Here is a 115343-nt window from a genome sequence, read left to right as displayed (position 1 = left end):
CAGATAGCACCATACATGTTTCTAATGCCAGCGAAGCCATCATTTTGGTGAGTATTGCCACTAGTTTTAATGGTTTTGATAAAAACCCAGCCACTGAAGGCCTGGACGACCAGGCCATTGCTAAAGCACAACTAGAAAAAGCCGCAACCAAAACTTATGCCGAACTAAAAAACAGTCATATAGCGGATTACCAAAAATATTACGATAGGGTGAAATTAAACTTGGGTCAATATGAAGGAAAAGATATTCCGACAGACCAAAGGCTTAGAAACTATGCCACAGGAGCTAAAGACCCCTATTTAGAAGCTCTCTATTTTCAATACGGACGTTATCTTTTAATTAGCAGTTCAAGAACGTCTGGGGTTCCTGCCAACTTACAAGGGCTTTGGAACCCTTACATAAGACCGCCATGGAGCAGTAATTACACCATGAATATTAATGCGGAAGAAAACTATTGGGCAGCAGAAACCACTAATCTTAGCGAGTTTCACGAACCATTTTTAAGTTTCTTAGCCAACCTTCAAAAAACGGGCGAAGTAACCGCAAAAACTTTTTATGGTGCCAGAGGCTGGACAGGCTCACACAATTCTGATATATGGGCTATGACAAATCCAGTTGGAGACTTTGGAAAAGGTGCACCTGTATGGGCAAACTGGGCCATGGGCGGCACTTGGGCTAGCACGCATTTATACGAACACTTCCAGTTTACACAAGACAAGGAATGGCTTAAAATTTATGCCTACCCTATCATGAAAGGAGCCGCCGAGTTCTGTCTAGATATGCTCGTAGAAGGCCCTGATGGTACATTAATTACTTCGCCGTCTACATCTCCTGAAAATGTTTATATCACAGATAAAGGTTATAAAGGAGCAACCCTTTACGGTGCTACGGCAGATTTAGCCATGATTAAAGAGCTTTTTAATGAGATTATTAGCTCTGCCAAAACCCTAAATACAGATGCAGAATTTGTAGCTGAATTAGAAGCTACACTTTCAAAACTTCAACCTTATCAAATTGGCAAAAAAGGGAATTTGCAAGAATGGTATCACGACTGGGAAGACACAGATCCTCAGCATAGGCATCAAACCCATCTTTTTGGTTTACATCCAGGACATCATATTACCGTGGCCAAAACGCCAGACTTAGCAAACGCCGCAAAGAAAACCTTAAAAATAAAAGGCGATGAAACCACGGGCTGGTCAAAAGGCTGGAGAATTAACCTTTGGGCTAGATTACTAGACGGAAACCATGCTTATAAAATGTATCGAGAGCTTTTAAGTTATGTAGAACCTGATGCCATCAGACCAAAAGGCAATAATAAAGGAGGCACGTACCCAAACCTTTTTGACGCTCACCCTCCTTTTCAAATCGATGGAAACTTTGGAGGTACGGCGGCTATAGCGGAAATGCTGGTGCAGTCTGACAATGATAACATTTACCTGCTTCCTGCCCTGCCAGATGCTTGGCAAACGGGTGCTGTAAAGGGCTTACGAGCTAGAGGTGGTTTTGAAATTGACTTGGCTTGGAAAAAGGGAAAGCTGAAATCAGTAACAGTTTATGCCAAAGGCGGCTCGAAAACTAATGTGGTTTATCAGGGAAAATCTAAATTGATAGAGCTTGCCAAAGGGGAAAGCTTAACTTTGGAGAAGATTTAAAACAGAAAAGGTGGTAGATTCATTCTATCACCTTTTTAATACTCCCTATAAAGTTATTTTTCTTATCGAACATTTGAATAAAGAGAATTCCAGAAAAGTCATTTGACATCGTTATTTCCATATCATTTCCCATTTTTCTACTTTTAAATAACTGTTTACGCCCAAGACCGTCAACGGCATTTATTGAAAAAATCGGTTCCTTTGAAGATATGATAAAAGCCCTCCCATTTGTAACTGGATTAGGATAGCTAGAAATATCACGATTAAACGACTCATTCACACCCAAAGCAGTCTCTCTCGAAATCTCAAAACGAGTAGCCTGCACCCTTTTAGCATAATCCTCATTGCCTTCCCAAGAGTAATAAATAGTACAACCTTCGTTGCTATAAGAAGTTGCCATAATTGTTTTATAGGAGTTAGTACAACTTCCTGAAACCGAATCCATGTAGACGTTCGACTGAACCGTTTCAAATTCAATAGGCACATTTATATAAAATGGCCCTTGTGTAATTACTTCAATCTCTGCATCTGTTTTCCTAACCTTAAACTCCCTGCTTTCATAAGCGGCACTTCCTGTGAATGAATATGCTAAGACTTTAAAGTCGCCCTCCCTTCCCGTAAAAACAAGACGTTTCTCTACCAAGTAAGCAGCCTCTGTATCTTCTGGTTGTAGAAAAACATAGGAATCCGAACTGTCAGAAGTAGCCACCTCCAAATCAATCTCTTTGCCTCTAACATCAATCACCTCTTTATTGAAAAAATCACTCGAAGCTTCATTAAGGTTAACAATTTCTGTAGTAATATCTAAATTAGTTTTAGTCGTATATCTCTTTAGGTCATTACCTGACTTAACCAGAATAGAGCTATCAGGAAAAACACCCCGAATAGATTTTCCATGCAAATCAATTACAACTGACCTATCAATATCAAAAATGTGATTAAGCGAATCATATTTCATGAATCTGTTACCATTTTTCAAAGTAACACCATAGTTATCAATAAAATCGAAGCCTATATATTCATTTTCTACCTTCTTTAAATAAGCTAATTCTACTCTTTCGTCATTTTCAGTAAGGGCATGATTGTCTGCCGTATAACAGCCCTCTCCGCACTGTAAAGAGCCCCATAACACAAAATCATCCTTCTCATATAGTGGATAAAAAATATTATAATCACCCCAACTACTTGATGAATAATTCCTTTTCTTATTAATCAAGCCTTCCCAAATAATTTTACCATCATGATCTAGTTTATATGTTGTTCGATTGAAATTATAAGAAAGACCATATTTGTCATTACCTAAAAATACATTGCCATGCTTATCAACTACAACAGTTCCAATTCCCGATAGAGGAACTTCACAATTAAAAGTATAGTCACGTGAAAAGTCCACATTATATCTTCTTAATGAGTCTCCTATAGCATAATATTGATTTTTATGTTTGTCATAATACAAAAACCTACCACCATCAAAGACCTCTCCTTCATCCAAAATACTTTCGACATTCTCAGAATCAATTACTAAAAATTTCCTTCTATAAGAATAGAGGGTATTTGTGTCTGCTACTGAATAAGTCGACATTTGAACCCAAATAGAATTATCCGGAAAAATCAGCGGTCTCTCATTATAATTCAAATAAATGGTTTGTTCCGACCTATATACCTCTTCAGTCCCTTCATACTTTACAAGGACACCAGTTTCTCCAACATAATTAACCCAGTAAGTCCCATCTGAAAGTGTAAAGGTATTCCTTATTTCAGTTGGCTTTTCGCCAATAAATATAGGTTTAAAATTGAAATCTGAATCTTCAAAGTAAATTGTTTGCTGACCATCTACCTTTTGAAAGAGAAGTAGGGTAAGGGTAAAAATAAAACTGAGCCTGTAAATCATTTTCATTGCGTGTTTAATGCAATGAAATTAATAAAGATTATCATAAAATTATCAAAGATTATCCACCGCCTCATTTATGACTTCATGGATTCTTTTGCGAACATCCAAGTCCATAAGTTTACTATTATTGGCCCTTGGGTACACTCTATTGGCTAGCATGATAAAAATCAGCTGACGGTCTGGATCTACCCACACCACCGTTCCTGTAAAGCCGGTATGCCCATATGTATTGGGCGAAGCCGTAGAAGCAATGGTAGATAAATCCTGATTTTGAACAGGCTTATTCCAGCCTATTCCTCTATGACTTCTATTAGAAAGATGCGTAGAAAAATGATTGACCGTCTCAGGAAACAAATATCTCCTTCCACCATAAGAACCATTTTGAAGGTTCATTTGATACAATTTAGCCAAATCCCAAGCATTGCTAAATAATCCAGCATGACCCGCTACCCCACCTAAAAGTGCCGCATTAGGGTCGTGAACGGTACCCCAAATCTGCCTTTCTCTGAAAATCAGATCGTTTTCTGTAGGGGCTATCTGGCTTTTTGGAAATTTATTCAAGGGATTGAACAGCGTATGGTTCATTCCCAAGGGCTCATATAAATTCTGGTCTAAAAATTCATCCAAGGGTTGGCTAGTAACCTCCTCCACAATTCTTTGAATCATAATTAAACCCAAATCACTGTATAGATATCTAAACTCTCCGCCACTCTTCTTTCTCGTGGTAAAATCTGTATCAATAAGCCAGTTCCAAACAGAATCTCTAATACTCGGTTTTATAAATAAACCGTCTGCTACCTGAAGGTTTCCTTCTTGATTAGGCTGATAATATTCCTTTTTAAAAGCTCCCGAGGACGTTTTTGTAGGAGCCCAAAACGCTTGAAAAGACTTTAAACCTGCCTGATGAAAAAGAATATCTCCCACTAGCATATCTTCCTTATTAGTTCCCTTTAGCTCCGGCAAATAATCGGAAGCCTTCAAGTTCAAATTTAAAAGCCCCCTTTCATTAAGCATCATAACGGCCTGCAATGTGGCACTCACTTTGGTAAGTGAAGCCAAGTCATAAAGCGTATTGGTTGTCACTTTTTCGGTATCTCCATATCGAAAAGTCCCAAAAGCCTTATGATAAACCACTTTACCTCTTCTGGCCACCAAAACTTGAGCCCCTGGAAAAGCATTTTTACTGATGGCGTCATTTACAATCCCGTCAATTTCGTTGAGCTTAGCTTCGCTCATGCCTACATGTTCTGGTAAGTCTTCTGTAAGTCTACCCACATTTAAAGAACTTTGACCAAAATTAAATCTAGCCAATGGCGAAGCTGTAACCGGCAAATGGCCGTTCGCAGAACCCGCACCAAAAAGTATTTCAGACACTGCCTTATAAGCGTGAGGGTCGTCTTCAAAACCACAAATCACATTAGGAAAGTCATCAAAAAGCTTCAATCCATAAGGGTTGCCAAAGGCTACCACCACCACTTTGGTTTTCTTAGACAAGGCTCTAATCATGTCAATGGTGGAAGGCGAAACGCCGAAGTTTTGAGAAGAGCGACTGTTCATATCATGCACACTTACCACCATAGCGTCATATGTAAATGCCTGATCCACTATATAACTCCAATCTTTTGAAGAACCGGGCTTTATAGGCATTTCGTAATTTACTACATTCCCAAACCCACTCATCTGTGATTGAAATGCATTACCTACAGCCGCACTCACTGCCACTGTTCCAATAGACAATGTGTCTAACTGAACAAAAGGGAAAACCGCTCTATCGGCTCTTAAAACAGTAACAGCATTTTTAAAAAGAATATCTTTAATTTCCTCGCTTCGGGTGTTGTTCAAATCTTTCATTAAACCTTCCACCTTCACATGCTTTGGCTTATTTAAGCCCGCCCAATATTTAGCCCTAAGTATTTTATGAACACGCAAGTTTAAATCGGCTTCCTCCAAATCTCCATCTCTAAAAGCCTTCAAAATTTTATTATAACCCGCATCTAGATTTGCGGTCTGGAGTAACACATCATTGCCAGCCTCATAAGCAGCCAAATCTGCTCCCCCCACAGAAAACTGATTCGTAATGCCTCTCATATTCAAGGCATCTGTAAAAGTTAAGCCTCTAAAGCCAAGTTGCTCATGAAGCAACCCTTTTATTATCTTATCTGATATAGTCGCGGCTCTGTTTGGTCTGCTATCCAGAGCTGGCACATACAAATGCCCTGTCATTACCCCAGCGATACTATCGTTTATCAATTTCCTAAATGGCACGAGCTCTTGTTCAGAAAGCCTTGTTTTACTATGATTTACCACCGGCATAGAAACATGAGAATCGGCATCTGTATCTCCATGACCCGGAAAATGTTTTGCCACCGCCATTACACCTGCTTTTTTTAAGCCTTTGGCGTAAGCCATAGCTTTAGCTGCCACTAAACTTTCAGACTCCCCAAAAGACCGGTAGTTAATCACAGGGTTATTTGGATTTGTGTTTATATCTGCCACAGGGGCAAAATTTATATGTACGCCTAACCGCTTTAGCTGAGAACCTATCTCAAAGCCCATTTCCTGAATAATGAGATTATCTTCAATGGCTCCTAAGGTGATTTGCTTCGGAAAAGAAACGGTGTTTTCCAATCTCATCCCTAAACCCCATTCCGCATCCATACCTATCATTAAAGGTATCTTGCTTATTGCTTGGTACTCGTTGGTAAGTTTGGCTTGAATTGGAGCGGTACCTTGAAAGAAAATAAGACCACCAAGGTGATAATCTTCTATTTTTTCTCTAACGCCCTGATAATACGCTTCATTCCTATTAGAATAAGTGGCAATCATAAAGAGTTGCCCTATTTTTTCTTCGAGACTCATCCCCGCCAATATACTATCTGCCCATGCATACTGTGCTGAAACGAAATCCTTTATCCCAATTATATTATCCTTGACAATACTATTCTCAAGCCTTGGCTTATCCTTTTTAGCGAAATTGGGCTTTTCTAAAAGCGTTGGACTTTTTGACGACGCCAGCTGGAGGTCACTGCCAATGAAGCTCAAAGTAAAGACTCCGATGAACAAAATAACGATTAATAATTTGGGTTTGACCCTTTGATTCATAAAGCAAGTTGATTCTTAAAAAGCACAAAACTAAGGCTTAAAGATTGAATATGAAACCTATGAGGCAATCCAAAGTCAATTGACAATATTGAATTTCAATTCATATTTCTTTCTAAAATACCTAGATACAAAGGCAAAAACTACCGCAGGCCCCACCCATGTCAATAATAAAACGAAAATACTGGTATCTTCAGGTAAGAATCTAGGAACTATATTCACACAAAAGGCCGTAACGGCTGCAGAATAGGCTCCAATCATTTTGGCGGCATGCCCAAAAAACCAATGCATTTTCCCTAAAGACCTCCTTCCCGAGTAGGTATAAATATCCACCACACCCAAAAGCATACTAAATAGCCCAAAAATAAAGAACAAAGTTGTGTATGCCGCAATACCCTTTATCACCAGTACTGTTCCATAAATAAGCATCACAATCCCTGAAATTAAAATACCAAAAGCACCCAACCAGTCAAACCATTTAACGTTCAGTCCCTTTTTCATGCTCAACACCCTTTTACCAGCAAATGTTGGGTAAAAACTAACCATACTTATGGTCAAGAAAAAATGATACTTAAGCTTAGCGGGGTAAAGAACAACAAAGAGAATAGCCGTAAGAAAAATAAAAGTCATGGACCAATAAAATATTAAACCTGAGATATTATGGACTTTCCCACCCTTCTTCCTCACCAGCATGGCTACCAGACCAAAGACTAGAGATAAAACTCCTGCCATCACATGTAGAAAAAGCGACGTATTGAATATTGTTTCTCTCATGATCTTAAAAGGAATAAAGTTGAATAGTTATATCCTGGTTGTCATCCAATTTGAAAGAACAATTCTCCCAAATGGGAGGCCCCATCATTACATAATTTGAGAAACCGCAAGGCTCCCCAGGCATACTGCCATTCATATCTATTTTACCATCATCATTTAAATCTTGGAAGAGCACTACCGCATAATCTGCTCCGCCCAATACACCTTCAAACGTAAAACTCATTTTCCCCTCTTCTACTTTCATGACCTTATTTGCAACTGGGTTTTGAGCACGAGGAAAACTATTGGCGTCGTTTGTTAAGGACGCGTAAACAGTCCCTTTCACGTTCGTTATTTGATTGATATTTACAGTAACCGTAAACCTGTCTTGTGCTTTTAAAGAAGCGAAGCTTAAGAAGAAAAGACATAGAAGAATGAATAAATTTTTCATTTGCTTTTTGTTTATGTGAGATAACAAAAGCAAATTTATACGGCCAAAAAGTAGCCAGAAAATCAAAGGGTTGCTTGACAAGCTTTTGGGACAAAAAGCAAGGATAAGGGTCTTTCAGTGTACTTATGGGATGTTTAACAAGCCCAAAACCCACAAACTCACATTAAGCTTATTTCAAAAAAAGTCTTAATCTACTTCTCAATTCTACCAATTCCTCTTCCTTTTTATTTAGCTTTTCCAGTAAATGCAGAATGGCATCTATGCCAGCAGGATTAATTTCAAGTTCTTTATATAAACGGATTATCTTCTCTAAAGTGGCTATATCATTTGGGAGAAGACATTTTGTGTTTTCTTTAACCACCATAGTGATTAATTCATATGATTCTATCTCTTCTATAAAAGACAAACTCACCTCATGAACTTCACAAAAGTGTTCTATGCGAATGTATTTCTCAGTTGCCATGACTTCTAAGTTTTGATAGTTTCTGAAATAATTCTTTCTCTTCCTCTGTCAGATTTTTAGGCATTTCTATCTGAAAAGTGATAATTAAATCGCCGAAGGTGTCCTTCTTCTTATAAACTGGCATCCCCTTACCAGTGAGTTTGATTTTAGAATCGTTACTACTTTCAGCAGGCACTTTTAGTTTGACCTTACCTGTAAGTGTTTCTACAATAATTTCTCCTCCTAAAACAGCTTTGAACAAATCAATTTTTTGAGTCAAATAAAGATTCGCTCCCACGCTCTGAAATATGGTGTCGTTTTCAATAGAAAAAGTGATGAGCAAGTCGCCCTTGGGGCCACCATTCATGCCATCACCTCCGTACCCTGTAATTTTAATCGTTTGCCCATCCGTTATACCCGCAGGAATAGTCAGCCTTATATTTTTGCCGTTTACGGTCAACACCTGCTTTCTTTCTTCTAGAACCTCTGTCAACTTTAAACTCAGCTGTGCATTAAAATCTTGCCCCCTAAATTTTCCTGCAGATCTTCTTCCACCACCACCTTGACCACCAAACATGGACTCAAAGAAGTCAGAAAAGTCATTTCCACCACCACTACCACCACCGTAGGCTCTTTGTTGGCTTCTTCGCTGGTTCTGAGCTTTCTCAAACTCCTCTCCATGTTTCCAATCCTTCCCATACTTATCGTACTTCTTTCTCTTCTCCACGTCAGAAAGTACTTCATGGGCCTCATTTAATTCCTGAAATTTAATCTTTGCTTCTGGATTATCTGGATTCAAATCTGGATGAGATTTACGAGCAAGCTTCCTATAAGCCTTTTTTATATCATCAGCGGTTGCCGATTTATCAAGACCGAGTATTTTATAATAATCTTTGAATTGCATTTCTTAAATATTACCGTTTAGCCAAGCACGAAAAAAAAATCAACCAGAAAAATGACGAATGTCATATTAAGACATCCTAAAAGTCATCATTTATATAAAAAAATAGTGTGATATTTAACTAATAATTTTCTATTTCTAAGACAAAATCAAAAATGGACATCAAAGCTTATAGCAAAATACTATTCCCTCTGGCTTGCCTATTGCTCATTATCTTCAGCTTTAGCTTTAATTCATTTGAAAATAACTTTACCATGGCCACCTTGGCCACTTGTTTCTTTTTGCTTCTCATAGAAGCTCTAATTTTGATTTTCAAAAGCCATGTAAGTTGGTGGAATAGGGTAAAATGGATTATTCTAGCCATCGTTTTACTCCTAACGCTAATAGGCTAATGCCTATTTCAGTCCTTCCACAATACTACTATATTTCCTAGCCACCGGAACAATGTCATCAATATCTTTTAAATGCAACTTATAACCTTGTGCATTACCCGTTACTTTTAGGGCCTTATTGAGATTAACAATGTAAGACCTATGGCAGCGTACAATACTTTCGTCCAAAATTTGACTTTCCATTCGGGAAAGACTCCCTCTTAAAAGCTGCTGCTTAAGTTCGCCCTCCAATAAGTAAACTACTTTTGAATAGTTATCTGCAGATTCTAAATAAAACAACTGACCCGATTCTAAGTCCAGTACATCTTTACCATTTTCTGCCTTCAAAATTATTTTTGAGTCTTGCTTGTTTTGGGAGCCTCTAATCGCTACTTCTTCAGAATATTTATTTAAGCCTTGTTTAAACTTTAAAAATACATTGAAGAAGATAGGGAAAAAGCCTAAGGCCAATACCGCTGAAAAGTTCCAAAAAAACACCGCCCATTTCCATGGGAAAATCTCAATACTCCCGGCATATATGAAGTTGCCTGAGGTGATTAAAATCAAAACAAAAAAATTAATGAGAACCTCTCTACCTACTGTCCATTTTTCTTCTCTAAAATAGTTAGAAAAGGCTTTCATTACTCCGAATTTCATAAATATCAGAATGCCGAAAGTCACCCCGCCAAATGCCAATAAATGCAAAATCTTTTTATCCGACTCCCACCGATTTATTCCAAAAGGCTCGAAAACAATCAAAAAAACAGCCACAAAAAGTCCCACCGCAAACGAATGAAGCAGATTTTGTGTGTCTGACCTCTCTAGGTCAACACAAGGATATGGCTGTTTTAATGTTTCTAAAATTTTCAAAACGATGAGGTAATCTGCTCAACAAACCTTGGCAAAGTGGCGGGCTCTGTTAATCCTATAAACAATACGCCCCAAATAGCCCCCCATAGGTGAGCCATATGGTTCACGTTATCCATTTGACGTTTTTCCATAAAAATAGAATAGGCCACGTAAACTAATGCGAAAATATAGCCTGGCATTGGGATTGGGATTGGGAAAATAATCAGCTCCATTAAAGGATTTAAAACAACTGAACAAAAAACAATTGCTGATACGCCACCCGAAGCTCCAAGGGAATTAAACCCAATATTGTCTTTATACTTTACAAAATCAGGCAAGTTTGCCACCACTATACCTATTAAATAAAGTCCTAAAAATGCCAAAATAGCCTTTCCTCCAAAAAAGTAAGCAAAATACTGCTCCACAACACCCCCAAAGAGATAAAATGCGTACATATTAAAAAACAAATGCATGTAATCTGCATGAATAAAACCACTGGTCAATAATCGGTAATACTCTTTGTTTTTGTTGGCACTATAGGCGTTATGAATCCATTTATCCCTGAACGTACTATCTCGCCATGCGTAGATACTTGTCAATACAGTGACTATTATTAAAATGACGGTTACGGACATGCAATTTTATTGTTTAATTTGAAGCATGAAGAATATTCGGAAAATTAATAAATCGGGGCTTGACAAACCAATAAAGTACATTTTCATGTGCATTATATATTTGACCGTGCATAACGCTTTAGGGCAGAATAGCTACCAAGAAGAGATGCTACAGCACAGAGAAAACTACAAAAAAGACTTCGTCACGAATCCAAATTCTCCTTTAAAAGCAGATGATTTACATGATTTAGACTTTTACAATCCTGATGAAACTTTTAATGTTGTTTGTGAATTTAAAATAGGCGGAAAAAGTGAACCTTTTGAAATACCAACTAGCAGTGGAAAAACTAAAACCTATACGCGGTTTGGTCAATTGACATTTAAGATAAAAGGCAAAAAGCAGACATTGACCGTATATAGAAGTATGGATTTAATAAAACACCCTCTTTATAAGGATTATCTTTTTATTCCTTTCAGAGACGCTTCAAACGGTGACAGCACTTATGGTGGAGGGAGATACTTGGACTTGAGGATGTCAGAATTATCAGAGGATATTATCACACTTGATTTTAATAAAGCTTATAATCCGTATTGTGCCTTTTCTTCAGGTTATAGCTGCCCTATTCCACCAGAAGAAAACCATTTAAAGGTAAAAATAGAGGCGGGAGAAAAGAATTATAAAGGTGCTATAAAAGAATAACAAGCCTGCAGTTCTAAATTGCAGCATCAATCTGAAGAAATATGGAAAAACTAGATAGAATTATAGACGCCAGAATGAAGTTGAAAGCTCGTTTTGAGAAAAAAATGGCGGATTCTCCTTCAATAGCGGACGACAAACCTTTAGGCTCTGGCCCAATCAACAGACATGGCATGCCACAGTTACCCGCCGGTCAAACGGAAACCATAAAATGGCCTGTGCTAGACTTAGGTTATCATCCTGAAATCAGTTTAGAAAACTGGAGACTGACCCTTAATGGCGAAGTAGAAAAACCTCTGATATTGAAATGGCAAGATTTCATGGATTTGCCTCAAACGGAAGACACATCAGATTTTCACTGTGTCACCACTTGGAGTAAAATGGACATGCCATGGAAAGGTGTAAGACTAATAGATTTAGCGGCACTGGTCATGCCTAAAGAAACGGTAACCCATATCTTATGCTATGGTTACGACACCTATACCACAAACGTACAAATAGAAGAAGCCTTAAAGCCAGATGTGCTGCTTGCTCATACCGTTTACGACGCTCCGCTTGAACTAGAGCACGGTGGCCCATGCAGAATGATAACACCGCAGCTTTACGCCTGGAAAGGCTCCAAATGGATCAAGAGAATAGAATTCATAAACGCCAACAAAAAAGGCTTTTGGGAAGAAAGAGGATATTCTAACACCGCATATCCATGGAGAAATGATAGGTATTCTTGAGCAAGAATAACATTAGTAGGTTACCCTTTAAAGAACATTTCGATTTTATACTTGTCTTTACTTTAGTAAATTTTGACATTCATATATGAAATGGAAAATCCCGATTTTAATACCAATTGCTTTTACGCTGCAGTCGTGCTTCTGCTTTTGCGGACCATCAAAGTTAATTGATGCTAATTTTGCTTTCTCTCTCTTCTAAACTCAGCAGTTGGGACTATAGGACAGAACCTGCGTTAAACGAAATTTTGTTTACTATTCATTTGGAAGACAGCTTGTCTAAGCAAATCAGAATACTCTATGAAGCACTAAAAATTCAAACAGGTGGAGCCATGCAACTCTGCGAATGCTTCTCAGAAATGGCTCCTGACTGGCATGTCACAAACATAGAAGCCTCAACAGTCTATAACTTTAACAAAAACTATCCAGCAGGATCGATAATAACTGACCTTATAATTGGCAGACTAAAAAGCCCATTTGTTGAAGGAAGTAATTTGACGGGCACAAATTTAGAAAACCTTCCTTTGTTAACGCATAACCTATTATATGGAACCTCTAGCGACTCTGAACCTCCATACCTAATCTTCGATTTTCTTCTTAAAGAAATACCTCAAAATTGTTCACAACAAATAGCACTAAAATTCACTTTTAGAAACGGTAAGGTAATTAATGCCTTATCTCCCGAATACAATATTGAGTCATAAAAAAACTCCCAATCTTTTAAGAAAGGGAGTTTCATATATTTTTTCAGAGAGTCTTAAGCTGGAAACGCCTTAGCAATATCCGTAAATCCTCTAGAGTCTAGAGAAGCTCCACCTACTAAACCACCGTCAATATCTGGCTGAGAGAAAAGCTCTCCTGCATTACCAGGCTTCACACTTCCACCATAAAGGATAGAAATATTTGCCGCCACATCAGCACCATATTTTGATGCCAAATGGTCCCTTAATGCTTTATGCATTTCTTGAGCTTGGTCGCTTGATGCCGTCACACCTGTACCAATTGCCCAGATTGGCTCATAAGCTATAACCACTTTCTGAAGCTCTTCAGCCGAAAGTTGGAACAAGCCGTTTGTCAATTGACCTTTTACAAAGTCAAAATGAATACCAGCCTCACGCTGTTCTAAAGTCTCTCCACAGCAGAAGATTGGTGTTAAACCACCTGCTAAAATTGCATTTACTTTAGCTGCGATAAATTCGTCAGACTCATTGAAGTATTCTCTTCTTTCTGAGTGACCTATGATAATATGATCTACACCTGCTGATGCCAACATTCCTACAGACATTTCGCCAGTGAATGCTCCTGATGCTTCAGGATGACAGTTTTGAGCTGCAATGCTCACTTTGTCCGTATTGATAAGTTTGCTAAATGAACTTAAATAAGGAGCAGGTACTCCCATTACTACTTTTACGTTCGGATTTACAACTTCATCCTTAACCATATTAGTTACTTCAGAAAAAAGGATTTGACCTTCTTCAAAAGTTAAATTCATTTTCCAGTTTCCTGCTGCGTACTTTGTTCTCATTAGATTTCTGTTTTGATAAACTTTTGCCAAAGATATTAAACCTTTGATAAAGCTCTACGTCTAAAGGTCTGTAATTAATTTAAACAAACATATTATGAAAAAGTTAATGATTTTAGCGGCATTGTTTTTTACTGCTAGTGGAGCTTCCTTTGCCCAAAAAATGGAAAAAGAAAAACCCTCTCCAAAAGAACGTGCTGAGAAAATGACACAAAAAATGAAAAGTGAGTTGGTTTTATCTGACGAACAGTATACTAAAGTATTAGCCCTCAACACCGAAAAAGCAACGGAAACAGAGGCCATGCATAAAGCCAAACAAGAAGAGATGAAAATAAAACAAGAAGCCATGAAGGCCGGAAAAGAGGCTTATAATGCTCAGCTCAAAGAAGTTTTAACAAAAGACCAGTATATCAAATACTTAGAATTAAAAACGGAAGGAAAGCAAGATGGTAGAAGAAAACATGCTCCAAGAAAACGCATGAACAAACAAAATTAGTCTTTAAAATAAAGGGAGAGTCTTATGGCTCTCCTTTTTTATAAACTGAACCAATAATTAAATTTCAAGACTATGGCTCTATTTTTATTCGTGAAAGAATCACTGTGGTAGTTATCAGTGTAAACCAAATATATGTCAGACATAGGGCTAAATCTGTACTGAATTCGACTGTTGATATTGAAATTATCCTCCTGAGTGTTAAACTGCAAAAAGGTGGTCCAAAAAAGCTTATTGGTTATGGTGGCCTCCACTTTAGGACCAACAAGCCACAAATGTGTTCTACCGTAATCTTCCGGAAAAAGAAGATCATTATACTGAGCACTTAAAGTCATACTAAAATACGGCTGCTTTCTCAAAAGCATGCTCATGTTATACTGCCTTATTTCTGCATTATAATATTTCCCGAACAGCAGCCCCCCGTTTAAAACAAAGTTCTTTCGGGCGTCTCCTTTATAGTTTAACGAAAAATTACTGTAGTTATAATTTCCTGGAGCAAGTGGCATGTTCGAAGGCAGAGGGAAATAAAACCTTATGTTATCTTCATGCATTTTATACTCTAGATTTACACTTGAGGCGTTTTTGAAATAAAGGCCTGAAGAAAGCGTATGATACCTATCGCTCAGCTCTCCATCTTCAAAGTAATTGACATGGTTGGTTTGCCCAAAAGAGAGCTCTACCAATCTTTTATGTTTAGGACGGAAAGTAAGATGATTTTCATTATTAATAAACTTGAATCCTGCTCTAACCGTAGTATCAGCATCTAAATAACTATCTCCAATTTTTGCAAAAGTCTCTATTCTATTCACAAAGCCCATATCGGAATAGTAATCCTTTTTTAAATTTCCGAAATCCACAAAGCCCGTGTATAGCTTACCAAAATGACCAAAACCAAATTGATAAAAATCTCTATTTTCTTCAATGCCCTCTTTCATGGAAAGATGATAGCCCGCCCATGCTCTGTTAACGCCCTTATGGTCAATTAGATTTAACTCCAAACCTGCATTTCTGCCAAATTTATCCATTGACGCTACATTTTCTTCATTTTCTAGCCCCAAGGCTTCTCTATTCAGAAAGTAGCCTTTCACCAATGACCTCTTTCCTATCCTTTGATGCAATGCCGTGGCTGTATAATTCTGAGCCGCATAATCTCCACTTTTTAAAGTTTGAAGATTCATTAGCCCTATTCTCGTTTTTGCCATCAAATTCCCGCTTAACCTCATTCCATAAAGTGTAGGAATGGGGTTCGCATTTTTATCGAGTCCTATTCTTCTGGAAAAGAATGGCTTGATATCTGAGTTTCCAAAACCAGAAAAAATGTCACTATTTTCTAAGAAGAAAGATCGTCTTTCTGGGTAGAGGATTGAATAACGGGTTAGATTGGTCACTTGCTGATCAACCTCCACTTGAGAAAAGTCTGAGTTGACCGTTAGATCTAGATTAAGTGCCTCACCAACCCCAACCTTTGCATCAAAACCAACATTCCCATAATAATTTGCATTCCCAGCATTTTCTTTAAAGGGAATAAAGCCCTTCCAAGTAGTCGTGGTATTGGTTTGGGAATCATTATAAACACCACCCATTAAATATGGATTTAAGGAGATATTATTTTTTTGTTTTCCTAGATTATCTTCAAACTGTAGGGTTCCTAAAAAAGCAAGGTCTAATGCCGAAAACTGTCGCGGTATATTGGTCCAAGAAGAAAATTGATTTTTCTTTCTATCGCTCCTAAAAAAGTTTACACCCCATGTGGTATTCTCTGCTTTATATCTTAAGGTTTTAAAAGGTATTGCCATCTCTATGACATATTTGTCATCATAAATTTTGGCTTCAGAAAACCACTTATTATCCCATGCATAGGTAAAAGAAGCATCATCTGTACCATACTGATACTCCGACTGTACATTATAAGGGGTACAAGTAAAGCCAAATCCGTTCGATTTTTTATTTATGGGATCCAGGATTACCCCTACACCGTCATTTGCAGCTAAGCTGACATCCCTCTTTAGCGATGGTGCCACGAAAGTGCCCGAACTATCATATGCTTCTATTAAAAAATAAATGAAGTCATCGTCATAAGCCGCTCTGACAGAAGTTTTAGTTTTACTCTGTATGCCTGATTTAGGAAAAAGCTCCCAGAAATTTCCCACAGCCTCTGCACTTTGCCATACCATTTCATTTGCCTCACCATCAATAGTTATCTGGCTGGAAGTTCTAAAAACTTTCAGAAAATAATCCGCAGGATCGTGCTCCACCGTTTGGCAGATTGCCATTAAAGGTATTTGCAACAGAGCAAGTAAAAAGAATCGCAATTTTAGTTGGTATGGGTTACAAAAAAAACAGAAAGATTAAACATATCACAAGCCTTATAACAAAGATACAGTAGTATGTAATAACATATAATGAAGCAATTTAGACATTAAATATCTATATCATAAGAACTTAAGCCTCTAAAATCATCCATCAATCAAGGAATTAAGTCAAACTGACGCTTTCTTTATATGAAATTAACTATTCGCCATATATGCATGTTTCTTGCTCTGCAATCTTTAGGTCTTAACAAAAAAAAAAGCGTTCTCAAAATGGAAGAACGCCCTTATCAAGATTATAGGACTGGAGTTTTTACTCTAGAACCATGTTATGATAAACATTTTGAACATCGTCATCTTCATCTAATTTCTCTAATAATTTATCAATTTCCATGCCTTGTTCTTCAGACAGGACTTTTGTGTCTGTAGGAATTCTCTCAAAACCTGAACTCACTACCTCAAAATCATTCTCCTCTAAATATTTCTGAATGTCGCCATAGGAGGCAAACTCTCCGTAGATGTTAACTTCAGCTGTTTCATCATCCAAGAAAACGTCGTCAACGCTAAAATCAATAAGCTCTAACTCTAATTCTTCTAAATTTAAGCCTTCTTTATTTTCAATTTTAAAAACGCATTTTCTATCAAAAATAAAATCAAGCATGCCATTTGTTCCCAAACTACCCCCTGTTTTAGAAAAGTAACTTCGAACATTTGCTACGGTACGTTTATTATTATCCGTGGTGCACTCCACCAAAACAGCAACCCCATGTAAGCCGTAACCCTCAAGCACCACCTCTTTATAGTCTTCCTGATCTTTTGAAGATGCTCGCTTTATTGCGTTCTCTACATTGGTTTTCGGCATATTTGCAGCCTTGGAGTTTTGTATAACAGCCCTAAGCCTGCTATTAGAAGTGGGGTCTGGCCCACCTTCCTTTACCGCCATTACTATATCCTTACCAATTCTCGTGAAGGTTTTAGCCATGGAACTCCATCGCTTCATCTTTCTCGCCTTCCTAAATTCAAATGCTCTTCCCATATTTTAAAATAATGTGCCTGCAAATTTAAAGGATTTGAATAAAAATGTGGAGAATGAGACAAAATGATTAAATCTTAACCCTTAAATCCTAACTTTAATCCCCACAGGTTCATCCGTTATCAAAATGCCCAAATATAACTTTCTTCCAGATTTAGTCCTCCGGACTCCCATTCACTCGTTTAAGCCAATAATCACGGAAAAAGAGGTAAGGAATCTGCTTCAAGATGACCTCCTGTTAGAAAGCATATATCTTTCCTCTCCATCGCTTTTTGAAGCTATTCTAGAATTAAATAAAGGCTCCCTGTCAGAAAAAGATGAAGAAAAAGTAATTATCAGTGTCACCAAGTACATTCTTCGGAGTTTTTCAAGACCAACACCATTTGGATTATTTGCCGGAAACTCCGTGACTAAATGGGGCCCTAAAACCCACATAAAACAACAAGAAGGCTTTCTGAGAAAGACTGAACTTGACTTTTCGGTGCTAACACAAATTTATGACGCCATCAAAAGCGAACCTCAAGCTAAGATTAATGCCAAATTTTATCCAAACTCAAGCTATTACATTCTTCATGATCAAATAAGGTATACAGAAAAAATATGGGTGGAAGAGCATCTTGATTTTCAGATATCAGCAATCACCAAAAATGAATATATCTTAGCCGCACTTTCATTGGCAGAAAATGGTGCCACCTTGAATGAAATTGCTACATTATTTGTAGGTGAAGAAGTTACCCAAGAAGAGGCACTTGCCTTCGCCAGTGACTTGGTAGACACTCAAATTCTAGTCAGTGAACTGGAACCGGATTTGTGTAGCTCCGATAAAATAGCTGAACTTTTAGATCTGCTGCATCAAAATTCATTTCCTGAAGAGTGGGCAAAAAAAATTAATACTGTCAAAACACGCCTCAAAGAACTTGATTTAAATCAAATTAATAAAATAGCCCGTTATACGGCCATAGAGCAGCTATTTAATGCCGGAGGACAAAGGGCATTCCATGTCGAAAGTTTTTTCAACTTAGTAGAAGGGCACGCTGTAGACACAAAACTTCAGCCACAGCTTTTAAACGCCATTTATGTCTTAAATACCTTAAAATCCGAGTCTCAAAATACGGATTTAGAGACCTTTAAAATAAGATTTGATAGAAGGTTTGGCAAACATGAAGTGCCATTATTAATAGCCTTAGACACAGAAAAGGGCATAGGATATGGAGACAGGTTTGACACCAGCTTTGCTCCCCTCATCACAGAAATTGATTTGGATTCGGCTGAGAAAGAAGTGACGCTGTCGCCAATTGAATTTTATTTAGAACAAATCTTGGACAAAGCACAAGAGAATGGGCATTATGAAATAAAACTTGAAAATGAAGCACTCCCAGAAATCAACAAAGACCTCAATTTATCTACTACCAGCCCTGTAATTTTCAAATTGGTGGCTCATGACCAAGTAGTTTTAGAAGCAGTAGGTGGTAGCAGTGCTATAAATTTAATTTGTCGTTTTGGAAATGCCTTCAAAGAAATTGGTGATTGTATAGATAAAATTGCCCACGAAGAAATCACAGCAAACCCGAATATTATATTCACGGAAATACTCCATGTTCCAAATCCTAAACTCGGTAATGTCTTGAGCAGAAAGCAGGCTCTGGATTATGAAATGAACTTTCTTTCTAAAAACTCAAATGCTTCTAAAGTTAGCCTGAGAGACATACACATATGTCTAGAGAACAATACCCTATACCTTAAGCATACCAAAACGGGTCAATATATTATACCTAGACTTAGTAATACACATAACGTAGACCAAAATTCACTGCCCGTTTATAAGTTTCTTTTCGACTTCCAGTACCAAGCCAAAGACAGAAGCTTAAAGTTCCAATGGCCAGAGACTATCAAAGAGCACTCTTTTTTCCCTCGTGTTTCCTATAATGGCGTTATTTTAAGTTTAGCAACATGGAAACTTGATTCTCATGATTTAAAAACACTTTCCAAGGTTATATCTGAAGTTGATTTCTTCGGTTGGAAACAAGCCATTAAACTGCCAGATTTATTTGTGATTTCAGAAGGGGATAACGACTTATACATTAACACCAACAGTTCCTTTCTTATGAAGCTGTTCTTAGACACAGTTAAAAACAAAAAGGACATTATCCTTAAAGAATTTCTTTTTGATGAGAGTATTCCGGTAAAGTCTGCCGAAAACCTACCAAAAGTAAACCAATTTGTGGCTAGTATTATTAAGCGAAGACCCAACTTCAAAACACCAAACGACCGTAACTTTTCTACAGAAAACGCTTTCGTATTTTTCCCGGAAATAAAGCATCCCGAAGGTAAGAAGTGGTTATATATTAAACTCTATTGTCCTCCAAGCTCTGTTGATGACATTTTTGAACCACACCTTTCCGCTTTAATAGAAAAAGGGCTCGATGAAGGATTAATTGATAAATGGTTTTTTATTAGGTATCGGGATCCTGACTTCCATTTAAGACTTAGGTTTCATTTAACGGAAGACCATATTTCATTTATAAAACTACTCCAAGACGCTATTAATGCTTTACAGCAACTTGGACACGTTTGGAAATTAGAGAATGACCATTATATAGCTGAAATAGAAAGGTACTCTACACTCGGCATAAAAGTGGCAGAAGACCTCTTCTTCCGAGACAGCATGGCTTACTTAATGTTTATAAAAAATATTGAGCCCGAAATAAAAGAAAACACAAGATGGCTTTATGCCTTAAGAGCCGTAGACGACTTATTGGAAATTTTCAATTTTTCGTTAAAAGAGAAACTTAATCTCATTACCTCTTTTAGAGAAGGCTTTTTTATAGAATATGGTATAAACCCATCAAAGAAAAGGCAGATTGATAAACTGTACCGTGAAAATAGAGAAGAGATTAATGCTTACCTTTCAAAAAAATCTGTCCTAACAGAGCATATCTTGGAAGTTAGAAAAAATGGACTTTCAAGTTTTAAAATAGACCCAATCACAGATGAAGAATTCGTCTTTGGACTGACACATATGTCCGTTAACAGAACCATAACTATTCAGCCTCGTTTGCACGAGTTCCTGATTTACGATTTTTTATTCCGAGAATATCAATCGCAAATAGCACGCTTAAAAAAAAGTAATTGATTGATTATTGTAGCATCTTGCTCTCTAACATCTCAAAAAATGTATCTCTATACGTAATACCCAAAGGGATTTTGTCATTATCCGTTTGAAGCACTATTTCTCCACCATCTACATACTTTAAATGATTAAGAGAAACGATGAAAGATTTATGAGTTCTTATGAAATGCTCTTTTGGCAGCTTTTCTGCAAGCTCCTTCATGGTAAGAAGGGTAATTATCTGTTCTTTTTGTAAGGTGTAAATGGCCACATAATTTTTCAAAGACTCTATATATAGAATATTCTCAAACTTTACTTTGACGTATTTCCCTTTGTGCTCCGTCTTTACCATGATGTAATCATTTAAAGACTCTGTCTTTTGACTTACAGAACTGGAGGCCAAAAATCTATTCTGAACACGCTGTACCGCTCTCAGGAAATCATCAAAAGGAATTGGTTTAGTTAAATAATCCACCACATCATACTTATATCCATCTATGGCGTACTCCGAATATGCTGTAGTCAAAACAATCTTTGTGTCTTTCTTTAGCATGTCCATAAAACTAAAGCCCGTCAAGTGAGGCATGTTTATGTCAAGGAAAACCATATCCACATTATTCTCATTGACAAAAGACAATGCTTCTACTGGATTTTGGAAAGAAGCGATGTTTTCAATAAAGGAAAGCCTCTTAATATAATTTTCTAAAATTTTTATCGCCGCAGATTCGTCATCTACTATTACACTTGTTATCATTTTCCTGTTATTAGTATATAGAAAGCTTGTTGTCAATTAGTTTACAAGTCTAACTAGATAATTTATAAATTCCTATGTCAACTTTATTTCTTCCAAAGAATATTCAAAACTACTTCGTAATTGGTCTCCGTTTCATTCACTAGTAGTTCGTAATCATCTCCATAAGTCAACTCTAATCTCCTTTGTATATTTATTATCCCTACCGAAGTGGTCTCCCGATCCTTAAAATCAAGTCTCTTCACATTGTTACATACAAATTTCAGACCATTTTTGTCTACATCGAGATCTATTTTTATTGGCGTGTCAGGATCATCAATAATTCCGTACTTAAAAGCATTCTCTACCAGACTTAATAAGACCAATGGAGGAATAACAAAAAGCATAAATAATCCAGACTTTTTAAAATCAACATAAACCATACCCCCAAAACGTAAGTTTTGAAGAACCAGATACTCCGTTACAGCCTCTACTTCTTTCCGTAAACTACTGTTCTCATTCTTAGTACTTTCCACAGAATACCGCAGTAGTTTTGTTAATGATAATATCGCTTTTCCCGCTTCTTCACTTTTTTCTGCCACGTCTCCGTAGACAAAGTTAAGTGTATTAAATAGAAAATGTGGGTTAATTTGAGCCCTCAAGAAAGCTATTTCGGCACTATGAAGTTGCTTCTCCGCTTCTCTTCTAAGTTTCTGGTCCTTTATTCTTTGTAAATATATCCAATAGGCGAAAGCATATAAAGCAGATGTAGAAAAACGCCAAGTTTCGAAGAGATACAAGTACCATGGGTTTTCTGAAAACCGCTCAACCGATCTGCCGTATTCGATTATAAAAACATCCCAAAGTAAATTCATCCAAGAAAAGAAGAACACAGACAGAACACTAAAAAAGATACCTTTCAATATTTGATCGGGAAGTAGCCTTTTATATACCTCTACAATAAAATAGAAACAAGAGGTATAAATAAAAATAGTGCTAAAATATACCACCACTACACTATAAGTAAGCTCCTGAGTAAAACCTATAACAAAAATAAAGTCTATCAAATAATAGATACTCCACCCTAAAACATGCAGTAATATTTCTGCTTTATTCTTCGTTAGGTGGTCAATAAAAGCTACTAAATAGGTCTCCTTCATATTGGTTTTATGCTTAAAAAAGTCTTTGGTATAGTTAATCGTGTTATGTACACTAGTTGTTTCTAATTTTACTAGTAGCACGCGACATTTGTATAGTAAATTTTAATCAATCAAATAATCAATTTTAATCATGAGAAAAATCAATCTTCAAATCACAAAAACAACAGTAGCGAAATTCAACAGTTCTTCAAAGAATTCTATTAAATCTTGGTCTACAATTCCTGTACCAAGTAAGTAAGAAGAATATTTTCGCTGAAAATATTATTATGCATACACTACCCAAAGTTCTACTAGTTCATAGAAGTACCTTAATTTGTGAAGTCCTTCGCGAGTCACTGGAACAGCGGGAGTATGATGTTGTAAAATACGCCACTTCTGGAATAGATGCAATAGAAAAAATTCTAAAGCATGAACCAGAAGTGGTTATTTTAAGCAACTCATTGCCAGACATATCTGGAATAGAAGTTGCTATAGAATTAAAAAAAGAAGCTTTCAAAGGCTCCTTCATATTCCTTTCTCAAAGTGCTAAAGACGCAAGACTCGTTCATCAAAGACTTGACATTTCAGGGCACATTCATGCTTTCGACGGCATGAGTGAGCTTTTTTTTGCATTACAAGAAATTAGATCCGGGAGATACTATATTTCCCAAAGTGTTAAAAAAGAAATTGACAAAGATCAAAAAGAAGAAATAAAGTCTTCGGATGTAGACCTTTCAATCCTTAAAACACTAACCCCTCGAGAGTTACAAATAATGCAAGCTTTGGCTGAGTCTAACACTACGCCACAAATAGCGAAGCAATTTTTAATAAGCCCCGCTACTGTGAATAATCATAGAGCAAACATCATGAATAAGCTAAACCTAAAAGGTCGTAATCAGCTTATAGGCATTGCCATTTCCATGAAACCCTTCTACCTTCCTAATTCTGGCTTATAATTCATATATAGTTTTGTGCCATTCGTACATTTTTTTTGAATAAAAAGTCCTTATAAGAAACCTTTACAATAGGTTTATAACACTCAATCAGATATTTAATATTAATTCCACACAATTAGGCACTAAATAAAGCCTCTATAGAAACGTTTCTATGGAGGCTTACTATTTTTGCACTTATTAAAGCCGCATATACATATTCTATTGAAATTAAACGATAAGGTTTTGATGAAATTTATGGAGCCTAAACGTCCCTAAAAGAAACGGTCAAAAGACATCATTCAGTCCTCCAGAAGACACTTCTAATTTTCAGGAGATTGGCACCAGAACGTCTCAGAATTATGTTATATTGAAATAATATGTTTGAAACTAGCTTTTTCTTCATATTTATTTAAAATACTTTAAAATTCCGTTTCAAAAAGCAATATAAGAACCTACTTTTGCACCCGATTTTTACGGTAAATAAAACTTAATAAAATGTCTGCAGCACATCAAGTATCTGACCGCATCCTAAATCTGGAATCATCAGCTACGCTAGCCATGTCTCAAAAATCTCGTGAACTGCGTGACGAGGGACATGATGTAATTAATCTTTCAATAGGCGAGCCTGACTTCAAGACGCCTAATCATATCTGTGAAGAGGCAAAAAAAGCCATTGACGCGGGTTTCCATTCCTATACTCCGGTTCCTGGAATTCCTGAGCTTAGAAAGGCTATTGCAGACAAATTTAAACGTGATAATAATATTGACTGGGCTCCAGCAAATATTGTTGTCTCTACTGGTGCTAAGCACTCTTTGGCAAACGCCCTCCAAGTCATGGTTAACCCAGGAGAAGAGGTTATTATTTTTGCTCCATACTGGGTAAGTTACTCGGAAATGGTAAAATTAGCTGAAGGTGTTCCTGTTATCGTTAGCGGCTCATTTGAAAACGACTTTAAAGTTACTGCAGAGCAGCTAGAAGCAGCTATTACAGACAAGACGAAGCTTATCATGTTTTCTTCTCCTGCAAACCCTACAGGTGCTGTATTTAGCAAAGCCGAACTTACGGCTATTGCTAAAGTGGTCGAGAAACACGAAAACGTCTTTGTTCTAGCGGACGAAATCTATGAGTACATCAACTTCATGGAAGAAGGTCATTTCAGCATTGGTTCTATTCCTGCCATAAAAGACCGTGTTATTACAGTAAACGGTATGGCTAAAGGCTTTGCTATGACAGGCTGGAGAATTGGATATATTGGTGCAGCCGAGTGGATTACTAAAGGTATCACAAAGCTTCAAGGTCAGGTTACTTCCGGCACAAACCATATTGCTCAAAGAGCATCCGTGGTAGCATGGGACGACATGACAGCTGCAGAGACCATGAAAAGGGCTTATTTAATACGTAGAAAGTTAGTAGTAGATGGTTTGAAAGCAATACCTGGCTTTAAAGTAAATGTTCCAGATGGTGCATTTTACGCATTCCCAGACATCAGCGAATTCTTTGGTAAGTCTGATGGAGAAACAACTATCAATACCAGTGACGAGTTCTGTATGTATTTATTACAAAAGGCTTATGTAGCTACGGTTGGTGGTGATAGTTTTGGTGCACCAAACTGTATCAGGATTTCAACAGCCGCTTCGGACGAGTCTCTTTTAGAAGCTATTGAAAGAATTAAGAAAGCATGTTCTGAGTTGAAATAAACTCACTTCTTATAACACTGAAGAAAACCTCTCTGGCTTATTGTTCGGAGAGGTTTTTTCCTTCTAAAACCTTCATAGCAGCGTTTCTTCCTGGAATCCCGCTAACAGCACCTCCTCTTTTGGCTCCTGACCCACAAATAAAGATATTTGGGAATACCGTTTCCACTCCCCAAGCTCCTTCTTCACTTTCTTTTTCCGCAAAAAACCAGCTTAGATCATTGTGAAAAATATTGCCCTTTGGCAAACCCAAATCGTTTTCTAAGTCCAGTGCACTTTTACATTCATAACATAAGTTTCCCTTTGCATCCTTTGAGATACAGTCTTCGAAAGGCTCGCCCAAGTAGCTATTAATTCCCTTCAAGAATTTATTCCAAACTAACTCTTTTACTCCTTCATTATCCTCCAAGAAAAGATGATAGGGCATATCTAATCCAAATACGGTTATGGTATGAAAGCCTTTATCTCTCAATTCTTCTGACATAATGGAAGTATCCGTCAAAGTGTGACAATACATCTCGCATGGAAACTCACTCGCGATTTTATTATCCATCGCTTCTTCGTAAGAAATGGCTTGCTGTTTATAGGTTTGATTGATGTGAAATGTTCCAGCAAAAGCATCTTCAACCGTCACGCTTTTGTCTTTAAGCTTTGGCAATCGTTCCAATAGGATGTTTATCTTAAATGCCGTTCCGTCTAAGCCTTTGTACTGGTCTTCTGAAAAGCTATACTTACTTTTCAGCTCATCAGGCACTAGTTTTTCCAATAATTGTGGGGCTGCATTAAGCAATATGTAGCTGGCATCTATTCTTTCCCCATTTACTAATACCGACTGGTTTTCTATGCTGTCTACTTCCGCATTTATTTTAAACTCAACTCCTAAATCGACGGCCTTTTGATGTAACTGATTTACCAAACTACCCATTCCACCTTTTGGCACACGCCACTCACCAGTTTTGTTTCCAATGATGTGATAGATGAACGTTTTATTTTGCACTAAGGTCTCGTCAAAAGCATGTGTATACGCTCCTATTTTCCCGTCGGTCAATAATACGCCTCGAAGTACATCAGATTTGACATAATTTTCTATTAACTCCCCAATGGGTCTTTCAACAAAGGTTTCCCATAACGTTAACTTCCCTTTTGCTTCAAAAGTAAATTTCCAGTCACTCTTTGACCTTAAAGGTTCCAAAAGTGAATCCCATACTAAATCTGCAAATTCTCCTTGTAATTGAAGTAACTTTTGATAGCCCTCCCATTCTTCGTCACCATAACCTAAAGCTAAAACAGATGCCTTTGAAATAATAATATTTTCATTGCTCAGCAACAAACCATGATTCTCTTCATAGGGTGTATACGAAGCGGTTTTTCTTGTCAATAATGCTAGCTCAAGTCCCAAATCTTCCATTATCTGTCTTGGGAAAAGGCTTATTAAATAGGAGTACCTAGACAAATAAGCATCAAATTCAGGAAAGGTTTTTTGCGAAGTGGTGGCTCCTCCGATGTAATTATTCTTCTCCAAAATCAACACTTTTCTGCCCGCCTTTGCCAAATAGCAAGCGGCCACCAAACCGTTATGCCCACTACCTATAATTACAACATCGTAGTTGTTTTTATCCATTTTCTAATGATTAATAATCGAAGAGCAATATCGTAAATTGAATGCAGCAAACCCCATACTCATAGGCTGGGAACTAATAATTACCTGAAATGTTATGAAGACATGAAAAAGAAAATCAACATAGACATAGTTTCGGACATCGCTTGTCCGTGGTGTTATGTAGGAAAAAAACGACTAGAAGAAGCCATCACTTCATTAGACGAATACGAGCTTAATATTAATTGGCATCCATTCCAATTAGACCCAAACATTCCACAAGAAGGAGCTAATAAGGAAGAATATATGGCCAATAAGTTTGGTAGTGTTGAACGCTACGAAATGTTGGCAGAAAATTTAATAAGTGCCGGAGATGGTGTTGGTATTAACTTTGACTTCAAGTCAGCTAAGACCATCCCAAACACCATGAAAATGCACCAGCTGCTTCATGTCGCTAGCAAAGAGGGTTTTGCGGACCGCTTAAAAGAAAGACTTTTCAAGGCAAACTTTGAAGAGGTCTTAGATTTGACGCAAGACGCCACTTTGGTAAATATCATGAAGGAATTTGACTGGACAGCAGAGTACACACTTTCTGTCATCAATGACCAAGAGATAGCTTACTGGGTAACACAAGAGATTAGAAATTACCAACAAATGGGTGTTACGGGTGTTCCATTCTTTATTTTCAATAATAAATACGCCTTTAGCGGTGCTCAACCTCCACAGGTTTTTATTGATACCATTAAAGACGTAAGTGAAAAAATGGAAGTGGCCAAAGCGGAATCATGCGACATTGACGATCCGAATTGCTAAATTGAGCGACAGTTTCTGCCATCTATGAAAAACACCCTTATTTCGCTTTTCTTAATAGCCTTTTTAGGGGCATGTCAGGTTCAAAAAATATCTAAGAGGATAACACGCCCAAATGACGACAAACATCATTTGGGCTATCTTTTTATTGACACCGCAACGGGTGACACCCTTTTCCAACAAAACGCGAATCGATATTTTAGCCCTGCCAGTACCACTAAACTATTTACTTGGTATAGCAGCATTAGTTTATTGGGAAAAAATATTCCAGCTTTAAAGTATTATGAAACCGCAGACTCCCTCATTTTTTGGGGCACTGGTGACCCCACTTTTTTACGAGCTGATTTTCCCGAAAACAATACGCTAGCTTTCTTAAGGAGTAAAGCCAATAAGAAACTCATTTTCTCTGACGCTAACTTTCAGGGTAAATACTACGGACAAGGTTGGATGTGGGATGATTACTTAGAGGACTATCAAGCCGAGATTTCGTCACTTCCTATTTATGGAAACCTCGTCACTTTTAATAAGTCCAATACACAGCCAAAATACTTTGAGACATTCTCTAAAAAAGTAGCTAATCAAAAAACAAAACTAGTTAGAGAAGAAAGTGAAAATATCTTTAGCATAGCCGAACATGCACCCTTAAATGCTGTAAAAGTACCCTTCAAAACCGATGGTGCTACTATAGCAGCCTTACTTTCTGATACATTAAAAGCACCCGTGGCATACGACCGAAAGCAAGTAAACAACTATGCATACGCCACACTTTTTTCTGAACCAAGAGACAGCCTCATAATACCCATGCTAGAGCATAGTGATAACATGCTAGCGGAACAGCTCATGCTTATGGCAAGTGGTCAAATTTCAGACTCCCTTTCTGTCACAAAGGCTATCAATTATATGCTTGAAAATAAGCTGTCCGATTTACCGCAAAAACCAAGATGGGTAGATGGCTCTGGGCTTTCAAGGTATAATATGTTTACCCCAAATGACTTGGTATACCTCCTTCAAAAAATTAAAAGCGAAATAGGCCTAACCCAAGCATTTTACATTCTCCCTAAAATAGGTCAAAATGATGTCACTTACATTTGGGCCAAATCGGGTTCTATGAGTGGGGTTTATAACTTGGCAGGTTTTATGAAAACTAAAAAAGGCAGAACACTAACCTTTGCCCTTATGAATAATAACTTTACCAAACCCGTCAGTGCTGTAAGAAAAGAAATCGCTAGCTTTTTGGAGGGGATTTGGCTGGCATACTAAATTATTCTTAAATGTATTGTCCTTAAAGGACATCCTATTCGAAAATTAAAATCTACAAAAGTTCTCACTACAGCACATTTACACCACAGCAACCGCCACTGCTATTCGGAGGCTTTACGTACACATGGTTTACCCTATAAGACATTTATACGAAAAATAATTCTATCGGCTGCTGATATTTTACCTCTGAGGGGTTTCAAAGAAAATCTGCCTTTTAATTTTTTGTAGACTTGAGCACTGGGAAACTTGCTGTATTGTTAAATTCTCTGAGACAAAGCATGATTTGATAGGTTAAATCATAATCACTGGCATTTAAAATGAACTCATCACCGAGCTTACAATATCCCATAAACTGTTCTAGGTCTGGATCTTTTAAGTTGGTAATCGCCCCTACTTTTCCTTTGTTATATCTTAACTCTATATAGAATCTCCTCAAATCTTGGTATTCTAACTCAGCGGCTCTTCTGTTCGCTTTGCCTTCTTTACTCCATAAGTCATAGAGGGCATCAATGGAAAGCCCTGCCCCGCCTCCAAGACCGCCTGCAGCCGAAGTTCTCACCAGGTTGCCCACAATATCTCGTTTCATGCTTTGAGCATTTCTTGGGTTTTCTAAAAAGGCTTTAATTTCTCTTTCTATGGTTTCTGAGCGTTTGTCTCTCACCACCACCTCATCTAAAGCTATGGCTTTTTGATCTAAGCCTATGGTAGGATTACCCACAGACTTATCCCAATAAAAGGCCGTTTCTCCAAAACCTATGCCTTTAATTATCAAAGAATCTCCTTCTGCGGCTCGGATAAAAAAGTCTCCTGAGTCATTGGTTACTACCACGTGCTCGGTCCGTTGATTGGTAATGGTCAGTGAAGACAAAGGTCTTTTAGTCTGGCTATTTAAAACTTTACCATATACAGACCAAAGCTTCTGCCCTTGGCTATTTAAAGCAAAGAATAAAAGAACAAACAGGATTCTAAATTTATTCGCCAATATTATTTGGTACGGCTGATAAGGCTCCGTTTAAGATGATATAACACAGTTTCCCTTCCTGCGTTAATGCGAAATTAGCTTTTTTATCAAACTCTAAACGCCCTAAATCCTCTTTATTCAGTTTATCAAATGTTAATATTTCTGAAAAAGCATCTAATGGCTCCACAGAAAGCCCACTCCCATCCAATTCTTCAATGCCCCAAAAGGTAGAAAGGTCGCCCATATCTTCCACCACACTCTGAAATTCAAAGTCTGTCGCATTATTAGTATTGACCTCATCTTTATTGATACCAATATCCATTTGAACGCCCTCTACATTCACGTTCCTTATCAGGAGGTCAAATAGATATTTTGCGTTAGTAGGGATAGCATTATACTCCTCTAGCTTTCTTACTTTATAGGACTCTTTCGTAATTGCAAATAACGCTTTGAGAATAATCACAAAATTTAACTTTCGCAGATACATCTTCTCATGGTCATTTCCATAACCTCCAGATTCGATTAAAATAAGGCTGCTTCCCCATTTCTGGATGTTATCGCCAAAGGCTCTTGGCTCAAACTCGTCAGAAAACCGACCTACTTTATGCGGTATTATATCCTGCAGCATTTCATTCATTTCACAGATTAGCTGCATGGCCTTGGTTCTGTTTTCGTTCCAGTCGGTTTCTTCATTATAGGCCGTTGCCAAGAAAGAAATAGCCGCTTGGTTTTGCGTAGCTCCAGCAGAATATCTGACGTTTTGGTCGTGTAAATTGAAAGAAAAAGCAGGCTTTAAGTCCATTTGAAGTTCTTTCAAAAGCCTGCTTTCTGGACATACTAAAGCCAAAGCGTCTCTGTTCATATCTATCTGCTGAGCCGTTCTTCTAATAAATCGCTCCCCTCCATCTGGATTTAACATAGGCACAAAGTGCAATGTTAACCGACTTAAAATATCTTCCGTAAACTGGTTAGAGGTTTGCTCAAAAAACCTGAAAATATCGAAAAGAGCCATTGTCGCCGTAGCCTCATTACCATGCATTTGAGACCACAGTAAAATATTGATATTTCCTCTACCAATCTTAACCTTGAAGATATCTCTGCCTTCAAAAGACTGCCCCACCACTTCTTTTTCAAAATCAGTTTTCTCTAGTAGCTTCAGAACATCGGCATGTTTAAACCTCCTTTTTGTAAAAAAGGGTTCTTTACTTCTTTCAAATACCGCTAAGAGCTCTTTATCCGTCATTTATCAATTCAAAATCAAACTCACCACACTATTGCTTATCAGCGAGTAATCCGCAACTTTCCCAAAACCACTATGTTTAACCACAAAACCTTTATTTTCTAATAATGGTAAAGCATCTTTTAGGGTCATGCCAGAAACGTCAGGCACTCCATTTGTATCTTTTATAGCTCGCCAGTATAAAGAATCATTTTGTGACACAGCCAACTTTACCAAACCGTCTGCTCGACTCGGTTCAATCTTTATGGAAAGCTCATCCGCTATTTCTTGAAAGTCGTCCGCCATACCCGTTTTCTGCTGTTTGGCTATGAGTTTTAGCTGTTTAGAATTGACAGACGCAGGGTGTATTTGGACATCATAAGCGAAAATCTTATCTGCAATATCTCTAAATACCGGAGCACATACTTGCGAAGCATAAACCTGATCTCCTCTTGGCTCATCTATCACCACGGCAGCTGCATACTTTGGATTATCTGCTGGGAAAAACCCAATAAAAGAAGTAAAATACCTGCCTTTATTATACCCTTGGGCATTTAGTTTCTGTGCCGTTCCTGTTTTACCAGCTACTTTGCAAAACCCCTGGCTTATGCCCTTGGCTGTACCAGACTCCACGACGCCCCTCATCATTTTTTGAGCCATTTCTATCACATCTCCAGAGGCTATACGTTTGGATAGTTTGACATTTTCATATCGCTCTATTTGTGTATTTCCCTCTCTTATTTCTCTCACAATAAAAGGCTCCACCCAATATCCATCATTGGCCACAGCATTATAAAAAGCCAACATCTGAATCGGTGAAATCTGACTTTCATATCCTATGCTCATCCAAGGAAGTGTAAACTTACTATATGTCTTGTCCTTTGCATTTTTGAAATATGGTGCTTTCTCACCTTTAAGCTGGAAGCCTATGGGTTGATCTAGCCTGTACTTCGATATATAAGTTAGATAATTGTCAATGCCGTTTGCACCAAAAACTCTTTCAATCAGTTTATAAACACCAATATTACAAGACATCTCAAAAACCTCTCCTACCGTAATGTCACCATGTTGATGGTCACAGGTAAACCGCTTTCCTCTGTGTATGATTGTACCAGTACAGTTGGCTGCCCAATCCGATAGTTTTAAGCCCCCTTTTTCTAAAATAGCCATCATAGATGCTAGCTTAAAAGTGGATCCTGGGTCTGTAGAGGCCAATACTGCATAATTCATGTCCTCTATGTAATTGGTTTCCCCATTTCTAGTTCTCCTGCTTAAGTTAGCCAGTGCTTTTATCTCCCCAGTAGCTATTTCCATTACTATAGCTGTGCCATAATTGGCATTGGTATGTACTACTTTCTGCCTTAACGCACTCTCCACGATGTCTTGAAAATTTACATCTATGGTGGTAATGACATCTTGGCCTGGAATGGCCTCCTCGTTTATTTCGGAATCCAATGGCTGATTCACCCCTCCTGCCAATCTCTTAAAAAGTGACTTTCCGTTTTTACCCGCCAAATAATTATTATAGCTAAACTCAATTCCAAAAAGACCTTTGGTTTTAGTACTTCTATCTAGGCTACCAATGGTTCTTTTGGCCATGTCGTTAAATGGTAAAGATCGGGTAGAAATTTTCTCAAAAACGCCACCTCCTTTATAGGGACCTTCCTTAAAAAGAGGAAACTGAGAAATATCCATTTTCTCCTGATGCGAGATTCTTCTTTTTGATAGTCTTAGATATCGGCTATTCTTGGATTTACGCTTTTGAACTATAAGGGATTTATACTCTCGCCACGATTTATCCTTGAAATGGTTTGAAAGTTTTTTGCACAGTTCGTCCACGTTTTCATTAAACATGGATTCTCTGGCTTGCTTCACGTCCAAACCCACATAGTAATAAGGTACAGATGTGGCAAGGAGACTCGTTCCGTCTGAGCCATAAATATTGCCACGCATAGCGGGAATCTCCTTTTCGTAAATAAGGTTTCTTTCCACCTGAGAATTATCATATTTCTCATTATTCTGAACGCTTAAGATACCATAAACAATAATTATGGCAATTAAACCCATGAACCCAAACGTCCATAGCGACCTACTTTGTATCTGACCTTTTATACTGCTCATTTTCTGTAGGTTAATTATTCCGCAACTATCTTAACGGGTGGCTGTATGTTTTTAAGCAGTCCTCTGTTCTCCAGGGCCTTTGAAACCTGGGAGTGTTTGCTTTCATACATATATGATGATTTATGCGAGATATACTCCGCCCTTTTTTCCTTAATTATTCCTTCAGCCTTATCCAGACCCCTAATTAAAGACTCAAAATTATGCTGAAAATAGATGTAGCCTAGCACAAGAACAAAAGCAAAACCAACCTTTTTTAACATGGAAGTAGGCAGCTCTTCAGTGATATGAAGCTTCTCGGTAACCCAATCAATAAGATTGAATTGTGATGCCAATCTGGTCATAAATGGCACCTTCCGCTGGCCTTTTGGGACATTGGTAGACATGATTATTAGGAATTTTTATTTTAAAGCACTTAATCAAAGTTAAGTATTCCTTTCTCAAAAAACCAAAAGCATTTTTAAGATAAAATCCACCGTTTTAAAAATCAAAAAGAGAATAGGTGTTTAGTTGCCTATTCCTCTGGTTTTTCAGCTATACGCAATTTTGCACTTCGTGATCTAGGATTTATTTGAAGTTCTTCGCTTGAGGCCATTACGGGTTTACGTGTAATGCTATCTAATGGCTTTAAAACATTGCCAAAAAAGTCCTTTTCAAGGTGCCCATCTAGGAAACCACTTTTAATATAATTCTTCACCATTCTATCCTCCAAAGAGTGGTATGACATCACCACTAATCTGCCTTCCGGATTCAGTAAATCGGGAACTTGAAACAAGAACTCTTCTAAGGCCTTCATTTCTTCATTAACCTCTATTCTTAAGGCCTGAAAAACCTGAGCGTAATACTTGAACTCCTTAAACTTGGGAGCTACGCCATCTAATACCTGCTTAAACTCCTCAATGGTATCTATAGACTTTCCAGATCTAGCCATGTCAATAGCCTGAGCAGCAGTTTTGGCGTTTTTAATTTCGCCATACATTCCTAGAATTTTATGCAGTTCTCTTACTTCATAGTTGTTGATAACGTCTTTGGCTGTAGGGCCTGCTCGCCTGTTCATCCTCATGTCTAAGTCTCCATCAAAACGGGTAGAAAACCCTCTTTCTGGAGTATCTATTTGATAAGAAGACACCCCTAAATCCGCCAAAATACCATCTACTTTTTTGACACCATGAACCCTTAGAAATTTGGCAATATGACGAAAGTTGGCTTGGATAAATGTAAACTTACTTTTATCAAAGTCTTCTGCGTTTTTCTTGGCGTCTTCGTCTTGGTCAAAACTATACAACTTACCCGTTTCTAACTTATCGACAATGGCTCTTGAGTGTCCGCCACCACCAAAAGTAATGTCAACATAAATACCATCTGGTTTTATATTAAGGCCCTCTAGGCATTCATTTAGCATCACCGGAACGTGATAATCAGTATTTGACATTGAACTTTAAAGCTTAGTTTTTGATTTACAAAAGTAGTTAATTGTCCTTTGAGAAGCGATTTTGGCTCCACTCTTTAAGACAATACCAAAAAAGATATCATACCACCTAAATGAGAATAATCCTTTTTCTACCCTTAGCCATTATTTTATGGCAATGCCAAAGTGAAAATAAACCAAATATAGATGGTGTTTGGCGAGCTGAGGTTCCTACGGTTATTGGTGCCATTCCTTTCAATCTGGAATTGGAAACTAAGAATGACACTATAAAGGTTTACGCTATTAATGGTAATGAAAGATTGGCTTTAGATAATGCCTATTTCAAGAATGATTCGCTTCATATTACGATGGAGGTTTTTGATGCCGAAATAGTAGCTCATGTTTCAGGGAAAACCATGAATGGTTCTTATACCAAAAGGTTAGACGACAACAGCAGGAGAATAGGAGCCTTTTCTGCTCGACTAGGCGATCCCTATAGATTTGTACCTGATTCAGAAACAGCCGAACATGATGTTTCTGGAAAATGGCAAGTTTCGTTTACAGAACCTGAAGGAAAAATTTATCCGTCGGTTGGCATATTTTCTCAAAAAGGAAATAAGGTTAAAGGCACTTTTTTGACCAGCACAGGTGATTATCGCTTTCTGGATGGAAATGTGGATGGCGACAGCCTCAAACTATCTTGTTTTGACGGAACTCATATCTTTTTATTCAAAGCCAAAATCAACGAAAACAAACTAGAAGGCGGGCGATTTTCATCTAGCCTACTTTATAAAGAAACCTGGGAAGGTGTAAAAGACGATAATGCTAAACTTCCCGACCCAGACAGCCTGACATTTATCAAAGAAGGCTATGACAAATTTGACTTTTCTTTCAAAAACACAAAAGGCGAAACCATTTCTCTTTCAGACGAAAAATATAAAGACAAGGTGGTGCTGGTGCAAATACTGGGAAGCTGGTGCCCGAACTGCATGGATGAAAGTAAATTCTATGTTAAATGGCTGAAAGAAAATCCAGAAAAAGACGTGGAAATAATTGGTTTGGCATTTGAAAAAAGTACTAAACCCGACATAGCCTACCCGAAAATAGACAAAATGAAAAAGCGTTTCCGGATGGAATATGAAGTACTCTTGGCAGGAACAATTGATAAAGAAGAGGCCAACAAATCGCTTCCGATGCTTAACCATATCATGAGTTACCCAACTACGGTGTATCTTGACAAAAAACATCATGTAAGAAAAATACACACTGGCTTTTCTGGACCAGGAACAGGTGAGTACTATGCACAATTCAAGGAAGATTTTGAACGTTTTATGGAACTTCTTACGGCGGAATAAATAATTCTTAAAATTGTATTTATTCAATAAAAAAGAAACCAAAGGCCTTGTTTTGTTGTACTTATAGCTTATAACCTTTTTTAATGAGCTCGAAAGAAAGACTTCTTCTCATAATTTTAGCCTGTGTCAACTTTACCCATATAATGGATTTTATGATACTGATGCCGCTTGGCCCTCAGTTGATTGACATTTTTGACATCAATACGCAGCAGTTTGGTTTTTTAGTAGCTACTTACGGAGTAGCAGCGGCTATTTCGGGTTTTACTTTAGCGTTTTTTGCAGATAGATTTGACCGAAAAAAGGTGCTACTTTTCGCATATATTGGCTTTGTGGTAGGAACATTTGCTTGTGCTATTTCTCCTACTTTTACCATTCTAATTTCTGCCAGAACCATTACAGGGCTGTTTGGTGGCATGATAGGTTCGCAGGTTTTATCTATAGTGGCGGATGCTTTCCCTTATGAGCGAAGAGCCTCAGCCATGGGAATTATCATGATGGCATTTTCTTTGGCTTCGGTTATTGGGGTTCCTGGAGGGCTCTATCTAGCCACTAAATTCGGCTGGCACGCTCCATTTTTTACAGTTGGCGGTTTGGGAATTATAGTCATGGTTTTAATTTGGCTTTTTGTACCAAATGTTACTGCCCACTTAGAAGAAAAGGGTGCCAAACAGAAAAAATTAGAAGTGCTCACCAATATTCTTAAAACACCAAATCAGCTTAGGGCCTTAGCTTTATCTACCATCATTATGTTGGGGCATTTCAGTATCATTCCTTACATAGCTCCTTCTTTGGTTTCAAATATTGGTTATAAAGAAGACCAGATATTCTTGATTTACTTGGTAGGTGGTTTGCTCACTATTTTCTCAGCTCCTTTGGTAGGGAAATTGGCAGACCGAAAAGGTAAGTTTCCAATTTTTGTAACCTTTGCGATACTTTCTTGCATTCCTATATTCTTAATTACCAACTTAATACCAGTGCCGCTTTATATAGTTCTAGCTATCTCTGGGCTGTTCTTTATATTTTCAAATGGCAGACTAATACCAACTCAAGCCATGGTTTCTGGCGTGGTAAGTCCAAAACAAAGGGGCGGCTTTATGGCCATAAACTCGAGTGTTCAGCTTATGGCTCAGGCCATAGCCAGTAGCATAGGCGGACTGATACTTGTACAAAGAGAAGATGGCTATTTAGACCATTACGACTGGGTGGGTTATTTTGCCATTACCATGATTCTGCTAAGCATTTTTGTGGCTAAGAAAGTCAAAAACATTAATTAACAACCCTGCCCATAATAAGCATCTTTCCCGTGCTTACGTTGATAGTGCTTTTGCCTCAGTGTCTCTTTTAATCTTGGGGTGTTTGGATTAATGGACACCGTCAATTGAGCCATTCTGGCTATTTCTTCTAAGACCGCCGCGTTATAAACAGACTTTGCAGCATTTTTCCCCCAGGTAAAAGGTCCGTGGTTTTGAAGTAAGACCATTTCCATTTCTAAGTGCGACAAGTTTTTTTCCTTGAAAATATTTATTATCTGATTTCCAGTTTCAAACTCATAATCACCCTGAATCATTTCATCAGAAAGTACAGGTGCACAGGGGATATCTTGATGCGTATGGTCAGCATGTGTGGTTCCAAAAATTGGAATGTCTTTTCCTGCCTGAGCCCATGCCACCGCATAGGTGCTATGGGTGTGGGTTATTCCTCCTATATCGCCCCAAGTTTTATAGAGTAAAGCATGTGTTTTTGTGTCTGACGATGGCCTCATTTTCCCTTCAACTATTTGTGCATTATAATCCATAATCACCATATCCTCTACCTTCAATTTTTCATAAGGAACACCGCTGGGTTTTATAGCAAAAACACCTTCTTTTCTGTCTACAGCACTCACATTTCCAAAAGTAAAAAGGACTAATCCTAGTTTAGGAAGCTCAAGGTTAGCTTCGTAACATTCCTCTTTTAGGGTTTTATATTTTTTCAAATTTTTAGTTTTAGGATTATGTAGTGCTTTCATAGTCATTAAAATCTTTCTGCGAATTAGTGAAATACATTAACAAAAACCATAATGACATTATTAATCTACAATACCAAAGACACTCGACTAAGCAGGAGACTTTATAGAAAGAAACCACAAAACTACCTAATCACGACCAATTCCAAATCAAACATTTTAGCAAAGTCTTCCATGTATTCTAAAGACAAGTTTTGACTATAAACCGTATGATGAGCACCACCAGCTTCTAGCCATTGTTTCAAGCCTTCTTTCATGCTTGACTCTGGTCGCCACATCACTCTAGCAGTCGGTAGTTTTGGGAACTTCTCGGTTACCTCTAAACCCTGAACTAAGTTTACAATTAAACGGAAGCCATCTCCCATATCTACTAAAGACACATTCATAGCAGGCCCTGCATCTCCGTTAAACACCAATCTTACGGGATCTTCTTTTCCGCCAATACCTAATGGATGGATTTCGCATGCTACTTCGCCAGTGCTAATACTTGGGCAAATTTCTAACATATGAGAACCCAAAACCATCGGGTTTTCAGGATTGAAATGATAAGTATAATCTTCCATGAAAGAGTTTCCCCCTTTCATACCAACGGCCATCGTTTTTAAAATTCTCACCATGGCAGAGGTTTTCCAATCTCCTTCACCGCCATAACCGTAACCTGCCGCCATCATTCTTTGTGAACCAATGCCAGGCAGCTGACGCATGCCGTGTAAGTCTTCAAAAGTATTGGTGTATGCTCCAAAACAACCTTCATCCAAAAAGGTTTTCATTCCTAATTCTATTCTGGCAGCTTCTACCAAAGATTCATATTTCTCTTCACCTTCTGCTAAAGAAGGCATCATTTTATAAACAGATTTATATTCCTCAATAAGCGTCTTGATTTCGGCATCCGTTACTTTATTAATGTACGCCACTAAATCTCCGACTGGGTGCGTATTGACAGAAAAACCAAATTTCATTTGAGCAGCTACCTTGTCGCCATCCGTCACTGCCACCTCTCTCATATTGTCGCCAAACCTAGCCACTTTCAACGTCTTCATTTCATGAGCGGCTACCGCCACTCTAGTCCAAACATTGATGCTTTCTAAAACCTCAGGGTCTTGCCAGTGACCAACCACTGTTTTTCTGTTGATTTTCATTTTGGTCAGTATATGACCAAACTCCCTATCGCCATGTGCGGACTGATTAAGATTCATGAAATCCATATCAATGTTAGCAAAAGGAATATCTCTATTGAACTGCGTATGAAGATGCAATAAAGGCTTCTGTAAAGCATTTAAGCCATTTATCCACATTTTGGCTGGCGAGAAAGTATGCATCCATGCGACAATGCCTACGCAGTTTTCTTGAGCATTAGCGGCACTGAGCATTGCAAGGATTTCTTCTGGTGACTTTACGACGGGCTTAAAAATCACGTTGACCGTTATTTTTTCAGAAGTTTGAAAAAAGGCGACTATCTCTTGAGAATGCTCATCTACTTGGCGAAGTGTTTCTTCTCCATATAAATGCTGGCTTCCCGTAATAAACCAAACTTCAAAGTCTTCTAATTTAATCATGGGTTGATTATTTATCCACCAATGGTGGTCATACTTTCTGTTACAATAGACTTTCTGTTGGCTTCTGCTTCAAATCCATCTTTATGCCTGTTGGTAAATACCTTTGTGAGTATTTCTTTTATTTCCACATCGTCGGTATTACTCCTTAATAAATCTCTAATATTCAAAACGCCGTCGTCATAAAGACAGGTTTTTAGCGTACCCGTTGGCGTTACTCTAATTCTATTACAAGTTCCGCAAAATGTTCTGCTATAAGCGGCAATTACGCCCACGTTTCCAAGATGATTTGCGATGCTGTAATTATACGAAGTAGAGCTGGCTTCATCTTTTAATTTGGCTAATGAAGGATGTGCCTCTTTTATGATGTCAAGGATTTTATGATAGCTCATAAAGGCAGCTTCGTTTAACCCACTACCATTGAAAGGCATTTCTTCTATAAACCTTACCGAAACGGGCATTTCTTCACTCAAACCAACCAATGGTAAAATGTCTTGGTCATTTTTACCAGCCATCACCACGGCATTAATTTTAGTATCTATTTCATGATCGAGCAAAGCGTCTAGTGTTCTTAAAACATTTGGCAGCTCATCTCTGCGAGTCATTTCTTTAAACCTTTCTCTGTCCAGGGTATCTAAGCTTAGATTGATAGAACTTATTCCTATAGCTTTTAACTCAGGAACTAATTGTTCTGTCAAAACGCCATTGGTGGTAATGTTAACTTTTTCAATGCCCGGAATCGCTACCAAAGCTCTCAAAAAACTCATCAGCTCTTTTCTTACAAAAGGCTCCCCACCTGTTATCCTCACTTTTTTAATACCTAGCTCGGCCATCATTCTGACCATTCTCAGCATTTCCTCAAAAGTGAGTAAATGTGGTTTTGGTAAAAAGGTAATCCCCTCCTCTGGCATACAATAGAAACACCGAAGATTACAGCGGTCTGTAACTGCCAATCTTAAATATGTGATGGGTCTTCCGTGATTATCTATTAGCATAATTTTTAACTATTTCTATCACATGGTTCTTCGTGTTTTCCATGTCTTCTTTTGTGGTAAATCTACCCAAACTAAAACGAAGTGAACTAAATGCATCTTGTTCTGAAAGCCCCATTGCTTTTAAGACATAAGATGGCTCCGTGGATGCCGAATTACATGCCGAGCCGTTTGAAACTGCTATTTTATTCAGTTTCATCATTAACGCTTCTCCGTCTAAACCTTTAAAACACAGGTTTGAAATATTCCCTACTCTACCATTTTGACTTCCATTGACACTTATAAAAGGAAGAGCTTTGGTAAGGTCATTTTCAAACTTGCTTTTAAGCAAAGCTATAGCATGGTTTTCTTCAATATTACACTTTGATACCGCCTCTGCTACACCAACAATACCTGGAACATTTAACGTTCCGCTTCTACGGTTTCTTTGATGACGACCGCCATGAATTTGAGCGGAAAGCTTTATTTCTTTTTTTACCAAAAGTACACCTACGCCTTTTGGTCCATATATTTTATGCCCAGAGAAACTTATCAAATCTACGTCTTTTGGCAATGCTATCTTACCCAAAGATTGCGAAGCATCCATATGCACCAAGACTCCTTTTTTATGAGCCAAAGCTATGACCTCCGAAACCGAAATTATCACACCTGTTTCATTATTGACATGCATGATAGAAATCAATTTGGTCTCTGGCTGAATAGCTTTTTCTAATTCGGCTAAATCAATTTCTCCATTTCTCGAAACGCCAATTCTAGAAACCTTAACTCCTCTACTTTCTAAATAATCAGCAGTATCTAAGGTCGCTTTATGTTCGGTCTCAAAAGTTATCAAATGCCCTTTAAAGTCCTCAAAAATACCTTTTAAAGCTAAATTAATTGATTCCGTGGCTCCACTGGTAAAAACTATTTCATCTGAACGCCAATTAAGACTCTTTGCTATTTTTGCTTTAGCTAAATCAACAGCCTCCTCCGCCTCCCAACCATAGGCATGAAACCTACTGGCGGCATTGCCAAAATGCTCGCTAAAATAAGGCAGCATAGTTTCTAAAACCTTTTTATCTACCGGTGTGGTGGCTGCATAGTCTAGGTAAATGGGGTAGTTCATAAGCCCAAATTAAAGTCCCTCTGTACTGGCTATTCTTACCAACTCCGCTGTATTATTGAGGTTGGTTTTTTTTAGCATATTGGCCCTGTGGTTACTCACCGTTCTTATGCTTAGTCCTAATTTCTCTGCGATGTCCTTACTGCTTTTTCCGTCCGCAATAAACTTCAATACTTCTATTTCCTTTTTAGACAAAACACCTAAAACCTTCTGATTAGAATTCATAGGTTTTATTCCAGCATGGCTCTGCATGGCAGAAACCAAAATGGCAGAAACCTCCGCAGGGAAATATTTTTCGCCATTATGAACCACATACATCGCTTTCACAATCTCCTCTTTATCTGCATCCTTCAGAATATAGCCATCCACTTTACTCTCAATACTTTTCAGAATATAATCGGGGTCGTTATGCATGGAAAAAATAAGAATTTTAACCTTCGGAAATTTCTTATTAATCAGTTTAGCAGCCTCTATACCGTTCATTTCAGGCATATTTATATCTAGCAAAATCAAATTTGGCTGTAAAACTGGGATTTTCTCTAAGGCTTCTCTTCCTCCACTGGCTTCTCCCACTATTTCTAAACTTGGCTCATCTTCAAGAAGAAAACTCATGCCTTTACGCACCACCTCGTGGTCGTCTACTAATAAAACCTTAATATCAGCCATTATTATTCAATAGATTCAAACGGCAATTTAATGAAAATATCAGTTCCTTCTCCCTCTAATGTGGTTAGTCTAAAGGTGCCACTCAAAAGCGTTACTCTCATTTTTATATTTTCTAGTCCATTATGAATAAGCGACTGACGCTCGGCCTTCAATTTTTCTGGATTAAAACCCTTGCCATTATCTGTAATACTTAATTCCAAAAGACCATTATTCTCCTCTAATTTCACTTTTGCCATTTTGGCTTTGGAGTGCTTAATGATATTATTGATGGCTTCTTGTACAATTCTATAAATATTTATTTCAATGTTTTGAGCGTATCGTTTTTCTGGCTGGGCAACCTCAATAGAAAACTCCAATTCTTGTCCGTTCTGTGCTTGGTGAGCAAAAATCTTTAATGCAGATGCTATCCCAAAATCATTCAGAGCGGTGGGCATAAGATTAAAAGAAATGCCCCTTGTGGCTTCTATGGTTTCATTGGTAAGCTGCTTCATATGATCATAAGCCTTTCTAAGCTTAGGATCCATGTCAGGGGAGTTTAACCTGCCAAGACTCAATTTAATCCCTGTAAGCATTTGACCCAAACCATCATGTATTTCGCGAGACATCCGTTTCCGCTCTTCTTCCTGACCTTCCAGCAAGTAGGCCGATCTTATCTGATCTTGTTTTCGCTTATTCTCATATTTCTCTTGCGTGGCTTTGTTGAGGTCTTCTTGCGTTTTTAAGAGCATTTTATTGGACACCGAAAGCTGATTATTGGCAGCCAAAAGATTTTGCTCTGAGCTGGTGAGCTCCCCAATAACCCCCTCCACATAAGTTGCCAGAGGATTAAATATGAAAATAAACTCTACAAACAAGGTAAGTAAAGTAAGAAACAGAATCAGGAATTCGAAAGCCCTTAAAATGGCAACCCTTTGCGTAGCTTCATGATCGTATTGGTAAACGATGTTATCCATTGTTTTCAAAAAGTCTTTCTCGCTCTGCAGTAAGTCCAAAACCTCTGATGGCTGAAGTGAGCGGCCCTCCATAACCTCATCAAATAGCCTCTCCATGTTTTTATAGAAGGGTTCAATCTCCTTAAACATGATATTTATTTTCTTTGAGTTATTTACCTCATACCTTTTCTCATCAGTGAGTTTATTATCTCTAAGCCCGATATGTGTTTTCTTCCAGTCTGAAAAGCTTTGCTCAAAAGACCCTTGAGACTCCTCATCCCATGCTTGATTAGCATGTGTTTTAAGAAGAAATGATTTTGTGAGTCGCTGAGAAAGCATTCTTTGCCGACCCGCCAAATTCACCACATGGCTGTTGTCAGAAACATTTAAAAGGGTAAATTGTATTAAAGTATGCCCACAAATGGTCAATATGGCCACAATGGACAATGCCACAATATATTGACCGGTTAACCTTTTTGCTACGGTTTTGTCTATTGGAATCATCTATAAATCAGAGATATTCTTCATAAGCAAAACTAAGCATATAAAGATTTAAAGCCCTATAAATACCTCTCCACCTTCCACTTTAACCTCATATGTCTGTAGCTGGTAATCCTCCTCGCCCATACATGTTCCCGTTTTTAATGAAAAATTCTTTTTATGAAAAGGACAGGCTACTTTGGGCTCCCCTTCTAAAGCTCCTATCATGCCTCTTGAAAGCACCATTTGTTGCTTATGGGGACAAAGGTTTTGAGTGGCATACCACTCTCCCCTTCGCTCAAAATTATAAATAGCAATCTGTTCTCCGTTAATAAGCACACAGCCACCGCCGTTAGCTGGAATATCTTCTGTTTTGCAGGCTTTTACCCACGTTATTGTTTCAAATAATGCTTCCATTTTCAATCTCTTTTATTTTTTTCAATTCCAGTCTTTTGCTTTTACTTGCTCTCTAAAAGGAACCAGCTCTACGGTTGGGTCTTTTTCTTCTGGAGCATTTACAAAGTGCGTAAACTGCTTACGTATTTCAGGATTGGTAACGGCCTCTGTCCATTCGCATTTATACCCGTCGACCAATTTTTGCATGTCTGCATCCAACTCTTTGCAAATGCCCAAAACGTCATCCATAATCACGGTTTTCAAGTAGGCCAAGCCTCCTTCCATTTTGTCCATCCATGCGGACGTTCTTTGTAATGGTTCGGCCGTTTGAATGTAAAACATCAGGAATCTATCAATAAGCTGTTTACATCTTTCGTCGCTTAGATCTGTGGCTAAAAGCTCTGCATGACGCGGAGTAGCTCCGCCATTACCGCCCACATAAAGGTTCCAACCTATTTCAGTGGCTATAATCCCAAAATCTTTCCCTCTGGCTTCAGCACACTCTCTTACACATCCAGACACGCCACCTTTCAATTTATGTGGCGAACGTAATCCCTTGTATCTGTTTTCTACTTCTATGGCGAAACTCACCGCATCTTGAACACCGAATCTACACCAAGTAGTCCCTACACAACTTTTTACCGTTCTTAAAGATTTACCATAGGCTTGACCCGTTTCAAAACCTGCGGCAATCAACTCTTCCCAGATGTTTGGCAAATCGCCCACATGAGCTCCAAACATATCTATTCGCTGCCCACCGGTAATTTTGGTATACAATCCATATTTCTTAGCCACCTCTCCTATCACTATCAATTTTTCAGGTGTAATTTCTCCTGCAGGGATTCTTGGTACCACAGAGTATGTTCCTCCACGCTGAATGTTGGCCAAAAATCTATCGTTGGAATCTTGAGCAGTAACCCTTCCTTTTTCTAGTACGTTTTCTCCCCAAAGGCTAGCTAAAATCGAGGCCACAGCAGGTTTGCAGGTTTCACAGCCATCTCCATTGCCTATTGCATCTAGTACTTCGTCATAAGTTTTAAGACCTTTAAGCTTGGTTAAGCTCAATATCTCTTGACGGGTATGGTCAAAATGCTCGCAAATCACATTTCTTACCAAAACACCTTGAGCCGCCAGTGCCGCATTTAGTAGATCTTTCACCATTGGCGTGCAACCTCCACAGCCCGTACAAGCCTTTGTGGATTTCTTAAGACCTCCTAAAGTCGAGCACCCTTTTTCTACTTGCTCCAGAATATCACCTTTGGTAACCGCTTCGCAAGAACAAATCAAAGCATAATCTGAAATAGCCATGATGCCAGAACCGGCTTCTTCTCCACCTCTAGAGCCCAAAATAAGTTCCTCGGCGTTTTCGGGAATAGGCATTTTACTATTCACGGTTTGCAATAGCATATTATATTGCTCGGCATCACCTATCAATATCCCTCCCAAAAGCTGTTTCCCGTCATTGGAAACATTTACGCGTTTATAAATCCCTTTTGCTCTATCTTCGAAAGTGATGGTTTTACAGTCTGGGGCTTCCACAAAAGCATTCCCAAAACTGGCCACATCAACCCCTATAAGCTTCAGCTTGGTTGACATGTCAAAACCGGTAAAGGCTGATCGCTTGGAAACGACATCATTCGTTATTTTCTTGGCTATACTATTTAATGCCACCTCGGCCATTTCATAGCCAGGAGCCACCAAACCATATATCATATGATTATAAAGGGCACATTCGCCAATGGCATAAATGTCTTCCTCAGAAGTCTCCATGACTTCATTGACTGCAATTCCGCCTCTCAGCCCAGTTTCTAAACCTGCCGCTTTCGCCAGCTCATCTCTTGGTTTAATTCCAGCAGAAATAACGACCATTTCGGCATTCAAGATTTCGCCATCATAAAACTTTAAACCCGTTACGGTATTCTCTCCAATGAAGTTTTCTGTATTCTTATTCGCATGTACTTTAATGCCTAGCTCTGCCAATTTACTTTCTAACACACCAGAACCGGCAGCATCAATCTGCCTTGGCATTAATCTAGGTGCAAATTCCACCACGTGAGCATCAGAAACGCCTAAGTCAAGTAATGCTTTGGCAGCTTCTAAACCCAACAAGCCTCCTCCTATCACTACACCCGTTTTAGCCTTTTTAGCGTGAGATTTCATCATATCCAAGTCCTCTATGGTTCTATAAACAAAAACCCCATCCAACTCAACACCTTTTATAGGCGGTACAAATGCCCCTGACCCCGTGGCAAAAACCAGGTAATCATACGATTCAACCACACCTCTATGAGAAGTCACTTGCTTATTCACTTTATCCAATTCTAAAACTGGATCTCCTAAATGAATTTTAATATTATTTCTCTCGTACCATGACAGAGGAGCCATGGTTAACTCATCAAGCGTCTTTTCACCAAAATACGAACTAAGATGAACCCTATCATAGGCTGGTCTTGGCTCCTCACCAAAAACTACAATCTCTAAATGAGTATTTAGTGAAGACCCTATAGCCTTTTCACAAAATTTATACCCCACCATTCCATTACCTATGACTACAATTTTGGACTTTCCCATTATACTTTGAAATTATTCTGTGCAATAACTAACTAAATTGTACTATATAAATATTTAGTTATACCTAAGTATTTATCGTTAGTTCAAATGTATGGCATTTTTTCAATTTTAAAAACTTTTATTCTTTAATTTTGCACATATTCAATATTTAAGACGTTTAATTTGCATTACACACTAGATATACATTCTTTTGTATGACAATATGAAGCAATGCAAAATAAGTATTAATACTCATCGATATGAAATTATCACTAATAGGAGCGGGACCAGGAGACAAAGATCTAATCACTTTAAAAGCCGTCAAGGCACTTGCAGTGGCTGACGTTATCCTATATGATGCCCTAGCCAACCCTTCATTATTAGAACACGCTTCTCCTAAAGCAGAAATAATTTTTGTAGGCAAGCGATTTGGAAAACATAGTGTTTCACAAGATGAGATCAATAGAATCATTATTCAGAATGCTCTAAGCGGAAAAAAGGTAGCTCGATTAAAAGGTGGAGACCCTGTGATTTTCGGAAGAGGATTTGAAGAATTAGAATACGCTGCCTCCTTTGGAATTGAGACAGAAATCATCCCAGGCATCTCTAGCTCCGTAGCCGTACCCACCCTTAATCATATACCCGTCACCAAAAGAGGTGTGGCAGACAGCTTTTGGGTTCTCACGGGTCACACCAAAGAAAACACACTACCGAAAGACATGACCCTGGCAGCTCAGTCTTCCGCAACAATCATCATATTGATGGGCACCAGCAAGCTTGAAGAGATAATGCATATTTTTTCCAATGAAGGAAAAGATGCAACACCAGTGGCCATCATACAAAACGGCACAAAACCCGAAGAGAAAATGGTGCTCGGGGAAGTGCAGAACATTGTTGAAAAAGCAAAAAAAGAGAACATTGGCAATCCGGCAGTTATCATCATAGGAGAAACCGTAAGAAGCTGCCCACAATACGTAAAGAGCTATTTGGAAACAAACAGCCTCATAAATATCTAGGAATATGGCTCAAAAATATAAATCTACTTGCAGTTACTGTGGCGTAGGATGCGGAATAGAGATCTCAAAGTCTCCCGATGGCAAAATAATGGTAGAAGGAGACAAAGATCACCCTGTAAACCGTGGAATGCTGTGCTCCAAAGGCATGAATCTTCACCATACCGTGAACGACACCACCGATCGACTTCTATTTCCAGAAATGAGAATGCATCGAAGCATGCCCCTGCAAAAGGTAAGTTGGGACTCGGCTATTGAAAGGACTGCTGCCGTTTTCAAAAGCATCATCAAAAAACATGGCCCCGAATCAGTTGGCTTTTATGTATCTGGTCAATGCCTTACAGAAGAATACTACCTTTGGAATAAACTTATGAAGGGCTTTATTGGCTCCAACAATATTGACACCAACTCTAGACTATGCATGAGCTCCGCCGTGGTAGGTTACAAAAAAACATTAGGCGAAGACAGCGTACCGGTTTGCTATGATGATATAGAATTAAGTGATGTTATTTTAGTAGAAGGAGCAAATCCTGCTTGGTGTCACCCTATACTCTGGAGAAGAGTAGAAGCACACAAAGCCGCCAACCCAAACGTCAAGATCATTTGTGTGGATCCTAGAAAAACACAAACGGCCAACAGCTCTGACCTCTTCGTTCCACTTATACCTGGCACGGATGTTTATTTTAATAATGCCATAGGAAGGGTACTCATAGAACTTGGATTTACAGATTCCAAATTCATTAAAAACCATTCAGACGGCTTTGACAAATACAAAGAAAAAGTCTTTGAAAAAACCACAGAAGAATACGCTTGTATATGCGGGATTGACTCCGAAAAAATAACTCAAACTGCTCAATGGATTGGTGAAGCCAAAGGCTTTCTATCTATGTGGACAATGGGTTTAAATCAAAGCGTAATAGGCGTCAACAAAAACCTTTCGCTGATAAACCTATCACTAATCACGGGCAAAATAGGCAAACCAGGAAATGGACCATTCTCCTTAACCGGACAGCCAAATGCCATGGGCGGCAGAGAGGTAGGCGGACTCTCCAATATGCTCGCCTCTCATAGAGAGTTGAACAACCCTACCCATATTGCAGAAATGGAAGACTTTTGGGGTGTAGCGGGCATCTCACAAAAGCCTGGACTATCGGCCACAGAAATGTTTTCGGCCCTAGATAGCGGTAAACTTAAAGCCATTTGGATCATCTGCACCAATCCTCTTGTCAGTATGCCAGACGCCAATAAGGTAGAGGCCGCCCTTAAGAAAGCGAAATTTGTAGTGGTACAAGATATCTCAAAAAATGCAGACACCGTAGACTTTGCGGACGTCATACTTCCTGCCGCTGGATGGGCAGAAAAAGAAGGCACCATGACCAATGCAGAAAGAAGGGTTTCCTATTTGGAAAAAGCCATTGACGCCCCAGGCGAATGCTTACCAGATGCAGAAATTATCTGCAAATTTGCTTCACAAATGGGCTGGGGAAGTCATTTTAAGTACAACTCCAGTTCAGACATTTATGACGAATACGCCAAAAGCACCATCGGCACAAATATAGACTGCTCGGGAATTAATTACGAACTACTTAAAAAACAAACAATCCAATGGCCGTACCCTGCAGACAAAACATTCTCAAAAGACAGCAGCCGCCTATTTGAAGACAACATATTTTACACCCCAAACCAAAAAGCACAAATTAATGCAGTGGATGGAAAAAATCCATCCGAACAAGTGTCTGAAGAATTCCCGTTGGTTTTACTCACGGGTCGCATAAGAGATCAATGGCACACCAGAACGAAAACTGGAAAAGTAAGCAAACTCAATCAACATATAGACACGCCATTTCTAGAAATACACCCCGAAGATGCTTCAGAAAGAAACATCAAGGAAGATCAGGTGGTAACCGTCAATGGAAAAAGAGGACAGGTAAAAGTAAAAGCCAAAGTGACCGACTCCGTAAGAAAAGGCACCTGCTTTTTACCTATGCATTGGGGCAAAATAGTAAACAATAACTTTGGCAGAGCCAATAACCTCACAAGTGATTTGGTAGACCCAATATCAAAAGAACCCGACTTTAAGTATGCGGCCGTTGAGGTGAAACCTTATAGAAAACCTAAAGAAAAAATTATCGTGATTGGAGCTGGCTCTGCAGGTCTTGGCTTCATTTCCGCTTATCGCCAACTAAACCAAACTGACGACATCGAGGTGTTTTCTAAGGAAATATATCCTTTTTATAATCGTGTTATGCTGCCAGACTATATCAGCGGAACGCAAAACTGGAATCAGCTCGTAAAACTACGAGAAGACCAGTTTTTAGAAAACAGAATCAAGGTCAACAAAGGAACGGGCATCGAGAGCATTGACAGAAAAAACAAAGTAGTTATAGACGACAAGGGAGAAGAGCACGCCTACGATAAACTTTTCCTAGGAATGGGTAGCCGTGCGTTTATGCCAAGAAATTTCCCCAAAATCCCGGGTATTTTTAATATGAGAAGCCGTATCGACGCCGACTCTATTAAGCCCTTTCTAGCCAAAAACGGCAAGGCCATCATTGTGGGTGGAGGACTTTTAGGACTAGAACTGGCTGCATCTTTGAGGGAAATAAATGTGCCTGTGACTGTGGTTCAACGTATCGGAAGATTCATGGACCGGCAACTAGACCCAACAGGAAGTGCTATTCTTCATGAAGAAATTGAAGCTCTTGGTGTTGAAACATTTTACAATGATGAAGTTGAACAATTTTACGGCACAGAAGCTATAGAAGGGGTAAGGTTGAAGTCTGGAAGAAAACTCGACTGCAGCCTTATGGTGGTAGCCGCGGGAACCAGCCCTGCAATAGAAATAGCAAGAGACGCAGGCTTGGTATGTAACAGAGGCATAGAAGTCAATGAATATATGCAAACATCGGATCCAGACATTTTCGCCTGTGGCGAAATAGCCCAATGGCAAGGCGAAATGTGGGGAATTACTGCCGCCGCAGAACAGCAAGCGGAAGTGGTTGCGAAATACTTATCTGGCGACTTGGCAGCCTACTACAAAGGCTCATTGTCCATGAATATTCTAAAAATGGCAGGCGTAGAGCTTTGCTCTTTGGGTGAAATAGAAATACCACAAGGTGCTACTGCCAAAGACTACGAAGAAGTCATTTTTATAGATAAAGCAAAACGCTACTATAAAAAATGCTTGGTAAAAAACGACCGACTAGTAGGTGCCATTTTAATTGGAGACAAATCGGAATTTTTAGAATACAGAGATCTTATCTCCAAAGGCATTGAACTCTCCGAAAAGAGACTCCAACTGCTCAGGTCCGGACAAAAAGCGGAACCCGTAAAAGGTAAACTTATTTGCTCTTGCAATAATGTAGGAGAGGGCAACCTCAAAGAGAGAATAAACGGAGGATGTACCAAATTTCAGGACTTATGCGACACCAGTGGAGCAGGAACAGGCTGCGGCTCCTGCAGACCAGAAGTAAGGGGCATACTGGAAGCTACATTAAGAGAAAAGGAGATCTTGGTTTTGGAATAAATGACGCAAGGACAATAAAGGACTGAGCTAAATTTCATTAAAATAAAATTAGACATGACAGGATATTTTACCATCAGAACAAACTTTATAGGAGGCAACGCCTCCCCTGGCGAGTTGCAAAAAATTCTTAGCATTGCGTCGGAATGCGAAATTACGCAAGTGAGGTTTGGACTTCGCCAACAAATGATCATGTATCTTTCCTATACCCATGAAAAAAGCTTTGTCTCGAAAATGAACTCTGCGAGCATTGATTTTTATATGGACGAAAACCCACATCCAAATGTGGTAACATCCTACGTTTCTGAAGAGGTTTTCCAAAGAGGAAACTGGTTAAGAGAAGGAATTTACAAAGACATTATTGACGCTTTTGACTATAATCCAAGAGCCAAAATTAACATCTCCGACAGCCAACAAAGCTTTACGCCTTTCTTTTCTGGTCATATAAATTTCATCTCATCTGATCAACCTAACTTCTGGTACTTATATATTCGCAAGCCCAAATCAAACGACCTCATAGCTTATGACAAATTAATATTCAGCAATGAAATAGCTAAAATCTCCAAAATACTGGACGAAAGAATATTAACTGGAAATATCTCTTTTGAGGATTTACCAAATATGATTACTGTACAGGCAGAAGAAAAATTAGTACTACCAAAATTCACCCTTCCATACTATGAAGGTTTCAACAGATACGGAAAAAAATCCTGGCTAGGCATTTACCGTAGAAGTGAAACATTCCAAATAGACTTTCTTCAAGACCTATGCAGACTTTGCCGTAAAACCAAAATAGGAGAGATTTGCCTAACGCCTTGGAAGTCCATTATAATCAAAAACATTAAGGAAGATGACAGAAATGATTGGAGTGGACTACTCGCCAAACACGACATCAACGTAAGACATGCCGCCAATGAACTCAACTGGCAAATAGAAGACGCTTCACCAGATGCCATCAAACTCAAGAACAAACTGGTAAGCCATTTTAACAAGAACGATCTACGAACTTTTGGCATATGCCTAGGCATCAAAACGTTTCCAAAAACTGAGGTTTTCGCTTCGATATTGGTGAAACAAAAAAAACTAAAAGTCCTCCCTTTTATTAACCTCTACGACATCACCTACACCACCGACTATGATCCAAACGGAAGAAAAATAGCCTATTTTGCGAAAAATATCTTTGCATTTTCACTACCTGAAAAACTTAGAAAATCCATTTTAGAATTCAACGAGCATATCGCATACGAAATCCGCTTTGAAAACTCTACCAAAGCACCCGAAATTCAAAAAAAGACCTCTAGAAGCCTTCATCAATGCCCGTCTTGCCTCACCATTTACGACCCAACCTTTGGAGACGAAATGAATGGAATTCTTCCTGGGGTAAAATTTGAAGAATTACCCAACACATACCTTTGCTCCGTTTGCGAAGCACCCAAATCTAGCTTCCAACTAAGCGAGCAAGAAGACCTCACTTTAGCATAAACCTTAAAAGACTAAATACTCATATCCACTTATGAGTATTTAGCACACCCCTTGGCCCAAGCTAAACAATATAGGAAACCAGCTCCCACACAAAGATCAAAGCCTCCACAGATTCATCTAAACAATAGAGGAAACTCAATATTTAATACTGCACTTTGCTATATACGCCATCTTTTAGACCGCTCATCTTCACTTGTAAGAGATATTATTGTATTATTTCAATAAATTATAAATAATTATTCTTTATCACTTCATACCTAACAAACGCATAAATACATTTGAGTATACAATAAGTATTTATACTTAGTTGTTGTTTTCGTTTTTCAATAATAAAAACAATAGTGTTTATGAAAAGATATTTCCAAATACCGTTTAGGTTGTTTACTATTTTGAGCTTGCTCACCATAGCCTTTCAGAGCTATGGGCAGTTTAAGTTATCTGCAGAAATAAGACCGCGAGCAGAATTTAGAAATGGATTCAAAACACCTTCATCTACAGGTTTTGAACCCGCTTTTTTTGTGGAGCAAAGAAGTAGGGTATATTTTGACTACGAACAGCCTAAATACAAAATGAAACTTGCTCTTCAAGATGTCAGATACTGGGGCGAAATTCCTCAAGTATTTAAATCTGACGTTGGCAACTCATTTTTAAGCGAAGCTTGGGGAGAGTTGATGTTCACAGAAAAAGTATCTATAAAACTAGGACGTCAAATTATCTCTTACGACAATGAAAGATTCTTAGGGGGGCTAGAATGGGCTCAACAAGGCAGGAGACACGATGCTTTGCTCCTTAAAGTTGAAGATGAAGTTGCCAAATCAAAACTTCATTTGGGTTTTGCTTTCAATACCGATAACGACATTGCGGAGCCAGTCTTATTACAACAAAATAACGTCAATTTTTACTCGCTTGGTGCTGGCCAATACAAAACGCTGCAATACGCTTGGTACCATAAAGAGCTAGATGGTGCAGCGGTTTCCTTATTGGCCCTAAATGCCGGCACTCAAAATCCAGATTCCACACTGTCTAATAAACAAACATTCGGTTTTATTGGCTCTAAGAATGTGGGCAAAGTCAAACTAGCTGCAGATGTGTATTACCAAAGTGGGAAAATAGGCACTACTAATGTAAACGCACTTTTAGCTGGCGTTAACGCCACTTTAAAGACCAAAGTAACCCCAATTACCATTGGTTATGAATATGTTTCTGGTAAAGACAATAATGGTAAGACAACTGCCTTCAGCCCAGATTATGGGACCAACCATGCTCATAACGGATTTATGGACTATTTCTATGTAGGCCCAGCAAATGGCTCCGTGGGTGTTCAAGATATTTATATTAAAACCTCCTTTAAGCTGGGCAAAGGCAACCTTCTAGCCCAAGCTCATGAATTTTTAACAGGTGCAGAGCAAAGTTCCGAAAGCGGCGAAACGCTTTCAGCCGCGATGGGTACCGAAATAGATCTGGTTTATGCACAGAAAATAGGCAGTGATATTACCGTGAACTTAGGATTTTCGCAATTATTCGGCACAGATACCATGCTAGCTCTTAGGTCAGGAAACCTAAAATCTAACAACTGGGCATGGGCCATGATCACCTTCAAGCCTACCCTCTTCACATCCGACAAATAAAATCTATTAACGAATTCCAAATTTTAAACTTTACTATCATGAATACACTTAGTACAGGGGAGAAAGCCATCAAAATAGACATCTTCAGTCTTGGCACTATCCAGATGAGAACATTTCATTTAACTTGGTTTGCCTTCTTTTTATGCTTTTTTGGATGGTTTGCTCATGCTCCATTAATGAATGCCTCCATTCAGCCAGACCTTTCATTGTCTAAAGCACAGGAAGCTATCGCGTTTATTGCCTCTGTTGGTATTACCATTATTGCCCGTTTACTTATTGGCCCTCTTTGCGACAAAATTGGTCCTAGAAAAGCTTACGTTTATCTTTTGATTTTTGGTTCTTTCGCTGTCGCCGGTTCTGCATTTGCATTTGATTGGACCTCTTACCTCATTTCTCGACTAGCCATTGGCGTTATAGGAGCATCTTTTGTTATTACACAGTATCATACTTCTGTGATGTTTTCTCCTAAAATTGTAGGTTTGGCAAACGCCACTACTGCAGGTTGGGGAAACTTAGGAGGAGGCGTTACACAAGCCATTATGCCATTACTGGCTTCTGGAATGGCAGCATGGGGTTTCTCTAACTCTGAATGGGCACAGTGGCGTTCTGCGATGTTTGTACCCGCTATTATCATGTTGGGTGTAGCATACCTTTACTGGAAATACACCACAGACTGCCCAAAAGGAAACTATGAAGACCTTCCTGAAGACAGACCACAAGTAAAAGAAGGAGAAAAAGGCTTATTTGCCGATGCCGCTAGCGACTATAGAGTTTGGGTACTATTCCTGATGTATGCAGGCTGTTTCGGGATGGAATTATTTGTAAACGGTAAGGCTGCTACTTATTACCAAAACAGATTTGAGCTGAATGAAACCTCCGCAGGTTTAATCGCCTCGCTTTTTGGACTTATGAACATTTTTGCGAGGTCCACAGGTGGATGGCTCGGAGACAAATTCTCTGTAAAATCTGGACTGACAGGTCGTGTAAGATGGCTGGTCGTGGTGATGGTGATAGAAGGCTTATTATTGATGGTCTTCTCTAGAATGAGTGTATTGCCAATGGCCGTAGGAATGATGATATTCTTCAGTCTCTTTGTCCAAATGGCCGAGGGAGCCACCTACTCCGTAGTACCTTTTATCAACAAAAGAAGCTTAGGAGCAGTATCTGGAATAGTAGGTGCTGGTGGAAATGTAGGAGCCGTTTTTTACGCACAATATATGCTGAGAACAGGCACACCTTTAGAAGATTGTTTCTTGATTTTTGGAGCCATCGTTTCCGTCATTGGACTAGTTGGTTTTAGTATCCAATTTTCTGAGGTGGATGAAAGAAAAGCCGTAGAAGAGCAATTAAGATTAGAAGCGATACCGATTTAGTTTATTTTAAGATAACGAAAAGCTCCTTGATTTTGTCGAGGAGCTTTTTTCGTTTAAAGCGATTGTTTTTTATAGCATCATAGAGTTAGCATTGGAGAATCGTAATGAGTTTTAAATTGGAATAAATCAGGCATTTAAACGAGATTAGCCTAGCGGTTTACCCTGAGCGAATCTCGAAGGGTTCTGGCAAGTGATTTAAGTGTGTTTATGAACTCATTTGAATCAATATAGCTACGGTCCCGATAGCTATAGGGAGATTTTCTAGTGCATAAAGCGGGTTTAATAACAATCTGTCAGGATTCTTTCTTTCTCTATCAAATGCTGCACACAGGGTAGTTCAAACACTCTAAATATTTCGTTTAATTTCTCATAAACACCTTCTCGCATTTTAAGCGAACCACATATCATTATTTGACCTCCGCCTTTAATAATATTTACTACTTGTATTTTATTTTTCACCACTATGTCTTGCACATACATTTGAGGTGATTCTCTAGAAAAAGCCAAATGATTCGCTTTTAAAACACCAAAATCTTTCAGTAATGGCTCATACAAAACAAAAGATGATTGCGTTTGTCCTCCCCAAAACAATGAGATTTCAGCATGCTTATTATTCTCCATAAAACCTAAAAATGGAGCAATACCTGTACCATTTCCAATAAGTAAAACTTGATCAGTATGGGTGTCTGGATAAAAAGAAGGGTTCTTTTTCACAAATGCTTTTATCTCATGTCCTTTGTTTAAAGCACCTAAATAATTAGAACACAAACCTGTCCTTTTTATGCTTAGCAATATGTTTCCTGTCTTTTCAATATAGGCTATCGAATAATACCTTTCAATGTTACTTTCTGGCAGATAAACCCCTAAAAGGTCTCCTGAATGAATCTTATCGGTGGATTCCGAACCATCTATTTCCAATAGGAAAGTGTCGTCCAATGGGTTTTTACTTTCCTGTCGGTTAATAATTTTGAAATTACAGGTTTTAGGATTTCTAGAAATCTTCAGTTCTTCCAGGTTTAGCTCTAGAGCACTTCCAGTCTGTTTTCTCCAAGCATTTAGCCAATCCAAAAACTCCGAAATAGAAAGGTCGCTGACCGTTTTAACGGGCAAGGTAGGTGATGAAAAAGGAAGTCCTTTTAAAACATCAGCAGCATCAAAAGCAAATTGACAATAATGCTTATAGCTCTTTGATCCAAATCCTAAAACAGAATAATCAAACTTCTGATCCTTTAACAGCTCTATCTTATCCATAAACCTATTTGCATTTTCTGGTGCATCGCCATCTCCATAAGTAGATGTAAAAACCAGCAGCTGTTTTAGTTGGGGAGCCTCCTTAATGTCATTCATGGAACACATAAAGGCCATCTCGCCAGACTGAAGCAAAGCTTGAAGAATGGTTTCTGCAAACCTGTAGATGTGTCCCGTTTCTGAACCCACCAAGACGACATGGCTGGCATTTTCAAGTGAAACAGTATTTTTAGCACTTTTTCTTAGTTTACCACGACTCATCTGTACACCCGAATACAGGAAAAATAAAGTGGCGAAAGAGCTCAACAACATTAATATGGCATAAATCACCCCCAAACCCTCTCCTGTATGCCACTGAAAGCTAATATCATGCAAGACACTGGCAATGGGATGGTTCATCAAAGACACCAAGACTCCACTTTCCTGGTTTAATAATAGCGTTTGGGTATGAGTTTTTAGTTCGTAAAACTCTGCTGGATCTCCCGAAACAGGAAAGAGTAGCTCCTTTATATCACCAAGCTTCACTTTTTCAAAATGATTACCTTCAGTAACCTCTACCAAGTTCAGACGTTCACTGTTCAACGCTTTGGCTGGCATAAATCTATTCCAAAAAAGCATACTGCCAGAAAGTGAAATAACCAAGACGGGAACTAGAAACCAGCGACCTAGGCGAGCATGGTTATCTCTACTAAAATCTAGGACGACTATTTTTGACAGAAATTGTTTCCAGTCTCCTACCCTTTTTAAAAGAAGGAAAATACCACTTACAGACAGAAAAAGCATCGCAACCGATGCCACACCTAAAAAGAAACGTCCGGTTTGTTTTAAGAAAAGAGAACGGTGCAAATCCCTACAAAAGTCAAAAACAGGATGCTCACCGGCTATGTTTTTCAGTTCAGAGCCATCAAAAGGATTAATATAAAATGTTCCGTCCGAGACCTCACCTATGGCTTCAATCTTGATGTTCCCATAGTTATCTCTGGCCACACTAAACACCTCCAGATAGGTAGCATTTAAGGTGGCCAAAAGGTCGCTCAACAAAATGTCATCAGCTCCATTTAAAGCCTTACTGTGAAGCATGGGCTCAAAAGAAAGGACGACACCTGTACTCGCAGCTATCAATAAAAAGATTCCTGAAATGGCTGCGAGCACAAAATGGAGACCTCTCCAGTTAAAAATAGGACGATATTTTATCAACTTAAACCTTTATTAGTTTTACGTACCTGATATAACCCGTACCGTTTTTGCTAACGCCAATATTGGCTGTACTTAAATCCATTTGAAGATCTTTTTCTACATATTTCTGATTTTCTACAGAAGACTCAAACCTTAGCTTATAGCCCTTATTAATTTCTGATTCATCAAAAGTGAACGAAACCACTTTTCTACTTCCAGCGGTTATAGATGCCCCAGAAATACCATCTAAATTTTCTTTGGTGGCACTGTAAAACTTCCACCAACTAGGGATATCATCATACCAGCGTTCTTCTTTTCCAAAAACCTGTAGTGTTCTTTTATAGGCTCCTTTCTCGTCTAAAAGAGAAACGACCACATAAGCACCCTCTCCCGTATAATTGGTGAGTTGAACCAAGCATTTATATTGCGTTGCCTTTGAGGAATATCCCGAAGAAAAAATCAGGGCACAAAATATCGTTATATAAGTCAAAAAATATTTTCTTTTTTTCATCTGTTAAAATTTTATCTGCTTCCTTTCAAAAAGCTTAAGTCTACATGCTCTAAGGCTTCATTTTCTAAGGCTAAGTCGTGAACTGATTCTTCAAATTCCGTTTTCATTAAAGTGTCAGCACCTTTGTCCACTAAAAACTTAAGCATACCTGTGTCTTTAGCGTTCATGGCAGCATAATGAAGCGGTGTGTAACCATCAAGATTAGACTTGTTTATATTGACTCCTTCTTCTAAAAGAAACTTTAGAAGTTCAAACTCACCCTTTTCTACAGCTATATGTAAAAGGGCTTCATCCGCGGGATTGACACCTTTACTTTTCAGGTAGTCTAATTTAGCCAGATAATCGCCTATTTTTCCATTGAAAGAAATGGTTAAAGCATAAGCAAGGTTTCTACCTTTTTCATCTTTCCATTTAAAATCAGCTCCATTATTGGCTAAATGCTGAAGCACTTTAAGGCTATTATTCCCTTCAATGGCTAAGGCGACAGGCGTTTGACCTTTCTTATTCCTCAAATTAATATCTTGAGATTTCTCAACCCAATACTTCACTATTTCTTCTTTACCATTTCTAGCAGCCAATAAAAGCGGCGTGTCACCATCTTTATTAGGCGTATTTGAATTTAGGCCCTCCTTTAAGAAATAGTCGAAAACACGGACGTCTCCAGCTCTTCCTGCTAAGTTATGCAAAGCAGATTGACCTTCTTTGGTAACATTGGCAGGGTTTAAACCCAAATCTTTTAAATACGCCAAAAGCTCCACACTCACCACAGGCGTTCTGCCCACACCCACAAAATTGAAGGCGTTTTCTCCCGTTTGAGCATTAGGCTCATATCCAATCCCCTTGGACACTAAAAACTTCAAAGTCTCCAAATTGCCGCTTGAAACAGCAGCATGAAACAAACCATTACCTTCCGCATCTTTGCTTTCTAAACGCACGCCTTTCTCAACAAAATAATCCAGAAAAGACAAGTCTTCCAGTTTCCCGATAGCTACTAGAGCTACATTCTTGCCATGTTCTTCTTTATCGTTCACCATGTCGGCTCCATGAGCCAAGCAGAACTCATAAAGGGCTTTATCTGCCTTTCCGCTGAGGGCTACATGCATGAGTAAAGATTGACCGTGGCTATTGATAAGGTCTGTTCGAGAGCCTTTTTCTACCAATAACTCCATGACAGGCAAATTTCCCTTCATCGCCGTCCACATCAAATAATTATTAGAATGATGCGTCATTTGGTTGACATCTGGGCCTTTGTCAAGAAGATGCTTTACCGTTTTATAGGGAGCATCTGCCATAATCGCCAATAGTGTACCGTCCCATCCATTAGGACCCATCTCCATGATGTCGTTCCCTTCAGAAATCTTAGCTTCAATGTTTTCAATACTCGGCTTTTTAGCCCAAAAACCTCGGTCATGAAAAATGTTTTTGCTTTGAGCATATACACTACCCGTTAATAGCAAGATCGTGAGCAGCGTTAAGCCAAGTTTTAGTCCGTTTTTTATTATCATTACAAATGCTGTTTAAGTCAGCAAAACCCAAAGAGGAAATGCTATTTGATATGTTTAATTTAATTCCGCTTAGTATACACCAATGTAGTATGCGTCGGCTCCCGTTTTGAGAGCAGCCCCTTTCACAAAACCATCTGGAGAAGTAGAAGCTATATCAAAAATGTAGATGTTGCCCTCCTGTCCTAGAGGAGCCAAAGCCATGTAAAATTTGCCATCTTTTACCACGCTATTTTGATATTGCTGTAACCATAACTTTGATGGCAAGTTTAATTTGATGGCCGTATTATTCTTAATGTCGATCCTGGCTACAGACCAAACGGCGTCTGCTGTTCCTCCTAAATCTGTATTGGCATAGGGAACGTAACCAATGCCATTTCCTGCATAAAACCAACCGTTTGAAGTCACATTCTCACCCAACATGTCTGATAAATTAAAGCTAAAAGAGTTGTCATACGCTCCACCCTTTATTTTCAAAATATAGGTATCATAAGAGCTGTTTGGAACAGAAATCAACTGGTACACATCACCACTTTCATCCACATGACAAACTGGGGTTCGGTATCCATTAGTGGCACCTTTTGCTCCATCCACACCAGACTTTATAATCTTTGGGTTGGTCAGCGAAGGATAATCTACCACTAATGTTTCTACACTGTTATATGTAGCATTTTTTCTGGCATCAGTAGCTGCATCATAGCTGCTCTTACCCATTCCATAATACGCCTTACCTCCAGCTACAATAGGTGCATCTATTCTGAAAACGTAATCACCAAGAGCCTCGTCTTCCGCACTAACAGGAATCTCAAACTCTTCAATTTTACCTATCTCAAGATTTCCTAAGTTCACCGACATGATTCTAGCCTTAGGCTGCGTTCTGATGAAAGCACCAGAAGTGGCATCATAAACTCTTTCTGTAACCACATTATGCAGCATGGCATAATCGTCGTCTATTCTCGTCCACCTTGGATTTGTAGTACCAATGGCATATTCTACGTTTGTTTCAGAAAGCTGGGTATAGTTCTGACCGCCCTTTACGCCAAATTTGTAGATTCTACCCCCGCCGTAATCTAAATCATAAAGCGACTTCCCGTCTGCCGAAGTAAAAATTCTGGCTGTTCTAGAAGAAGGTACTTCAAAACCAAATCCGTCAAAGCTTATTGTTCCAGAACTTAAGTCTATCAGGTTTTGAACATAGGTGGTAGACACACTTCCCGAGCCTACAGCCATTGCCACAGAAAACGCCCTTTCTCCTCCCTCTTCTCCTATTACTGGATCTATCGTGCCTGTATCGCAGCTTGCTGTTGCAAAAAATAAACCTGTTAGAGCCGCTATGGTTTTAATGTTATTAAAGTTGATTTTCATTATTTATTTTTTAAAAAATATTATAGTTCAGTTTAGTATAAAAAGCTCTTCCAGCCTTTTGCAAAGCATAGTTGTCAAAAACCTGTTCATTGAAAATATTCTTTGCGTCAATGCTGAGTATTATCTTATTATTGGGAAGTGTAAATGCTAAGCCCACATCGTTGACCAATTGTATTGGAATAATATCCTTTCCTGCACTCCCTAGACTTTCCCAATCTCTAAAAAACTCATGGACATAACCAAGGTTATGATAGACAGAAATGCGGTTTCCCTTTAGGTTAAAATTATATCTGGTATTATTATTTAAGGTAAAGTAGGGCTCGTTTCTCAAACGGTCGCCGAAATAAATATACTGCGATCCATTGGCGTCAAACTGCTTATTAAAACGAGCATTAAAGACAGAAACTCCTAGCTTCAAAAACAGCTTTTCTGAGTAAGCATAGTTCAATTCTGAATCAACACCTTTACTAATAACGGCATCTTGATTTTCGAAAGAAAAAGTCTCGTCTTGCTGATTAGCAATGGCCTGACGAATCATCCCTTTAGTATCTCTAAAGAAGAAATTACTCGTTAACTTCACCATATGCCCATTGGCTCTAAACGGTCCGAGATTAAGACCTAAATTTAAATTTTGACTGCTCTCAGGATTAAGCCCATAAGAAGGATTGATGTTTTCGGCAGTATTTCCAAAAACCTCTTGGTCCGTTGGAAGTCTGATGGCGTTTTCAAATGAGGTCATCAGCTGAACTTTCTTTAACACTTGATAAGAAATGGCTAAACCCCCTCCATTCCTTTGGGTGTCTTTATCATACTCAAAAGAACTAACCGCCCCACCTCTAGATGCCCTTACGGCATCTTTAAGCCGTACATTTTGCTGATAATATTTAAAGAATAGAGACGATTTTAATTTATCATTGAAAAGAGAGTTTTCTAGGGCCAATCCGTATACATCTTTATTAAGAAATCTTGTATCTATGAGTTCTCTTTCTGCCAAAGGCCTAAGCGGGTCATCTGGCTTTCTTTGAAAACCTGTTTTAAGAAAATTAAAGACTAACCTATTCCCCTCATTAAAATTGTAAATACCATTGGCCTTTATCGTAAATGTGTTTTCTACATCTAGATTTAAAGTAGGTTCTCCTGCCTCTGCCCCAGAAGACCACTCTTCCCATTTGCCATCTTCATTAAAGTCTGATAACTCCCCATACCAGTTGGTAATATAGGCTACGGTGTCCACAACGTTTCGCTTTAGGTTAGATTGAGAGCCAAAAAGAGACAGGTCTAGATTTTTAAACAGAAACCCATCTTTTTTATAAGTAGCATTAAACATTCTAGTATTTTGATATGCTCTTCTGTAAGCGTAAACGGTTTCCATGGTAGCACCGTGCTGCACATCTTTATCTAGCTCAGAAAGTACCATACCTACATAAGCCTTATCTGCCCATTTTTTATCAGACACACCCAGGTCAATCTTAGCACCGTACGATTGGTAAGCGTCGTGAAACCTCTTGGCCGTGACATAGTCAATCTTCCCCAACTTGTTCGTGATATAAATCTGATTTCCCCAGACATCGTAGTTATTGTCGGAGTAGTTATAAAATCCAGAAGCATTCAGGGTAAGACCCGTCTTCTTATTCCTTAAGGTGGTGTTTATGTTCGCATTATGTGTATTAAACGAACCCATAGAATAGGCCACGTTCATCGTGTTTTTTGCCGCTTCGGTCAGTATAATATTGATGGCTCCACCCAATGCATCCGTGGCCAACTCTGCTGGAACTACGCCTTTATAAACCTCTATTCTTTCAATCAAATTTGTAGGGATGCTACTTAATGAAAAAGAGGGTCCATAATTCTCAACAGGTACGCCGTCAATGAATATCCTAATAGAACTACCAGACAAACCATTGATATTATAAACCACTCTAGAACCTTGCCCACCAGATTGTTTTATACGGACACCCGCACTTTGGTCTAATAAATCCATGGCCTGCACAGATTGAAACTTAATGTCTTTGGTTTCTATGGCGTTAACCGCAAAACCCTTCGTCTCTATTTTTGTCTTGGTTGATTTCGCTGTAACCAAGATTTCGTCCAATTCACCGATATCTTCTTTTAATGCAATTTCATAGTTCTCCACAGATGTATTTAAATTCATTTTCAAGGCCTTTTTAGAGTAACCCAATGAACTTACCAAGACGTCATAATGGCCTTCTTTAATTCCCAATATTTCGAAGCGACCGTTTTCGTCTGTTTGCGTTCCTTTTGACGTTTTTTCCAAAATTACATGAGCAAAAGGAACTGGTTCTACTTTGTCTGCATCCATCACCTGTCCCGTAAAGACCACCTGTGCAAAGCCCGGAAAAGACAAAGCCGTAAAACCACAAAACAAAAGATTTCTTAAATTTCTCAAGCCTCTTCTTATTTAGACTAATTATAAATTGAGCCGCAAAGAAATAAAGCAAAGTGTTAATAAGCAAGCCTTATTTAGAAAAAATCTAAATAAGGCTTTTGGCTAAATAATCTACATAAAAAAACCGACTCTAGTTTCCAGAGTCGGCCCTTAAAAAATAATGTTTAATTTACAAAAAGATTACTTTGAGAATTTAAAGTCTATTGAAATAGCGTCGCCATCGCCTTCTATCGTGCTTTCTTGGTCAAACGAAAGGAAGAAGAAAGAAAATAACCAGAAATCTTCTTCATCCGTTGTCTCTTCGTTATTAACATCAATAGTTGGAGAGCTTAGCACTAAACTAGAACCGTCAACCTGAACCAGGTAAGTGATTTTTTCACCATCTTCGTCCATTATCGCCTTATTTGCAGCGGCGTCAAAGGTATAGTTGCCACTAAACGTTTCTCCTTCAAAATCAGTGAAAATATAAGTTCCGTCCGACTTAAACTCATAAGTCGCATTCTTATAATAATTGTCCTCTAAAGCTTGAGCCGTAACTGGATAAGTTTTAGCGTCAACAATTAAGTCAATGCCGGTATTCGACCATTTCCCTTCGATACCAGATGGTGAAACATCATCATCCTTAGAGCATGAAGATAAAATAACCGTGAATAAAAATAGAACTGAAGTAAACTTGCGTAACATAAGTTAAGTTTTTATGGAATTAATAATTCTTTTAATTAACCTATCATAAGCAAGTATTGAGCCCAGAATCGACCTGTTTCAAACTTCTTAGATTTTTACAGTCAGCGTAACTTTAAATACCATTAATATTTCATCAGAAAACCGACACTCGAAACTTAATAGACAACCCTCTTTTAAGCCGCTGAAGAACGGCACCCTGCTAGACGAGAAAATTTTCTATAGACTTAGGCCAAGGCAGTATGAAAAATGCCTATATTTTTATAAAGAAGTCATAAGCAAAAAAACTATCCTTGGTAAAGTAAGACCCTCCCCCTAAAACTTTCACACCTTTCAGTTGGTCGGATGCTCCATATCCTACTAAATTGAATCAATCTTATTGAATGTTAAAATAATAAATAATGAATATATATCTTAATACCCTGATATGTAGCAGTGTTGTGTTGATTATGACCAGTTGCTCTTCACAACCGGAGGTTCTAAAAGGCAGCTTTGGCTTTGATTTAAATTTTCTAAAAAAACACCAAAACGTAATTACACTAGAAGACAATAATGGCAAGAGTCAACTTATTCTATTGCCTGAATTACAAGGAAGGGTGGCTACCAGTACGGCCAACGGTTTAGCAGGAAACAGCTACGGCTGGTTGAACTATGATCTGATTGCCTCTGGGAAATTTGAAGAGCACTTTAATCCCTTCGGAGGTGAAGAGCGATTTTGGATGGGCCCTGAAGGCGGTCAATATGCCATATTCTTTAAAAAAGGAAGTGAATTTACTTTCGACAACTGGTATACACCTAAAGAAATAGATACAGAGGCGTATGAAGTCATTTCACAATCCAATAGAGAAGTACTTTTTCAGAAAAAAATGTCCTTCCTCAATTACCAAGATTTCAAATTTGACATCCAAGTAAATAGAAAAGTGTCTATCTTAAATGAAGGCCAAATTGAAGAGGAATTGGGATTAGCAATACCTGCTGACATCAACTTTGTAGCATATCAATCTGACAACGAGATAGTCAATGTAGGTGAACAAGCTTGGTCCAAGAATTCAGGCCTATTATCCATCTGGATTTTGGGCATGTACATGCCTTCTGAGAACACAAAGGTGATTCTCCCTTATAAAGGCTCGTTGGCTTTAAACACATCCTACTTTGGCACTATTCCTCCCGATAGACTACAGATAACAGAAAAACACGTAATGTTTAATGGTGATGGCACCGCTCGGTTCAAACTAGGAATACCTCCGCAAAACGTGCACCCTTATGCAGGTAGTTATGACGCCGACAAACAAACACTTACTATCGTAAATTATACGTTTAAAGGGGATACCACTTATGTTAACTCTGTCTGGAGAGAGCAAGACAACCCTTATGAAGGCGATGTTATAAACGCATACAATGATGGTCCCTTAGATAATGGTGGACAATTAGGACCTTTTTATGAACTGGAATCTTCCTCGAGTTCTAAGGAATTGAAACCTGGTGAGTCCATTAAACACACCCATAAAACTTACCACTTCGAGGGCAATTTTGACGAACTAAATAAAATCTCCAAAAAGTTGTTGAACAAAGATTTGAACGAGCTAAAATGAAACTGAAATTTATACTTTTACTATCCCCATCTTTTCTCTTTTTACAATGCAATTCTGAAGGGTCTGAAAATGCAGAAACAAAGGTCGACACTCCTGAAATATTAGTTCCTAAACAAGCCAATCAGTTTGAGTGGGTTTATAAACCTGATGGCGATTATTTCTTTGGTCCTGATAGCGATAATTTAAAAGAGGGAAAATGGTATGACAACTGGGTACCAAACGATCATACTTTTGTAAGAGATAAAGATGGCAAGTGGCACATATTCGGCATTACACATCCTGAGGTTAAAACAGTTCCATTAAATAAAGGTATCCATGAAGGCGAAAATGGCTCCTTTCATGCCGTATCGTCTGCCATTAATTTCAAAGAAACCCTAGCAGAAAATCATTATTCTGACCTTCCTAAGGTGCTGACACCAAAAGACCGTCCTGGAGAAGTATTGGCTAACCATGCCCCTTACATTGTAAAAAAAGATGATTTATATCAGATGGTTTATGGTCACAGCCCTATTCGTTTGGCAGTATCATCAGATTTAATGAACTGGGATGTAAAAGGCGAATTGTTTTCTGAAGTTGATGGAGCACGTGACCCAAATTTGTTACTTCATAATGGTACTTATTATATGGTCTACTGCTCTTTAAAAAGTGTCCTTTTAAGAGAATCCAAAGACTTAATAAGGTGGAGTAAGCCCAAGACAATTTTCACTTCTGAATCCTTCGATCCAGAATCTCCTTCGCTCATATTTCACAATAATACATACTATCTATTTTTATGTTCGTGGGATGGAATTTGGGACCAAAAAGATATACAAGGTGCTTATCAGTATAAAACCTATGTTTTACATTCGAAAGACATGTTTGACTTCGGACTTGACCTTCAGAAACATATTACAACACTGAACGCTCATGCTCCAGAAGTCTTCCAGGACGAGGATGGCGATTGGTATATTTCTAGTGTAGAATGGCCTAATAGGGGCGTAAGTGTTGACAAACTAATTTGGCAATAAACTACCCTGTTCCTAAACAATCCTTAAAATAGGTTCAAAGGAAATAGTATCTCCATATGAACATTTTTTCATTTCCAAAGTAGTTTTTTGGCCAAGGAAGTGAACTAGATGAATGACATATTCCTTCTATGTCGTCCTATAACTCAAATATAGTCTCAAAATAAAACCACGTTAAAATTTAAGACACAATAACCTTTAGAGAAACAAAATACATGATTCACGAGTCTATTGTAATGTGCCAATATTTATAATTTTCAATCCAACTCTAATGGACAGAATCACTATAAACCTCCATTAACAACTCTTCGTCAAAGCAGCTTACCCTAGCTCCGCAATAACCGTCTCTCCACCCACAGGCTTGTCGTCTAGTTTACAAAGGATTTTAGCATCAAGCGGTAAGAAAATATCTACTCTTGAACCAAATTTAATGAAGCCAAATTCAGAGCCTTGTGTCGCTACATGACCTACTTCAGCATACGTTACTATCCGTCTTGCCATGGCTCCGGCTATTTGTCTAAAAAGTACTTCTGTGCCGTTTTCATGTTTTACCACTACTGTGCTACGCTCATTTTCTGTACTTGATTTTGGGTGCCATGCTACCAAATATTTCCCTGCATGGTATTTACAATAACTTACCACACCTGAAAGTGGGAAGAAATTTATATGCACATTAATAGGTGACATAAAAATAGAAACTTGCCTTCTAGGTCCCTTAAAATATTCTGTTTCTACTACCTCTTCTATCACCACTACTTTACCATCTGCTGGTGCAATAATATGATTTGGATTCAAAATCGTGGTTCTTTTCGGTTTTCTAAAGAACTGCAAAACAGTCACCATTATAAACAAACTAAAGGCCAACCATAGCAGCTGCAGCCAGTCACTTTCTGGAAGTAAAAATCTTATTATAAGATAAATAGATAGCGTCCCGAAAAGGGAAATAAGTATCGTGGCCTTGCCTTCTTTATGAAGCGTCATCTTTATATTGGTAATTTTTATACGACAAATATAATAGGGCTATTTCGATTTATACGTTCCAACAATATTTTGGCGTTATTTGCACAGCAAACACAATCCGATTTTTAATGATTTCAAAAGTGCAGTTTTGGCGTTTATGGCCAAATTCTCTAAAAATAGCTCTGGCTATATTTTCTGTAATTTCTTTGGTTTTAGCTGGTATTTCTGCCTTCTGGTTTTTCAATGATCTCCACAATGTTCTACACTGGGATATTGCCTCTGAGCTTCATAAAAAATTTATTGCCTCAGAAGCCTTCGTAGAAAAAGGTTTAAGGTTTACTAATAACGAACTCATCTACTACATAAAAGAATGGTATCTCCCCGCCAATGAGGTTGTCAATATAAAAGCATCTTGGATTCTTTTTGGATCACTTATTCTTGGTATAAGTTTAATTAGCACTGCCTTATCTTTCCAAAACAACTTTTGGTTTTTAGGCTCACTCCTTATCTTGGCTTCATTTCTTATGCTTTCAAGAACAGAAATTATCTTTCAAAGCACCAACAATCTTCCATTTATGGTGGCTTTTGTTGCATTAGGGTTGCTACTCTTCTTTTTCAATTCCTTTTTGAAAAAAGCCAGCTTCTGGTTAAGGTTTTCTTTGATACTCGCCCTATTCCTGGGCTTTACTATTATATCTCTTAATTTTTCTAAGGTCAAATTCCCTCTTGTGGCTTTAACAAATTACGGCTTGTTATTTTCCATCCTTTGCTTTGCCATTTTTGTTTTCTTCATAGCCCACGAAATAGTGGTAGCCCTTATTTACACCGTTATTAATTCATCCGAAAAAAGCAAAAACTCTTTCAAAACTTATCTAGGAATTGGCATCATTTACTTACTAAACTGTCTACTCATTTATCTGGAAAACATAAAATTGATAGAGGATAGTTTTATGGTGATTAGTCCTGTATTGCTCTTTGCCATTTCCAGTATCCTAGGCATCTGGGGCTTTAAAAAACAGTGTGAAGATACTGGCGTTTTTAGCTTTCAAAGAACTGGAGCATGGCTCTATATGGGCTTTCTAATTATTTCCATAAGCGTACTGGGTTTCGTATATGCCACCGCAAACGACCCACTCATTGAGCTACTGAACGACTATATCGCCATAGCACACTTGGCACTCGGTTTGGTCTTTTTTGCACACGTTATTTTAAACTTTATTGGCGTTTTTCAGAATGGCTTGAATGCATATTTAGTCCTTTACAAACCTAAGTTTAACAGCATCATTTTAGCTAAAATATTAGGTGTTTTTATCATGGGCTTTTTCTTAATCCAGAAAGACATCTATGCTTACAATCAGTTAAAGGCGGGACTAAATAATGCTATTGCAGACTTCTATCTGGCAGAAGGAGAAAATACAGCCGCAGAAACCTATTATAAAGAGTCGGTTAAATCCGACTTTTTTAATCATAAAGCCAACTATGCACTCGCCGGTATGGCCAAAAACGTGGGCGACCGGATAACGGCAGCCTACTTTTACCGCCAAGCCATACAGAAAAACCCAAGTGAGTTTGCCTACGTGGGCTTAAGTCAAAACCTTGAGAGTGAAGACCTGTTTTTTGACGCTCTTTTTACTTTGAGAGAGGGGTCCGCCAAGTTTCCAGACAGTAAGGTTTTGGCTACCAACTCCAGCCATCTTTTAGAGAAAGCAAATGTCCGAGACAGTGTCTATTTGTATTTAGATAAGGCCATGCAGAACTGTGGAAAATGCGATGTAGAACGTGTTAACCTTCAAGCTTTTTGGATAGAAAATGCCTTAGCTTCTAAGTTAGATTCGGTAGCCGCTTCTTTTGCCGACGAGAAATATCCTTCAAACTTGGCCAATCAACTCGCTATTAGCAGAATGACGGGAAAGGTTAAAAGCCAACTAAAAGAGCTTCCAAAAAACACCGCTCTTAACACCGCCGCCTTCGGAGGAATTTATAACCAGATAGCCCTACCCGAAAATAGCCTCACGGCTCCAGACAGCGTTTGGGATGACTACATTAATAATATGGCAAATCAGCGTGTTTCTGAAGATTTGAGATATTTAAAGGCTCTTCAACTTTACCAAAAAGACGAAAAAATACTGGCCTTAAAGCAATTAACTTACCTAGCCCAAGACCATTCAGAAGCGGCATTGATGTATCGTAGAAAACTAGGGCTTTGGTATCTGAATGAAGGCATTTTTGATAGGGCCGTAGCTTTCATGACCGCCGCAGGCGATAATCAATCTACTCAAGTATTGATCGATAATAATTTCAAAAGCCATTTAACCTTAAAACAGTTACAACAGGCAGATGAAATACTACAGTTAGAAATAAACGAAGAGAACTACAAAGACATTTATAAAAAAGCTCCTTTCAATCCTTATATCCTTACCGATATCGCAGATTTCTTATCCTCAAAAGGAAAAGAAACGGAAGCTTATAACATGGTTTTTAACGCATTGGAGTTTAATGAATCTTCTGCAGAACTATGGAAAAAGTACAGCATTTTGGCTTTACAAAATGGCGTACCAGATTATGCTGAAAATGGAACACTTAAATTACAGAAACTACTTTCGGCTGAAGATTTCAAGCTCTTCATGACAAGTTTTAACCAAGAAAAAGAACGCATTCAAAAGCAACAAAATGAGTTTTAAACGCCACACGGCCTTAGGCTCAAAGACCGCCTAAGGCACCATCCTGACCATCTATCCTGAAGCAGTAACATTGGTATAAAAACTTCATAGTGATTCCGCTTTAAAACTACCTTTGCATAGATTCAAAATGATTTTTGTGAAGCAATGAAAATAATAGAGACCGAAAATATTTCTAAGAGGTATATCATGGGTACGGAAATCGTAGATGCCCTTAAATCGATATCTATTTCTATCAATAAAGGAGAGTACGTAGCATTTATGGGGCCTTCCGGCTCTGGGAAGTCTACGCTGATGAATATCATTGGTTGCCTAGATTCACCGACAAACGGCACCTATACTTTAAACGGAAAGGACGTTTCTGATATGACAGAAAATGAACTCGCTGAAATCAGAAATAAGGAAATCGGTTTTGTATTCCAAACCTTCAATCTGCTTCCGCGTCAGTCTTCTTTAGAAAACGTGGCCTTACCCTTAATTTATGCGGGGTACGGTAAATCTGCCAGAACAGAAAGAGCCCAAAAGGTTTTGGAAAGTGTGGGCTTAGGAGACCGCTCACACCACAAGCCAAACGAACTCTCTGGAGGGCAAAGACAGCGTGTGGCGGTGGCAAGAGCTTTGGTAAACAATCCTTCCATATTACTGGCCGATGAGCCTACTGGTAACCTCGACACCAAGACTTCCTACGAAATAATGGAGCTTTTTGAGGAGATTCATACCCAAGGAAATACCATTATTATGGTGACGCATGAAGAGGACATTGCTCAATACGCACATCGGATTATACGCCTTAGAGATGGGCTTGTTGAAACTGACATTCGCAACGAAAACCCTACAAATCCGCGTGAAATGGCCGCTAAACTTGCAGCGGTAAAAGAATAACTGTGTCTTATTAATCTTAGAGGGAAAAATCCAAAAACTGCCTTGCTACGTTTATTCAGCATGACAACGCATATAAGGCTCTTTTGAGGAATAGTTTTTTATTCGAGCTCTATTTTAACCAACGTTTTCTAAACAATTCAAATTTATTAAAATGAAAAAATTAATGTTTTTAGCTGCCGCCTTATTATTTGTCGGCACTTCGAATTCTTTTGCACAAAAAAGCCCGAAGCAAACCACTTCTGATGGAAACGTTTCTGTAACCTACAGTGCTCCATCTAAAAATGATCGTAAGATTTTTGGTGGACTAGTACCTTATAACGAAGTATGGCGTACCGGAGCAAATAACGCCACAGAAATAACATTCGCAAAAGATGGCAGCATTGGTGGAAAATCAGTTAAAGCAGGGACATACTCTCTTTTTACAATACCTACAGAAGGTGATTGGACAGTGATATTAAATCCAACATTAAAACAATGGGGTTCTTTTAAATACAATGAGATTAAAGACGCCGATCTTCCGCATGTCATGGCAAAATCCTCTAAAACAGCTAGCCCTGTAGAGCAAATGAACATTACGGTAAAAGGTGGTAAATTGGTTATTTCTTGGGATGATACTAAAGCTACGGTAGCGGTTAAATAAACCTCTTAAAGCTTATTTGAAAACCTCACCATTTGGTGGGGTTTTTCTGTTTTTACGTAGGTGAAAACCACATTAAAGTATTGTTCGCTAAATTTGACCATCAGAAATTCTACAGAATGAAGCATAAAACGAAAGTAGGGCTACCTCCAGGCACTATAAAATATACAGGAAAAAAAGGAGGTACGCCACTAACACTAAACTATATAGAGTATAATTTAGAGTCTTTTCATTCAGAGACTTTTGAAGAAGTTCGTAAGGCTATTATCCATAAAGCCAAAGATAATTTAACGCAATGGTACGACATCAGAGGACTGCATGACGAAGCCTTTATTCAGCAGATTGGTGATGTTTTTGAAATACATTCCCTGGCATTAGAAGACATCGCAGATGTCTATAAAAGACCAGAATACGCTGAGTTTTTAAATGGTCATTTTATCTCACTAAAATACTTGCAGTACCAAGACGGTGAAATTCACATTCAGAACATTTCCATCTATTTTGACCAAGGATTTGTATTGACCTTTCAAGAGCATGAAGACGATATATTCAAACCGCTAAGACAAAGAATTCAGAAAGCTCAGGGTAGGATTAGAGCAAAAAAAGCCGACTATCTGGCTTACGCCATCATTGACTTTATAGTGGACAACTATTTTAGCGTTTTGGACGAAATAGAAATTAAAACCGAAAAGCTTGAAGAGGCCTTAATGACGGATGTTGAAGCCTTTGAACGCTCAAAAGTTTTCCCATTAAAGAAAGACTTGCTAAGGGTAAGGAAGGTAGTGGCTCCACTGAGAGAGGCACTCAATATGTTTTCAAAATCTGATTCAGATGACATAGAAGAGAAAACCAAAATATATGTGAGAGACGTGTACGACCACACCATTTCTGTAGTTGACACCCTAGACACGCTAAGAGATATTCTTTCTGGTGTACAGGAAATTCACATTTCTGAGATGAGCATGAAAATGAATAAGGTGATGCAGTTTTTAACCATTATCACGGCCATTTTTGTGCCCATCACCTTTTTGGCGGGTATCTACGGTATGAACTTTCAGCACATTCCAGAACTTCAATACAAGAATGGCTACTTTATTTTATTAGGTGTAATGGCCGTACTTTCTGGTGGAATGCTGCTGTATTTTAGACGGAAGAAGTGGCTGTAGAAAGAATCCTTATGTAAAGCTTTTTCGGTTTTCTTTACATATGCTAGTCTATCTGTAAAGATATTTACGTTTTCTTTATATAGGGATTTTTACCTTTTCTTATTTTTACAAGAGATTCACACATCCCAAATGAGAAAATTACTAATTTTTCTTTTTCTTTTTTCTGCTAAGTCCTATGGGCAAATACAAATATCAAATTTTCAATACCCCTTAGACAGTCAAACGTTAGCATATAGGTATTATCCTAGACCCGAAAACGCGGTTTTAATATCTAGCCATTCTGGTGTTTCTTATTTAGACTTAGAGACTAAAGAGACCACTGCATTGAAGCTTTTTGATTCCGTCTCCGTGGCTTCTGTTATTTCTATAAAGGAAAACTTAGGAATATTTGCCGATTCTGCTGGTTCAAAGTACATCTGTTCTATAGAAAAAGAAGAGTTAAAAATACTCCATACTGTTTATCAGCCCTATTTAACCTCAAGAGGCTTAAACTTTTCACAAGTCGGAAATTCATTGTTCTTTTTTGATGACAAAATACTTTATAAAATTTCGGATAATACCATCTTAGCTGTTGACACCTCTCGTTCCGATTCTTTCTATCGCGATCTTCTAATTTCAGACGGACAAAACTGGGCTTTCTTAGAGAACCAAACTGTCCATTTCAATGGCTACAGTAGCAATATTCAAAACTTAATTAGTCCAAACTTTGCCACCGAACTATTCTTTGTTAACTCAAGACTTCTGATTTATCCTGGAAAAGGGGAAATTTATGAAGGAGTAATCAATGGTACAACCCTAAGTTTCAACCTATTAAGTGATGATTTCCGACCAAGTGCCCTAAGTGTTTTAAATGACACCTTATTGGCATGGTCTGGATTGGCAGAATATGCTTATTCACTCGAAGACTCTAGTTTTAATCTTATTGAAGAAGATTCTAGATTAAACATAATTAAGTACAAAGATGAATCTCTATCCTTATATATCCTTCGCAATTACCAAGACAATGCACAAGGAATAATATACAATTCAGATAGCACTAAAAGTTTTTCCATTGGTTTGAGAAATCAATCCAAAGGTGGAGGGCATTGGTCTCAAAAAAATCAACTTTTAGACATTAATAAATTTCAGGATAGATATCTTTTCAAATTAAGTCTGTTCGAAAAGGAAATTTTTCTACTAATAAATACGGAACTTGAACATGGTCTATTTTTTGAACCTATAAAACCACTGCCTAATGGTCATTTATTATGTCTCTCCAACTTTAGTTATGATAACAATTCCAATGCTTTGTATGAACTAGACACAAACGGCTTAAGCTTTCACCCATTTTATTCACTTCCAAAAACAAAACATTTTCTAGCCCAAGCAGGTTGGTTAAATGGACTTTACATTGGTGATAAAAACATTGCAATAGGCTCTAATTCTAACAAAATACTAATAAACAAAGTACCTGAAAATAGTGTTGAGCCAATTGACATTGACCCTCAACCTGACCTAAGTTTTAGATCATACTTTCTTCAGGATGGATTGGTCAAAATACCTTATGATAGTCTTTCTTCCAACTTACCACTATTCCAAGATCTAAGTAATTCGATAAGGTTACTTGGCTTTGACGACAAGTTTAACATTCGACTTTACTCGTCTGAAACAAATCGGTACTTAAGCATTCCTTTTTCCAAGTTTTATGATCCTGCAAACTTCTATATTCAGCAAGTATTAACTTTTGATGAAGAAAGCATTTTTATCATAAATGACAACAAAGTTTACTATTGGGATGGCCAAATTATCAAAATGGTTTATGAAGATGGTGACGTATTAGATCAAAGAATGCAACTCTTTTATGAACCCTATAATCGTGGTCTTTATGCGATTTCAATAAGTAAGAATAGAGCCGAAATCCGAATAGCTATTGTTGACAAAGAAGATCAAACCTTTAAAGATGCTTATAGAGGCAAGCTAAACCCTTCTTATGGTGTTACGTACGAGAGCATTGGGAATGGCACTCTTTCAGTAGGTAATAGCCTGGAATTCAGCAAGATTATTCTTTTAAACAAAAAAATAATTACTGAGGTTGAGCCATTCTGGGAAGGTTGGCCCTTATCATTTGGCATTGATCAGAATAATAATTTATACGCCTCATGTAGTATATCTTCCGAAAGCAGTTTTCGATTATATAGTAACTCCAATCCCAAAACGCCTTTAGTAAAATTTGAAAAGGTTAGTATGCATTTAGCGGCTTATCCATATTTGATAGTTCAGAATAAACAGATTTTCTTCCTGTCAAATCAAAATAACAAGGATGAGCTTTATAAATATAACTTTGAAAGTAGAACATTCAGTAAAGCTATTCTAAAGATTAAAGCTAATAGACAGTCCATAAATGATCATTCCGCCCTTTTACTTGAAGTTATTGATAAAAACAACTCTCCATTTTTCCTATTGTTTAACAAACAAGGCTCTTTTCAATTAAATCAAACCCCTATTAATTCTATCAATTATGCAGTGGACGAGAATGAACTTTATGTTCTTGGAAACTTAAAAGGAGGAACAACACAAGTATTCCGTTTGCCTTTTGATGGGGCGGAAGAAGCAAATATTGAATGGACTTTCTTAGAGAAAAATGAACTTCCATTGGGTGTTTTTGAGGAGAAAAGAAATGTCACCATTTTCCCAAACCCTTATGAAACAGAAGTTCACTTAGATTTGTCAAACATCGGACATGTGGATGAGGTTATCATCCTTGACTTGTTAGGAAGAAGTAAAAACATTCGATTCCCAAATTCTTCCATAAAAGCAAACCACACCAAGATTAAGGACTGGCTCAGAGAAACTAGCTCTACACTTTCTTCTGGAAATTACTTTGTGGTAATTCTTACTGAGAATGAAAAAATTATCAAAAAAATTATCAAGCATTAACCACATTAACAGCCTCCCCTGCTTGCCAGGCCTTAATATTGTCTGTCACTATTTTGAATAGTTTCTTTCTAGCTTCTAAAGTAGCCCATGCTACGTGCGGACTTACAATTAGATTCTTTGCACCAAAAAGTGGATTGCCGGCTGTTGGTGGCTCTTGAGAGACTACATCAATGGCAGCACCTGCTATTACACCTGAATCTAAAGCTTTTCTTAGGTCTGCATCATTAACCAAAGGGCCTCTTCCTGTATTGACTAGAATGGCCGATTTCTTCATTTTGGCTAGATTCTCCTCATTGATAAAACCGGCGTTTTCTTCTGTCAATGGACAGTGAAGACTCACAAAATCGGATAGACCCAGTAATTCATCCAACTCAACCGTTTTGTATTTAGCGTGAGCTTTATTTGATTTACGATTAACCAAAACATTCATTTCAAAGGCTTCGGCTACTTTAGCTACTTTTTCTCCAATATCCCCAATTCCTACAAGTCCCAGGGTCTTTCCTGCCAACTCGGTCAAAGTAAAATCATAATAACAGAAATCTGGCGAAGCCACCCATTTGTCTGGATTGTTGTGCTCGGCTATTCTATTGGTAAAGCTTAAAAGCATGGCAAAAACATGCTGAGCCACAGACATGGAACTGTAGTTTTTAGCATTGGTGACAGGTATTCCACGTTTTGCGGCAGCTTCTAAATCCACCACATTATAACCCGTTGCGGTAACGCCTATATATCTCAGATTTGGGAGTTGACTGATAATGTTTTCATCCAAAATCGCCTTATTTGTTAATAAAACATCCGCGTCTTTCGCTCGTTCTATTGTTTGAGCATAAGGTGTTCTGTCATACATTTTGAAAGAACCCAACTGCTCTAATTCGCTTAAGTCTAACTCTTCTGGATGACTCGTAAATGCATCTAAAAAAACGATATTCATGCTTTATGATTTGTCTTAGGTAAATTGCATCGAAATACTACAATGCTCAATGCCAAATATAATTAAAAATACCTCTTTAAAGCCCTTTAATACCTTTGGAATAGACACCAATGCAAAGCTTTTTGTGGAAATAAATTCTACAAATGAATTATTGTATTTGCTTCAATCCGATGATTACCTATCGAATGAAATTCTAATATTAGGAGGTGGCAGTAATATTCTTTTAACAAGGGATTTTGATGGCTTGGTGATAAAAAACAACATCAAGGGTGTAGAAAAGATAGAGGAAACGGAAAACGAGGTTATCATAAGGGTGGGTTCTGGTGAGGTATGGCATTCCTTTGTCTCTTATTGTGTTGATCAAGATTTTGGAGGTATCGAGAATCTATCTTTAATTCCAGGGACTGTAGGTGCAGCACCCATGCAAAACATCGGGGCCTATGGTGTAGAAATTAAAGATGTTTTTATTGAGCTTGAAGCCATCGACCGTAAAACACTGGAAATAAAAAAGTTTGACAACAAAGCCTGTGCTTTTGGCTATAGAGAAAGTGTTTTTAAGAACATTTATAAAGACCAATATTTCATTACACATGTCACTTTTAAACTACAAAAGAACTCGGCTTTAAATCTGGAATACGGTGCAATAAAAGAAACGCTGCAAGAACAGGGAATTAATAGCCCAACAATAAGTGATGTAAGTCTGGCAGTTATAAAAATAAGGCAGTCTAAACTTCCAGACCCCGCACTGATAGGAAATTCTGGAAGTTTTTTCAAAAACCCTATCATAACAAAAGAGGCTTTTAGTGTTTTAAAGGAACAAAATCCAACCATTCCGTCTTACGCTGCCGATGAAGACATGGTAAAAGTACCGGCTGGATGGCTAATAGAACAAGCTGGATGGAAAGGAAAAACCTTTGGCGAAATAGGGGTTCATAAAAATCAGGCCTTAGTTTTAGTAAATTATGGACACGGAAAAGGAGCCGACATAGCGGAACTTTCAGGCAAAATCCAAAACTCTATTCTAGAAAAATTTGGCATTACGCTTCATGCCGAAGTAAATATTATATAATTTGGTTTAGCCAAAACCTCTAAAAGTAAAACCATGGAAATTTCGCATGTCATATCAGACGCCATACTTTGCCTAGTTGGTCTTTTCGTTTTCTTCAGGTATTTAATGAAACTCGATCTTATAGAAACGCTACTTTGGGAATCTTTTATTCTATCTGTAGCTGTAGCCGCGTTTTTCGGAACTTTAAATTTTGCGGGAATAAGTGACGCCTCCGGCCTATCTGGTTATTTTCAAGTACTAGCTGCTACCGTGGGAGCTCTAGGCATTGCGGTGGCCGCTTGGTTTGCTGCCTTAGGCAAAAAACCTTCTAACGCTCTTACCTATGGCATAATCCTAGTGGGCTTCTTACTCTTTACTCTGGAGCAAATGCTGAACATGACGTGGGTTTCTAGCTATATTCCTTTAGTAACCATACCCCTTGTTTTTGTTGCTGGGATAGTGGCTATAAGCAAACGCAGAAAAAAACTAGGTTCCTGGTTAATTGCAGGAGTGGTTTTTGCAGCATTAGCCACCTTTAGAGATAGTTTTGTGAACAGTCCAGAAAACGGAATTGATGTATATCATTACTTACTAGCCCTTTGCCTTCTATGCTTTGGAATGGCAGCGTCTAAAAGCAATAAAAAGAGAGAAATACCGGCCTAAGAAACCATTTTCTTCAAAACATCTCTGGCCCTTCCGCTCACCAAAGACTCTTTGGCTTCTGCCATTCCCTGCTCTAGGGTAATGTTTTGGGCTACGCCAAGACCTATTGCGGCATTTGCCAATACCACAGAAGTTTGAGCCTCGGTGCCTTTGTTTTCAAGAATATCAACCAGCATTTTTGCGGAATCTTCTAAACCGCCGCCGCCATAAAGCTGCTCTGCTTTAAAATTTTTCAAGCCAAAAGCCGACGGGCTAAAAAGCTCGCCTTCGTCGGCAGATGGATAATGAGAAGAAAACATAAAGTCTCCGGTCAAAGAAATTTCGTCATAAACTGCCAAGTCGAAGATGATACCGAACTGCTTGTCGGTTTGACGAAAAACTTGCTCATATAATTCAAAAACGCAGAGGTCGTAAACGCCTGTCAATTGCTTTTTGACTTCGCCCGGATTAAGCAATGGCCCAAGCATATTGAAAAAGGTTTTCATGCCTAATTCCTTTCTAACAGGGCCCACATAACGCATGGCAGGATGAAAAAGAGGAGCATGCAAATAGCACATTCCTGCTGTTTCTAGTTTCTCTTTAAGATAATCTGCTTCGTTGGTAAACTTGATGCCCAAATGCTCTAAAACGGTACTGCTACCTACCGCACTGCTGACACCATGGTTTCCGTGCTTGGCTACTTTTTGTCCTGCACCTGCAATCACAAAAGCGGCTGTGGTAGAAATGTTAAAAGTATCTTTACCATCGCCGCCTGTTCCGCAAACATCCATGGCGTCAAAATCTGACAAATCTATTTTATTAGCAACCGCCAACATGGCATCTCTAAAGCCTGTCAACTCCTCTGCCGTAATGCCTTTCTGCTGAATTCCCATCAAAAAAGCAGCCGTTTGCGAAGTATTCACCTCGCCCGCAGCTATTTTAGAAAGGGCCTCAAAAGCTTCCTCTTTTGAAAGTGATAGATGCTGGATTAATTGGTTTAGGTAGGTTTTCATTTGGCTTTCTTTGTTCGGTATGGTCTGTTCACTAAAACTTTAAAATCTTGCTCCGTAATTCCCTTTTCCTGTATCACTTTATCTACATTATCCAAAAGCTTCTCAGAAAGGTACTTTGAAATAATATCGTTTATCTCTAACAAATATTTATCAGGAATACCCCGACTTATTGACCGTAAAATCTGCTCTTGCAACTCATTAATTGGCTCGTGTTTTCTGTAAAAGGTTTCATTATAAATAGCCATAATCACCCCTTCATCCAATTCTCCACCATCTTCACACCATGCTGTGTCAGATAGGCTTCTGGGTGAAACTGAACACCACGCACATCATACTTCTCATGTGCTTCTGCCATGACATAGCCGTTGTCGTCTTTTGCCGTAATTTTTAATTCATTAGGCATAGAATCTGGCAAAACAGTCCAGCTGTGATATCTACATACATCGAAGCGTTTCGGAATGCCTTTGAAAAGTAATTCATTTTCGTCTATCACTTCGCATGGTGTGGTAACGCCATGAAGCACCTCTCCCATGTTTTCCAGTTTGCTACCAAAAGCTTCTCCGATGGCTTGATGCCCTAAACAAACACCAAAAATGCTTTTTGTGGTTTTATATTCTGCCAACAAATCCATCATGATACCCGCTTCTTCAGGAATTCCTGGGCCAGGAGAAAGCATGATTTTATCGTATTTCTTAACATCTTCTACAGAGATTTTGTCATTCCGAAATACATCTACATCGCCACCTAATTCTTTTAAAATGTATACCAAATTGTATACAAAAGAATCATAATTATCTAGTACTAATATTTTCATTTCTTTGCTTTCTTTTTACCCTCTTCAGACATAATCCAGTTGGGGTTTCTTGTTATTGTCTTTATATGTTTGGCCTTCCTAAATCTCAGTGCCGACCAGTCTTCGTCTATCGCTACCATTCTTACGGGTTCAAAACCCAAATCTCCTAAAACTTGCCAACCGTTATCTCTATTAAACTCACAGCTATATTTCTTTGAGCTTCTCTTAGGATAAGCAAACCAGAACAAGGCATCTTCAGTTAAGTTCTCAGCCACTTTTGGCCCTAAAGTCTCAATTTCAGCCAGCTTGGTACAGAATATTAAACTAAACGGAATCTCAGACGAATCTAAATCCGTTTTCACGCCTAAAAATTGACTAAATGCCTTCATCATCTTCTGAAACTCATCTGGAGCATTCAGAATCAATATTGACTCTTGCGTCTTAAAATTTAGTTTTTTCAGTAATAAATTCATTGTCAATTTTGCACTGTTATCAAAAGCTGGCCAGTCGCATGCCCGTCCGAAGGCGAGGAGCGTAGTCGAGGACTATATCCCCTCCGCCATTTCCATGGCATCTCTTAATGCTCCTAACTTATTTCCAACTTCTGCCATTTCCAGAGCCACATCAGATTTGGCTACCACGCCCATTCCCGCTTGATAAAAAAGTCTGTTGCCTTTGCTCAAAAATGTACGAATGGCAATAGCGTGGTTAAAATTACCTTTGAAATCCATAAAACCAATGGCTCCACCGTAGATACCTCGGTTGGTATTTTCCAGTTTGTTAATTATGGTCATGGCCATATGTTTCGGCGAACCCGAAAGTGTTCCTGCCGGAAAAGTATCTGCCACCAACTGAAGCGGATTGGTTCCTTTCATCATCTTACCTGTCACTTTTGAAACCAAGTGAAGCACATGCGAATAATATTGAACCTCTTTAAAAACCTCCACTTTAACCTGTTCTGAGCTTCGGCTCAAATCATTTCTAGCCAAATCTACCAGCATCACATGCTCTGCAGATTCCTTAGGGTCGGCGTCTAATTGCTTAGCTAATTCAGCATCCTTTACATCATCACCGGTTCTTTTAAAAGTACCTGCTATGGGATGAATTTCAGCTCGCTCGCCATCAATATGAATTTGCTTCTCAGGCGATGAACCAAAAATACTGTAATCTCCTCCATCAAAATAAAACAAATAAGGGGAAGGGTTAATGCTACGCAATGCTCTGTAAACATTGAAATCGTCTCCCTCAAACTGCTTAGAATACCTTCTCGATGGCACTATTTGAAATACATCTCCTCTTAAACAATGTTTGATACATGTGTTGATGGTAGCTTTCATTTGCTCGTCCGTCACATTGCTTTCTTCCTCACTCGTGATTTTAAATTTTTTGCTGCTAGACTTCGGATTGTTCACAAAAAGCTCAATCGTTTCCAAGCCATTTTCTACAGGATTAGCTTCCCCACCATAAGTATGTTCAAAAATGTTCAACTCATTTTTAAAATGATTTATGGCTATCACGTACCTGTAAACCCTATAAATCAGCGATGGGACCTTATTCTCTTCGTTTTTTTCTTGAATTTCTATGTCTTCAAAATACTGAACCGCATCATAAGCCATGTGCCCAAAAAGACCATTGCTTATGGAGCCGCTCTTACTTTCAGGAGCTTCAAATCGCTCTGCAAAGTTTTTCAAAACGCCTACGGCATCTTTTCTGTTTTCTAGTTTAAAGTCTTCTCTAGTTCCATCAGGAAAAACCTGCTTCACCTCGTCGTTATCTATTATGATACTCGCCACTGGGTCGCAGCCGATGTAGCTGAAACTGTTTTGCATGGCATGGTAATCTGCACTTTCTAGCATGACAGAGTACTTGTACTGGTCACGAAGACGCATAAAAATACCAACTGGAGTTAAAGTATCTGCCAGTTGTTTTTTAGAACGGGTGGTAATGTTAAAAATCTTATTCATCGTAATTTTTCTAATGTTTTAAATTGGTCAATGGCTACGCTTTGACACAAAAAAAGCGGCCTTCTGTCAAACAGAAAGCCGCGTATATATTTTTTAAGCATAGCAAACTCTGTTCAACTCGTTCGAGAAGAAAGCCACCACCAAGAATTTGTTCTGCTTTGATTGTTCATGCCGTAAAACTAGAAAGGATTTTTTATAATGCAATGTTACTTTAAAAAAAAGCTATGGGAATAACTTGTAGATATCGTTTCTTTTAAGAAATCTAGCCATTTCAACAGAATCCCCTTCAATAAAAAGCCCTAAGCGATAAGTACCAATTCTAAGGCGGTAGACATTGTCATAGTTTTTCAATTTAACTAAGCCAAGGATGTCGTTCAAACTCTCACAAGACTTTATTGAAGAAATCACCTTTTCAAGATTCTCTTTTAATTTCCTGTCCTTTAAGCTTCTTACATCTTTCAGAAATGGCCTTAAATAGATTACATTCATGAGCGAAGGGCTGCCATAACTTCTTCTTCAGAAACTACGTCTGTTCTGTCAACCTGCTGCATTAATAATAGTAATCCCAAATCCTCCTTCTCTTCATCTGTAAGAGAATCAAGCCTTTCCTTTTCCTTAGATTCCACAAAAAAACGAACAGCATGCTCCATGAGAGCCTTAACGCTCATGTTTTCAAAGGCTGACAATATTTTGAGCTTAGTCAATGTAGTATTATCTATATCAATATTTTTCCTCATAGCATCTGTACTTAAGCCCTAATTTACAAAATGTATATAATATACACAATGTACTGAATGGGTTTGAAACAAAAAAAGCCCGACCGAAGGCCGAGCTTTTCATATATCATAAGTTAATTTCTTATCCTTTTGCAGCTGCGTAACGAGCTTCTACTGCGTTCCAGTTTACTACTGACCAGAAAGCGTCAATGTAATCAGGACGCTTGTTTTGATACTTTAAGTAATATGCATGCTCCCAAACATCAAGACCCAAAACAGGAGTACATGGGCACTCCGCTACATCCATTAAAGGATTATCTTGGTTTGGAGATGAACATACACAAAGAGACCCGTCCGCTTTAACACCTAACCAAGCCCATCCAGAACCAAAACGTGTTCCAGCAGCTGCTTTAAATTTAGCTTTGAATTCGTCCACAGAACCAAACTGAGCAATGATAGCCTCTTTTAATGGACCAGAAAGGTTTCCACCAACTCCTTGAGGAGCTAAAATTGACCAGAATAAAGAGTGGTTATAATGACCTCCACCGTTGTTTCTAACCGCAGCTCCACTAGCACCAGCTACAGCCAAGATTTCTTCGATAGTCTTCCCTTCTAAATCTGTACCTGCAATGGCGTTATTAAGATTAGTCACGTATCCGTTATGATGACGGTCGTGGTGTATTTCCATAGTCATTGCATCAAAATGAGGTTCTAATGCGTCGTTCGCAAATGGTAATGCTGGAAGTTCAAAAGCCATAATATTATTGTTTAATAAGTTTTCAAATTTATTGTCTTGATATGGTAACGGATTCAATGCTGATTATGTTCGCAATTGTTCAAAAAATTGCTTTATCAGCTGCTCTGACTCCGTAGCTAGCACCCCAGAGGTGATTTCCTTTCTGGCATGAATAATATCCTTAGAATATTTGGTATAGCCCCTTTTCACATCATGAGCCCCATAAATAACGTGATCGACTTGACTCCAAGCCAAAGCACCTGCACACATTACACAGGGCTCCAGCGTTACATAAAGCCTACATTCTCTTAAATACTTAGCGTCCAAATTATTTGCCGCCGCCGTAATGGCAATCACCTCTGCATGAGCAGTGACGTCTTTGAGCCGCTCAGTTTGATTGTACCCTTTACCAATAATCTGATTTTGGTCGGTTACCACAATTGCCCCTACGGGAATCTCACCCTCTTCAAAAGCCTGATGGGCTAAGTCCATAGCTTTTGACATAAAATACTCGTGCGAAAAAAGAGGATAGGATTGTTTCATGGCTCAAAAGTATTTTAAGTCCTTTAACAGACAAAGGCTTTATGTCTTTTTCACAAATCTGTAATTGACAGAAATGGTTCTTTAGCATTTTTTTTTCAATTTGCGGAGCAATAAGAAATACACAATGGAAATCAAACCAGAAGAAGTAAGAGCATTTATTCAGGCAGCATTAAGAGAAGACGTAGGTGATGGCGACCACACGTCACTTTCTACCGTTCCCGCAAGTGCACAGGGCAAAGCCAAATTATTGGTAAAAGACGATGGCATTCTAGCAGGCATAGAACTGGCTAAAGCTATCTTTAATGAGGTAGACCCTGAATTAGAAATAGAAATTTTACTTCATGACGGTGATGAAATCAAATACGGAGACATTGCATTCTATGTCTCTGGAAAAGACCAATCCATTCTTACTGCAGAGCGATTGGTACTTAACTGCATGCAGCGTATGAGTGGCATTGCCACCACAACCAGAGCCATTGTCAAGAAACTAGAAGGCACTAAGTGTAAAGTGCTAGACACCAGAAAAACAACACCAAACTTCCGTTTGCCCGAAAAATGGGCGGTAAAAATAGGTGGGGGCGTAAATCATAGAACGGGGCTTTACGACATGATTCTGATCAAAGACAATCATGTGGATTATGCCGGCGGCATCAAAAACGCCATGCTTTCTGCTCAAAAATATCTACAAGAAACAGGAAGACACCTACCTATAGAAGTTGAAGTGAGAGACTTTGAAGAACTAAACGAAGTTTTAGAAATAGGTGGTGTGGTAAGAATCATGCTTGACAACTTTAACTACGAAGACACCAGAAAAGCCATTGCCATTATAGATGGGCGATTCCCTGTAGAATCTTCTGGCGGAATTACGCCCGAAACCATTCGCTCTTATGCGGAATGTGGGATAGATTTTGCCTCCATGGGATACCTTACCCACAGCATTAAAAGCTTGGACCTAAGCCTAAAAGCCGTAAAATAAAACCCTTTTAATTTTCTTGGAGAAGGTCAACATTTCACAATACATTTGACTTCAAATTAAGTCAAACGAAATGAAAGCGAAACTAATCTCACTCCTTATCTTTTCTGCTTTAACCATCAGTATATCTGGATGTAAGAAGAAAGGAGGTCCATTATCCTGTGCGGCAGATTCTGTAAGATATTCTGAAGATATTAGTGCATTTATTGGCAATCAGACCAAAGGAAACTGTGAAGCCGTGAAGAAGTCTATAGATAAGCTATATAAAAGCTGTACCGCCCTGGCTGTTGCAGACAGAGAAGCCTACGAGGAGTTTCAGAATGACTTTGATTGTAACGATTATAACTAAGACCAATCTTGCTATGAAAATCAACTATTTACACCTTCTCATTTTTTCACTTTTGATTTTTTCGGTAGGCTGCAAAAAAGCCTCAGTATTAAACCCATTAGGGTCTTCTCAAAAGTGTGAAAGCGATGCAGAGAAATACAGTAATGCTATTTCTGTTTTTGCTAACCAACAGACCAATGCTAACTGCCTCTCTGTAAAATCAACGCTACAGGCAGCTGTAAAAAGCTGTGCTATTGGCCTTTACGCAAACGGCGATGCCTACAAGGATTTAGATTGTTCTCAGTTCTAGATATCCGCTCTTTCTAGCCATTTATGGCTGTTATGTGGTACGTAAGATTCCATTAGCTGAAAAACCCCTTCAATCGAATCAGAGATCTGAACAATCTCTCGGTTCGATTGTTTCAAAAAGCCTTCTCTCACCATTAGATCCATCTGAGCTATCAATGGCTTATAAAAACCATTGACATTCAAAAGAGCAACCGGCTTTTTGTGGAGTCCTAATTGAGACCAAGAAAGGATTTCAAAAAGCTCGTCCATACTCCCAAAGCCACCAGGAAGTGTAATAATAGCATCACACATTTTTTCCATCAAAGCCTTACGCTCATGCATGCTTTCTACCACATGAATTTCTGTTAAAGCGGGATGACCAACCTCCATTTTATCTAAAAATGAAGGAATGATACCTACCACTTGCCCACCGTTATCCATAACGGTGTCTGCTATGGTGCCCATTAAGCCTAAGCTACCTCCGCCATAAATCAAACGAATGCCTCTTTTTACCAATTCCTTCCCTAAGGCTACCGCCGTTTCTTTATAAACTGGATTTACACCAGAGTTTGCTCCACAATACACCAAGACCGATTTCATGAAATGTTCTTTTATTTAATCATCACTTGCCCAAAAATAGGGGATTATTTTCACTAATTTGGGACAGAATTTAACCAAAACAAACCCTTTCGAAATGAGTATTGAAGAAAACAGACGTTCGTTTATTAAAAAAATGGGTGGTAGTGCCATAGCACTTCCCTTCATCTCAAAAAAAGGACTTCCAAAACCAGAACAAGCCTATGAAGGCAAAAAACTAGGTATCGCACTCGTAGGTCTTGGGTATTACGCGGTTCAAAAAATACTACCCGCCATTGATGAGTCTCCTTATTGGGAACTGACTGGTATCGTTACAGGTACGCCATCAAAAATCCCAAAACTGAAAGAAAAATACAAGCTCAAGGATGAGAACATATTGAACTATGACAACTACGCTAATCTGGCAAATTGTCCTGATATTGACGTAGTATATGTATGTCTTCCAAATGGCTTACATGCCGAATATTCCATTAAGGCTGCCAATGCAGGAAAGCACGTCATCACTGAAAAGCCAATGGCCAATACCGTGAAAGAATGTGAAGACATGATGAAGGCCTGCGAAAAAAACAAAGTGAAACTAGCCGTGGGCTACAGATGCCACTTTGAGCCTTTTAATCTAGAGCTTATGCGTTATGGAAGAGAAAACACATTTGGTAAGATAAACTACATTCAAAGCATGTTTGGCTGGACTGCTAGCGACCCAAAAATGTGGCGTTTAAATAAAAAACTAGGAGGCGGAGGCCCTCTAATGGATGTGGGTATTTATAGCATCAATGCCGCTAGATACACCAAAGGAATGGAGCCACGTTCGGTTATCGCAAACTTTGGACCCGTTACAGACAAAACCAGATTTAGCGAAGTAGAAGAATCCGTTTCTTGGCATATGGAATTCCCTGACAACACCGTTTTTACTGGCTTTACTTCTTACAATACCAATGTAGAGAAATTTCAGGCTTACGGAGACAAAGGCTGGGTGGAAATGGGGCCTGCTTTTAGTTATGGGCCCATTGTAGGAAACACATCCAAAGGTAAAATGGACATGGAAGTGGTCTATCACCAAACCTACCAAATGAACGGAATGGGTGCTATGTTTTTAAGCCCCGACCCTGTTCCAGACCATTGCTCTGGTGTAGAAGGCTTAAAAGACATCAAAATCATGATGGCCATCTACGAGTCTGCCAAAGCTGGCGGGAAGAAAATCATGCTTTAAAACGCTTTCAAAAAACTTACGGTAGAGGTCAATTTGGCCTTTACCGTAATATAAAAACCTTCGGATTGATTTGATAATAAGGCTCCTACCTACATAACTTGACTAAAAAAATTAGATATGAAGTCAAGTCTCCGTATTCTTACCTTTATACTTTTAGTAAATCCTATTCACGCTCAAATTGTTATTGAACCTAAAGACGGCGGAAATCAATCGTTCTTTGGAAGTACTAATGAGGTACCAACGGTACTCGGAGTAAATAAACAACCAGTCATCACTATTAGCCCAGATTTTGGCAATATTGGAGTAAGCACGAATTTCTATACAGGTAACACCTTGCGGTTCCCAACACACGCCAAAGTACATATTAGAACCAACTCTAACTCCAGTAATGATGGGGTGGGTCAAGGTCCTCAGCTTTTATTAGATGAAAACGATTCTGATGATTATGCTCGCCTTCGGTTTAGGCAGTCAAAAATTGTCACGACAATTGGTCCAAAAGGAGACCTTACCACATCGCTTACTCCAAAAGGAAGATACTGGGATATCGCTGGTTTTGGAAATGCCGACGAAGTGAAAGACGATAAATTAAACTTTTTTCATAGTGGATATGGGAATGTTATGACCGCAACTGGTCAAGGCCGAGTTGGCATTAAGACGACTAGCCCTGATGCCGATTTGGATGTAAATGGGTATACTAAACTTGGGGAAAACTCAGGCGTTTTTAAAAACAAGTTTGTTACAGGAACGAGCTCGAGCAATTGTAGCAACAATCAAACCACCAGTATAGCACTCGGAATAAATGCTAGCAGAATAATGGCAGTAAGTGTCTTGGTAAACGCTGGCAGTGAATGGTATGGGCCAGGCGATAGGTATAACAACAGAGAATATTCTTATCGAATAAATGGAAGTAATTTAGAATTTACTTTTGCCGCAGTTTCTGGATGCGATTTTATTATAAGAAACTACCGCATCAATGTAACCTATAGCGACACCGTTATTCCTTCAATTTAAGTGTCTTAATATCAGCAATCAACTGATTAACAGAAGTCTTATTTAAGCCATTATAGATTCCTCTTATGTGTTTATTTTGATCAACAAGTACAAAGTTTTCTGTATGCAGGAAATCGTCAACTGTTTTTTCAATGCCCATATTTTCTTCTATGAAATATGCATTTCTTCCTAAAGCATAGATTTGAGCCCGGTCTCCCGTAAGCAAATTCCACTTTTTACTTTTTATGCCTCTTTTTTTTGCGTAACCCGCCAATTTCTCCACAGAATCTCTATCTGGAGTAACAGAATGAGAAATAAGCATAACCTCATCGTCATCCATAAACTCGTCTTGGAGTATGCCCATATTATCGCTCATTTGCGGACAAATACCAGGGCAAGTGGTAAAGAAAAAGTTAGCTACATAAATCTTCCCTTCCAGAGAACTTTGTGTAACAGAATCTCCATCCTGATTTATTAAAGAAAATTCCGGAATAATATGAAACCCATTAAGTGAATCACTTTCCACACTTATCCATTGGGGCGTAAATGAAGCCTCATCAAAATATGGCAACTCCTCTACCCTGCTCTCATTTTGCTCCTCATTGTTTTCACAAGAACTTAAAGACCATAAGCCCAAAAACGTGAGTATAATATATTTACTTCTGAACAATCTCATTTTGTAATTCATAACATAAAGCAGAGCGTTTCAGCCCAAAAATCCTTCCGTTTTTAGCTTCATAATTCACATAAAGCTTCCCATTTTCCCACCACGTTTGCTGCATGCCTTCCTCTTTTCCATTAACAATATTCATCTTTTTAAAAATTTTACCACTTGGGTACCATTTCCTTTGAACACCGTGTACCACACCCTTAACGAAATTAGACTCGGAAACTAAAACCCCTTCTGCAGACCATGTTTTTGACACTCCTTCCCTTTTGTTTGAACTGAATTTAGCCTCATATCTCAGTGTGCCTGCCCCATCCCACTTTTGTGCCAAGCCTTCCTTTTTCCCTTTGTAAAATGATTTGCTCTCTCTAACAGTACCGTCTGGAAAGTACTTAACAGCAAAACCACTAAAGGCTTTGCTGTCTAATAACCATTGACCAGTATTGGCGTTCAGCACCAACTTACTCTCATCAATTTCAATGTTTGGAATTGAAATACTGGAAGATAAACTTTGGCATCCCAAAAGCACCCACAATGAAAATATTGAATACATAATTATCTTATTGAACTTGGTGTTCCCTGATAAGCTCCTGGGAAAATGATGTAATACTTGTTGATATAAAGCTCGTTTTCGATATGGTAATGATAAACAGCCTCTGTAGAATGCTGCGTAGTGCTTGTATGACCACCCGATGCATCTAAATCTGTTGGGTAAGTGCCTGTAGAATTACACTTTCTTCCGTATATAAAGAAACCGTCAGCAATAATCCCTACAAGTTTTTCGTCGTCTTTCGTCCAGGCTTCTGGCTCTGTATGGTAGTGATATTCCGCTGGCCCAATATGAGCACCAGAATAATCCAAACTTACAGCTGCCTGACTTAAAGCCCCATTTCCTTCTTGGTCGTTAAAAATAGCCGCTCCACTTATCGCAATTCCGATAGCTCCTAAGCTAGTTGCGGTTGTTTTTGAAGCTTTAGTTGGATTGGCAGAAACAGTGAGTGTCGCATAGCCATCATATCCTGTAAGCAAACTTGGGGTAGCCACAAAACCATCTTGCGGAGCTACATATAAAGCATTTCCTACTCCCCAATAAGGCGATGTATGATTTGGCAAGCCATTGGTTTCAATAACCACCTTAGAGCCATCTAAATAAATGTCGGTATTGTCTTCATCAAATTCGGCAAAAGCAGCACTAAGTGAGCTCGTTACGTCTGCAATAGGATCTTCAGAGCTATCGTTATCACAGCCTGAAAAAATAAACAAACCCGAAAGGGCAACAGCAGTGGTTATTACAAAATTTCTCATTTCTCTTTATTAATTTTTTATTCTCTTCTTACTTAGAGACTTTTCCTTAAAAAAACTTGTGGTAGATTCTTGCGAAAGAATAAAACCCAGAAGAATAAAGATTATAAGCAACTGATGTTCAGACAACAACACACCTTTGCCTTTCTAATATTTCTTTCATAAAATATTCTGGAATGATATAAGGAGTCTCTAAAAGGTGTTTGTATTTAGCAGTTTAGCCAGGGTGGTTTAATGAATCAAAGCCATGTTTTACCAAAATGTAGTTAGAATATTTTCGACTAAATGGTTTGCCTCCAAACCACTATTGCGGTCTTTTCGCTTTGAGCTTGATTCAATTTTGAGCTTACATCATGACAACTACATATTTAATAAAACCATCGTTGGCTAAATTTTTGCTTACCTAAATTCAGGTATCCTATATTTGACCAACCCTAAATTCAAAGTCATTGCCAAAGTTTTCATTGTTTTTAATTCTTCTATTATTCGGCTGTGCTGAAGAAGATGGTATAACTGCTCAACAGGCCAAAATAATGTTTGACGACTTCAACTACGAAAGCAGTTCAGACATAGCTCTTAAAAACTTTGGCTGGGAGGTTAGATCAGGAAATGGTGGCCCAGGAGAACCAGGAAGGTCATGGTTGAAAGAAAATGTAAGTTTTATCATTGACCCAACCCTTTCTACCAATAAATTAATGAAGCTTACCGCTTCCACAAATGGAAAAGGAAAGGGAACTTACCAGTCCGAAATCTCTCATAAAATCGCCTATTGGGAGGGCACCTATGCGGCAAAAATTTACTTTTCGGATTCACCAGCCTCAGGCGATATAGAAGGAGACAGAATAAACCAAACGTTTTTTGCAATCTCAGGACTAGACTCCGCCTTAGCACCAAATTATAGCGAACTAGATTTTGCGGAATACCTCCCAAATGGTGGTTGGGGTACAGAAGGTGCTACTTTCTGGATGACCTCATGGGAAACCTACCAAGAGTCGCCTTGGATTCAAGACTCACAATCTGATGAAATCAACGAAAGTTTTGAAGGATGGCACATTATAAGTGCAACCGTGACTAATAATGAAATCAAGTATTACATTGACGGCAAATTAAAAGCCACCCACACCGAAAGGTTTTATCCAGAACAGGAAATGAGAATTAGTTTCAATATATGGTTTTTAGGAGGAGGCTTAATAGAGAGTCCTTCTGTAAGAAGCTACGAGCAACTGGTGGACTGGGTATATTACACCAAAGACCACCTCATAAACCATGAAAAGTTGCCAGACCTAATTCAAGACCTCCGCCAGAGAGGTGTTCTAAGACTTGATGAAATTTAGCCTTTCTATCTTCATCAAGCTACTCACACTATATCCTATTTTATCCACTTTATACACTCATAAGACGACATTGCTCGCCATGCTATCAAAACCAATGGTTTTCTTACTAAATTTGGATAGCTAACTGATGCGTTTTTTGAAAACATAAAAAAGCTGCAGACCTTTCATCATTACAACCCTCTAATGAAAAAACTACTCGTACTCATCGCTCTATTATGTCCTATTCTCCTTTCCGCTCAAACCGGAAAAGTGATGGACAATATGAAAATGGACAGCAAAATCCTGAAAATGGAACGTAACTATGCCGTCTATTTACCCCCAGGATATGAAACTTCTGAACGTTCTTACCCTGTACTTTATTTACTTCATGGTGCCACAGATAACCATACAGGCTGGGTACAGTTTGGTGAAGTTTTACATATCACAGACAAAGCCATAAAAGAAGGGAAAGCCACACCTATGATTATCATCATGCCAGATGCCGACACTAAGGTGATGGGTTATTTTAATGTACCTGATTATAATTATGAGGATTTTTTCATCAATGAACTCATCCCTCACGTTGAGGAGAAGTACAGAATAAAGTCACAGAAACGTTTCCGTGCCGTGGCTGGGCTTTCTATGGGAGGTGGTGGCACATTTATGTATGCCCTGCGTCATCCAGAATTGTTTTCTTCGGCCTGCCCATTGAGTGCCTATGTTGGCCCTATGACCAAAGAACAAAACAACGAAAGGTTTAAAAGACAATTTCCAAATGCCACCGCCGCCCAAGCAGACAGCTACTTTGAAAATTATAATGCCCTAAACTTATTGGCGAAAGCAGATGTAGAAAAAGTAAAAAGTGTAAAATGGTATATCGACTGTGGTGATGACGATTTCCTTTACGAAGGAAACGCCCTTATGCATATAGAAATGAGAAAGAAAGAAATCCCGCATGAATACAGAGTGAGAGATGGTGGCCACAGATGGTCCTATTGGCGTTCTGCATTACCAGAAGTTTTGGGCTTTATTTCAGATACCTTTCATCAGAACTAACCTCACCCTCCGCCCTCTCCCGTGTGAAAGGGGACTTAATATATAAAATATGAAAAGAAGAGATTTATTAAAGAACCTAACCCTCGGTACAGCAGCAATGGTTGCCATACCCGCATGGGCAAAAAATTGGTCTAAAAGTGACCTGCCTATAGGTAGAGTATTAGCCCCTTCAGATGAGGCCCTGCTTACCAATATTATTGATACTTTAATTCCTAAAACAGATACTCCAGGTGCTATAGAACTCGGTGTTGAAAAATTTGTCAAAGCCATGGTAGATACCATGCATACCGAAGAAGACCAAAAAGCATTTTATGCTCAGATTCCAGCGGTTGATGCTTTTGCAAAAAGGAAATACGGTTCAGCATTCTCTAGCCTTTCGGCCAATCAAAAAACAGAATGTTTAGGTATGATAGAGGTCAATGAGAACAAAGAGTTGAGCAGCTTTTTCAAAACATTGAAAAACTACAGCATACAAGGCTATACCGGCTCTGAGTGGTATATGACAGAAAAAGCTGGATATGAATACGCCCCTGGATATGGTTTTGGATGTGTGGATGTTGAACAATAATTAGAGACAAACAATGACGAATAAAGATAAATCATCAAAGAAAAGAAAGTATGACGCCATTGTCATAGGCTCTGGAATTAGTGGCGGCTGGGCGGCAAAAGAACTTGCAGAAAAAGGCTTAAAAACCTTGATATTAGAGCGTGGACCAGACGTAAAACATATTATAGATTATCCCACCACCATGATGATGCCGTGGGATTTTGAGCACGGACTTAAGCTCCCGCTCAAGGAAAGAGAGGAAAACCCAATCGCTTCTAAATGTTACATTTTCAATGAAGATGCGAAACATTTTGTCGTGAAAGACAAAGAACATCCATACGTTCAAGACAAGCCTTTCGACTGGATTCGTGGCTATCAAGTTGGTGGTAAGTCATTACTTTGGGCTCGTGAAACTCAGCGATGGAGTCACCTTGACTTTGAGGGACCTGCTAGAGACGGTTTTGCGGTAGAATGGCCAGTAACCTATGATGAACTAGCACCTTGGTATAGCTATGTTGAAAAATTTGCAGGTATTACTGGAAATAGAGACGGCCTAGAAAGTTTGCCTGATGGTGAATTTATGAAGCCATTTGAGCAAAGCTGTGTGGAAGAATATTTTGATAAGTTTCTTCAAAAAAACTACGAAAACCGTAGAGCTATCATAGCCCGCAAGGCACACATCACAGACCCACAAGACATTCATACGCAGCAAGGCAGAGCCAAGTGCATGCACCGTAACCTTTGTCAGAGAGGTTGCCCTTACGGTGGGTATTTCAGCAGTAATGCTTCTACCATTCCTTGGGCCTTAAATACAGGCAACTGTACTTTAAGAGCCGACTCTGTGGTACAGTCTATCATCTATGATGAGAAAAAAGGCAAAGCTGTTGGCGTGAAAGTCATTGACAGAATTAGCAAAGAAGAAATTGATTTCTTCGCTGACATCATTTTTGTGAATGCCGCTGCCATGAATACCACGGCATTACTGCTCAACAGTACTTCTAGCAGATTCCCAAATGGTTTAGGAAACGATAATGAACTCATGGGAACACACATTGCATTTCATAATTATAGAGCTCGTGTAAGTGGTTCGTATGAAGGTTTCGCGGATAAAACAACCTCCGGAAGAAGAGTAGGTGGCAGTTATATGCCAAGATGGAGAAACCTTTACGAGCAAGAAACGGACTTTATCCGTGGTTATGCTGCTGGATTCTCAACAGGAAGAGGCGAAGGTTTTGGAAGAGATGGCGTAGGAGCCGACTTAAAGGATAATTTAATGAATCGCCAAACTGGGCCATGGCACGTAGGCTCACATATGATGGGCGAAACCATTCCGAAAGCGTCTAGTAAACTTACCCTTGATAAGTCTAAAACGGATGATTGGGGTATCCCATTAATACATTTTGACCTAGATTATGACGACAATGACGAGAAAATGGTAAAAGACTATTTGGAAAACACGGTAGACATGTTTGAAAAAGCCGGTTTCACTAATATTCGTACCTCAGACTCTAAACAAGCTCCTGGACTTGATATTCATGAAATGGGTGGTGTAAGAATGGGTAAAGACCCTAAAACATCATTGTTAAACAAATACAATCAACTGCATGAATGTAAAAACGTATTTGTAACGGATGGTGCTATGATGACTTCTACTTCTACCCAGAATCCATCATTGAGTTATATGGCCTTTACGGCTCGTGCGGTAGATTACGCAGTGAAAGAAATGAAGAAGGGGAATTTGTAAAACGAAAACCGCTCTTGTTAAATCTAAGCCCAAGTCTTAATTGACTTGGGCTTTTTTAGTGGCTATCAAACCGCTTCGCAAACAAAAAGGCCTCGAAAACTCGAGGCCATTTGCTAAACTATATATAACTTTTTAAACGTCAATTTGTCTCTCACTAATTCAATTAGTGACCTTTCCTTTTACCAGGACCATGTTTTTGTCCGCCTTTGTTTTTCATGCTAAACTCCGCTAGAAAAACACCATCAGCATCAAATCCGACTGCTTGGTAAGTTTCGTCTACCAAAATCAGCAACACACCATAGTTTCCATCTGAATTTAAAATGGCCTTATGAACCGTAGCTCCATCATAGTTAGCTGCGATATAATCTGTAATAGCTGCTGGCAAATCTGCCGCATCCACACTTGTTCCTTTAGAACCATGCGTTCTCTCTTCCACAAAATTGCCATCGGCGTCAAAAACCAAGCCTGCATGCGAACCATCACTTAGCGTAATTTTCACATAGGTTTGGGCATTTTCATCCCTTGTACCTGCTCTGTTAATAGTAGCACCTGCGTAGTTTGCGGTGATGTAATCAGTAATGGTAGCAGAAAGGTCTTCTACAGCTACTTCTGTTACATTACATTTTCCTTTGTGGCCAATAACGGCTCCTGTTGAGTCTTCGGCTGTGGCTAAAAACATCATATCCATCACAGAAGAGACGCCGTCAATGTCAGAAGATGCGTCCACTTCATTTTTATCACAAGATGTCAAAACAGACATTATAGCAATAACAAATACCCAAGCAAATTTTAAATTTCTCATCTTTTTTTAAATTTTAATGTTTGAAAATAGATTAATGGCAAGCACCGCTTACATGTAAATATCAATTCATATCTATCTCTTTTATAGGTTAGTACGACCAGGTCTTTTAGGAAAAAAGTTTAGAATATCCCGTTCGTGTTTACATAATATCATACGACAAGAGTTTGTTGAACCGTTGCCTTAAAATGAAATATTTTTACGAGGCAACGGTTTTAATGCCGTTCTTCGTAATTACAAGTAGGAAAAAAAGTTTAGTTTACTCACTCAAAGCCTTTTTCGTGTTTCAGAGAAAGAAGAAAAATATAAGCTTGGATGAAATTTTGGATGGATGCCTTAGAAATAGGCCTTCTGCCCAGAAGCAGCTCTACGAGCGATTCTATGGATTTGCTAAGAGCATTGCTTTGCGTTATGCTTCAGCTAGTGATGAAGTTCAAGAAATGATGAATGATGGTTTCTTGAAAATTTTCTCAAAACTGGATTTATACGACAGAGAACAGTCTTTTGAAGCATGGTTTAAAACCGTAATGGTTAGAACGTGCATTGACTATTATAGAAAAAACCATTCAAAAGTTGGCCTAGTTGACATCGACGAGCTCCATTACTTATCTTATGAAGATCATCTATTAGAAAGGTTAAATGCAGAAGAGATTCTTGATTTGATGAAACATCTTCCGCCATCGTACAAAGCCGTTTTCTCCCTATTTATAGTGGAGGGCTACAGCCATGGAGAAATCGCCAAGATGTTAAATATAAATGAAGGCACCTCTAGATCCAATCTTTCTAAAGCACGTGTAAAAATGCAAGAGTTGGTTAAAAAATACACTTCAGACATAAACCATTACAAAAATGTCTAACGAAAACTTTGATAAAAAAATACGAGAAAAGCTCGTTAACCATATACCCAAATATGACTCAGGAGCGTGGCAAAACTTCAGCAAGTTGCTGCCCGCCCCGTGGTACACCAAACTATTTACGAATAACTTGGGATGGGTAATTGGCGGCTTGAGCACTTCCGCTTTACTTTTTACGATATATCTAACTAACACAAAAAACGAGTTACTGAATGACGAGATTTCTACGCTAAAAAATCAGATTGAGATTAAAAACGAGATACTTCCAGCCGATGCTAACGCTCTGGCACAAACGGATACCGTTTATATCACTCAAGAGGTTAATAAATACATAAGAGTAGCCATTCCAGAAGAAAAATCTTTCCAAGCCGGAATAGAAAAAGGATATGCCGATGCATCTAAAGACATCGCATATCTTCAATCTGAGATTGATGTGTTAAGAAAAGAACAATTAGCTCAAAAGACTAGCGAGCTTTTACATGGAAATGCGTCTTTAAGCGAAAGCCAAAAAGCGTTTTTAGCAGTAGCAGATAATAAGAGCTCTGATACGCCTTCTGAACCATCATTCGATAAGTCTTCAGATGATGGTATACTTCAGCAAAACATAGGTTCACTGCCAGAAAACCAAACGGAAGTTTCCGAAGAGGTTACTTTAGCTAAAGATGTCGTCGATGAATCGATGAAGTCCATTGTAGAAGATGAAACAGAAATAGTTGCACAAATAGAGAGAACTACACCAGAAAAGCTTAAAAAGAAAGTCAATTGGCCCAAAATGCGTTTTGGTATCAATACAGATTACTTAGGACTAAAGGTTTTATCCACAGGCCCTGCTGCGGAAGTTTTTATTACGGATAAGTTTAGCTTTAATGCCTCTGCTATTTTCTCTGGGCAGGTTGAAACCACCCACCCTTTTGCTAAAGATTTTAATAAAATGACAGGAAAAGACTTTGATAATGAGTACAAACCCTTTGTGGACGAAAGGACGGAGCATATTGAAGATATCTCTATCAAAACATCTTTTGTCAAACTCCCCCTTTATTTTAATTATTATATCAATACTTGGAGTAGGTTTAATTTCCTTATCTCCGCAGGAACAAAACTAGACCTCTCTGTATACCAAGACGTTGGATATTTTAGTGGTCCCTTAGGATTTCAAACCAGAAACAGATTTGAAGCCAAAGCAAAACCTAAAACTTTTAATAACTTATTTTACGGAATGGGCTTACAATATCAATACAAAGGTTTTGTAGGTCAGGTAACGCCATATTTTGATTTTGCTTTTAGACGGGCCGACTATTTTGTGCCTTCCAAGAACTTTGGCGTTAATGCATCTTTAAAGTTTGAATTTGGCAAATAACATCATTCCTTTCACTAAAATACCCCTCTTTTTTCAAGCATTCTGAAGGGTGTTTTAGTTGTTATAAATGAAAAACAAAAGCACCTTTTGTCTGTGCGTTAAGGAAAATTAACCAAGACAACCCACTGGAACCTTTGTCCTGAGATACCCTTTCCGTATTTTTGCCCCTCTTTAGACAAAACGGGTTGTCCGTTTCGTTATAGAAATAAAAAAGAATGAAATATAAATTACTTTTTATAAGCCTGTTAATTTCTCAAATGGCCTTCTCTCAGATGAAGACCAGTGCTTTTGTTTTTGGCCCTAAAATAGGGGTTCAGGCCAATAACTTGAAAATATATAACAATAAAACCGATATCAGCAATAAGCTTTCGTTGCAATATCACGCTGGCCTTTTTGCTAGACTTAACATGGGAAAATTCAGTCTACAGCCAGAAGCTATTTTCCAAATCAAAGGTTCTTCTTTAAGCTCACCAGACGAAAAACACACCTACAGATACCTTAGTACGCCAATACTACTGGGAATCCAGCCACTAAAAGGTCTGACTTTTGAGATAGGACCAGAATTTAGCTGGGCTCTGAATCAAGGGTGGAAAAAAGACGGCGTGCAGCAGTTTGGCCCAGACACCAAGACAGACAAAGCTCTTGTTTTAGGGACAAGAATAGACCTTTTAGACATGTTTTCTATGTTTAGTGTGAATATCAGATACGTACATGGTCTAGATGACGTCACTTCTAGTGGAACAGATTTGAACAGCAGCACATCTTTCAGAAATAGAACCGTACAGTTAGGTATTACCTACAACTTTTCTGAGTACTACAAATGGTGGAAAAAATACGGCGATAAGAAGAAGAAATAATTTGCCCCCCTGGGCAAGCTCATAGCTATTTACAATCATGAATTTTATAGAAGAATTAAAGTGGAGAGGCATGTTAAATCAAACCATGCCAGGTACAGAAGAGCAACTTCAAAAAGAAATGACCTCCGCTTATATAGGTTTTGACCCTACCGCAAAATCACTTCATATAGGAAACCTTGCCACCGTGATGCTTTTAGTACACCTTCAGAGAGCTGGGCATAAGCCTTACGCTTTGGTAGGAGGTGCCACAGGTATGGTTGGCGACCCATCAGGAAAAGCTGCCGAAAGACAGTTTTTAGATGAAAACGTACTCAAAGAAAACCAGGCTGGTGTTAAAGCTCAATTAGAAAGATTTTTAGATTTTGATTGCGGCGAAAACGCTGCAGAAATGGTCAATAATTACGATTGGTTTAAAGAGTTTGGTTTCCTCGACTTCCTGAGAGAAGTAGGAAAATACGTCTCTGTGAACTACATGATGAGTAAAGACTCTGTTAAAACAAGATTGACAACGGGTATTTCTTATACCGAGTTTACTTATCAATTATTACAAGGGTACGATTTCTACCATTTGTACAAAAACAAGAACATTCGCCTTCAGATGGGCGGTTCAGACCAGTGGGGAAACATCACTACGGGTACAGAACTAATCAGAAGAAAAGAAAATGCAGACGCTGATGCAGAGTCTGCTGATTATACTGCTTTTGCATTAACCACGCCCTTAGTAACTAAGGCGGATGGCACCAAGTTTGGTAAATCTGAAGCAGGAAACGTGTGGTTAGATGCTGATTTGACTTCCCCATACCAGTTTTACCAATTCTGGATTAACCAGGCCGATGAAGACTGTAAGAAACTTATTCGTGTTTTCACGCTTCTTTCTCAAGAGGCAATAGAAAAACTAGAAGCAGAACAAGCAGAAGCTCCTCACTTAAGAGTGGTGCAGCATGCTATAGCAAAAGATGTAACCGTAAGAGTACACGGCCAAGAGCAATATGACTTAGCCGTAAAAGCCTCTCAAGTGCTTTACGGAAAAGCTACGCTAGAAATGCTGCAAGAACTAGACGAAAAGACATTCACCAGTATTTTTGACGGCGTGCCGCAAACCAACATCTCAAAAGCTGATTACGATGCCTGTGAGTCTCTTTTAGACTTGATTTCTGTGACCACCAATGGCGACATTTACGCCTCAAAAGGCGAAGCCAGAAGAGCTCTAAAAGGAAACGCTGTAAGCGTCAATAAAACAAAACTGCAAGACGAAAAACTGGCAGTTTCGGAATTGGCTTTACTGAATGACAAATACCTTTTGATAGGTAAAGGCAAGAAGAATCATATTGTTAGGGTGGGGTGATTAAAACTTACCTCTGAATAATACGCCATGAATCACCTTTTTTGAAAGAGATTTTTTTGCCGTCAAAAACCATTGAGCCAACACTTAGACCTACCCCTATACTAATTAAAGAATAGCCCAGACCCTTTGCGGCATACTTAGGGACATTGTCATTCTTAATTGCTGAAATTACTCCAAAAGACCCCAACCCTATTAAGCCCGAGAAAAAAAGAAATCTCCCAAATTTGTCAACCGGCTCCAATTTGGGGTATGGAATCCTAACATAATCAATCTTATTAAGTGGTACAGACATCCTTATCATATTGTCTTCCCCATTACGGTAGATAAGATATTGCTCTAATACTTTCTCGCCCTCATAAATTCTGACATGAGAATGAGTAAGATCAAGGGATATTGAAATTTCCGTCTTATTAAGAATTACACCCTCTACTGAAGTTTTATTTAACAAATCTGGGTTCTTATTTTCCCCAAAAAATTCTACTGTTAATTTCTTCCCTGTTAAATTATATTCCTTTTTCCCATTATCAGATTTTAGATAAAATTCGGGAGTTACTAATTGTGCTGAAACGTTGAGACTATAAATAAAAGAAAAAAATAGGAGGTTTTTAAGGGTATTGAAAGTCATGTTTGATAGTATCATAGTTAGTATACGTGCCTAAAAATCGATAGAATAATTGTAATATGAAAGACTAAAGCCTATGAGTTTCCATCCTTTCAATCCCCCCTCGTTCTAAAAAAAACATTATCCATTTTAACTTCAAAATCAGCTTGGACAATGTCATTTTTGCGGTCTGGTATTCATTTGGCCCTAAATCACACTTAACCCATCAAAAGACGAAAAGATAACAGTTTCGGAATTGGCTCTACTAAACGACAAATACCTTTTAATAGGTAAAGGCAAGAAGAATCATATTGTTAGGGTGGGGTGATCACTCCCCCTCCAAAAAAGACTCTAGCTTCTTCACCATATTCATACTTCCTGTGAAGAAAGGTACTCTTTGATGTAGTTCGGTAGGTTTTATGTCTAATACAGACTGCTTTCCGTCGCTTTCTCCGCCACCAGCCTGTTTGGCCAAAAAGGCAATGGGGTTGCACTCGTAAAGCAATCTTAATTTACCTTTTCTATCCATGGCAGAGCATGGATACATATAAATGCCTCCTTTGATCAAGTTTCTGTGAAAATCCGCCACCAATGAACCCACATATCTGGCTTTATAAGGTTCTTTATCGTCATTTCCTGCCTGACAGTAACGAATATATTTTTTCATACCATCGGAAAAGAAGTCTCTGTTTCCATCATTAACGGAATAGATACTTCCGTCTTCTGGCTGTTGTATATTTGGATGCGAGAGGTAAAAGGTACCAATGGCAGGGTTTAAAGTAAAACCATTAACACCATGTCCTGTAGAGAAAACCAACATAGTAGAGCTGCCATAAATCACATAACCTGCCGCCACCTGCTCACTACCCTTTTGCAGAAAATCTTCAAGCTGCACAGGAGAGCCCTCTGGCGTAACTCTTTTGTAAATAGAAAAAATAGTACCTACAGAAACGTTGACATCAATATTACTTGAACCATCCAGTGGGTCTATCAACAACACATACTTGTTTTTATTTTGAAAGTCTAGGCTATTTATGCTGATAAAGCTCTCCTCTTCTTCAGAAGCAATTCCACAAACAATCTCCCTTTTAGTAAGGGTATCTATAAACATGTCATTAGCTACTAAATCGAGTTTTTGCTGTGCTTCCCCTTGTACATTAATATCTCCCACACCACCAAGAATGTCTACCAAGCCTGCTTTATTAATTTCATGGTTTACCAGTTTTGTGGCTAGGCCTATGCCATTTAATAACTTTGAAAATTCTCCTGTGGAATTGTGAAAGGCTGTTTGGTTTTCAATGACGAATTCGCCTAAGGTCTGGTGCTTTAGATTCATGGTCTGCTTTAAATTGGTTTTGTTATTTAGGTATTATTTCTCAAAGCTATCCTCTAAATAGCCCCTCACCATCCTGCACTATCCTCCTATACTCACCTAATAAACAGACAAATACGGTTCCCTAACAAACTATATTTGTTTATAACAAGCAATTCTTGAAATGCTTATACGTGAACATCTTGAATTGTAGTTTTATTTTTAAATACGGTTAACATATTAGTGTGTATGATATCTAACTGAAAATTAAAAATTGGTACTTCATGGGTTAACATTCCATGACTAAGCCTTAAATAAATCCTCTAAAACTACCTCATTCTGCACACGGCTCAGTTTATACTCATTTTCCTTAACACCAAATGCAGTAAGCATAGTTATAAAAATTGACTTCTTAGTTTTAGTTCTCTCTTTGAACACTTGTGATTTCCGTTGTAATTCAGCTGCATACTTTTTATCAATTGTAAATTCTCCATCATAGAATTTCATTTCGCATAGGTTTATACAATGGTCGGCTCTATCTATCAATAAGTCTATTTGTGCTTCGTTTTTTGCTCGCCAAGCAGATACCTCTGTATGAATCATGGCAATACCCAGAGCTGTCTTAATTTGATTAATGTGTTTATGACAAAGGGCTTCAAAAGCAAACCCGCTCCATGATTTCCACGAAGCTCCTGAACTAAACTTTATCCATGAGCCTGCTCCTGATGCCCTGCTTTTTTCAACAAACTTGAAGTAAAACACCGTAAACTCATCTGCAAGTTTATAAACTACTTCCTTTTTGTTTTTGTCAAAAGGCACATACCCCATTATAAAGCCAGATTCTTCTAATTCCTGTAGTACCAATGTGGTGGTTCCTCCAGACGAAAGTTTACTCTTTTCAATGATTTCGGAACGACTTAGCCCTTCCCTTTTAGCACTAAGTGCCTTCACTACCGCTAAATGACTTTCAAACTTATGAAAGAGTGAACCATACAGTTCCGTAAACTCGTCTCTTAATAAACCATCTTTAGAAAAACATAATCTATCCACCGTTTGCTCAAAGCTCTCTCCTGGCTTTATTTCTTTTAAATAATGAGGAATACCTCCCATCACCATATAAATTTTAGCTATTTGGTATTGCTCAAGTTTTACTTTCCTATATTTTAAATATTGTTCGGTTTCGTTTAAGGTAAATGGCAACAACCTTATTTTTCGGGTAACTCTGTTATGTAAGCCCCCTCTATTTCTGATTACTTTTCGTATCATCCAAGAGGCTGCTGAGCCGCAGATTATTACTTTAAGGTTTTTTTGCTGTGACGCCCAATCATTCCAGAAGTAATCAAATGCCGATAGAAAACCAGATTTATGAGAGTCTATCCATGGAAATTCATCAAAAAACAAAACTGTCTTTTTCTTCTTAACCAATGGACTTAAGTACTCTTTTAAACGCACAAATGCTTCTTGCCAAGTGCTTGGAGGAACTAAAGCATAATGCAGCTTTAACCGCTCTCTTAGCTTTTGATTAAAATTTGCTAGCTGGTCTTCCGCAGCACCATTAATTTGCCCAGAAAAGTCAAACGCTATTTCCTTTTTGTAAAACTGTCGGATAAGATACGTTTTTCCCACCCTTCGTCTACCATAAACTGCAACAAGCTCAGCTTCAGGAGATTTTAAAATTTCCTTTAACAAATTTTGCTCTATCTTTCTTCCTACTATTTCCGTGTTTTCCATTTATTCGCAGCCAAAACTATGACAATTATACCACTTTTGGCTGGCAATAAAAAACTATCCGCAGCCAAAACTATACTTTTCACACCACTTTTGGCTGACAATAATCACTTCCAAGCTTTGGAAATTGCCCTCTTCTTTTGAACCTCCACTTAAATCAGCTAATTTCATATTCCAAACCTATTGAAATTAGAAAATGCTTAAGAAAACCCTGCTCTGGTTTACAACAGGAATGCTGTGCTTTATCATGTACTGGGTTACTTCATGCAAAACACAGGAAACTGTTGATTACAGTACGCAGATAAAACCCATTCTTAACAAAAAGTGCATTGCCTGCCATGGTGGTGTCAAAAAACAAGGTGGTTTTTCCTTGCTTTTTGAGGAAGAGGCTAAAGCCAAACTAAAGTCAGGAAAATATGCGATTGTCCCTGGCGATGTAAAAGCCAGCGAAATGATTCGCCGACTGAGCCTCGGCGACCCAGAAGAGCGAATGCCTTTTGAGCATGAGGCTTTGCCAGCAGAAGAAATTGAATTATTGACTCAATGGATAAAAGAAGGTGCCAAATGGGGAGAACATTGGGCCTACCAAAAAGTAGAAAAAACGACAGTACCATCCTTTAATTCTGATTGGGCACAAAACGACATTGACCGTTTTATACTTCAAAAAGCGACTGAAAATAGCCTAGAAATGTCGCCAGTTGCCAAACCAGAAATCTTGGCAAGAAGACTTTCTTTAGATGTGATAGGTTTTCAAAAGGCTTCTCCTACCCAAACAGCCTATCTCAATAATCCAACGAATGCGAATTATGAAAAACTGGTAGACGAGCTACTAGACTCACCCCACTATGGAGAAAAATGGACTTCTATGTGGTTAGATTTAGCCAGATACGCCGACACTAAAGGCTACGAAAGAGATAGCCCTAGAAATATCTGGCGATACAGAGATTGGCTCATCAATGCCTTCAATGCGGACATGCCTTACGACCGGTTTTTGACCGAGCAGCTCGCAGGTGATTTACTCCCAAACCCTACGGAGGATCAGTACATTGCCACGGCTTTTCATAGAAACACCATGACCAACGACGAGGGCGGAACCGACAATGAAGAGTTTAGAGTAGCGGCTGTTATGGATAGGGTAAACACCACTTGGGAAACCCTCATGGGCACCACCTTTGCCTGTGTGCAGTGCCATAGCCACCCATATGATGGCTTTAAACATGAAGAGTATTATCAGTTTATGGGTTTCTTTAATAATACTCGTGACGTAGATTCCTATGAAGAATATCCGTGGATACGTCATTTTAACGACAGCCAAAAGGCTGAATTAAACGAGCTGGCCAATCGGTTAAAACAAAAAACAAGTGAGGCGGAGACTCAGAAAATAATCCGGTTCATTAAAACACTGCAGCCCTCTATTGCTTCTTTGGAGTCTGACAATTTTGTGAATGCTGAATTAAGCGATACCAAGTGGCTGGCGATGCGGAATAATTCCGCTGCAAGAATCCCAAATGTGCCATGGACGGGTGTCAATAATTTGGTAATGAGTTACGCTTCAAAACAGCCTGGAGGGAAACTTCTCTTCCATCAAGGCAGCCCAAAAGGACCTGTTATTGGCCAAATGGTTTTGAATCATAAATCAAAAGGTTGGGAATTTGCAGAAGTGAGCCTAGAGCCCATCAATGAGACCGAGGACTTGTATATTACTTATTCGAATCCAAACCTTAAAGACAATTTAACAACAGGTGTAACATTCAACTTCTTTCATTTTACAAACACTTTCCCTGACAATAGCAGTAAAAAGACCTTCTGGAATTTACTGACTGCCAATACAGAAAGTACGCCTGTCATGGTAGATAATACCGTTTCTATGAGTCGTGAAACGCGTGTTTTTGAAAGGGGCAGCTGGCTTTCCTTGGGTGAAAAAGTAAACCCAGGTACGCCGAAACTACTCAATAACTTCTCGGACGAATATCCCAAAAACAGACTTGGCTTGGCCAAATGGATGACCGCAAAAGAAAACCCATTGACGGCCAGAACCATCGTAAATCGACTTTGGGAACAGGTTTGGGGCATCGGCATTGTAGAAACACTGGAAGATCTGGGAACGCAAGGCGAAACACCATCTAATCAGGCTCTTTTAGATCATTTGAGTTGGAAGCTCATGCATGAATATGATTGGAAATTAAAACCGCTGTTAAAAGAAATGCTTATGAGTGCCGCTTATCAACAGGACTCTAAAATGACTCCAGAAAAAATGGAACGCGACCCAAATAACAGATGGATGGCCAGAGGCCCAAGAATAAGATTGAGTGCAGAGCAAATTCGTGACCAAGCCCTTGCCGCCACCAAAATTTTAAATCCAAGGATGTTTGGCCCACCTGTAATGCCGCCACAGCCAGAAGGCATTTGGTTTTCACCATATAGTGGTGCCAAATGGATAGAAAGTGAGGGCACAGAAAAATACAGACGAGCGGTTTACACCTACTGGAAAAGAACAAGTGCTTATCCTTCTATGCTCACCTTTGACGCCGTAGGCCGTGAAGTGTGCTCCTCAAGAAGGATAAGAACCAACACACCCTTACAGGCTCTTACCACCCTAAACGACAAAGCTTACATAGACATAGCCATACAAATGGCCGAGCAAATAGGCTTTGAAAGACCGAATGAAAATATTGCCGTGGCCTATCAAAACCTGACAGGAAGAACCATAAACGCCGAAAGAACAAAAACACTTCAAGACTTATACGAAACCGCCTTTAAAAGCTATCAAGAAAGCAAGTCAAGCTTACCTCAAAAAGATGCCATGATTCTGGTATTTAACGCCGTTTTAAACCTAGACGAAGTCCTAACCAAAAGCTAATGAACCATAATAACGAAAGAATATTTAGAGAGGCGGTTCAAAAGAAACTGTTAAACCATACGAGAAGGAATTTTCTTAAAGAATCCTTTATGGGATTAGGTGGTTTGGCCATGGGATCTATGCTAGGCTCATGCGGCAGTTCTTTGGAAACAAAGTCCGTCAATCTTTTTGACCCCGCCAATCCTTTAGCGGCTAAAGCTCCGCATTTTGCTACCAAAGCAAAGTCGGTTATTTACCTCCACATGGCAGGAGCACCTTCTCAGTTAGAGCTTTTCGACTTTAAACCTGAGCTTCAAAAAATGGACGGTCAAGACTGCCCGCCTTCTTTTTTAGAAGGTAAGAAGTTTGCTTTTATACGTGGTGTACCTAAAATGCTAGGCCCTCAGGCCATTTTCAATAGATATGGCGAATCTGGCAATTATGTGAGTAATTATTTGCCACATTTTCAGTCGGTGGTGGATGAGGTTAGCTTCCTAAAAGCCGTAACTACTGACCAGTTTAATCATGCCCCTGCACAACTATTGATGCAAACCGGAAGTGCCCGATTAGGTAGACCAAGCATGGGCTCCTGGGTAACGTATGGCTTAGGAACAGAAAATTCCGATTTACCCGCCTTTGTGGTCTTAACATCTGGTGGAAGCAACCCCGACGCAGGAAAAAGTATATGGGGAAGTGGTTTTCTCCCTTCCGTGTATCAAGGTGTGCAATGCCGCTCAGTCGGTGACCCTATTTTGTTTCTAGACAACCCTGAAAATATAAGTAGTGACCTTAGAAAAGCGTCGATAGATGCCATCAATAAGATAAACCAAACCGAGTTTGATGAATACGGTGACCCAGAAACGCTCAGCCGAATAAGCCAATACGAAATGGCCTTTAGAATGCAAACCTCTGTACCAGAAGTGATGAACATCAACGATGAACCTGCCTACATTCATGAAATGTATGGTACCCAACCGGGTCAAGCAGCTTTTGCTAATAATGCTCTCTTAGCTAGAAAATTGGTTGAAAAAGGCGTTCGTTTTGTTCAATTATTTGATTGGGGATGGGATACTCACGGCACCAGCGAGGGAGGCTCTATAGACGTGGGTTTGGTGAATAAATGCCGTGAAACCGACAAAGCTGTTACCGCACTTTTATTAGACTTAAAACAGCGAGGTCTTTTAGAAGAAACCTTGGTGGTATGGGGTGGCGAATTTGGCAGAACACCTATGGCAGAAAACAGAGAAGGAAAACCAAATGCTTTTAAAGGTCGCGACCATCATGCAGATGCCTTCACGATGTGGATGGCTGGCGGTGGCATAAAAAAAGGAGCGAGTTATGGAGAAACCGACGAAATCGGCTATGGTGCCTTAAGTGGTAAAGTGAGCCCTTTCGACATACAGGCCACCATTCTAAACCAACTCGGTTTTGACCACGAAAAATTAACCTACGATTTTCAAGGCAGGCCTTTCCGACTGACGGATGTGGAAGGTCATGTTATTAAAGATATAATAGCTTGATAAGACTATTACCCAAAAAGCTAATTCTTTGGATTACTTGCCAGCAAGACCGTCATTTTTTTTCAAAAAAAAACGAAGCAAAAAAACACATCAAAATAAACTTGTACTGTCAAATTTATTTTGACTGACTACTTGTAAATGTTTTATGTAATTCAAATTTGACTGTATTTCAGACAGTATTTTGATTCAAAGGAACTTAAATTTAATAGAGGTAGCCATTTCATATGAAGAAAAATATAAATTATAGCGAAAAGGGATTCTTAGAAAACGATACTAAAAATACTCTTTCCACAGAATATAAATTAATGATAAATGACCTACTTGAAAAGCATAGAAAAGGCAATTTAGAATATTTTAGTGAAGAGATGTTTCGCATAAAAACAACCCGTAAAACAACATTTTTAAAATCTTAATGAGTCAGTTTTTTGGTCAATTTCACCCGCTCATTCTCCATTTGCCTATCGGAATATGGACTATTGCGTATTTATTTAAATGGCTTTCTCTGAAAAAAGAGGAATCCGTTTATGAGAAAGCTTTACCTGTTTTACTTCTTGTCATTTTTGTCAGTTCTTTTTTCACGTCGCTTAGTGGCTATCTTTTGTCGCTCTCTGGAGCTTATGAAGAGGAACTTGTTAATAATCATAAACTAGCAGGAATAGCCCTTACTGTTATTTCGGGCATGCTTTTCTGGCTTATTAAAAAGGATTTCTCTCTAAAGTTTCAGCATGGACTTTGGATAGCCTCTGCTCCTATACTTTTTATAACGGGACATTGGGGCGGCAGCCTTACCCACGGTGAAGACTACCTTAGTTTTAGCAATAAAATCTATGAAAAACCTATCATAGAAAACGTGGACGAGGCTTTGGTTTATACGGATATCATAGAACCCATTTTTGCAGAAAAATGCTGGGCCTGCCATGCTGCAAAAAAACAAAAAGGCGAGCTTAGGCTTGATGGCGAAAAATGGATAATGGAAGGTGGCGAATCTGGCGACTTATTTATCCCCCATAAAAGTGCAGAAAGTGACCTTTTCCAAAGACTGGTCATGGATACAAATGACGACGACCACATGCCGCCTTCTAGAAAACCTCAACTCAGCGAAGACCAAATTAAGCTGGTGGCTTGGTGGATAGATGCTGGTCTTGATTTTAATAAAAAAGTAAAAGAACTAGACCAAAGTCCGGAAATCAAATCCATCTTAAAACGTCTGGAACATCAGGAAGAAAAAAAGATGGTGTCTGATATGCCCACTGAGAAAATAGAGGCCGCTAATGTTGAGGTCATTGAAAGGTTAAAGGCAAGCCGAATCACAATAGTGCCCGTGGCACAGAACTCAAATTACTTTACAATCAATTTACTAGGAAAGACTTTAGAAGATAGTGTTTGGCAAAGCTTAGAAAGTATTTCTGAAAACATAGTTTCTTTAAAAGCAGATAGAACCAATTTTAATCCAGCCAAGTGGAAGATCTTAGTCAGTTTTAAAAACCTGAGAATCTTAGACATAAGCAGCTCTAATGTAGACAATGATGCTCTGCAAAACATAGCTCACCTATCAGAACTTCGGGTTCTCAACTTAACCAATAATAAAATTTCGACCACTGGTCTAGACCATCTTAAGGTCTTGCAAAAGCTTAGAAGTCTGTACCTATTCCGCACCGAAATTGACCATGATAAATGGGACAGCATAAAGACCTTGTTTCCCAATACGGTTTTGGATTCAGGGAATTATCTAGTCCCTACGTTAAGGTCGGATTCCACTATTTTTCGTTTGGAAGATTTGGTAAAACAATAGAAAAGAAGAAAGGCCAACCGATTATCAGTTGACCTTTCTTTCCTACTCTTAAAAGCGTTTAGTAGTTGTCGTTTTGAACTACCTCTTTATCTTTTACATTATCTAAATACTCCTGAGGAATTGGGAAATACTCGTTTTTCCCTTGAATGAAGTTCGCATTGGTTAAATGGGTTCTTCTAGTTTTCTCTACTGCTAAATAGTCATTAATAACCTTATCTGCCACACCCCAACGAACCAAGTTAAAGAATCGGTGGCCTTCCATGGCTAACTCTAATCTACTTTCTGTTCTTACTGCTTCTCTAGCCGAAGCTGCACTCGTCCAGGCGGCCTCATAAGTAGCAATGGCATACTTTCCAGCATCTTGCGTACCATCTAAAGTTTTAACATAAGTAGAGTTTTTAGCTCTTGTACGAATCTGGTTTACCAAAGTTCTTGCTTCTTCTAATTTACCTAATTCTACCGCTGCCTCTGCTTTCCATAAAATCACTTCCGCATATCTGATGACGTAGTAATTCATGGCGTTTACATATGGCCAAGTTAATGTATGAAAAGGCGATTTGGCAGAGACAATTCTCTTCTTAGGAGCAAATGGCCCATAAGTTGACAGGTCGCGAGCCCAGCTCTCTTCGTAAATAACACCCAAATCTTTGTACGGAATACCTGGACGACCTACGGTAACATCCAATCTTGGATCTACCACATCTGCGTTCGTTAGGTTGGTATTACTTTCCATTGGAAGACCCGTTGCACTTACTTTAAAGGCATTCACAAGGTTCTGAGATGGTCTATGGAAACCATATTGCGAATAAAAAGGACCTCCTGGAGCTGTTAAACGGTCACCAATACTGCCGTTATAGTTACTTGGCTGGCCATCTAAAACAGAATATTGTACCGCAAAAATAACCTCTTCGCTGTTGTCGTTTTCAGGAAGAAACACACTTTGAAAGTCTGGTAATAAAGCATGGTTACCCGCCATTACTTCCGTACTCAAATCATACACCTGCTGCCACTTGTTTTGAAACAAAGCCGTTTTAGCCAAATATGCTCTTGCCGCCGTTTTTGTTGGTCTTCCACGGTCTACTTGTGTTTCTGGCAATCCACTAATGGCCAACTCAAAATCCTTCTCAATCTTACCCCAAAGCTCTTCTGAAGTAAATTCTACATTAGACTTAGCGTAGTCTTCTGCTGTTTCTGCGGTCTCGTCTATATAAGGAATTTTGTTATATATTTTCTTAAGTTCAAAGTAAAAGTGGCCGCGTAAAAAATGTAACTCTGCTTCACGTTTAGCTTTTAAAGTGGCGTCAAAATCTTCTGCGTTTTTAAGCAACTTCATGGCCTCATTGGTACGCTTTACGCCTTCATATAAAGCCATCCATTTACGCTTGATGTCAATGGTGGTAGCGGCAGTATTAAAGATTTCCATCTGGTGAATGTTGTTTTGGTCACCAGTACCTCCGCCACCTTTGTAGCTGTCGTCAGACACCACATCTCCAAAGCTCCAGTTAGAAGCAGGAGAGTTATAAGCATTACTTGACCCATCTATCTGGCCGTTAAGAACACTATAAGCAGAAATGATGGCACGCTCTATGTTCTCAGGTTTTGTAATTTCTGATGGAGAAACTTCTCCGTAAGGCACTTCTGTCAAGAAATCTTCGCTACATGAAATACTCATGACAGCCAAAGAAAAAAGACCTGCGGTTTTTATTACGTTCTTTATTTTAAAATTCATTTTTTCTGTTTATTAGAAGTTCAAATTAACACCTAGCATGATGGTTCTTGATGGAGGATAAAGACCTCTGTCTACACCGATATCCAAGTTTCTATTGCTAGAAGAATAACTCTGAAGACCAATCTGAGGATTAAGTCCTGAGTATTTTGTAATGGTAAACACATTACTCACTTGGGTATAAACCCTAAGGCTTGTGCCTTTTTGTTTCAATGCCGAAATTGTGTATCCTAGTTGAAGATTATTAAGTTTTAGATAAGAACCGTCTTCCAGGAAATAAGAAGAAGGTCTGATGTTATTATTGGCATCATCCAAAGAAAGTCTTGGAATAGTAGCATCCATATTACTTTCTGTCCATGCATTCAAAACACTTACATCTTTGTTATAAGCTGCTTGGTTAAAAAACTCGCTGTTAAACTTCGTCAAATTATAGATGTCGTTGCCCAAGCTTGCGTTGAAGAAAAGCCCTAAGTCAAAATCCTTGTAATTGAAGTTTAGGTTTAAACCCATTAGCAGAGAAGGATGAGGCGAGCCAATGTAAGTTCTGTCATTATCATCTAAAACGCCATCATTGTTGACGTCTTTGAAACGGATATCACCAGGAACGGCATTGGGCTGAATACCATGGCTTTCTACCTCACCCACATTTCTAAAAAGGCCATCTGCTTCATAACCAAAGAACGAACCAATAGGCTGACCTACGGTACTTCTTGTAACCTCTTGGTCAAAGTTTACAGCGTGTAGGGCCGAACTAGGAATGCCTAGATAAGTAACATTTTTAAGCTCTGTCAATTCATTTTTCAAGCCTGTTAGGTTAAAACCAACACGATAGCCTAAGTCATTGATTTGGTCGGCATAGCTCAAATCTATTTCCACACCATGGTTTCTCATTTTACCATCGTTAATCCACTGGCCGTCGTTGGTTCCACCATAAGTCAAAGGCACAGAGTTATAAACCAAAATGTCTTTGGTTACTTTATCGAAGTAATCTGCCGTGATACTCAACTTGTCATTAAAGAAACCCAAGTCAACACCGATAGAAAGTTGATTCGTCGTTTCCCATTTTAAATTAGGGTTTGGAACTCTGGACTGCGTCAAACCTGGATAAACCGAGCCTTGAGAACCGTCAATAGCGTAATTTGAATTGGCGTTATTATTTGTATAACTATCTACCGTAGCATAAGAGGAAATACTCTGGTTACCTGTTTGTCCCCAGCTACCTCTTAATAAGAACGAAGTTAACGTGTTTCCAAAGTCAAAAAAGGCTTCTCTATCCAATCTCCAACCCGCAGAAAAAGCAGGGAAAGTGCCATACTTATTATTGGCCAATCTTGAAGTACCGTCTCTTCTTACCGTAGCACTAAAAAGATACTTCAAATCATAGTTATAATTAACCCTTCCGAAATAAGAATTAAGAGCCCAGCCATTGGCAGAACCTGAGTTCAACTGATTTTCAGAACCAAAAGAAAGATACTTGAAACTATCATCTTCATAAGCGAAAGTACTTCTAGAGGCAGAAAAGCTTTCTCCATAATATTTAATGGCCTCTTGACCTAATAAGACGTCAAAGTTATGCTTTCCGGAACTATTATTATATGTCAAGGTATTTGAGAACGTCGACTGATAATTAAAGCTATTTGAGGTACTTAAAGAGTTGGTGGCGTTGCTTGCCAAAATCTCATCATAAATCGGAGAGAAACTTCTGATATTATAATTCTGAAAATCAAGACCAATGACAGATTTGAACACAAAGTTGTCAACGTTTACACTGGCAAAAGCACTACCAAGAGCCTGAATTCTTTTTTGATTGTTTCCTTTCCCTCTGTCCAAAGAACCTAATGGGTTTCCAATATCGTTCAATGGGTTTCCAGCAAATTCACCGTTGGTATTCCTAACAGGAACGATAGAAGGAAATTTGTAAGCATTGTAAATAATGCTACCCAAAGCAGAATTTGTGTTTACAGAAACTTGGTCTCTATAAGATAAACCTAAGTTCTCTCCAATAGTTAAGAAGTTTGTCAGCTTGTAAGTTGAGTTGAATCTTGCCGAGTAACGCTCAAAACCAGTATTCCTAATAATACCTTCTTGGTTAAAGTATCCAAGACTCAAAGAGTTTTGAACTTTCTTCCCACCTTTTGAAAGCGTAAGGTTATAAGAATTAATTGGAGCCGTTTGCATTATTTCTTTCACCCAGTCCGTATCTGCACTAGGGATAGTTTGTGCCGCATCTAAGAAAGCCGGTATCGTCGGATGGTTTGGGTCATTGCCATAAATATCGCTGGCAGGAACTTGACCGTCATTTTTAGTCGCTTGCCATAAAGCGTCACCATATTCCTGTGCGTTCAGCATTCTTGGCTGGTTAAATGGTGCCTGTACACCAGAATAGGCATCTAAGCTCACATTGAATACGTCTTTTGTTCCGCCAGTTTTAGTGGTAATTATCACCACACCATTTGCCGCTCTAGAGCCATAAACAGATGCAGAAGCCGCATCCTTTAATACTTGCATGGTAGCGATATCCGTTGGATTAATGCTATTCATGCCATTAGATACAGGAAGTCCATCCACTATCACCAATGGGTCGTTATCATTAATGGTACTGAAACCCCTTACTCTTAAAGATGTTCCGCCACCAGGAATGTTATCACTCA

Annotated in this window: 98 protein-coding genes (2 of these 98 cut by a window edge); 44 read left to right on the top strand and 54 right to left on the bottom strand. The window is 38.7% G+C overall.

The genetic code is table 11. The annotated features are described in order from the left end of the window. On the top strand, nt 1–1655 hold the 3' portion of the coding sequence (locus tag ACSBFT_RS19340) for a glycoside hydrolase family 95 protein (RefSeq protein WP_489602072.1). It extends 733 nt beyond the left edge of the window; only the last 1655 of its 2388 coding nucleotides appear in the window; its start codon lies beyond the left edge, outside the window; its stop codon occupies nt 1653–1655. 19 nt (nt 1656–1674) lie between these two features. Here the strand turns inward: ACSBFT_RS19340 and ACSBFT_RS19335 are convergent, their stop codons facing one another. From ACSBFT_RS19335 to ACSBFT_RS19310, 6 genes are all read right to left on the bottom strand, one after another. Continuing rightward, nucleotides 1675–3546 (bottom strand): hypothetical protein, encoded by a 1872-nt coding sequence (locus tag ACSBFT_RS19335; RefSeq protein WP_489602071.1) that lies wholly within the window; start codon nt 3544–3546, stop codon nt 1675–1677. A 51-nt stretch (nt 3547–3597) separates the two neighbouring features. Next, nucleotides 3598–6648 (bottom strand): serine hydrolase domain-containing protein, encoded by a 3051-nt coding sequence (locus ACSBFT_RS19330; protein ID WP_489602070.1) that lies wholly within the window; start codon nt 6646–6648, stop codon nt 3598–3600. 75 nt (nt 6649–6723) lie between these two features. Next, the gene (locus ACSBFT_RS19325; RefSeq protein WP_463047101.1) at nt 6724–7419 is read right to left on the bottom strand and encodes a hypothetical protein; all 696 of its coding nucleotides are present in this window, start codon (nt 7417–7419) and stop codon (nt 6724–6726) included. Between the two features lie 4 nt (nt 7420–7423). After that, on the bottom strand, nt 7424–7849 hold the full coding sequence (locus ACSBFT_RS19320) for a DUF2141 domain-containing protein (protein ID WP_463047100.1): 426 nt from the start codon (nt 7847–7849) through the stop codon (nt 7424–7426). A 169-nt stretch (nt 7850–8018) separates the two neighbouring features. Continuing rightward, nucleotides 8019–8312, bottom strand: coding sequence for a chaperone modulator CbpM (locus ACSBFT_RS19315; RefSeq protein ID WP_463047099.1), 294 nt, complete (start codon nt 8310–8312; stop codon nt 8019–8021). Continuing rightward, nucleotides 8302–9195, bottom strand: coding sequence for a DnaJ C-terminal domain-containing protein (locus ACSBFT_RS19310; RefSeq protein WP_463047098.1), 894 nt, complete (start codon nt 9193–9195; stop codon nt 8302–8304). Before ACSBFT_RS19310 ends, ACSBFT_RS19315 begins: the two co-directional genes overlap by 11 nt. Before the next feature lie 152 nt (nt 9196–9347). On the opposite strand from ACSBFT_RS19310, the gene ACSBFT_RS19305 reads away from it, so the two are divergent. Beyond that, on the top strand, nt 9348–9584 hold the full coding sequence (locus tag ACSBFT_RS19305; RefSeq protein WP_463047097.1) for a hypothetical protein: 237 nt from the start codon (nt 9348–9350) through the stop codon (nt 9582–9584). A 3-nt stretch (nt 9585–9587) separates the two neighbouring features. On the opposite strand, the gene ACSBFT_RS19300 is transcribed toward ACSBFT_RS19305, so the two are convergent. Continuing rightward, nucleotides 9588–10433, bottom strand: a complete 846-nt coding sequence (locus ACSBFT_RS19300; RefSeq protein ID WP_489602069.1) for a LytR/AlgR family response regulator transcription factor — start codon at nt 10431–10433, stop codon at nt 9588–9590. Then, nucleotides 10430–11047, bottom strand: a complete 618-nt coding sequence (locus ACSBFT_RS19295; RefSeq protein ID WP_463047095.1) for a rhomboid family intramembrane serine protease — start codon at nt 11045–11047, stop codon at nt 10430–10432. Before ACSBFT_RS19295 ends, ACSBFT_RS19300 begins: the two co-directional genes overlap by 4 nt. 85 nt (nt 11048–11132) lie before the next feature. Between ACSBFT_RS19295 and ACSBFT_RS19290 the strand changes: the two genes are divergently transcribed. The 3 genes from ACSBFT_RS19290 to ACSBFT_RS19280 all read left to right on the top strand — a co-directional run bounded on the left by ACSBFT_RS19290 (nt 11133) and on the right by ACSBFT_RS19280 (nt 13152). Further along, complete coding sequence (locus tag ACSBFT_RS19290; RefSeq protein ID WP_463047094.1) at nt 11133–11726, top strand: DUF1684 domain-containing protein; 594 nt, start codon at nt 11133–11135, stop codon at nt 11724–11726. A 41-nt stretch (nt 11727–11767) separates the two neighbouring features. After that, nucleotides 11768–12451: a molybdopterin-dependent oxidoreductase gene (locus ACSBFT_RS19285; protein WP_489602068.1), complete on the top strand. Its 684-nt coding sequence runs from the start codon at nt 11768–11770 to the stop codon at nt 12449–12451. 170 nt (nt 12452–12621) lie between these two features. Further along, entirely contained in the window at nt 12622–13152 is a 531-nt protein-coding gene (locus ACSBFT_RS19280) for a hypothetical protein (protein WP_489602067.1), read from the top strand. 53 nt (nt 13153–13205) lie between these two features. On the opposite strand, the gene tpiA is transcribed toward ACSBFT_RS19280, so the two are convergent. Further along, the gene (tpiA, locus tag ACSBFT_RS19275; RefSeq protein WP_463047091.1) at nt 13206–13973 is read right to left on the bottom strand and encodes a triose-phosphate isomerase; all 768 of its coding nucleotides are present in this window, start codon (nt 13971–13973) and stop codon (nt 13206–13208) included. Between the two features lie 94 nt (nt 13974–14067). Between tpiA and ACSBFT_RS19270 the strand changes: the two genes are divergently transcribed. After that, on the top strand, nt 14068–14466 hold the full coding sequence (locus tag ACSBFT_RS19270; RefSeq protein WP_463047090.1) for a DUF4890 domain-containing protein: 399 nt from the start codon (nt 14068–14070) through the stop codon (nt 14464–14466). A 38-nt stretch (nt 14467–14504) separates the two neighbouring features. On the opposite strand, the gene ACSBFT_RS19265 is transcribed toward ACSBFT_RS19270, so the two are convergent. Together ACSBFT_RS19265 and ACSBFT_RS19260 are read right to left on the bottom strand one after the other, a co-directional pair. Further along, complete coding sequence (locus ACSBFT_RS19265; protein WP_489602066.1) at nt 14505–16736, bottom strand: carbohydrate binding family 9 domain-containing protein; 2232 nt, start codon at nt 16734–16736, stop codon at nt 14505–14507. Nucleotides 16737–17085: 349 nt separating this feature from the next. Next, nucleotides 17086–17808 carry a YebC/PmpR family DNA-binding transcriptional regulator gene (locus ACSBFT_RS19260; protein ID WP_463047088.1) on the bottom strand — a complete coding sequence of 241 codons (723 nt, stop codon included), beginning with the start codon at nt 17806–17808 and terminating at the stop codon, nt 17086–17088. A gap of 124 nt (nt 17809–17932) precedes the next feature. Here ACSBFT_RS19260 and ACSBFT_RS19255 point away from each other — a divergent pair, with 124 nt between their 5' ends. Further along, entirely contained in the window at nt 17933–20938 is a 3006-nt protein-coding gene (locus tag ACSBFT_RS19255) for a lantibiotic dehydratase (RefSeq protein ID WP_489602065.1), read from the top strand. Nucleotides 20939–20942: 4 nt separating this feature from the next. Here the strand turns inward: ACSBFT_RS19255 and ACSBFT_RS19250 are convergent, their stop codons facing one another. Both ACSBFT_RS19250 and ACSBFT_RS19245 read right to left on the bottom strand, forming a co-directional pair. Next, nucleotides 20943–21668: a LytR/AlgR family response regulator transcription factor gene (locus ACSBFT_RS19250; RefSeq protein WP_489602064.1), complete on the bottom strand. Its 726-nt coding sequence runs from the start codon at nt 21666–21668 to the stop codon at nt 20943–20945. An 83-nt stretch (nt 21669–21751) separates the two neighbouring features. Beyond that, nucleotides 21752–22885, bottom strand: a complete 1134-nt coding sequence (locus tag ACSBFT_RS19245) for a sensor histidine kinase (RefSeq protein WP_489602063.1) — start codon at nt 22883–22885, stop codon at nt 21752–21754. Nucleotides 22886–23070: 185 nt separating this feature from the next. Here ACSBFT_RS19245 and ACSBFT_RS19240 point away from each other — a divergent pair, with 185 nt between their 5' ends. Then, complete coding sequence (locus ACSBFT_RS19240; protein WP_463046492.1) at nt 23071–23739, top strand: LuxR C-terminal-related transcriptional regulator; 669 nt, start codon at nt 23071–23073, stop codon at nt 23737–23739. Between the two features lie 474 nt (nt 23740–24213). Next, on the top strand, nt 24214–25416 hold the full coding sequence (locus tag ACSBFT_RS19235; RefSeq protein WP_463046491.1) for a pyridoxal phosphate-dependent aminotransferase: 1203 nt from the start codon (nt 24214–24216) through the stop codon (nt 25414–25416). Nucleotides 25417–25453: 37 nt separating this feature from the next. On the opposite strand, the gene ACSBFT_RS19230 is transcribed toward ACSBFT_RS19235, so the two are convergent. Next, nucleotides 25454–27034: a phytoene desaturase family protein gene (locus ACSBFT_RS19230; protein ID WP_489602062.1), complete on the bottom strand. Its 1581-nt coding sequence runs from the start codon at nt 27032–27034 to the stop codon at nt 25454–25456. Between the two features lie 102 nt (nt 27035–27136). On the opposite strand from ACSBFT_RS19230, the gene ACSBFT_RS19225 reads away from it, so the two are divergent. Together ACSBFT_RS19225 and ACSBFT_RS19220 are read left to right on the top strand one after the other, a co-directional pair. After that, the gene (locus tag ACSBFT_RS19225; protein WP_463046489.1) at nt 27137–27823 is read left to right on the top strand and encodes a DsbA family oxidoreductase; all 687 of its coding nucleotides are present in this window, start codon (nt 27137–27139) and stop codon (nt 27821–27823) included. A gap of 24 nt (nt 27824–27847) precedes the next feature. Further along, a complete protein-coding gene (locus tag ACSBFT_RS19220; RefSeq protein WP_489602061.1) occupies nt 27848–29080 on the top strand; it encodes a D-alanyl-D-alanine carboxypeptidase in 1233 nt (410 codons plus the stop codon). Nucleotides 29081–29294: 214 nt separating this feature from the next. Here the strand turns inward: ACSBFT_RS19220 and ACSBFT_RS19215 are convergent, their stop codons facing one another. The 5 genes from ACSBFT_RS19215 to rsmH form a co-directional block, all read right to left on the bottom strand. Continuing rightward, the gene (locus tag ACSBFT_RS19215; protein ID WP_463046487.1) at nt 29295–30062 is read right to left on the bottom strand and encodes a carboxypeptidase-like regulatory domain-containing protein; all 768 of its coding nucleotides are present in this window, start codon (nt 30060–30062) and stop codon (nt 29295–29297) included. Further along, nucleotides 30052–31284 (bottom strand): M14 family zinc carboxypeptidase, encoded by a 1233-nt coding sequence (locus ACSBFT_RS19210; RefSeq protein ID WP_489602060.1) that lies wholly within the window; start codon nt 31282–31284, stop codon nt 30052–30054. Before ACSBFT_RS19210 ends, ACSBFT_RS19215 begins: the two co-directional genes overlap by 11 nt. A 3-nt stretch (nt 31285–31287) precedes the next feature. Next, nucleotides 31288–33381, bottom strand: a complete 2094-nt coding sequence (locus tag ACSBFT_RS19205) for a penicillin-binding transpeptidase domain-containing protein (RefSeq protein WP_463046485.1) — start codon at nt 33379–33381, stop codon at nt 31288–31290. Between the two features lie 14 nt (nt 33382–33395). Then, nucleotides 33396–33764 carry an FtsL-like putative cell division protein gene (locus tag ACSBFT_RS19200; protein WP_463046484.1) on the bottom strand — a complete coding sequence of 123 codons (369 nt, stop codon included), beginning with the start codon at nt 33762–33764 and terminating at the stop codon, nt 33396–33398. A 128-nt stretch (nt 33765–33892) separates the two neighbouring features. Then, a complete protein-coding gene (gene rsmH / locus ACSBFT_RS19195; RefSeq protein ID WP_489602059.1) occupies nt 33893–34810 on the bottom strand; it encodes a 16S rRNA (cytosine(1402)-N(4))-methyltransferase RsmH in 918 nt (305 codons plus the stop codon). A 110-nt stretch (nt 34811–34920) separates the two neighbouring features. Here rsmH and ACSBFT_RS19190 point away from each other — a divergent pair, with 110 nt between their 5' ends. Beyond that, nucleotides 34921–36141, top strand: a complete 1221-nt coding sequence (locus ACSBFT_RS19190) for a peroxiredoxin family protein (RefSeq protein WP_489602058.1) — start codon at nt 34921–34923, stop codon at nt 36139–36141. Between the two features lie 83 nt (nt 36142–36224). Then, nucleotides 36225–37415: an MFS transporter gene (locus ACSBFT_RS19185; RefSeq protein WP_463046481.1), complete on the top strand. Its 1191-nt coding sequence runs from the start codon at nt 36225–36227 to the stop codon at nt 37413–37415. On the opposite strand, the gene ACSBFT_RS19180 is transcribed toward ACSBFT_RS19185, so the two are convergent. The 8 genes from ACSBFT_RS19180 to nirB form a co-directional block, all read right to left on the bottom strand. Continuing rightward, a complete protein-coding gene (locus ACSBFT_RS19180; RefSeq protein ID WP_463046480.1) occupies nt 37412–38149 on the bottom strand; it encodes an L-ribulose-5-phosphate 4-epimerase in 738 nt (245 codons plus the stop codon). The two genes, ACSBFT_RS19185 and ACSBFT_RS19180, sit on opposite strands and share 4 nt — an antisense overlap. 122 nt (nt 38150–38271) lie before the next feature. Beyond that, nucleotides 38272–39702, bottom strand: coding sequence for an L-arabinose isomerase (gene araA, locus ACSBFT_RS19175; protein ID WP_489602057.1), 1431 nt, complete (start codon nt 39700–39702; stop codon nt 38272–38274). Between the two features lie 11 nt (nt 39703–39713). Then, nucleotides 39714–40694, bottom strand: a complete 981-nt coding sequence (gene moaA, locus ACSBFT_RS19170) for a GTP 3',8-cyclase MoaA (RefSeq protein WP_489602056.1) — start codon at nt 40692–40694, stop codon at nt 39714–39716. Further along, nucleotides 40681–41796: a cysteine desulfurase family protein gene (locus ACSBFT_RS19165; protein ID WP_489602055.1), complete on the bottom strand. Its 1116-nt coding sequence runs from the start codon at nt 41794–41796 to the stop codon at nt 40681–40683. The genes moaA and ACSBFT_RS19165 overlap by 14 nt, the downstream gene beginning before the upstream one ends. Before the next feature lie 9 nt (nt 41797–41805). After that, nucleotides 41806–42459, bottom strand: coding sequence for a response regulator transcription factor (locus ACSBFT_RS19160; RefSeq protein WP_489602054.1), 654 nt, complete (start codon nt 42457–42459; stop codon nt 41806–41808). Nucleotides 42460–42461: 2 nt separating this feature from the next. Beyond that, nucleotides 42462–43895, bottom strand: coding sequence for an ATP-binding protein (locus ACSBFT_RS19155; RefSeq protein WP_489602053.1), 1434 nt, complete (start codon nt 43893–43895; stop codon nt 42462–42464). Nucleotides 43896–43943: 48 nt separating this feature from the next. After that, entirely contained in the window at nt 43944–44288 is a 345-nt protein-coding gene (nirD, locus tag ACSBFT_RS19150; RefSeq protein ID WP_489602052.1) for a nitrite reductase small subunit NirD, read from the bottom strand. Nucleotides 44289–44309: 21 nt separating this feature from the next. Then, the gene (gene nirB / locus ACSBFT_RS19145) at nt 44310–46838 is read right to left on the bottom strand and encodes a nitrite reductase large subunit NirB (protein WP_489602051.1); all 2529 of its coding nucleotides are present in this window, start codon (nt 46836–46838) and stop codon (nt 44310–44312) included. A gap of 239 nt (nt 46839–47077) precedes the next feature. On the opposite strand from nirB, the gene cobA reads away from it, so the two are divergent. From cobA to ACSBFT_RS19120, 5 genes are all read left to right on the top strand, one after another. Then, the gene (gene cobA / locus ACSBFT_RS19140) at nt 47078–47833 is read left to right on the top strand and encodes a uroporphyrinogen-III C-methyltransferase (protein WP_489602050.1); all 756 of its coding nucleotides are present in this window, start codon (nt 47078–47080) and stop codon (nt 47831–47833) included. A gap of 4 nt (nt 47834–47837) precedes the next feature. Beyond that, complete coding sequence (locus tag ACSBFT_RS19135) at nt 47838–51356, top strand: molybdopterin-dependent oxidoreductase (RefSeq protein ID WP_489602049.1); 3519 nt, start codon at nt 47838–47840, stop codon at nt 51354–51356. A gap of 54 nt (nt 51357–51410) precedes the next feature. Continuing rightward, nucleotides 51411–52835: a rubredoxin gene (locus tag ACSBFT_RS19130; RefSeq protein WP_463046470.1), complete on the top strand. Its 1425-nt coding sequence runs from the start codon at nt 51411–51413 to the stop codon at nt 52833–52835. A gap of 347 nt (nt 52836–53182) precedes the next feature. Next, complete coding sequence (locus ACSBFT_RS19125) at nt 53183–54463, top strand: alginate export family protein (RefSeq protein ID WP_489602048.1); 1281 nt, start codon at nt 53183–53185, stop codon at nt 54461–54463. 38 nt (nt 54464–54501) lie between these two features. Beyond that, a complete protein-coding gene (locus tag ACSBFT_RS19120; protein WP_463046468.1) occupies nt 54502–55836 on the top strand; it encodes an MFS transporter in 1335 nt (444 codons plus the stop codon). 279 nt (nt 55837–56115) lie between these two features. Here ACSBFT_RS19120 and ACSBFT_RS19115 read toward each other — a convergent pair whose 3' ends face one another. The 6 genes from ACSBFT_RS19115 to ACSBFT_RS19090 all read right to left on the bottom strand — a co-directional run bounded on the left by ACSBFT_RS19115 (nt 56116) and on the right by ACSBFT_RS19090 (nt 64729). Further along, entirely contained in the window at nt 56116–58281 is a 2166-nt protein-coding gene (locus ACSBFT_RS19115) for a PepSY domain-containing protein (RefSeq protein ID WP_489602047.1), read from the bottom strand. Nucleotide 58282: 1 nt separating this feature from the next. Continuing rightward, the gene (locus ACSBFT_RS19110; RefSeq protein WP_463046466.1) at nt 58283–58771 is read right to left on the bottom strand and encodes a DUF2271 domain-containing protein; all 489 of its coding nucleotides are present in this window, start codon (nt 58769–58771) and stop codon (nt 58283–58285) included. 11 nt (nt 58772–58782) lie between these two features. Then, nucleotides 58783–60276: an ankyrin repeat domain-containing protein gene (locus tag ACSBFT_RS19105; RefSeq protein ID WP_489602046.1), complete on the bottom strand. Its 1494-nt coding sequence runs from the start codon at nt 60274–60276 to the stop codon at nt 58783–58785. A gap of 69 nt (nt 60277–60345) precedes the next feature. Then, nucleotides 60346–61638, bottom strand: a complete 1293-nt coding sequence (locus tag ACSBFT_RS19100) for a DUF4374 domain-containing protein (RefSeq protein ID WP_489602045.1) — start codon at nt 61636–61638, stop codon at nt 60346–60348. A 10-nt stretch (nt 61639–61648) separates the two neighbouring features. Beyond that, nucleotides 61649–64045, bottom strand: coding sequence for a carboxypeptidase-like regulatory domain-containing protein (locus ACSBFT_RS19095; RefSeq protein ID WP_489602044.1), 2397 nt, complete (start codon nt 64043–64045; stop codon nt 61649–61651). Between the two features lie 180 nt (nt 64046–64225). Then, nucleotides 64226–64729, bottom strand: coding sequence for a hypothetical protein (locus tag ACSBFT_RS19090; RefSeq protein WP_489602043.1), 504 nt, complete (start codon nt 64727–64729; stop codon nt 64226–64228). A gap of 398 nt (nt 64730–65127) precedes the next feature. Here ACSBFT_RS19090 and ACSBFT_RS19085 point away from each other — a divergent pair, with 398 nt between their 5' ends. Next, entirely contained in the window at nt 65128–66318 is a 1191-nt protein-coding gene (locus tag ACSBFT_RS19085) for a DUF6786 family protein (RefSeq protein ID WP_489602042.1), read from the top strand. Next, a complete protein-coding gene (locus ACSBFT_RS19080; protein WP_489602041.1) occupies nt 66315–67325 on the top strand; it encodes a family 43 glycosylhydrolase in 1011 nt (336 codons plus the stop codon). The genes ACSBFT_RS19085 and ACSBFT_RS19080 overlap by 4 nt, the downstream gene beginning before the upstream one ends. A gap of 318 nt (nt 67326–67643) precedes the next feature. Here the strand turns inward: ACSBFT_RS19080 and ACSBFT_RS19075 are convergent, their stop codons facing one another. After that, on the bottom strand, nt 67644–68303 hold the full coding sequence (locus ACSBFT_RS19075) for a phosphatidylserine decarboxylase family protein (protein WP_489602040.1): 660 nt from the start codon (nt 68301–68303) through the stop codon (nt 67644–67646). 107 nt (nt 68304–68410) lie between these two features. Here ACSBFT_RS19075 and ACSBFT_RS19070 point away from each other — a divergent pair, with 107 nt between their 5' ends. From ACSBFT_RS19070 to ACSBFT_RS19050, 5 genes are all read left to right on the top strand, one after another. After that, entirely contained in the window at nt 68411–70963 is a 2553-nt protein-coding gene (locus ACSBFT_RS19070) for a tetratricopeptide repeat protein (protein ID WP_489602039.1), read from the top strand. 144 nt (nt 70964–71107) lie between these two features. After that, nucleotides 71108–71842, top strand: a complete 735-nt coding sequence (locus ACSBFT_RS19065; RefSeq protein WP_463046457.1) for an ABC transporter ATP-binding protein — start codon at nt 71108–71110, stop codon at nt 71840–71842. 151 nt (nt 71843–71993) lie between these two features. Further along, nucleotides 71994–72482 carry a DUF2911 domain-containing protein gene (locus tag ACSBFT_RS19060; protein ID WP_489602038.1) on the top strand — a complete coding sequence of 163 codons (489 nt, stop codon included), beginning with the start codon at nt 71994–71996 and terminating at the stop codon, nt 72480–72482. A 116-nt stretch (nt 72483–72598) separates the two neighbouring features. Further along, nucleotides 72599–73645 carry a magnesium/cobalt transporter CorA gene (gene corA, locus ACSBFT_RS19055; protein ID WP_489602037.1) on the top strand — a complete coding sequence of 349 codons (1047 nt, stop codon included), beginning with the start codon at nt 72599–72601 and terminating at the stop codon, nt 73643–73645. 129 nt (nt 73646–73774) lie between these two features. Next, nucleotides 73775–76561: a T9SS type A sorting domain-containing protein gene (locus ACSBFT_RS19050; protein WP_489602036.1), complete on the top strand. Its 2787-nt coding sequence runs from the start codon at nt 73775–73777 to the stop codon at nt 76559–76561. Here ACSBFT_RS19050 and ACSBFT_RS19045 read toward each other — a convergent pair. Continuing rightward, on the bottom strand, nt 76551–77492 hold the full coding sequence (locus ACSBFT_RS19045; RefSeq protein WP_489602035.1) for a D-2-hydroxyacid dehydrogenase: 942 nt from the start codon (nt 77490–77492) through the stop codon (nt 76551–76553). The two genes, ACSBFT_RS19050 and ACSBFT_RS19045, sit on opposite strands and share 11 nt — an antisense overlap. Before the next feature lie 49 nt (nt 77493–77541). Between ACSBFT_RS19045 and murB the strand changes: the two genes are divergently transcribed. Next, nucleotides 77542–78561, top strand: coding sequence for a UDP-N-acetylmuramate dehydrogenase (murB, locus tag ACSBFT_RS19040; protein WP_489602034.1), 1020 nt, complete (start codon nt 77542–77544; stop codon nt 78559–78561). Between the two features lie 33 nt (nt 78562–78594). Beyond that, the gene (locus ACSBFT_RS19035) at nt 78595–79203 is read left to right on the top strand and encodes a hypothetical protein (RefSeq protein WP_489602033.1); all 609 of its coding nucleotides are present in this window, start codon (nt 78595–78597) and stop codon (nt 79201–79203) included. Here ACSBFT_RS19035 and trpD read toward each other — a convergent pair. The 9 genes from trpD to ACSBFT_RS18990 all read right to left on the bottom strand — a co-directional run bounded on the left by trpD (nt 79200) and on the right by ACSBFT_RS18990 (nt 84947). Then, nucleotides 79200–80195 carry an anthranilate phosphoribosyltransferase gene (gene trpD / locus ACSBFT_RS19030; RefSeq protein WP_489602032.1) on the bottom strand — a complete coding sequence of 332 codons (996 nt, stop codon included), beginning with the start codon at nt 80193–80195 and terminating at the stop codon, nt 79200–79202. The genes ACSBFT_RS19035 and trpD overlap by 4 nt on opposite strands. Further along, nucleotides 80192–80440, bottom strand: coding sequence for a hypothetical protein (locus ACSBFT_RS19025; protein WP_489602031.1), 249 nt, complete (start codon nt 80438–80440; stop codon nt 80192–80194). Before ACSBFT_RS19025 ends, trpD begins: the two co-directional genes overlap by 4 nt. Before the next feature lie 2 nt (nt 80441–80442). Further along, entirely contained in the window at nt 80443–81009 is a 567-nt protein-coding gene (locus ACSBFT_RS19020; protein ID WP_489602030.1) for an anthranilate synthase component II, read from the bottom strand. Beyond that, complete coding sequence (locus ACSBFT_RS19015; RefSeq protein WP_489602029.1) at nt 81006–81461, bottom strand: hypothetical protein; 456 nt, start codon at nt 81459–81461, stop codon at nt 81006–81008. Before ACSBFT_RS19015 ends, ACSBFT_RS19020 begins: the two co-directional genes overlap by 4 nt. 72 nt (nt 81462–81533) lie before the next feature. After that, entirely contained in the window at nt 81534–82952 is a 1419-nt protein-coding gene (locus ACSBFT_RS19010; RefSeq protein WP_489602028.1) for an anthranilate synthase component I family protein, read from the bottom strand. Nucleotides 82953–83174: 222 nt separating this feature from the next. Beyond that, complete coding sequence (locus ACSBFT_RS19005) at nt 83175–83441, bottom strand: type II toxin-antitoxin system RelE family toxin (RefSeq protein ID WP_489602027.1); 267 nt, start codon at nt 83439–83441, stop codon at nt 83175–83177. After that, nucleotides 83438–83689: a P-loop NTPase family protein gene (locus ACSBFT_RS19000; protein WP_463046445.1), complete on the bottom strand. Its 252-nt coding sequence runs from the start codon at nt 83687–83689 to the stop codon at nt 83438–83440. Before ACSBFT_RS19000 ends, ACSBFT_RS19005 begins: the two co-directional genes overlap by 4 nt. Before the next feature lie 121 nt (nt 83690–83810). Continuing rightward, the gene (locus ACSBFT_RS18995) at nt 83811–84425 is read right to left on the bottom strand and encodes a superoxide dismutase (protein ID WP_463046444.1); all 615 of its coding nucleotides are present in this window, start codon (nt 84423–84425) and stop codon (nt 83811–83813) included. A gap of 63 nt (nt 84426–84488) precedes the next feature. Then, the gene (locus ACSBFT_RS18990; RefSeq protein ID WP_463046443.1) at nt 84489–84947 is read right to left on the bottom strand and encodes a nucleoside deaminase; all 459 of its coding nucleotides are present in this window, start codon (nt 84945–84947) and stop codon (nt 84489–84491) included. Nucleotides 84948–85071: 124 nt separating this feature from the next. On the opposite strand from ACSBFT_RS18990, the gene nadC reads away from it, so the two are divergent. From nadC to ACSBFT_RS18975, 3 genes are all read left to right on the top strand, one after another. Continuing rightward, nucleotides 85072–85923, top strand: a complete 852-nt coding sequence (gene nadC, locus ACSBFT_RS18985) for a carboxylating nicotinate-nucleotide diphosphorylase (protein ID WP_463046442.1) — start codon at nt 85072–85074, stop codon at nt 85921–85923. Between the two features lie 70 nt (nt 85924–85993). Beyond that, the gene (locus ACSBFT_RS18980; RefSeq protein WP_463046441.1) at nt 85994–86269 is read left to right on the top strand and encodes a hypothetical protein; all 276 of its coding nucleotides are present in this window, start codon (nt 85994–85996) and stop codon (nt 86267–86269) included. Between the two features lie 13 nt (nt 86270–86282). Beyond that, the gene (locus ACSBFT_RS18975; RefSeq protein WP_489602026.1) at nt 86283–86558 is read left to right on the top strand and encodes a hypothetical protein; all 276 of its coding nucleotides are present in this window, start codon (nt 86283–86285) and stop codon (nt 86556–86558) included. Here ACSBFT_RS18975 and ACSBFT_RS18970 read toward each other — a convergent pair. Continuing rightward, complete coding sequence (locus tag ACSBFT_RS18970) at nt 86555–87136, bottom strand: LOG family protein (protein ID WP_463046439.1); 582 nt, start codon at nt 87134–87136, stop codon at nt 86555–86557. The genes ACSBFT_RS18975 and ACSBFT_RS18970 overlap by 4 nt on opposite strands. Before the next feature lie 94 nt (nt 87137–87230). Between ACSBFT_RS18970 and ACSBFT_RS18965 the strand changes: the two genes are divergently transcribed. Continuing rightward, entirely contained in the window at nt 87231–88343 is a 1113-nt protein-coding gene (locus ACSBFT_RS18965; RefSeq protein WP_463046438.1) for a Gfo/Idh/MocA family protein, read from the top strand. 117 nt (nt 88344–88460) lie between these two features. Further along, nucleotides 88461–89354: a hypothetical protein gene (locus ACSBFT_RS18960; RefSeq protein ID WP_463046437.1), complete on the top strand. Its 894-nt coding sequence runs from the start codon at nt 88461–88463 to the stop codon at nt 89352–89354. Here the strand turns inward: ACSBFT_RS18960 and ACSBFT_RS18955 are convergent. The 3 genes from ACSBFT_RS18955 to ACSBFT_RS18945 are packed head-to-tail and all read right to left on the bottom strand — an operon-like array spanning nt 89338 to nt 91305. Then, the gene (locus ACSBFT_RS18955; RefSeq protein WP_489602025.1) at nt 89338–90009 is read right to left on the bottom strand and encodes an SCO family protein; all 672 of its coding nucleotides are present in this window, start codon (nt 90007–90009) and stop codon (nt 89338–89340) included. The genes ACSBFT_RS18960 and ACSBFT_RS18955 overlap by 17 nt on opposite strands. Next, nucleotides 89990–90553, bottom strand: coding sequence for a toxin-antitoxin system YwqK family antitoxin (locus ACSBFT_RS18950; protein ID WP_489602024.1), 564 nt, complete (start codon nt 90551–90553; stop codon nt 89990–89992). The genes ACSBFT_RS18955 and ACSBFT_RS18950 overlap by 20 nt, the downstream gene beginning before the upstream one ends. 2 nt (nt 90554–90555) lie before the next feature. Next, entirely contained in the window at nt 90556–91305 is a 750-nt protein-coding gene (locus tag ACSBFT_RS18945; RefSeq protein ID WP_489602023.1) for a YHYH protein, read from the bottom strand. Nucleotides 91306–91751: 446 nt separating this feature from the next. Here ACSBFT_RS18945 and ACSBFT_RS18940 point away from each other — a divergent pair, with 446 nt between their 5' ends. The 4 genes from ACSBFT_RS18940 (at nt 91752) to ACSBFT_RS18925 (ending at nt 95962) form a co-directional block, all read left to right on the top strand. Further along, a complete protein-coding gene (locus ACSBFT_RS18940) occupies nt 91752–92636 on the top strand; it encodes a glycoside hydrolase family 16 protein (protein WP_463046433.1) in 885 nt (294 codons plus the stop codon). A 183-nt stretch (nt 92637–92819) separates the two neighbouring features. After that, a complete protein-coding gene (locus ACSBFT_RS18935; protein WP_463046432.1) occupies nt 92820–93671 on the top strand; it encodes an alpha/beta hydrolase in 852 nt (283 codons plus the stop codon). Between the two features lie 49 nt (nt 93672–93720). After that, nucleotides 93721–94239 carry a gluconate 2-dehydrogenase subunit 3 family protein gene (locus ACSBFT_RS18930; protein ID WP_463046431.1) on the top strand — a complete coding sequence of 173 codons (519 nt, stop codon included), beginning with the start codon at nt 93721–93723 and terminating at the stop codon, nt 94237–94239. A gap of 13 nt (nt 94240–94252) precedes the next feature. Further along, complete coding sequence (locus ACSBFT_RS18925; RefSeq protein ID WP_463046430.1) at nt 94253–95962, top strand: GMC oxidoreductase; 1710 nt, start codon at nt 94253–94255, stop codon at nt 95960–95962. Nucleotides 95963–96125: 163 nt separating this feature from the next. On the opposite strand, the gene ACSBFT_RS18920 is transcribed toward ACSBFT_RS18925, so the two are convergent. Continuing rightward, nucleotides 96126–96764, bottom strand: a complete 639-nt coding sequence (locus tag ACSBFT_RS18920) for a PepSY-like domain-containing protein (RefSeq protein ID WP_463046428.1) — start codon at nt 96762–96764, stop codon at nt 96126–96128. Between the two features lie 185 nt (nt 96765–96949). Between ACSBFT_RS18920 and ACSBFT_RS18915 the strand changes: the two genes are divergently transcribed. From ACSBFT_RS18915 to tyrS, 4 genes are all read left to right on the top strand, one after another. Further along, on the top strand, nt 96950–97618 hold the full coding sequence (locus ACSBFT_RS18915) for an RNA polymerase sigma factor (protein ID WP_463046427.1): 669 nt from the start codon (nt 96950–96952) through the stop codon (nt 97616–97618). After that, entirely contained in the window at nt 97611–98972 is a 1362-nt protein-coding gene (locus ACSBFT_RS18910) for a hypothetical protein (RefSeq protein WP_489602022.1), read from the top strand. Before ACSBFT_RS18915 ends, ACSBFT_RS18910 begins: the two co-directional genes overlap by 8 nt. 215 nt (nt 98973–99187) lie before the next feature. Continuing rightward, entirely contained in the window at nt 99188–99829 is a 642-nt protein-coding gene (locus ACSBFT_RS18905; protein ID WP_463046425.1) for an outer membrane beta-barrel protein, read from the top strand. Between the two features lie 37 nt (nt 99830–99866). Beyond that, entirely contained in the window at nt 99867–101174 is a 1308-nt protein-coding gene (gene tyrS, locus ACSBFT_RS18900; RefSeq protein WP_489602021.1) for a tyrosine--tRNA ligase, read from the top strand. Nucleotides 101175–101181: 7 nt separating this feature from the next. On the opposite strand, the gene ACSBFT_RS18895 is transcribed toward tyrS, so the two are convergent. From ACSBFT_RS18895 to ACSBFT_RS18885, 3 genes are all read right to left on the bottom strand, one after another. Then, nucleotides 101182–101814: a hypothetical protein gene (locus ACSBFT_RS18895; protein WP_489602020.1), complete on the bottom strand. Its 633-nt coding sequence runs from the start codon at nt 101812–101814 to the stop codon at nt 101182–101184. Nucleotides 101815–102103: 289 nt separating this feature from the next. Beyond that, on the bottom strand, nt 102104–103111 hold the full coding sequence (gene fbp, locus ACSBFT_RS18890; protein ID WP_489602019.1) for a class 1 fructose-bisphosphatase: 1008 nt from the start codon (nt 103109–103111) through the stop codon (nt 102104–102106). Nucleotides 103112–103390: 279 nt separating this feature from the next. Continuing rightward, nucleotides 103391–104818 (bottom strand): AAA family ATPase, encoded by a 1428-nt coding sequence (locus ACSBFT_RS18885; RefSeq protein ID WP_489602018.1) that lies wholly within the window; start codon nt 104816–104818, stop codon nt 103391–103393. A gap of 193 nt (nt 104819–105011) precedes the next feature. Between ACSBFT_RS18885 and ACSBFT_RS18880 the strand changes: the two genes are divergently transcribed. The 4 genes from ACSBFT_RS18880 to ACSBFT_RS18865 all read left to right on the top strand — a co-directional run bounded on the left by ACSBFT_RS18880 (nt 105012) and on the right by ACSBFT_RS18865 (nt 110966). Then, complete coding sequence (locus ACSBFT_RS18880) at nt 105012–107675, top strand: DUF1553 domain-containing protein (RefSeq protein ID WP_489602017.1); 2664 nt, start codon at nt 105012–105014, stop codon at nt 107673–107675. Beyond that, nucleotides 107675–109174 (top strand): DUF1501 domain-containing protein, encoded by a 1500-nt coding sequence (locus ACSBFT_RS18875; RefSeq protein ID WP_489602016.1) that lies wholly within the window; start codon nt 107675–107677, stop codon nt 109172–109174. The genes ACSBFT_RS18880 and ACSBFT_RS18875 overlap by 1 nt, the downstream gene beginning before the upstream one ends. 224 nt (nt 109175–109398) lie before the next feature. Next, entirely contained in the window at nt 109399–109587 is a 189-nt protein-coding gene (locus ACSBFT_RS18870) for a hypothetical protein (protein WP_463046419.1), read from the top strand. After that, nucleotides 109587–110966, top strand: coding sequence for a c-type cytochrome domain-containing protein (locus ACSBFT_RS18865; protein WP_489602015.1), 1380 nt, complete (start codon nt 109587–109589; stop codon nt 110964–110966). Before ACSBFT_RS18870 ends, ACSBFT_RS18865 begins: the two co-directional genes overlap by 1 nt. Nucleotides 110967–111024: 58 nt before the next feature. Here the strand turns inward: ACSBFT_RS18865 and ACSBFT_RS18860 are convergent, their stop codons facing one another. Beyond that, a complete protein-coding gene (locus ACSBFT_RS18860; RefSeq protein WP_489602014.1) occupies nt 111025–112695 on the bottom strand; it encodes a RagB/SusD family nutrient uptake outer membrane protein in 1671 nt (556 codons plus the stop codon). A 12-nt stretch (nt 112696–112707) separates the two neighbouring features. Then, nucleotides 112708–115343, bottom strand: partial view of a SusC/RagA family TonB-linked outer membrane protein gene (locus ACSBFT_RS18855; protein WP_489602013.1) — the 3' portion only. 496 nt of this gene lie beyond the right edge of the window; 2636 of the gene's 3132 nt are visible here — the last part of the coding sequence; the start codon falls outside the window, past its right edge — the gene reads right to left on this strand; its stop codon occupies nt 112708–112710.

The sequence above is a fragment of the Arcticibacterium sp. SM2516 genome (assembly GCF_057914865.1).
This window is presented reverse-complemented; position numbering and strand designations above follow the sequence as displayed.

Excerpts from the sequence above, each read along its gene's own strand:
- ACSBFT_RS19335 (WP_489602071.1), bottom strand. The coding sequence starts at position 3,546 with ATGATTTACAGGCTCAGTTTTATTTTTACCCTTACCCTACTTCTCTTT.
- ACSBFT_RS19330 (WP_489602070.1), bottom strand. The coding sequence starts at position 6,648 with ATGAATCAAAGGGTCAAACCCAAATTATTAATCGTTATTTTGTTCATC.
- ACSBFT_RS19325 (WP_463047101.1), bottom strand. The coding sequence starts at position 7,419 with ATGAGAGAAACAATATTCAATACGTCGCTTTTTCTACATGTGATGGCA.
- ACSBFT_RS19320 (WP_463047100.1), bottom strand. The coding sequence starts at position 7,849 with ATGAAAAATTTATTCATTCTTCTATGTCTTTTCTTCTTAAGCTTCGCT.
- ACSBFT_RS19315 (WP_463047099.1), bottom strand. The coding sequence starts at position 8,312 with ATGGCAACTGAGAAATACATTCGCATAGAACACTTTTGTGAAGTTCAT.
- ACSBFT_RS19310 (WP_463047098.1), bottom strand. The coding sequence starts at position 9,195 with ATGCAATTCAAAGATTATTATAAAATACTCGGTCTTGATAAATCGGCA.
- ACSBFT_RS19305 (WP_463047097.1), top strand. The coding sequence starts at position 9,348 with ATGGACATCAAAGCTTATAGCAAAATACTATTCCCTCTGGCTTGCCTA.
- ACSBFT_RS19295 (WP_463047095.1), bottom strand. The coding sequence starts at position 11,047 with ATGTCCGTAACCGTCATTTTAATAATAGTCACTGTATTGACAAGTATC.
- ACSBFT_RS19290 (WP_463047094.1), top strand. The coding sequence starts at position 11,133 with ATGTGCATTATATATTTGACCGTGCATAACGCTTTAGGGCAGAATAGC.
- ACSBFT_RS19285 (WP_489602068.1), top strand. The coding sequence starts at position 11,768 with ATGGAAAAACTAGATAGAATTATAGACGCCAGAATGAAGTTGAAAGCT.
- ACSBFT_RS19280 (WP_489602067.1), top strand. The coding sequence starts at position 12,622 with ATGCTAATTTTGCTTTCTCTCTCTTCTAAACTCAGCAGTTGGGACTAT.
- tpiA (WP_463047091.1), bottom strand. The coding sequence starts at position 13,973 with ATGAGAACAAAGTACGCAGCAGGAAACTGGAAAATGAATTTAACTTTT.
- ACSBFT_RS19270 (WP_463047090.1), top strand. The coding sequence starts at position 14,068 with ATGAAAAAGTTAATGATTTTAGCGGCATTGTTTTTTACTGCTAGTGGA.
- ACSBFT_RS19265 (WP_489602066.1), bottom strand. The coding sequence starts at position 16,736 with ATGGCAATCTGCCAAACGGTGGAGCACGATCCTGCGGATTATTTTCTG.
- ACSBFT_RS19260 (WP_463047088.1), bottom strand. The coding sequence starts at position 17,808 with ATGGGAAGAGCATTTGAATTTAGGAAGGCGAGAAAGATGAAGCGATGG.
- ACSBFT_RS19255 (WP_489602065.1), top strand. The coding sequence starts at position 17,933 with ATGCCCAAATATAACTTTCTTCCAGATTTAGTCCTCCGGACTCCCATT.
- ACSBFT_RS19250 (WP_489602064.1), bottom strand. The coding sequence starts at position 21,668 with ATGATAACAAGTGTAATAGTAGATGACGAATCTGCGGCGATAAAAATT.
- ACSBFT_RS19240 (WP_463046492.1), top strand. The coding sequence starts at position 23,071 with ATGCATACACTACCCAAAGTTCTACTAGTTCATAGAAGTACCTTAATT.
- ACSBFT_RS19235 (WP_463046491.1), top strand. The coding sequence starts at position 24,214 with ATGTCTGCAGCACATCAAGTATCTGACCGCATCCTAAATCTGGAATCA.
- ACSBFT_RS19230 (WP_489602062.1), bottom strand. The coding sequence starts at position 27,034 with ATGGATAAAAACAACTACGATGTTGTAATTATAGGTAGTGGGCATAAC.
- ACSBFT_RS19225 (WP_463046489.1), top strand. The coding sequence starts at position 27,137 with ATGAAAAAGAAAATCAACATAGACATAGTTTCGGACATCGCTTGTCCG.
- ACSBFT_RS19220 (WP_489602061.1), top strand. The coding sequence starts at position 27,848 with ATGAAAAACACCCTTATTTCGCTTTTCTTAATAGCCTTTTTAGGGGCA.
- ACSBFT_RS19210 (WP_489602060.1), bottom strand. The coding sequence starts at position 31,284 with ATGACGGATAAAGAGCTCTTAGCGGTATTTGAAAGAAGTAAAGAACCC.
- ACSBFT_RS19205 (WP_463046485.1), bottom strand. The coding sequence starts at position 33,381 with ATGAGCAGTATAAAAGGTCAGATACAAAGTAGGTCGCTATGGACGTTT.
- ACSBFT_RS19200 (WP_463046484.1), bottom strand. The coding sequence starts at position 33,764 with ATGTCTACCAATGTCCCAAAAGGCCAGCGGAAGGTGCCATTTATGACC.
- rsmH (WP_489602059.1), bottom strand. The coding sequence starts at position 34,810 with ATGTCAAATACTGATTATCACGTTCCGGTGATGCTAAATGAATGCCTA.
- ACSBFT_RS19190 (WP_489602058.1), top strand. The coding sequence starts at position 34,921 with ATGAGAATAATCCTTTTTCTACCCTTAGCCATTATTTTATGGCAATGC.
- ACSBFT_RS19185 (WP_463046481.1), top strand. The coding sequence starts at position 36,225 with ATGAGCTCGAAAGAAAGACTTCTTCTCATAATTTTAGCCTGTGTCAAC.
- ACSBFT_RS19180 (WP_463046480.1), bottom strand. The coding sequence starts at position 38,149 with ATGAAAGCACTACATAATCCTAAAACTAAAAATTTGAAAAAATATAAA.
- araA (WP_489602057.1), bottom strand. The coding sequence starts at position 39,702 with ATGATTAAATTAGAAGACTTTGAAGTTTGGTTTATTACGGGAAGCCAG.
- moaA (WP_489602056.1), bottom strand. The coding sequence starts at position 40,694 with ATGCTAATAGATAATCACGGAAGACCCATCACATATTTAAGATTGGCA.
- ACSBFT_RS19165 (WP_489602055.1), bottom strand. The coding sequence starts at position 41,796 with ATGAACTACCCCATTTACCTAGACTATGCAGCCACCACACCGGTAGAT.
- ACSBFT_RS19160 (WP_489602054.1), bottom strand. The coding sequence starts at position 42,459 with ATGGCTGATATTAAGGTTTTATTAGTAGACGACCACGAGGTGGTGCGT.
- ACSBFT_RS19155 (WP_489602053.1), bottom strand. The coding sequence starts at position 43,895 with ATGATTCCAATAGACAAAACCGTAGCAAAAAGGTTAACCGGTCAATAT.
- nirD (WP_489602052.1), bottom strand. The coding sequence starts at position 44,288 with ATGGAAGCATTATTTGAAACAATAACGTGGGTAAAAGCCTGCAAAACA.
- nirB (WP_489602051.1), bottom strand. The coding sequence starts at position 46,838 with ATGGGAAAGTCCAAAATTGTAGTCATAGGTAATGGAATGGTGGGGTAT.
- cobA (WP_489602050.1), top strand. The coding sequence starts at position 47,078 with ATGAAATTATCACTAATAGGAGCGGGACCAGGAGACAAAGATCTAATC.
- ACSBFT_RS19135 (WP_489602049.1), top strand. The coding sequence starts at position 47,838 with ATGGCTCAAAAATATAAATCTACTTGCAGTTACTGTGGCGTAGGATGC.
- ACSBFT_RS19130 (WP_463046470.1), top strand. The coding sequence starts at position 51,411 with ATGACAGGATATTTTACCATCAGAACAAACTTTATAGGAGGCAACGCC.
- ACSBFT_RS19125 (WP_489602048.1), top strand. The coding sequence starts at position 53,183 with ATGAAAAGATATTTCCAAATACCGTTTAGGTTGTTTACTATTTTGAGC.
- ACSBFT_RS19120 (WP_463046468.1), top strand. The coding sequence starts at position 54,502 with ATGAATACACTTAGTACAGGGGAGAAAGCCATCAAAATAGACATCTTC.
- ACSBFT_RS19110 (WP_463046466.1), bottom strand. The coding sequence starts at position 58,771 with ATGAAAAAAAGAAAATATTTTTTGACTTATATAACGATATTTTGTGCC.
- ACSBFT_RS19105 (WP_489602046.1), bottom strand. The coding sequence starts at position 60,276 with ATGATAATAAAAAACGGACTAAAACTTGGCTTAACGCTGCTCACGATC.
- ACSBFT_RS19100 (WP_489602045.1), bottom strand. The coding sequence starts at position 61,638 with ATGAAAATCAACTTTAATAACATTAAAACCATAGCGGCTCTAACAGGT.
- ACSBFT_RS19090 (WP_489602043.1), bottom strand. The coding sequence starts at position 64,729 with ATGTTACGCAAGTTTACTTCAGTTCTATTTTTATTCACGGTTATTTTA.
- ACSBFT_RS19085 (WP_489602042.1), top strand. The coding sequence starts at position 65,128 with ATGAATATATATCTTAATACCCTGATATGTAGCAGTGTTGTGTTGATT.
- ACSBFT_RS19080 (WP_489602041.1), top strand. The coding sequence starts at position 66,315 with ATGAAACTGAAATTTATACTTTTACTATCCCCATCTTTTCTCTTTTTA.
- ACSBFT_RS19075 (WP_489602040.1), bottom strand. The coding sequence starts at position 68,303 with ATGACGCTTCATAAAGAAGGCAAGGCCACGATACTTATTTCCCTTTTC.
- ACSBFT_RS19070 (WP_489602039.1), top strand. The coding sequence starts at position 68,411 with ATGATTTCAAAAGTGCAGTTTTGGCGTTTATGGCCAAATTCTCTAAAA.
- ACSBFT_RS19065 (WP_463046457.1), top strand. The coding sequence starts at position 71,108 with ATGAAAATAATAGAGACCGAAAATATTTCTAAGAGGTATATCATGGGT.
- ACSBFT_RS19060 (WP_489602038.1), top strand. The coding sequence starts at position 71,994 with ATGAAAAAATTAATGTTTTTAGCTGCCGCCTTATTATTTGTCGGCACT.
- corA (WP_489602037.1), top strand. The coding sequence starts at position 72,599 with ATGAAGCATAAAACGAAAGTAGGGCTACCTCCAGGCACTATAAAATAT.
- ACSBFT_RS19050 (WP_489602036.1), top strand. The coding sequence starts at position 73,775 with ATGAGAAAATTACTAATTTTTCTTTTTCTTTTTTCTGCTAAGTCCTAT.
- ACSBFT_RS19045 (WP_489602035.1), bottom strand. The coding sequence starts at position 77,492 with ATGAATATCGTTTTTTTAGATGCATTTACGAGTCATCCAGAAGAGTTA.
- murB (WP_489602034.1), top strand. The coding sequence starts at position 77,542 with ATGCCAAATATAATTAAAAATACCTCTTTAAAGCCCTTTAATACCTTT.
- ACSBFT_RS19035 (WP_489602033.1), top strand. The coding sequence starts at position 78,595 with ATGGAAATTTCGCATGTCATATCAGACGCCATACTTTGCCTAGTTGGT.
- trpD (WP_489602032.1), bottom strand. The coding sequence starts at position 80,195 with ATGAAAACCTACCTAAACCAATTAATCCAGCATCTATCACTTTCAAAA.
- ACSBFT_RS19025 (WP_489602031.1), bottom strand. The coding sequence starts at position 80,440 with ATGGCTATTTATAATGAAACCTTTTACAGAAAACACGAGCCAATTAAT.
- ACSBFT_RS19020 (WP_489602030.1), bottom strand. The coding sequence starts at position 81,009 with ATGAAAATATTAGTACTAGATAATTATGATTCTTTTGTATACAATTTG.
- ACSBFT_RS19015 (WP_489602029.1), bottom strand. The coding sequence starts at position 81,461 with ATGAATTTATTACTGAAAAAACTAAATTTTAAGACGCAAGAGTCAATA.
- ACSBFT_RS19010 (WP_489602028.1), bottom strand. The coding sequence starts at position 82,952 with ATGAATAAGATTTTTAACATTACCACCCGTTCTAAAAAACAACTGGCA.
- ACSBFT_RS19005 (WP_489602027.1), bottom strand. The coding sequence starts at position 83,441 with ATGAATGTAATCTATTTAAGGCCATTTCTGAAAGATGTAAGAAGCTTA.
- ACSBFT_RS19000 (WP_463046445.1), bottom strand. The coding sequence starts at position 83,689 with ATGAGGAAAAATATTGATATAGATAATACTACATTGACTAAGCTCAAA.
- ACSBFT_RS18995 (WP_463046444.1), bottom strand. The coding sequence starts at position 84,425 with ATGGCTTTTGAACTTCCAGCATTACCATTTGCGAACGACGCATTAGAA.
- ACSBFT_RS18990 (WP_463046443.1), bottom strand. The coding sequence starts at position 84,947 with ATGAAACAATCCTATCCTCTTTTTTCGCACGAGTATTTTATGTCAAAA.
- nadC (WP_463046442.1), top strand. The coding sequence starts at position 85,072 with ATGGAAATCAAACCAGAAGAAGTAAGAGCATTTATTCAGGCAGCATTA.
- ACSBFT_RS18980 (WP_463046441.1), top strand. The coding sequence starts at position 85,994 with ATGAAAGCGAAACTAATCTCACTCCTTATCTTTTCTGCTTTAACCATC.
- ACSBFT_RS18975 (WP_489602026.1), top strand. The coding sequence starts at position 86,283 with ATGAAAATCAACTATTTACACCTTCTCATTTTTTCACTTTTGATTTTT.
- ACSBFT_RS18970 (WP_463046439.1), bottom strand. The coding sequence starts at position 87,136 with ATGAAATCGGTCTTGGTGTATTGTGGAGCAAACTCTGGTGTAAATCCA.
- ACSBFT_RS18965 (WP_463046438.1), top strand. The coding sequence starts at position 87,231 with ATGAGTATTGAAGAAAACAGACGTTCGTTTATTAAAAAAATGGGTGGT.
- ACSBFT_RS18960 (WP_463046437.1), top strand. The coding sequence starts at position 88,461 with ATGAAGTCAAGTCTCCGTATTCTTACCTTTATACTTTTAGTAAATCCT.
- ACSBFT_RS18955 (WP_489602025.1), bottom strand. The coding sequence starts at position 90,009 with ATGAGATTGTTCAGAAGTAAATATATTATACTCACGTTTTTGGGCTTA.
- ACSBFT_RS18950 (WP_489602024.1), bottom strand. The coding sequence starts at position 90,553 with ATGTATTCAATATTTTCATTGTGGGTGCTTTTGGGATGCCAAAGTTTA.
- ACSBFT_RS18945 (WP_489602023.1), bottom strand. The coding sequence starts at position 91,305 with ATGAGAAATTTTGTAATAACCACTGCTGTTGCCCTTTCGGGTTTGTTT.
- ACSBFT_RS18935 (WP_463046432.1), top strand. The coding sequence starts at position 92,820 with ATGAAAAAACTACTCGTACTCATCGCTCTATTATGTCCTATTCTCCTT.
- ACSBFT_RS18930 (WP_463046431.1), top strand. The coding sequence starts at position 93,721 with ATGAAAAGAAGAGATTTATTAAAGAACCTAACCCTCGGTACAGCAGCA.
- ACSBFT_RS18925 (WP_463046430.1), top strand. The coding sequence starts at position 94,253 with ATGACGAATAAAGATAAATCATCAAAGAAAAGAAAGTATGACGCCATT.
- ACSBFT_RS18920 (WP_463046428.1), bottom strand. The coding sequence starts at position 96,764 with ATGAGAAATTTAAAATTTGCTTGGGTATTTGTTATTGCTATAATGTCT.
- ACSBFT_RS18915 (WP_463046427.1), top strand. The coding sequence starts at position 96,950 with ATGAAATATTTTTACGAGGCAACGGTTTTAATGCCGTTCTTCGTAATT.
- ACSBFT_RS18910 (WP_489602022.1), top strand. The coding sequence starts at position 97,611 with ATGTCTAACGAAAACTTTGATAAAAAAATACGAGAAAAGCTCGTTAAC.
- ACSBFT_RS18905 (WP_463046425.1), top strand. The coding sequence starts at position 99,188 with ATGAAATATAAATTACTTTTTATAAGCCTGTTAATTTCTCAAATGGCC.
- tyrS (WP_489602021.1), top strand. The coding sequence starts at position 99,867 with ATGAATTTTATAGAAGAATTAAAGTGGAGAGGCATGTTAAATCAAACC.
- ACSBFT_RS18895 (WP_489602020.1), bottom strand. The coding sequence starts at position 101,814 with ATGATACTATCAAACATGACTTTCAATACCCTTAAAAACCTCCTATTT.
- fbp (WP_489602019.1), bottom strand. The coding sequence starts at position 103,111 with ATGAATCTAAAGCACCAGACCTTAGGCGAATTCGTCATTGAAAACCAA.
- ACSBFT_RS18885 (WP_489602018.1), bottom strand. The coding sequence starts at position 104,818 with ATGGAAAACACGGAAATAGTAGGAAGAAAGATAGAGCAAAATTTGTTA.
- ACSBFT_RS18880 (WP_489602017.1), top strand. The coding sequence starts at position 105,012 with ATGCTTAAGAAAACCCTGCTCTGGTTTACAACAGGAATGCTGTGCTTT.
- ACSBFT_RS18875 (WP_489602016.1), top strand. The coding sequence starts at position 107,675 with ATGAACCATAATAACGAAAGAATATTTAGAGAGGCGGTTCAAAAGAAA.
- ACSBFT_RS18870 (WP_463046419.1), top strand. The coding sequence starts at position 109,399 with ATGAAGAAAAATATAAATTATAGCGAAAAGGGATTCTTAGAAAACGAT.
- ACSBFT_RS18865 (WP_489602015.1), top strand. The coding sequence starts at position 109,587 with ATGAGTCAGTTTTTTGGTCAATTTCACCCGCTCATTCTCCATTTGCCT.
- ACSBFT_RS18860 (WP_489602014.1), bottom strand. The coding sequence starts at position 112,695 with ATGAATTTTAAAATAAAGAACGTAATAAAAACCGCAGGTCTTTTTTCT.